The organism is Hwanghaeella sp. 1Z406 (assembly GCF_048892425.1).
Classification (GTDB): domain Bacteria; phylum Pseudomonadota; class Alphaproteobacteria; order UBA8366; family Aestuariispiraceae; genus Pacificispira.
Window position 1 is genome coordinate 1 of sequence record NZ_JBLZHU010000009.1, and the last position, 113,340, is coordinate 113,340.

At 55.0% G+C, this 113,340-nt stretch carries 112 protein-coding genes (1 of these 112 only partly in view); 53 read left to right on the forward strand and 59 right to left on the reverse strand.

Features of this window, described 5'->3' with window-relative positions; translation table 11 throughout:
• Positions 1-891 precede the first annotated feature (891 nt).
• Positions 892-1,779: a c-type cytochrome gene (locus ACOSDR_RS16340; protein ID WP_420725345.1), complete on the reverse strand. Its 888-nt coding sequence runs from the start codon at positions 1,777-1,779 to the stop codon at positions 892-894.
• Positions 1,780-1,802: 23 nt separating this feature from the next.
• On the reverse strand, positions 1,803-2,300 hold the full coding sequence (locus ACOSDR_RS16345; RefSeq protein WP_420725344.1) for a c-type cytochrome: 498 nt from the start codon (positions 2,298-2,300) through the stop codon (positions 1,803-1,805).
• 312 nt (positions 2,301-2,612) lie between these two features.
• On the opposite strand from ACOSDR_RS16345, the gene ACOSDR_RS16350 reads away from it, so the two are divergent.
• Both ACOSDR_RS16350 and ACOSDR_RS16355 read left to right on the forward strand, forming a co-directional pair.
• Entirely contained in the window at positions 2,613-5,078 is a 2,466-nt protein-coding gene (locus tag ACOSDR_RS16350) for a GcvT family protein (RefSeq protein WP_420731926.1), read from the forward strand.
• Between the two features lie 36 nt (positions 5,079-5,114).
• Entirely contained in the window at positions 5,115-5,774 is a 660-nt protein-coding gene (locus tag ACOSDR_RS16355; RefSeq protein ID WP_420725342.1) for a dimethylsulfonioproprionate lyase family protein, read from the forward strand.
• 9 nt (positions 5,775-5,783) lie between these two features.
• Here the strand turns inward: ACOSDR_RS16355 and ACOSDR_RS16360 are convergent, their stop codons facing one another.
• The 5 genes from ACOSDR_RS16360 to ACOSDR_RS16380 form a co-directional block, all read right to left on the reverse strand.
• Positions 5,784-6,422, reverse strand: coding sequence for a c-type cytochrome (locus ACOSDR_RS16360; RefSeq protein WP_420731927.1), 639 nt, complete (start codon positions 6,420-6,422; stop codon positions 5,784-5,786).
• 170 nt (positions 6,423-6,592) lie between these two features.
• A complete protein-coding gene (locus tag ACOSDR_RS16365) occupies positions 6,593-7,480 on the reverse strand; it encodes a phytanoyl-CoA dioxygenase family protein (protein WP_420731928.1) in 888 nt (295 codons plus the stop codon).
• Between the two features lie 91 nt (positions 7,481-7,571).
• Positions 7,572-7,916 carry a hypothetical protein gene (locus tag ACOSDR_RS16370; RefSeq protein ID WP_420725339.1) on the reverse strand — a complete coding sequence of 115 codons (345 nt, stop codon included), beginning with the start codon at positions 7,914-7,916 and terminating at the stop codon, positions 7,572-7,574.
• 12 nt (positions 7,917-7,928) lie between these two features.
• Positions 7,929-8,216, reverse strand: a complete 288-nt coding sequence (locus tag ACOSDR_RS16375; RefSeq protein ID WP_420725338.1) for a DUF883 family protein — start codon at positions 8,214-8,216, stop codon at positions 7,929-7,931.
• Positions 8,217-8,284: 68 nt separating this feature from the next.
• Positions 8,285-8,506, reverse strand: a complete 222-nt coding sequence (locus tag ACOSDR_RS16380; RefSeq protein ID WP_420731929.1) for a hypothetical protein — start codon at positions 8,504-8,506, stop codon at positions 8,285-8,287.
• Positions 8,507-8,935: 429 nt separating this feature from the next.
• Between ACOSDR_RS16380 and ACOSDR_RS16385 the strand changes: the two genes are divergently transcribed.
• On the forward strand, positions 8,936-9,229 hold the full coding sequence (locus ACOSDR_RS16385) for a ferritin (RefSeq protein WP_420725336.1): 294 nt from the start codon (positions 8,936-8,938) through the stop codon (positions 9,227-9,229).
• A gap of 95 nt (positions 9,230-9,324) precedes the next feature.
• Here ACOSDR_RS16385 and ACOSDR_RS16390 read toward each other — a convergent pair whose 3' ends face one another.
• From ACOSDR_RS16390 to ACOSDR_RS16415, 6 genes are all read right to left on the reverse strand, one after another.
• Positions 9,325-9,738 carry a fasciclin domain-containing protein gene (locus ACOSDR_RS16390; protein ID WP_420732030.1) on the reverse strand — a complete coding sequence of 138 codons (414 nt, stop codon included), beginning with the start codon at positions 9,736-9,738 and terminating at the stop codon, positions 9,325-9,327.
• Between the two features lie 262 nt (positions 9,739-10,000).
• Positions 10,001-10,498, reverse strand: coding sequence for a GNAT family N-acetyltransferase (locus tag ACOSDR_RS16395; protein WP_420731930.1), 498 nt, complete (start codon positions 10,496-10,498; stop codon positions 10,001-10,003).
• Positions 10,491-11,285 (reverse strand): PhzF family phenazine biosynthesis protein, encoded by a 795-nt coding sequence (locus ACOSDR_RS16400; RefSeq protein ID WP_420731931.1) that lies wholly within the window; start codon positions 11,283-11,285, stop codon positions 10,491-10,493. Before ACOSDR_RS16400 ends, ACOSDR_RS16395 begins: the two co-directional genes overlap by 8 nt.
• Positions 11,282-12,718, reverse strand: coding sequence for a pyridoxal phosphate-dependent decarboxylase family protein (locus tag ACOSDR_RS16405; RefSeq protein WP_420725333.1), 1,437 nt, complete (start codon positions 12,716-12,718; stop codon positions 11,282-11,284). The genes ACOSDR_RS16400 and ACOSDR_RS16405 overlap by 4 nt, the downstream gene beginning before the upstream one ends.
• A 1-nt stretch (position 12,719) precedes the next feature.
• Positions 12,720-13,697, reverse strand: coding sequence for a threonine dehydratase (locus tag ACOSDR_RS16410; RefSeq protein WP_420725332.1), 978 nt, complete (start codon positions 13,695-13,697; stop codon positions 12,720-12,722).
• 117 nt (positions 13,698-13,814) lie between these two features.
• The gene (locus tag ACOSDR_RS16415) at positions 13,815-14,126 is read right to left on the reverse strand and encodes a DUF1127 domain-containing protein (RefSeq protein ID WP_420725331.1); all 312 of its coding nucleotides are present in this window, start codon (positions 14,124-14,126) and stop codon (positions 13,815-13,817) included.
• Between the two features lie 93 nt (positions 14,127-14,219).
• Here ACOSDR_RS16415 and ACOSDR_RS16420 point away from each other — a divergent pair, with 93 nt between their 5' ends.
• From ACOSDR_RS16420 to ACOSDR_RS16430, 3 genes are all read left to right on the forward strand, one after another.
• Positions 14,220-15,662 carry a PLP-dependent aminotransferase family protein gene (locus ACOSDR_RS16420; protein ID WP_420725330.1) on the forward strand — a complete coding sequence of 481 codons (1,443 nt, stop codon included), beginning with the start codon at positions 14,220-14,222 and terminating at the stop codon, positions 15,660-15,662.
• Between the two features lie 65 nt (positions 15,663-15,727).
• Positions 15,728-16,615 carry a S49 family peptidase gene (locus ACOSDR_RS16425; RefSeq protein WP_420725329.1) on the forward strand — a complete coding sequence of 296 codons (888 nt, stop codon included), beginning with the start codon at positions 15,728-15,730 and terminating at the stop codon, positions 16,613-16,615.
• 72 nt (positions 16,616-16,687) lie between these two features.
• Entirely contained in the window at positions 16,688-16,960 is a 273-nt protein-coding gene (locus ACOSDR_RS16430; protein ID WP_420725328.1) for a hypothetical protein, read from the forward strand.
• Between the two features lie 41 nt (positions 16,961-17,001).
• On the opposite strand, the gene ACOSDR_RS16435 is transcribed toward ACOSDR_RS16430, so the two are convergent.
• Both ACOSDR_RS16435 and ACOSDR_RS16440 read right to left on the reverse strand, forming a co-directional pair.
• Entirely contained in the window at positions 17,002-17,601 is a 600-nt protein-coding gene (locus ACOSDR_RS16435; protein WP_420725327.1) for a DUF1013 domain-containing protein, read from the reverse strand.
• Positions 17,602-17,877: 276 nt separating this feature from the next.
• Positions 17,878-18,366 carry a phasin family protein gene (locus ACOSDR_RS16440; protein WP_420725326.1) on the reverse strand — a complete coding sequence of 163 codons (489 nt, stop codon included), beginning with the start codon at positions 18,364-18,366 and terminating at the stop codon, positions 17,878-17,880.
• A gap of 412 nt (positions 18,367-18,778) precedes the next feature.
• Here ACOSDR_RS16440 and ACOSDR_RS16445 point away from each other — a divergent pair, with 412 nt between their 5' ends.
• Positions 18,779-19,552, forward strand: coding sequence for a peptidase (locus ACOSDR_RS16445; protein WP_420725325.1), 774 nt, complete (start codon positions 18,779-18,781; stop codon positions 19,550-19,552).
• Positions 19,553-19,567: 15 nt separating this feature from the next.
• On the opposite strand, the gene ACOSDR_RS16450 is transcribed toward ACOSDR_RS16445, so the two are convergent.
• A complete protein-coding gene (locus ACOSDR_RS16450; RefSeq protein WP_420731932.1) occupies positions 19,568-20,287 on the reverse strand; it encodes a hypothetical protein in 720 nt (239 codons plus the stop codon).
• Positions 20,288-20,592: 305 nt separating this feature from the next.
• Between ACOSDR_RS16450 and ACOSDR_RS16455 the strand changes: the two genes are divergently transcribed.
• From ACOSDR_RS16455 to ACOSDR_RS16470, 4 genes are all read left to right on the forward strand, one after another.
• Entirely contained in the window at positions 20,593-21,666 is a 1,074-nt protein-coding gene (locus ACOSDR_RS16455) for a serine hydrolase (RefSeq protein ID WP_420725323.1), read from the forward strand.
• A gap of 12 nt (positions 21,667-21,678) precedes the next feature.
• On the forward strand, positions 21,679-22,011 hold the full coding sequence (locus ACOSDR_RS16460; protein WP_420725322.1) for a DHCW motif cupin fold protein: 333 nt from the start codon (positions 21,679-21,681) through the stop codon (positions 22,009-22,011).
• 75 nt (positions 22,012-22,086) lie between these two features.
• Positions 22,087-23,286, forward strand: coding sequence for a hypothetical protein (locus ACOSDR_RS16465; protein ID WP_420731933.1), 1,200 nt, complete (start codon positions 22,087-22,089; stop codon positions 23,284-23,286).
• A 108-nt stretch (positions 23,287-23,394) separates the two neighbouring features.
• Positions 23,395-24,132, forward strand: a complete 738-nt coding sequence (locus ACOSDR_RS16470) for a GNAT family N-acetyltransferase (protein WP_420725320.1) — start codon at positions 23,395-23,397, stop codon at positions 24,130-24,132.
• Between the two features lie 15 nt (positions 24,133-24,147).
• Here the strand turns inward: ACOSDR_RS16470 and ACOSDR_RS16475 are convergent, their stop codons facing one another.
• Complete coding sequence (locus ACOSDR_RS16475; protein ID WP_420731934.1) at positions 24,148-24,309, reverse strand: hypothetical protein; 162 nt, start codon at positions 24,307-24,309, stop codon at positions 24,148-24,150.
• Between the two features lie 50 nt (positions 24,310-24,359).
• Positions 24,360-24,644, reverse strand: a complete 285-nt coding sequence (locus tag ACOSDR_RS16480; protein WP_420725318.1) for a hypothetical protein — start codon at positions 24,642-24,644, stop codon at positions 24,360-24,362.
• 408 nt (positions 24,645-25,052) lie between these two features.
• Here ACOSDR_RS16480 and tssB point away from each other — a divergent pair, with 408 nt between their 5' ends.
• From tssB to tssG, 7 genes are all read left to right on the forward strand, one after another.
• The gene (gene tssB / locus ACOSDR_RS16485; RefSeq protein ID WP_420731935.1) at positions 25,053-25,571 is read left to right on the forward strand and encodes a type VI secretion system contractile sheath small subunit; all 519 of its coding nucleotides are present in this window, start codon (positions 25,053-25,055) and stop codon (positions 25,569-25,571) included.
• A gap of 84 nt (positions 25,572-25,655) precedes the next feature.
• A complete protein-coding gene (tssC, locus tag ACOSDR_RS16490; protein WP_420731936.1) occupies positions 25,656-27,107 on the forward strand; it encodes a type VI secretion system contractile sheath large subunit in 1,452 nt (483 codons plus the stop codon).
• A gap of 81 nt (positions 27,108-27,188) precedes the next feature.
• Positions 27,189-27,680: an Hcp family type VI secretion system effector gene (locus ACOSDR_RS16495; protein WP_420725315.1), complete on the forward strand. Its 492-nt coding sequence runs from the start codon at positions 27,189-27,191 to the stop codon at positions 27,678-27,680.
• Between the two features lie 140 nt (positions 27,681-27,820).
• Positions 27,821-28,429 (forward strand): hypothetical protein, encoded by a 609-nt coding sequence (locus ACOSDR_RS16500; RefSeq protein WP_420725314.1) that lies wholly within the window; start codon positions 27,821-27,823, stop codon positions 28,427-28,429.
• A 20-nt stretch (positions 28,430-28,449) separates the two neighbouring features.
• The gene (gene tssE / locus ACOSDR_RS16505) at positions 28,450-28,923 is read left to right on the forward strand and encodes a type VI secretion system baseplate subunit TssE (RefSeq protein ID WP_420725313.1); all 474 of its coding nucleotides are present in this window, start codon (positions 28,450-28,452) and stop codon (positions 28,921-28,923) included.
• Positions 28,923-30,740, forward strand: coding sequence for a type VI secretion system baseplate subunit TssF (gene tssF / locus ACOSDR_RS16510; protein ID WP_420725312.1), 1,818 nt, complete (start codon positions 28,923-28,925; stop codon positions 30,738-30,740). The genes tssE and tssF overlap by 1 nt, the downstream gene beginning before the upstream one ends.
• Positions 30,704-31,774, forward strand: a complete 1,071-nt coding sequence (gene tssG / locus ACOSDR_RS16515) for a type VI secretion system baseplate subunit TssG (protein WP_420731937.1) — start codon at positions 30,704-30,706, stop codon at positions 31,772-31,774. The genes tssF and tssG overlap by 37 nt, the downstream gene beginning before the upstream one ends.
• Here the strand turns inward: tssG and ACOSDR_RS16520 are convergent.
• The 8 genes from ACOSDR_RS16520 to ACOSDR_RS16555 form a co-directional block, all read right to left on the reverse strand.
• Complete coding sequence (locus ACOSDR_RS16520) at positions 31,771-32,670, reverse strand: alpha/beta fold hydrolase (RefSeq protein WP_420731938.1); 900 nt, start codon at positions 32,668-32,670, stop codon at positions 31,771-31,773. The genes tssG and ACOSDR_RS16520 overlap by 4 nt on opposite strands.
• 18 nt (positions 32,671-32,688) lie before the next feature.
• Entirely contained in the window at positions 32,689-33,633 is a 945-nt protein-coding gene (locus ACOSDR_RS16525; protein ID WP_420725308.1) for a DMT family transporter, read from the reverse strand.
• Positions 33,634-33,720: 87 nt separating this feature from the next.
• A complete protein-coding gene (gene ugpQ / locus ACOSDR_RS16530) occupies positions 33,721-34,467 on the reverse strand; it encodes a glycerophosphodiester phosphodiesterase (RefSeq protein ID WP_420731939.1) in 747 nt (248 codons plus the stop codon).
• A gap of 25 nt (positions 34,468-34,492) precedes the next feature.
• Positions 34,493-36,064 carry an alkaline phosphatase family protein gene (locus tag ACOSDR_RS16535; protein ID WP_420731940.1) on the reverse strand — a complete coding sequence of 524 codons (1,572 nt, stop codon included), beginning with the start codon at positions 36,062-36,064 and terminating at the stop codon, positions 34,493-34,495.
• 82 nt (positions 36,065-36,146) lie between these two features.
• Positions 36,147-37,109: a calcium/sodium antiporter gene (locus ACOSDR_RS16540; protein ID WP_420725305.1), complete on the reverse strand. Its 963-nt coding sequence runs from the start codon at positions 37,107-37,109 to the stop codon at positions 36,147-36,149.
• A gap of 153 nt (positions 37,110-37,262) precedes the next feature.
• Positions 37,263-38,567: a TRAP transporter large permease gene (locus ACOSDR_RS16545; protein WP_420725304.1), complete on the reverse strand. Its 1,305-nt coding sequence runs from the start codon at positions 38,565-38,567 to the stop codon at positions 37,263-37,265.
• Complete coding sequence (locus ACOSDR_RS16550) at positions 38,567-39,079, reverse strand: TRAP transporter small permease subunit (protein WP_420725303.1); 513 nt, start codon at positions 39,077-39,079, stop codon at positions 38,567-38,569. Before ACOSDR_RS16550 ends, ACOSDR_RS16545 begins: the two co-directional genes overlap by 1 nt.
• Before the next feature lie 44 nt (positions 39,080-39,123).
• Positions 39,124-40,104 (reverse strand): TRAP transporter substrate-binding protein, encoded by a 981-nt coding sequence (locus tag ACOSDR_RS16555; RefSeq protein ID WP_420725302.1) that lies wholly within the window; start codon positions 40,102-40,104, stop codon positions 39,124-39,126.
• 277 nt (positions 40,105-40,381) lie between these two features.
• Between ACOSDR_RS16555 and ACOSDR_RS16560 the strand changes: the two genes are divergently transcribed.
• From ACOSDR_RS16560 to ACOSDR_RS16605, 10 genes are all read left to right on the forward strand, one after another.
• Complete coding sequence (locus ACOSDR_RS16560; RefSeq protein ID WP_420731941.1) at positions 40,382-41,248, forward strand: AraC family ligand binding domain-containing protein; 867 nt, start codon at positions 40,382-40,384, stop codon at positions 41,246-41,248.
• A gap of 64 nt (positions 41,249-41,312) precedes the next feature.
• Positions 41,313-42,023, forward strand: coding sequence for an AzlC family ABC transporter permease (locus tag ACOSDR_RS16565; protein WP_420731942.1), 711 nt, complete (start codon positions 41,313-41,315; stop codon positions 42,021-42,023).
• Positions 42,020-42,319: an AzlD family protein gene (locus tag ACOSDR_RS16570; RefSeq protein ID WP_420725299.1), complete on the forward strand. Its 300-nt coding sequence runs from the start codon at positions 42,020-42,022 to the stop codon at positions 42,317-42,319. The genes ACOSDR_RS16565 and ACOSDR_RS16570 overlap by 4 nt, the downstream gene beginning before the upstream one ends.
• Positions 42,320-42,400: 81 nt before the next feature.
• Positions 42,401-46,048, forward strand: coding sequence for a hydantoinase B/oxoprolinase family protein (locus ACOSDR_RS16575; protein WP_420731943.1), 3,648 nt, complete (start codon positions 42,401-42,403; stop codon positions 46,046-46,048).
• Positions 46,049-46,052: 4 nt separating this feature from the next.
• Complete coding sequence (locus tag ACOSDR_RS16580) at positions 46,053-46,562, forward strand: winged helix DNA-binding protein (protein WP_420725297.1); 510 nt, start codon at positions 46,053-46,055, stop codon at positions 46,560-46,562.
• A gap of 192 nt (positions 46,563-46,754) precedes the next feature.
• Complete coding sequence (locus ACOSDR_RS16585) at positions 46,755-47,816, forward strand: Glu/Leu/Phe/Val family dehydrogenase (protein ID WP_420731944.1); 1,062 nt, start codon at positions 46,755-46,757, stop codon at positions 47,814-47,816.
• Positions 47,817-47,828: 12 nt separating this feature from the next.
• Positions 47,829-48,359, forward strand: a complete 531-nt coding sequence (locus ACOSDR_RS16590; protein WP_420731945.1) for a gamma carbonic anhydrase family protein — start codon at positions 47,829-47,831, stop codon at positions 48,357-48,359.
• Positions 48,360-48,503: 144 nt separating this feature from the next.
• Positions 48,504-49,838, forward strand: coding sequence for a S41 family peptidase (locus ACOSDR_RS16595; RefSeq protein ID WP_420731946.1), 1,335 nt, complete (start codon positions 48,504-48,506; stop codon positions 49,836-49,838).
• A 5-nt stretch (positions 49,839-49,843) separates the two neighbouring features.
• On the forward strand, positions 49,844-50,356 hold the full coding sequence (locus ACOSDR_RS16600; RefSeq protein WP_420731947.1) for a GNAT family N-acetyltransferase: 513 nt from the start codon (positions 49,844-49,846) through the stop codon (positions 50,354-50,356).
• A 96-nt stretch (positions 50,357-50,452) separates the two neighbouring features.
• On the forward strand, positions 50,453-50,824 hold the full coding sequence (locus ACOSDR_RS16605) for a response regulator (RefSeq protein WP_420725292.1): 372 nt from the start codon (positions 50,453-50,455) through the stop codon (positions 50,822-50,824).
• Between the two features lies 1 nt (position 50,825).
• Here ACOSDR_RS16605 and ACOSDR_RS16610 read toward each other — a convergent pair whose 3' ends face one another.
• From ACOSDR_RS16610 to ACOSDR_RS16640, 7 genes are all read right to left on the reverse strand, one after another.
• Positions 50,826-51,368, reverse strand: coding sequence for a hypothetical protein (locus ACOSDR_RS16610; RefSeq protein ID WP_420731948.1), 543 nt, complete (start codon positions 51,366-51,368; stop codon positions 50,826-50,828).
• 180 nt (positions 51,369-51,548) lie between these two features.
• The gene (locus tag ACOSDR_RS16615) at positions 51,549-52,403 is read right to left on the reverse strand and encodes an ABC transporter permease (RefSeq protein ID WP_420725290.1); all 855 of its coding nucleotides are present in this window, start codon (positions 52,401-52,403) and stop codon (positions 51,549-51,551) included.
• A gap of 5 nt (positions 52,404-52,408) precedes the next feature.
• Positions 52,409-53,674: an ABC transporter permease gene (locus ACOSDR_RS16620; RefSeq protein WP_420725289.1), complete on the reverse strand. Its 1,266-nt coding sequence runs from the start codon at positions 53,672-53,674 to the stop codon at positions 52,409-52,411.
• 136 nt (positions 53,675-53,810) lie between these two features.
• A complete protein-coding gene (locus ACOSDR_RS16625; RefSeq protein WP_420725288.1) occupies positions 53,811-54,911 on the reverse strand; it encodes an extracellular solute-binding protein in 1,101 nt (366 codons plus the stop codon).
• Between the two features lie 97 nt (positions 54,912-55,008).
• Positions 55,009-56,097 carry an ABC transporter ATP-binding protein gene (locus tag ACOSDR_RS16630; protein ID WP_420725287.1) on the reverse strand — a complete coding sequence of 363 codons (1,089 nt, stop codon included), beginning with the start codon at positions 56,095-56,097 and terminating at the stop codon, positions 55,009-55,011.
• 409 nt (positions 56,098-56,506) lie between these two features.
• The gene (gene hemA, locus ACOSDR_RS16635) at positions 56,507-57,718 is read right to left on the reverse strand and encodes a 5-aminolevulinate synthase (protein ID WP_420725286.1); all 1,212 of its coding nucleotides are present in this window, start codon (positions 57,716-57,718) and stop codon (positions 56,507-56,509) included.
• Positions 57,719-57,862: 144 nt separating this feature from the next.
• Entirely contained in the window at positions 57,863-59,245 is a 1,383-nt protein-coding gene (locus ACOSDR_RS16640; protein ID WP_420725285.1) for an aspartate aminotransferase family protein, read from the reverse strand.
• Positions 59,246-59,486: 241 nt separating this feature from the next.
• Here ACOSDR_RS16640 and ACOSDR_RS16645 point away from each other — a divergent pair, with 241 nt between their 5' ends.
• Complete coding sequence (locus ACOSDR_RS16645; RefSeq protein WP_420725284.1) at positions 59,487-60,413, forward strand: ribokinase; 927 nt, start codon at positions 59,487-59,489, stop codon at positions 60,411-60,413.
• 106 nt (positions 60,414-60,519) lie between these two features.
• Entirely contained in the window at positions 60,520-62,217 is a 1,698-nt protein-coding gene (locus tag ACOSDR_RS16650; RefSeq protein WP_420731949.1) for a hypothetical protein, read from the forward strand.
• A gap of 22 nt (positions 62,218-62,239) precedes the next feature.
• Here ACOSDR_RS16650 and ACOSDR_RS16655 read toward each other — a convergent pair whose 3' ends face one another.
• The 5 genes from ACOSDR_RS16655 to efp form a co-directional block, all read right to left on the reverse strand.
• Positions 62,240-63,535: a peptidoglycan -binding protein gene (locus ACOSDR_RS16655; RefSeq protein ID WP_420731950.1), complete on the reverse strand. Its 1,296-nt coding sequence runs from the start codon at positions 63,533-63,535 to the stop codon at positions 62,240-62,242.
• Between the two features lie 64 nt (positions 63,536-63,599).
• Entirely contained in the window at positions 63,600-64,748 is a 1,149-nt protein-coding gene (locus ACOSDR_RS16660; protein ID WP_420731951.1) for a flagellar motor protein MotA, read from the reverse strand.
• A 61-nt stretch (positions 64,749-64,809) separates the two neighbouring features.
• Positions 64,810-65,955, reverse strand: coding sequence for an OmpA family protein (locus ACOSDR_RS16665; RefSeq protein WP_420731952.1), 1,146 nt, complete (start codon positions 65,953-65,955; stop codon positions 64,810-64,812).
• A 158-nt stretch (positions 65,956-66,113) separates the two neighbouring features.
• A complete protein-coding gene (locus ACOSDR_RS16670) occupies positions 66,114-66,929 on the reverse strand; it encodes an inositol monophosphatase family protein (RefSeq protein ID WP_420731953.1) in 816 nt (271 codons plus the stop codon).
• Positions 66,930-66,943: 14 nt separating this feature from the next.
• Positions 66,944-67,510: an elongation factor P gene (gene efp / locus ACOSDR_RS16675; protein ID WP_420725278.1), complete on the reverse strand. Its 567-nt coding sequence runs from the start codon at positions 67,508-67,510 to the stop codon at positions 66,944-66,946.
• A gap of 129 nt (positions 67,511-67,639) precedes the next feature.
• Here efp and epmA point away from each other — a divergent pair, with 129 nt between their 5' ends.
• Both epmA and sthA read left to right on the forward strand, forming a co-directional pair.
• A complete protein-coding gene (gene epmA / locus ACOSDR_RS16680) occupies positions 67,640-68,695 on the forward strand; it encodes an EF-P lysine aminoacylase EpmA (protein WP_420731954.1) in 1,056 nt (351 codons plus the stop codon).
• Between the two features lie 81 nt (positions 68,696-68,776).
• The gene (gene sthA / locus ACOSDR_RS16685; protein ID WP_420725276.1) at positions 68,777-70,174 is read left to right on the forward strand and encodes a Si-specific NAD(P)(+) transhydrogenase; all 1,398 of its coding nucleotides are present in this window, start codon (positions 68,777-68,779) and stop codon (positions 70,172-70,174) included.
• Here sthA and ACOSDR_RS16690 read toward each other — a convergent pair.
• Both ACOSDR_RS16690 and ACOSDR_RS16695 read right to left on the reverse strand, forming a co-directional pair.
• On the reverse strand, positions 70,171-70,512 hold the full coding sequence (locus ACOSDR_RS16690; protein WP_420725275.1) for a DUF2794 domain-containing protein: 342 nt from the start codon (positions 70,510-70,512) through the stop codon (positions 70,171-70,173). The two genes, sthA and ACOSDR_RS16690, sit on opposite strands and share 4 nt — an antisense overlap.
• Positions 70,513-70,765: 253 nt before the next feature.
• Positions 70,766-71,125 carry a hypothetical protein gene (locus tag ACOSDR_RS16695; RefSeq protein ID WP_420725274.1) on the reverse strand — a complete coding sequence of 120 codons (360 nt, stop codon included), beginning with the start codon at positions 71,123-71,125 and terminating at the stop codon, positions 70,766-70,768.
• A gap of 232 nt (positions 71,126-71,357) precedes the next feature.
• Here ACOSDR_RS16695 and ACOSDR_RS16700 point away from each other — a divergent pair, with 232 nt between their 5' ends.
• Genes ACOSDR_RS16700 through ACOSDR_RS16715 form a run of 4 tightly spaced genes read left to right on the forward strand, consistent with a single transcriptional unit; the run spans position 71,358 to position 75,303 of the window.
• Complete coding sequence (locus ACOSDR_RS16700; protein WP_420731955.1) at positions 71,358-72,008, forward strand: tetratricopeptide repeat protein; 651 nt, start codon at positions 71,358-71,360, stop codon at positions 72,006-72,008.
• A gap of 49 nt (positions 72,009-72,057) precedes the next feature.
• Positions 72,058-73,401: a PQQ-binding-like beta-propeller repeat protein gene (locus tag ACOSDR_RS16705; RefSeq protein ID WP_420725272.1), complete on the forward strand. Its 1,344-nt coding sequence runs from the start codon at positions 72,058-72,060 to the stop codon at positions 73,399-73,401.
• 45 nt (positions 73,402-73,446) lie between these two features.
• The gene (der, locus tag ACOSDR_RS16710; protein ID WP_420731956.1) at positions 73,447-74,862 is read left to right on the forward strand and encodes a ribosome biogenesis GTPase Der; all 1,416 of its coding nucleotides are present in this window, start codon (positions 73,447-73,449) and stop codon (positions 74,860-74,862) included.
• Positions 74,863-74,877: 15 nt separating this feature from the next.
• A complete protein-coding gene (locus ACOSDR_RS16715) occupies positions 74,878-75,303 on the forward strand; it encodes a hypothetical protein (RefSeq protein WP_420731957.1) in 426 nt (141 codons plus the stop codon).
• Between the two features lie 6 nt (positions 75,304-75,309).
• Here the strand turns inward: ACOSDR_RS16715 and ACOSDR_RS16720 are convergent, their stop codons facing one another.
• Positions 75,310-75,897 carry a TetR/AcrR family transcriptional regulator gene (locus ACOSDR_RS16720; protein ID WP_420731958.1) on the reverse strand — a complete coding sequence of 196 codons (588 nt, stop codon included), beginning with the start codon at positions 75,895-75,897 and terminating at the stop codon, positions 75,310-75,312.
• 432 nt (positions 75,898-76,329) lie between these two features.
• On the opposite strand from ACOSDR_RS16720, the gene ACOSDR_RS16725 reads away from it, so the two are divergent.
• The 3 genes from ACOSDR_RS16725 to ACOSDR_RS16735 are packed head-to-tail and all read left to right on the forward strand — an operon-like array spanning position 76,330 to position 79,489.
• Entirely contained in the window at positions 76,330-77,616 is a 1,287-nt protein-coding gene (locus ACOSDR_RS16725; protein WP_420725268.1) for an HlyD family efflux transporter periplasmic adaptor subunit, read from the forward strand.
• Positions 77,613-78,791 carry an ABC transporter permease DevC gene (gene devC, locus ACOSDR_RS16730; RefSeq protein ID WP_420725267.1) on the forward strand — a complete coding sequence of 393 codons (1,179 nt, stop codon included), beginning with the start codon at positions 77,613-77,615 and terminating at the stop codon, positions 78,789-78,791. Before ACOSDR_RS16725 ends, devC begins: the two co-directional genes overlap by 4 nt.
• Positions 78,792-78,799: 8 nt before the next feature.
• Complete coding sequence (locus tag ACOSDR_RS16735; RefSeq protein WP_420725266.1) at positions 78,800-79,489, forward strand: ATP-binding cassette domain-containing protein; 690 nt, start codon at positions 78,800-78,802, stop codon at positions 79,487-79,489.
• 5 nt (positions 79,490-79,494) lie between these two features.
• Here the strand turns inward: ACOSDR_RS16735 and ACOSDR_RS16740 are convergent, their stop codons facing one another.
• The 7 genes from ACOSDR_RS16740 to alr all read right to left on the reverse strand — a co-directional run bounded on the left by ACOSDR_RS16740 (position 79,495) and on the right by alr (position 87,114).
• On the reverse strand, positions 79,495-80,184 hold the full coding sequence (locus ACOSDR_RS16740; RefSeq protein ID WP_420731959.1) for an SDR family NAD(P)-dependent oxidoreductase: 690 nt from the start codon (positions 80,182-80,184) through the stop codon (positions 79,495-79,497).
• Between the two features lie 5 nt (positions 80,185-80,189).
• Entirely contained in the window at positions 80,190-81,680 is a 1,491-nt protein-coding gene (gene purF / locus ACOSDR_RS16745) for an amidophosphoribosyltransferase (protein ID WP_420725264.1), read from the reverse strand.
• Between the two features lie 11 nt (positions 81,681-81,691).
• The gene (locus ACOSDR_RS16750; RefSeq protein WP_420725263.1) at positions 81,692-82,357 is read right to left on the reverse strand and encodes a CvpA family protein; all 666 of its coding nucleotides are present in this window, start codon (positions 82,355-82,357) and stop codon (positions 81,692-81,694) included.
• A 91-nt stretch (positions 82,358-82,448) separates the two neighbouring features.
• Positions 82,449-83,867 (reverse strand): DNA repair protein RadA, encoded by a 1,419-nt coding sequence (gene radA, locus ACOSDR_RS16755; RefSeq protein ID WP_420732031.1) that lies wholly within the window; start codon positions 83,865-83,867, stop codon positions 82,449-82,451.
• Between the two features lie 543 nt (positions 83,868-84,410).
• Complete coding sequence (locus tag ACOSDR_RS16760; protein ID WP_420725262.1) at positions 84,411-85,199, reverse strand: ABC transporter ATP-binding protein; 789 nt, start codon at positions 85,197-85,199, stop codon at positions 84,411-84,413.
• Complete coding sequence (locus ACOSDR_RS16765; protein ID WP_420731960.1) at positions 85,196-85,969, reverse strand: MlaE family ABC transporter permease; 774 nt, start codon at positions 85,967-85,969, stop codon at positions 85,196-85,198. Before ACOSDR_RS16765 ends, ACOSDR_RS16760 begins: the two co-directional genes overlap by 4 nt.
• On the reverse strand, positions 85,966-87,114 hold the full coding sequence (alr, locus tag ACOSDR_RS16770) for an alanine racemase (protein ID WP_420731961.1): 1,149 nt from the start codon (positions 87,112-87,114) through the stop codon (positions 85,966-85,968). Before alr ends, ACOSDR_RS16765 begins: the two co-directional genes overlap by 4 nt.
• Before the next feature lie 218 nt (positions 87,115-87,332).
• Here alr and ACOSDR_RS16775 point away from each other — a divergent pair, with 218 nt between their 5' ends.
• Both ACOSDR_RS16775 and ACOSDR_RS16780 read left to right on the forward strand, forming a co-directional pair.
• Positions 87,333-88,643: a DNA cytosine methyltransferase gene (locus ACOSDR_RS16775; RefSeq protein WP_420731962.1), complete on the forward strand. Its 1,311-nt coding sequence runs from the start codon at positions 87,333-87,335 to the stop codon at positions 88,641-88,643.
• Between the two features lie 13 nt (positions 88,644-88,656).
• A complete protein-coding gene (locus ACOSDR_RS16780) occupies positions 88,657-89,481 on the forward strand; it encodes a hypothetical protein (protein WP_420731963.1) in 825 nt (274 codons plus the stop codon).
• 5 nt (positions 89,482-89,486) lie between these two features.
• Here ACOSDR_RS16780 and paaE read toward each other — a convergent pair whose 3' ends face one another.
• From paaE to rocF, 9 genes are all read right to left on the reverse strand, one after another.
• Entirely contained in the window at positions 89,487-90,590 is a 1,104-nt protein-coding gene (gene paaE, locus ACOSDR_RS16785; RefSeq protein ID WP_420731964.1) for a 1,2-phenylacetyl-CoA epoxidase subunit PaaE, read from the reverse strand.
• A 16-nt stretch (positions 90,591-90,606) separates the two neighbouring features.
• Positions 90,607-91,143, reverse strand: coding sequence for a 1,2-phenylacetyl-CoA epoxidase subunit PaaD (gene paaD / locus ACOSDR_RS16790; RefSeq protein ID WP_420725958.1), 537 nt, complete (start codon positions 91,141-91,143; stop codon positions 90,607-90,609).
• Entirely contained in the window at positions 91,143-91,916 is a 774-nt protein-coding gene (gene paaC / locus ACOSDR_RS16795; protein ID WP_420731965.1) for a 1,2-phenylacetyl-CoA epoxidase subunit PaaC, read from the reverse strand. Before paaC ends, paaD begins: the two co-directional genes overlap by 1 nt.
• Positions 91,917-91,919: 3 nt before the next feature.
• Positions 91,920-92,213: a 1,2-phenylacetyl-CoA epoxidase subunit PaaB gene (paaB, locus tag ACOSDR_RS16800; protein WP_420725960.1), complete on the reverse strand. Its 294-nt coding sequence runs from the start codon at positions 92,211-92,213 to the stop codon at positions 91,920-91,922.
• A 21-nt stretch (positions 92,214-92,234) separates the two neighbouring features.
• Positions 92,235-93,221: a 1,2-phenylacetyl-CoA epoxidase subunit PaaA gene (gene paaA, locus ACOSDR_RS16805; RefSeq protein ID WP_420731966.1), complete on the reverse strand. Its 987-nt coding sequence runs from the start codon at positions 93,219-93,221 to the stop codon at positions 92,235-92,237.
• Between the two features lie 146 nt (positions 93,222-93,367).
• Positions 93,368-93,811, reverse strand: a complete 444-nt coding sequence (locus ACOSDR_RS16810; protein ID WP_420731967.1) for a DUF2948 family protein — start codon at positions 93,809-93,811, stop codon at positions 93,368-93,370.
• A 100-nt stretch (positions 93,812-93,911) separates the two neighbouring features.
• Entirely contained in the window at positions 93,912-94,847 is a 936-nt protein-coding gene (locus ACOSDR_RS16815; RefSeq protein ID WP_420725964.1) for a methyltransferase domain-containing protein, read from the reverse strand.
• Positions 94,848-94,956: 109 nt separating this feature from the next.
• Positions 94,957-96,168, reverse strand: a complete 1,212-nt coding sequence (gene rocD, locus ACOSDR_RS16820) for an ornithine--oxo-acid transaminase (RefSeq protein ID WP_420731968.1) — start codon at positions 96,166-96,168, stop codon at positions 94,957-94,959.
• A gap of 26 nt (positions 96,169-96,194) precedes the next feature.
• Entirely contained in the window at positions 96,195-97,157 is a 963-nt protein-coding gene (gene rocF / locus ACOSDR_RS16825) for an arginase (RefSeq protein ID WP_420731969.1), read from the reverse strand.
• A gap of 127 nt (positions 97,158-97,284) precedes the next feature.
• On the opposite strand from rocF, the gene ACOSDR_RS16830 reads away from it, so the two are divergent.
• Positions 97,285-97,758, forward strand: coding sequence for an Lrp/AsnC family transcriptional regulator (locus ACOSDR_RS16830; protein ID WP_420725967.1), 474 nt, complete (start codon positions 97,285-97,287; stop codon positions 97,756-97,758).
• 60 nt (positions 97,759-97,818) lie between these two features.
• Here ACOSDR_RS16830 and ACOSDR_RS16835 read toward each other — a convergent pair whose 3' ends face one another.
• On the reverse strand, positions 97,819-100,281 hold the full coding sequence (locus ACOSDR_RS16835) for a GcvT family protein (protein WP_420731970.1): 2,463 nt from the start codon (positions 100,279-100,281) through the stop codon (positions 97,819-97,821).
• A 556-nt stretch (positions 100,282-100,837) separates the two neighbouring features.
• Between ACOSDR_RS16835 and ACOSDR_RS16840 the strand changes: the two genes are divergently transcribed.
• The 5 genes from ACOSDR_RS16840 to glmS all read left to right on the forward strand — a co-directional run bounded on the left by ACOSDR_RS16840 (position 100,838) and on the right by glmS (position 107,141).
• Positions 100,838-101,485, forward strand: coding sequence for a PAS domain-containing protein (locus ACOSDR_RS16840; RefSeq protein WP_420725970.1), 648 nt, complete (start codon positions 100,838-100,840; stop codon positions 101,483-101,485).
• Between the two features lie 188 nt (positions 101,486-101,673).
• Positions 101,674-103,296: a trimethylamine methyltransferase family protein gene (locus ACOSDR_RS16845; RefSeq protein WP_420725971.1), complete on the forward strand. Its 1,623-nt coding sequence runs from the start codon at positions 101,674-101,676 to the stop codon at positions 103,294-103,296.
• A gap of 272 nt (positions 103,297-103,568) precedes the next feature.
• Positions 103,569-103,784, forward strand: a complete 216-nt coding sequence (locus ACOSDR_RS16850; RefSeq protein WP_420725972.1) for a hypothetical protein — start codon at positions 103,569-103,571, stop codon at positions 103,782-103,784.
• A 143-nt stretch (positions 103,785-103,927) separates the two neighbouring features.
• Positions 103,928-105,283: a bifunctional UDP-N-acetylglucosamine diphosphorylase/glucosamine-1-phosphate N-acetyltransferase GlmU gene (glmU, locus tag ACOSDR_RS16855; protein WP_420731971.1), complete on the forward strand. Its 1,356-nt coding sequence runs from the start codon at positions 103,928-103,930 to the stop codon at positions 105,281-105,283.
• A 28-nt stretch (positions 105,284-105,311) separates the two neighbouring features.
• Positions 105,312-107,141, forward strand: coding sequence for a glutamine--fructose-6-phosphate transaminase (isomerizing) (gene glmS, locus ACOSDR_RS16860; protein ID WP_420725974.1), 1,830 nt, complete (start codon positions 105,312-105,314; stop codon positions 107,139-107,141).
• A gap of 26 nt (positions 107,142-107,167) precedes the next feature.
• Here glmS and zigA read toward each other — a convergent pair whose 3' ends face one another.
• On the reverse strand, positions 107,168-108,388 hold the full coding sequence (zigA, locus tag ACOSDR_RS16865) for a zinc metallochaperone GTPase ZigA (RefSeq protein ID WP_420731972.1): 1,221 nt from the start codon (positions 108,386-108,388) through the stop codon (positions 107,168-107,170).
• Positions 108,389-108,589: 201 nt separating this feature from the next.
• Between zigA and hisG the strand changes: the two genes are divergently transcribed.
• The 6 genes in view from hisG to ACOSDR_RS16895 are tightly spaced (at most 57 nt apart) and all read left to right on the forward strand, a layout consistent with a single transcriptional unit that may run on beyond the window.
• Positions 108,590-109,255 (forward strand): ATP phosphoribosyltransferase, encoded by a 666-nt coding sequence (gene hisG, locus ACOSDR_RS16870; protein WP_420731973.1) that lies wholly within the window; start codon positions 108,590-108,592, stop codon positions 109,253-109,255.
• Complete coding sequence (gene hisD, locus ACOSDR_RS16875) at positions 109,245-110,564, forward strand: histidinol dehydrogenase (RefSeq protein ID WP_420725976.1); 1,320 nt, start codon at positions 109,245-109,247, stop codon at positions 110,562-110,564. Before hisG ends, hisD begins: the two co-directional genes overlap by 11 nt.
• A 57-nt stretch (positions 110,565-110,621) precedes the next feature.
• The gene (locus ACOSDR_RS16880; RefSeq protein WP_420725977.1) at positions 110,622-111,116 is read left to right on the forward strand and encodes a UPF0262 family protein; all 495 of its coding nucleotides are present in this window, start codon (positions 110,622-110,624) and stop codon (positions 111,114-111,116) included.
• Between the two features lie 46 nt (positions 111,117-111,162).
• Positions 111,163-111,603: an arsenate reductase ArsC gene (locus ACOSDR_RS16885; protein ID WP_420725978.1), complete on the forward strand. Its 441-nt coding sequence runs from the start codon at positions 111,163-111,165 to the stop codon at positions 111,601-111,603.
• A 1-nt stretch (position 111,604) separates the two neighbouring features.
• Entirely contained in the window at positions 111,605-112,189 is a 585-nt protein-coding gene (locus ACOSDR_RS16890; protein WP_420725979.1) for a Maf family protein, read from the forward strand.
• Positions 112,190-112,195: 6 nt separating this feature from the next.
• Positions 112,196-113,340, forward strand: partial view of a ribonuclease E/G gene (locus ACOSDR_RS16895; RefSeq protein ID WP_420731974.1) — the 5' portion only. It continues 241 nt past the right edge of the window; only the first 1,145 of its 1,386 coding nucleotides appear in the window; its start codon is at positions 112,196-112,198; its stop codon lies off the right edge, out of view.

Genomic DNA, 113,340 nt, shown 5'->3' on the forward strand with positions numbered 1-113,340 from the left:
CTCAACATCATCAAAGCCAATGACGACAAAGGCTCCATCAAGGGCAAAATCAAACGCGCCGGATGGGATGATGCCTTCCTCACAAAGCTCTTCGCTCATATGCGATAGCCCTGCCCCTTGAGGGGGGAGGGTTGGGGTGGGGGTGACAAGGCCGCAAGGCCTTTCCCTGCAGTAGGGTTGATTGCGGAGGAGAGAGCACCCCCCTCCCAACCTCCCCCCCTCAAGGGGGGAGGGGTAAAAGATGGGGCTCCCCCCTCAAGGGGCAGGGGTATAATTCAGACTTTTTCGTCATACTCGCGCAGGCGGGTATCTCAGGGCTACAAGCACCCATCGTGCGTGCCGCTCTGGACCCCGGATCAAGTCCGGGGTGACGCTAACTTAGCCAAATGAGCCCTCACCCTGAGGAGCGTAGCGTCTCGAAGGGGGAGCCCTCTGCAAGCACCGCACTTACAGCCCCTCCTTCGAGACAGCGCTATCGCGCCTCCTCAGGATGAGAATGGGACCCTGCATCCCCGTCATACTCGCGCAGGCGGGTATCCAGGGCTACAAGCACCAATCGCGCCTGCCGCCCTGGACCCCGGATCACGTCCGGGGTGACGATGTATCACACAAACGCGCCCTCACCCTGAGGAGCGTAGCGTCTCGAAGGGGGAGCCCTCTGCAAGCACCGGACTTACAGCCCCTCCTTCGAGACGGCGCTATCGCGCCTCCTCAGGATGAGAATGGGACCCTACATCCCCGTCATACTCGCGCAGGCTGGTATCCAGGGCTACAAGCACCCATCGTGCGTGCCGCTCTGGACCCCGGATCAGGTCCGGGGTGACGATATCCGCAGAATTAGAGGTCGTTTGGATGAGAAGGAATTTGCAGAGAGGGGAAGACGGGGCGGCTCTATTTCCCGACTTTATGCTCAATCGGGGGGATTGATTTAAGGTAAGTTGCGATGGCATTCAAATCTTCGTCGGTCAGGTATTTCAGACCATCGTCAATCGCTTCGGCCATACTGCCCTGAACATTGTCGTAATTGGGTTTCAGGCCTTCTTTGAGCAGATAGGCGATGTCGGTCTCGCTCCAGTCTGCAATGCCGGACTCGGCTGGTGTGATATTGGGGACTTTCTCCCCTTCCGGGCCATCGGCGGTGCCGGCCAGATACAGATCCTGATCCAATCCGCCGGTCAGTGTTCTGGGCGTATGGCATTCACTGCAATGGGCCAGGGCTTCGACCAGATAGCGCCCGCGATTCCAGGCCTCGCTTTGGGCAGGATCATCCGCGATTGGGCCGGATTCAAAATTCAGCACTTTCCAGCCATTCAGCAAGAAACGCCATCCCAGCGGAAAATTCGGTTCCTGAGTTTTGTTTTCCTGTTGCACCGGCGGTTGCGCGAACAGATAGGCCTTGATTGCCAGCATGTCCTCGTCGCGCATCTTGGTATAGCTGCTATAGGGAAAAACGGGATAGAGCAGATGGCCTTCTGGAGATCGTCCTTCCCGCAGGGCGGTGATGAAATCTGCGTCGCTCCAATTCCCAATCCCGGTTTCTGGATCAGGCGTAATGTTCGAGGAATAGAAAGTGCCAAACGGCGTTGGCAGGGCGCGACCACCGGCAAACTGTGCACCGCCGGATTTCTCGTCAGTGTGACAGGCAATACAGCCCGCCGCCCGCACCAGATACTCACCCCGCGCCACACTGTCTTGTGCCGCAGCGGAGGCTGTGGCTGCGATCAACCCAATCAAAGCCACAGCCATCCGCGCAACAAATCGGTTCAATTCTTCAAACAACAGAATGGCCCCGTCTGGTCAGATTACTTTTCAGGTCCACGATAAGGCTTGTGACAGCCACCGCAAGCCTTGCCAACATCACCCAAAGCGGCCCCTATTGCGGCGGGATCGCCACCCTTTGCAGCCTCAACCACTGCAGCGGTCGCCATGGACAGATCGTCGGCGGCCTTGCTGAATCCCGCCCAGTCGGACCAGATTTCAGGCTTGGCGCGGCTTTTGTCGGAAATAAGTTCCTGCGCGAAGAGCAGTTTCACTGTGTGGGACATCGCAGCCAGGCTTTCTGCATGCACGACAGTGCCGGCATCCGGTGCCATCTCACCCTTGGCGACCGCTCCCAATGCTTTCAAATGACCACCGATCGCCTTCATGGCCCCTTCGCGGGTTTCGTGCGCTTCCTCGGCGGATACGGTCATCATATCTGCTGCCGTGACAGATGTATTCACCGCAAAACTCTGGTAGGCGAAAAACGCCATGCCGCCCAAGGCAAGGCCAGCTAGTCCTTTGAAATATTTAGAACGCATAAGTCACAGTCCTTTCCTGTTCCACAGTCTCTTAGAGCGATCATATTCAATCCAAGCGATGCAACCACTAAATAGGAAAAGCCCATTGAGGGCCAATCGCAATATTGTGATCAATGTTGAAGGTGGCCAAGCCTGCCCAAAAGCGCATGCTAGAAAACTTAGGGAGTCCCTGTGATGGTGCAACCCCAGCCCGGCGAAAAGGGGGATCGAAAATAATCCAAGGATCAGAAGATTGTCGCTGCAAGCCATGCGAAGCAATGCCATAAATCGTGTCTGAAACCACAGGCAGTCGTTCAAAAGGTGTTAAGTTCCATGGCAGAGTTTCCGCAGCAGGCAGAGGTGGTCATCATTGGTGGTGGCATTGCCGGATGTTCTATCGCCTATCACCTGACCAAGATCGGTATTACCGATGTCGTGCTTTGTGAGCGCAAGCAGCTGACCTGTGGCACGACCTGGCATGCAGCGGGGCTGGTCGGGCAATTGCGCGCCACCCGCAACATGACCGAACTGGCAAAATACACATCTGAACTGTTTGCCGGGCTTGAAGCGGAAACGGGCCAGGCCACGGGCTTTAAACAAAATGGCTCCATTGGCGTTGCAAAGACACAGGCGCGGTTTGAAGAATTCAAACGCGGCGCGTCGATGGGAAAAAGCTTCGGCTTGGAAGTAAATCTTCTGACGGCAGAGGAGATCAGCTCGCTGTATCCTCTTATTGATACGTCAGATGTGGTCGGCGGTGTATTTCTGCCAAAGGATGGACAAACCAATCCCATCGACACGACCCAGGCCTTTGCCAAAGGTGCGCGGATGCGGGGCGCGAAGATCTTTGAACAGACAAAGGTGGAGCGCATTCTGGTTGAAGGCGGGCGCGCCGTTGGTGTTTTGACCGATAAGGGGGAAATTCGGGCTAAAACCGTCGTTCTGACCGGCGGCATGTGGTCCCGCGATTTAGGCGCAGCAATCGGCGTTAATCTGCCGCTTCATGCAGCGGAGCATTTTTATATTGTAACAGAGCCGATGTCCGAGGTTCCCGCAAACCTTCCTGTGCTGCGCATCCCTGATGAATATGCCTATTACAAGGAAGATGCCGGAAAGATATTATTGGGCGCATTCGAACCCAATGCCAAACCCTGGGGCATGGGCGGCATTCCTGACAGTTTTGAATTCGACACGCTGCCGGAAGACATTGAGCATTTCGAGCCGGTGCTGGAATTTGCCATGGAGCGCATGCCGATCTTACAAAAGGCCGGGATTCAATTGTTCTTTAATGGTCCGGAAAGCTTCACGCCGGATGATCGCTATCTGTTGGGTGAAACGCCGGAGGTCAAAGACCTGTTCGTTGCCTGTGGCTTTAATTCCATTGGTATTCAGTCTTCGGGTGGGGTCGGGCGCGTGTTGGCCGATTGGATTCGCGACCGTCATCCGCCAATGGATCTGGCTGATGTTGATGTTCGTCGTATGGCGGCTTTTCAGAACAACAAGACCTATCTAAGGGACCGCACAACGGAAACACTTGGTCTTCTATATGCCATGCACTGGCCGAATTATCAGGTCACCACGTCCCGTGGCATACGCAAGACCCCGTTTCATGATCGCCTGGAAAAGGCCGGGGCTGTCTGGGGGGAGACGGCGGGCTGGGAACGGCCGATGTTTTTTGCCAGTAAGGCGGAAGACCGGGTTTTCGATTATTCCTATGGGCGGCCTGGATGGTTTGATGCCGTTGGCGCAGAATGCCGGGCGACACGGGATGGTGTTGTGCTGTACGACCAGTCCAGCTTTGCTAAGTTCCGGGTGGAGGGGAGGGATGCCTGCGCAGTCTTAAATCGCATCTGCGCCAATCAGGTCGATGTGCCGATTGGCAAGATGGTCTATACGCAATGGCTGAACGAGCGCGGCGGGATAGAGGCCGACCTGACCGTCACCCGCCTTTCGGAAACCGCCTATCTGGTTGTTACAGCAGGCGGCGCCCAGGTCCGCGATTTCGCCTGGCTGCAACGTCATATCCCGGAAGATGCCCGATGCGTTGCAATGGATATCACATCCGGTCTGCCGATGCTGGGCCTGATGGGGCCGGGCAGCCGTGCGCTGTTGCAGGCTGCAACCGGGGCGGATTTATCCAATGACGCCTTCCCCTTTGGAACGATGCAACAGCTTGAATTGGGCTATGCAAAGGTTCAGGCCGGGCGCATCACCTATGTTGGGGAATTGGGGTGGGAAATATACATCCCCGCCGAATTTGCCCTGCATGTATATGATCATCTGACACAAATTGGCGCGGATCATGGGCTGACCCATGCGGGATATTTCGCCCTGAATGCCTGTCGCACGGAAAAGGGATTCCGGCATTGGGGGCATGATATTGCAGAAGAGGATTCTCCGCTTCAGGCAGGTCTTGGCTTTGCCGTTGACTGGGATAAGCCTGATTTTATCGGGCGAGATGTCCTGTTGCGGCAGAAGCAGGCGGGCATTCCGGCGCGGCGCCTGGTGCAATTGGTGCTGGACCAGGATGATATCGATGCGCCCATGATGTTTCATGAAGAACCGATCCTGCGGAATGGCAGGATCGTTGGCAGCACGACCAGCGGTGCCTGGGGGCATCGCCTGAACAAGTCCATTGCTATGGGCTATATTACCTGTCCGGACGAAGATGGCGGCCATGTTACAAAAGACTGGATCGCTGCGGGGACATATGAAGTTGAGATTGCTTGGAAACGCTACAAGGCAACCGCTCAGTTAGGTGCACTCTATGACCCAAGGGCAGAGCGTGTGAAGGCTTAACTGATTTGTTCCTTTTAATGCGACCAGGGGATTTCCATGACCGAGACACGGCTTTCAAATGACCCGAACTGGCGTTATCTGTTGCGTGAATACTATGAGCTGTATCGATTTCTGCCATCGGGCGGCAGCGCGCCGATACGCGCCCATCAACGGGTGGTGCGGGAAGCGATCAGTCGAACGATCCAGGATAATCCAGAGATTAAACTACGGGATCCAAATACAGTGCCAGTGGTACAGCATCTGCGTCGATCACTGGATCAGGGAAAGTCTGAAAAATTTGCGGGTTTAATTCGATCACTGGAAGCCGTCAGCCCGTCTCTGACATGGCAATATGGCTATGAGAAAGTACCAAAAGGGCTGGAGCGTAGCTATGGTTTTACGGAAATAGCAGGGCCAAATGGCCCAGTCATCACCCGGAAGGTGATCCTGGGATTGGTGCTATTTGCCCCTGGATGTACCTATCCCGCCCATGCCCATGATGGCATTTCAGAAAGCTATGTTTGCCTGTCTGGGGCGGTTTCGGAAAACAATCATGGTGTCTTTGCCCCGGGCTCCCTGATCTTCAATCCTCCGAACCATCTCCATCGAATCACTGTTTCGGATCGAAACCCTTCGCTTCTGGCTTGGGCATGGATCGGGGATGAAGAGAAACTTGCCGGGCAGAAGATGGTTTTTAGCAGAAAATCAAAGATCTGACCTTAGGACTCAAGGGTTACGCAGGGCACAGCTAAGCCCGGCGTAGTATTCCGCATAGGCATCCAGATAGGGCCTATGGCCGTCAAAGAACATGATACCTGCCAGACGGTGATATCGCTTCGGGCCAGCATGCTCATGTGCCTGGCTTTCCCATAATTGCTGTATTTGTTGCTTCAGATAGGTTTCATCCTGCCCCGCCAGATAGGGCGTATCCTGCCAGGGGTTACTGCTGTCTTTGCCGCCATGGCATGTAACGCAATGATCGACCCCACGCGGGGGCGCACTCTCAGTCTGTTTGGATGATTGGTCGATACAGGGTAGGTGCTCATAATAGGCCGCGATCTGTCGGATCTGCCAGGGGGAGAGCGTGTTCAAAATTTCTGTCATCACGGGATGATAGCGATGGATCAGGAGCTTCCCGTCCTTATCGTTAATGGTTTCAAGTCGCATATGCATCATGGTCCGCACCAGAAAGGCGGCTTTCTGTCCGGTCAGATTCGGGACGCCGGGTTTAAGGACCGCACCGTCTGATGAATGGCATTGGGCGCATCCATAAGCGGAAACGATTTTTTCCCCAACAGCGGGATTGCCTGTGGTCTGGGTGGTTTGCGCATAGCTTGCATCGCCCCAAAACAGGATCAGACTCATGCAAGCCAGACCTGCTAAGGGCCTGAGAAAGGTCCTAACAGTGAATGGAGTTTTGTCTTTTAACATAACGATAATCTTCTCTGCCCGTTTCTATACTCAATTACTAACGCAGAGAATTTGCCGTTGCTTTGATCCAGGGCAACAGAATCGCTTTTCTGCTGCCGGGTTGGTTACATTTTCGCGCGGTCTTGATTTGAAAACAGGGATGTATATCCAGCGCTGAAATCAGGGGGCAGTTCAATCATTCCCGCCTCCAGTCTCGCGAAGCGGGCGGGTTCGCCACGCACCATGCGGTTGCGATGGCGGCTGTCAATCACGGGCGCGGTATAGGCAAAGGCATCTGCCGCTGCGAATTGAATTGTCAGCGTGATACAGGTGTCTTGCGTATTGTTGGCGGGGGATCCATGCACTGTGAGCCCATGATGAGCCAGCACATCACAAGGTTCACATGGCACGACAGTCGCATCCCGCAAGACCTGTGGATCGACATCATGTTCGCAGGTGAACACGTATTTCCCGTCTTTCCAAATACTTAACGGTCCATTCTTGTGGCTGCCGGGGACAAAGGCAATGGCACCATTTTCAACGGTCCGTGGCGTCATGGGTAGGCTGATTGCCGCGAGATTACTGTTGGTATGCGGGAAATGCGTCCAATCCTGATGCCATTGCACGATCGCGCTATCGGTGCTTGGAAATTTGAAATTAATTTTCGCGTGATAGAATTTGACCGGGCAGCCCATAAGCTCTGCGACCACATCGCCCACCGGGGATTCGAAGATCGCCTCTTCAAAAACCGGATCCAACTCGGTAGGGCTGGAAATGCGTCGCAGGGCAGGATGGGTCGCACTGTGCTCCGGTCCCAGATCGAAATGGCGATCAGATTTGGTCAGGGTTTTGGCCTGATCCATCAGCCCGTGAGTTGCCTTTGTTAGGCGATCCAGCAGATCATTTGACAGGGCCTTGCGGGCCAGAACAAAGCCTTCGCGCCAATAAGTGTCAATCTGGTCCTGTGTCAGAACACTTGATGACAGTTGCGCATTAGATGCACCGGTTTGCATGGTTTCTTCCTCCCTAAAATCTGTTTTGGAAAGAAGGCTAACGCAAATTGGCTGATGTGAACAGAAGGTCAATCCCGCGGCAGCGAGGGACCTATTTCGGGTCCAATTCCTGAAACATTTCCGCTGCTTCCTTCGAGCGTCCCTGGGACATCGCGATTCCCGCCGAAAATGCCGTCAGCATCGATCCCACACCAACTTTTGTCGGGGTTGGTTCCGATTTTGTTTTTGACTCTGGTGACTGTGTGAACACCAAGACAAAGATTAAGGGCAGGAAAAACCAAAGCCCACCCGCTATGGCAAAGGCCGCAGCCGGGTTTAATTCCGTCGATAGCCACAGGACTAAAGCGACGGTCGCCAGGGCCAGTCCCACCAGACTGGTTACGGCAACGACGCCCCACAGGGCGCCGTTGCGCAGTTTATTGCGAAAAAGTGCCATGATCAGGCTCATTTAACGCCGGTCCAGGATTTTGCCGGCGACGAGCCCGATCCCGAAAGCGATGGCGATTGCGCTCATTGGATTTTCAGCGACTTTCGCATCCGCAACTGTTTTTGCGGCGGTAAGTCTTTCGCCAGCTTGATGAGATGCAGCAGAAAGGCGTTCTTTTAACTGTTCAGTTCTTGATTCAGAACTATCGCCAAAATGATTCAGCAGTTGCTTCATGTCATTTCGTAAATTGTTCAAGTCCGCGCGAAGTTCTTCAATATCAGCGGCACTATTTTCTTTTGCAGTAGCCATTAGGTTTTTCTCCTAGGTCGGTTGTTAATGCGTTTTACTCTTCACCAGACCTAGGAATGCGACTCGTTTTATTCAACCACATTTTCATTTTGTTGTATTAGGCGAAAGCGGCTGGTGTCGTTCAGCACGACAGACGCGAACAGGCGAACATCCTTGGATGTGCCCAAAGAACTGAGGCGGACATGCAGCGGGAATCCTGGAGAATCGACAATCTCTGAAAGCTGCCAACGCAACCGCCAACTGCCAACGCTTTCATAGATTGAGCCAATTTGAAGAGGGGCACGGGCCATAGTAAATTTGTTCCTTCTGGTTTCGTCATCGCCACCTGAAATTCCGCTTAACAGGGGGCATAAGTCATATTCTGTTTTGACATGGACTCCGCGTCGATCACGTTCTAACTGCGGCAAAGCCGGGTATTACGTTTCTGGATCGGATAATCCTTTGGTTCAAAATCGTGCCTTCCAGTCCGGGGCTATATTTGAACCGCTGCACTGTTCGTCAGCACGGACAGTAGTGCGCCTTTCCACGGAAATAGGCAACATGGATTGCGGGATAATTTTAACATTCTATGCGGTTTGCACGCTTTGAGTTTTCGGTGCAGCGGTGACACAATTCAGGTACTATCGGATTCTGGGTGAACGCGAGGCATTGATCGTTCACGATTTTGATCTATCCCTAACATGTGTAACCACTGTCACAGTAAATGTAAGGAGAATTCCATGGCTGCATCCAGCGATAATCTACATGCCCCTCGCGAAAGACTGAGCAAGGAAACAATCCATCTTCACCACGCGATTGTATCGCTGATGGAGGAATTGGAAGCGGTTGATTGGTATCGTCAACGGTCTGATGACTGTGATGACGAGGTGTTGAAAGAGATTCTGTTGCATAATATGCGCGAAGAGATGGAGCACGCTGCCATGGTGCTGGAATGGATTCGCCGAAACAGCACCGATTTCGATGGGTTTTTGAAAGAATTCCTGTTCAAGGACGGCCCGATTTCTGATCATTGAGGCGTTTGAACATCTTGCAGAAACAGTGAAACCGGCCACCCCGTTTGGATGGCCGGTTTCTTTATCATCTTAAAAGGGTGATAGATTGCCATCTCTTACATTGGTGGCATGATCACCTTGTCGATGACATGGATAACACCATTGTCGGCCTTCACATCGGCGCTGATGATTTTCGCATCATTCACCATAGGCCCCATATCCAGATCAATGGTCACGTCAGATCCTTCAACCGTTTTGGCCATCATGCCATCTTTCAGGTCTGCCGCCATGACGCTGCCGGGCACAACATGATAGGTCAGGATCTTAACCAGACTTGCCTTATTTTCCGGCTTTAACAGATCGTCAACAGTTCCAGCGGGCAGGGCGGCAAAGGCCTCATCTGTCGGGGCGAATACGGTCAAGGGACCAGGCCCTTTCAGCGTATCTACCAGACCTGCGGCTGTGGCGGCGGCCAGTAAGGTATTGAAGCTTCCGGCGCTTTTCGCAGTGTCCACAATATCTGCGGCCATGGCCTGGGCTGACAGGCCCAGCGAAAGGACGGCTGCGGTGACGAATTTCGTGATTTTCATTTCAGTAATCCCTTTGTCGTTCATTGAACCCCCAAAGGGATACGCATGTGATTTCCGGCTGGTTTTGTAAAATTAGAGGTATAAAATTATTGTGAACGAGTGATCCAAAAATAATAAGCATCGTAATCACAGACTTTTTTTAAATAATATTAAAAATTGAAGTCCTTATATTTTATAGGGAAAATTTTATAGTTATTTTATATTAAATGTTAAGGGTTTGAAGGTCTCGTTCATAGAATATCAGGTCTTTTGGGGGATTGTCATAATAGGCGTCTCGTCTTTGGAAACCCAGCTGTTTGTACAATGCCTGTGCCTCGCGCATGCGTTCGACCATCGTGTCCAATCGAACGGCGCTATAATTTTGTGATTTTGCATAGCGCAGGACCGTCTTGGTCAATCGACTGCCCAATCGATGTCCGCGATAGCCGGGCCGGACATACAGGCGTTTCATCTCAGCAGTTCCGCCTTCATGGGCGCGCATGGCGACACATCCGGCAATCGACCCATCGACGCGCGCCAGCCACATATTGCCCGCCGGGCGGCTGTAATACCCAGGCAGAGCCTCCAATTCCTGATCAAAGGCCGCAAAACAGATATGGAAGCTTAAGGTTTCAGCATATTCGACAAACAATGTCTTGATGAAGGCGAGATCATCCCCGTCCTCGTTGGCTTCGCGGATATCCACCAATGGCTCAGACATAAATTTCGCCTTTCATATACAGCAAAGCGCGCCCCGCGATGCGGATGCGATCCCCTGCGGCTTCGCAATACAGGGACCCGCCACGGGCCGAAACCTGGCGACAATGCAATTGCATCTTGCCCAGACGCTCGACCCAATAGGGGACGATTGTGCAATGGGCAGAGCCAGTAACCGGATCTTCCGGAATTCCGGCATGGGGCGCGAAGTAACGGGAGGCGACATCACACTCATCGCCCTTGGCGGTGACGATCAGCCCATCCTCTTCCATCCCGGCGATAAAATTCAGGTCAGGAACGACGGCGCGCACCTCTTCCTCATTCATCAGAATGGCCATGTTCTTATGGGCGCGCAAAAATCCGACGGGCTCTATGCCACCCAGGGCGGCTGCCAATCCATCTGGTACCCGTGTTGCCGTGCCGGGGCGACTTGGGAAATCCAACTCAACGCGGTTGCCCTGAGCGGTTGCGGTCAGCACGCCAGACAGAGTCTGAAAACGCACAACATCGCGGTCATAGTCCAGATGATCAAACAAAAGGGCAGCACTGGCCAGGGTGGCGTGACCACACAGGTCCACTTCAATCTCTGGCGTAAACCAGCGCAGGTGAAAATCAGCATTTCTGGTGTCGGCCAACGGGACATAGAAGGCGGTTTCGGAAAGATTGTTTTCCATCGCGATGGCTTGCAGGGTTTCGTCTGGCAGCCAGGTATCCAAAGGCATAACGGCAGCCGGGTTGCCGGTGAAGACACGGTCCGTAAAGGCATCCAATTGATAGATGGGGTAGGTCATTCTGTCTCCTGTCGGCGCGCCGAAAATGTCCGGGCTGTAGTGTGCATCGCGTTTGTCACACGGTCGAGGTCTTCTTGCACCGTCATCCAATTGGAGAATGCCGCGCGAATACCGGTTTTTCCAGCGTAGGCGCCAGGTGTCATGAAAACATCACCGGTTTCGTTCAGCGCTTTCAGAAAGCCCCGGTTCCAGGCATCACCATCTTCTTGCTCAGCAGGTGGAATGGCCCGGAAACACACAACGTTCAGGGTTGTGGGTGCTAACAATTCAAAAGCCGGGCTGGCTTCGATCCAGTCGGCCAAAGATTTAGCCTGCTGGCAATTGCGCCGGACAATATCGCGCACGCCCGCCGCGCCATAGGCCGCCAGTGTCATCCAGATCGGCAGCGCCCGAAACCGTTGGGAGCTTTCCAGCGCGCGATTGACGTAATGGGGCAATCCCTTTCCTTCCACATCCAGATAGGCGGGCAGGGCGCCTGTTGCGCGCTCAATCAGGTCGACGCGCCGGGTGAAGTAAAAACCACTGTCATAGGGCACATTCAGCCATTTATGCGCGTCCACGGTGATCGAATCGGCGCGTTCAATCCCGGATGTGCGATCTGCCAGTTCCGGTACTGTGCGGGCGAACAGTCCGAACGCGCCATCGACATGCAGCCAGGCATTATGCCGCTTACAAATGCTCGACAGGGCTACCAGATCATCAAAAGCGTTTGTCGTGACCGTACCGGCGCTGGCACAGACAATCTTTTGTTCGCCAGAAGGGGCCGCGCTTAGCAGTTTTTCCAACGATGTCGGATCCATGGCCTCGGTCTCTGCCAGCCGGGCCACGGGGCGAATGGCATTCTCTCCCAGGCCAAGATATCGGGTCACTTTGACAAAGCTGGAATGCGGGCAGGCGCTGTAAATTGCAATTGGGGGCGCGCCTGCCATACCGCGTTTGGCGATATCATAGCCGACCTGTTCCCCGGCCCATTCGCGCGCGATCAGCAGGCTGGCAAAATTTGCGCCCGTGGCCCCCGTCGTAAAGGCCCCATCAAAGGCATCGACAGGCAAATTGAACAATTGTTTCAGCCAGTCCAGCGTTTGTACCGCAACGGCGACAGCCGCAGAATCACCGGGAGAGGCCGCATTCTGATCCACCGCAGCGGCCAGCCAGTCCCCGGCCATCGCGGCAGGTGTTGTTCCCCCGGTGACATAACCCAGAAATCGAGGGCCGACGCTGCCCGAAAGATTTGCCCCATGACGGGCCAGAAACTCGCGCAATGCTTCGCTGCTGCCCACACCTTGGGCAGGAAGTTCGATATCAGATACGACATCCCATTTGCGCGCGCCAACGGGGCGGTCGGACAGGCTTTTGTGAAAATCACCTGTTGCCGTGACAACCTGATTCAGCAGTTCTGTTAGATTGGCGTAATCGTCAGACATGCGGGTCATGTTAAATCCTATCGTCAGCATCAACCTCATTCAGAATTCTGGTGTATAGCGTGCGATCTATGTTGCCGCCTGTCAGAATGACGGCAACTTTCCGTCCGGCCTGTTTCTCTCGTTCCTGCCACAGGGCTGCCAGGGGGGCAGCACCGGCCCCTTCAGCAATGTTATGGGTGTCGTGATAATACCAGCGCATGGCTGCTGCGATTTCTGCGTCGCTGACCCGCAAGATGCGGTCTGCGCCGCCAAGGATGATTTCCAGGGCAGCATCCACGGGAACGCGGCAGGCCATGCCATCGGCCAGGGTATCGGCGCTGTTGGTTGATAGGGCGTGACCCGCCTCGAAACTCAGGGCATAGCTGGCGGCCCCTTGGGCGACGACACCGACCACTTTTGTATTCAGGCCCAGGGCATTGCGGGCAGAAATAACGCCGCAAATGCCAGAACCCAGGCCGATTGGCACATAGACTGTTTCCAGATCCGGGGCGGCCTGGAACAGTTCCATGGCATAGCTGCCGACGCCACGGACCAGCAATTCATGGAAGCTGGGCAGCATCTCCAACCCTTCCGCGTGCGCCAGTTCTTGCGCATATTCCGCTGAAGCCTGAAAATCGTGCCCCTTTTCTATCAAGCGTCCGCCCTGCGCGCGCATCGCGGCATTTTTCTCGACGCTGTTACCTTCTGGCACAACGATGGTGCAGGGGGTATTGAAGCGACGACAGGCTGTGGCGATGGATTGTCCATGATTGCCTCGCGTCGCGGTGATCATGCCGCCTTTCTGGCCCCGTGCCGCGCGATCACTGATATAGACCAGGCCGCCACGAATTTTGAAGGCACCGATGGGGGTATGATTTTCGTGCTTTACCCATAGTTCACATCCCAATCTTTCCGCCAACAGGGGCCACACATATTGCGCCGTTCCCGGAAACACGGAATGCACCAGGTCAAATGCTTCGGTCATCTCAGCTTTTGTCGGGGCAATCATCGGAACCTCCTGAATATCGTATCGCAGGGACGGTAACAGAACATTCTGTAAAAGGGCAGTCGGGCGGCCTGCCTTCCGCGCTTCCAGCGGGCCACCCGATGCCGATTCCGGCGAACTCTAGGGGAAAAGTCGCCAGAATGACTTGTTCGCTTCTTTCTGCGCCTGTTGAGCCGTGATGCCGATATCGCGCAACTGATGGGCATCCATCATCAACAATTCGTGGCGCATCCGGCAATGTCGGTTCCAGCGGATCAGAACGGACCAAACAATGCCAAGCACAGACATTTTCCGGTTTCGGCGCATTTTGCCAAATTCTGTGTCAGCCTTGAAATGTGGCGTATCCGTCTGTTGCCCAGAACGCTCCGATCCCGCCGGGAAGGTGCCCGTTGAGAACCTGATCGATCCGGGCGTAAGTTGAATTGTACCCATACAATTTCTCCTTTTCGCCCAGATGAGACGACATTGTCTCGATTAATGTCATAAAGTCTTTTCATTGATACCGTCAAATGATACATTGTCACCATGACAATAAAGCAAGACATTTGGGTTCCTGACCTGAAAGACCATCCCGGCCCGAAATATCGCGCCGTCGCAGATGCCATGATGGGCGATATCAAATCGGGCAGGCTGAAGCCGGGCGACCGTTTGCCGCCACACAGGGATCTGGCCTGGGCCTTGGGTATGACGGTTGGCACCATCACGCGCGCCTATCAGGAAGTGGAAAGCTTTGGCTTTGTCGCCGGCGAAGTGGGGCGGGGCACCTTTGTGCGCCCCCCTGCGGAGCATAATCGTGGACGGCATGTGTCGACCTTGCCAGGGGACTGGTACAGTCCTGAGACGGTGAATGCCGAAGATGATTCCATGCCGATTTCCATGCAATTCAACTATCCCCCCGGGAATGTCGGATCGGACGTCTTTCGGTCAGGCTTGTTGGAATTGTCGCAGGACCCCCAGATTGAACGCCTTCTGGGCTATCAACGCCCTACCGGGATGCCCCTGCATCTGGACGCTGCCAGAATGTGGCTGAAGTATCGTGGTATATCGGCATCGGATGATGAATTGGTTATTTCGTCTGGGGCCCATAATGCGATTTTGGCCTGTCTGACCACCCTGTGCCGCAGCGGCGGTCGGGTTGCGACCGAAAGCCTTGTTTATCCCGGCCTGCGGGCAATTTCCCGGATGCTGAATTTTGAGCTGGTGCCGGTGGAGCTGGATGAGGAAGGGATGTGCCCCGACTCCTTGCGCGCTGTTTTGGCCATTGGGGGCATTGATGCGGTCTATACCGTGCCAACCCTGCAAAACCCGACCAATGCGACACAGTCGGAGGAACGGCGGGATGCTTTGGCGGCGGTGCTGAGAGAATTCGACACACCGATGGTAGAGGATGATCTGTTCGGCCTGTTGCCGCGTCACGCGCCCAGCCCTTTGAGCGCGCGTCTGCCGACATTGGGATATTATGTCACGTCGCTGTCAAAGACGATGGCACCTGGCTTGCGGGTCGGTTTTGTGAAATGCCCGGTAAAGGCCCGGGACCAAGTTGCGGCGGCTGTGCGCGCCAGTACCTGGATGGCGGTGCCGTTGATGGTGGAACTTGCCTCTCGCTGGATTCTGGATGGCACGGCAAAGGCGGTGCTGGATCGTCGGCGGGCGGTGGATCAGACACGCCGGGATATCGCACAACGGCATTTCCAGGGATTGGATTATTCCATGCCGGATGGGGCATTGCATGTCTGGCTGCAATTGCCGGACCCCTGGCATGCCAGCCAGTTTGTTTCCCACGCAAAAGAGGATGGCGTGATCCTGTCTGCGGCGCATTCCTTCTCTATCGGACGTGCCAGGCCCCCTTTTGCGGTCCGGGTCTGTCTGGGCCCCCCCGGCACGGAAGCACGGCTTGAACAGGGTTTGAAAATTCTGCGTCATGTGATTGATGAGCATGACCCGACGGAAGATGCCCGTATCATGTGACGGATTTCCAAAATTCGGGCGCTTTGCCCTTGTCAGAGTACAGTCCAATCCTCACTTATGGCGGCATGATAGATACAACAAATGATGTTGCTGCCGATAAGCAGCCACCGCGTTCCGCCGACAGTATTCTGTCGCGTCTTCCCTTTATCGGTCGCAAAGGACCTGTCGTGGCCGTGATACGCCTGTCCGGTGTGATCGGGCAGGGGGGCGTTGGCCGTCGCGGCTTGACGCTGGAGGCGTTGGAGCGCCCGATTGAGCGCGCCTTTTCGATCAAGCAATGTGCCGCAGTCGTGCTGGAAATCAATTCTCCGGGCGGGTCGCCGGTACAAAGTGACCTGATCGCCGGTCGTATCCGTGACATGGCGGATGAGAAGAAAATCCCGGTCTATGCCTTTTGTGAGGATGCCGCTGCATCCGGGGGCTATTGGCTGGCCTGTGCTGCGGACAAGATTTACGCCATGCCGGGCTCTATTGTCGGGTCAATTGGCGTTGTTTCCTCTGGTTTTGGTTTCGTGGAAGCGATTGCGAAGCTGGGCGTGGAACGCAGGGTGCATACGGCCGGTAAGGAGAAGGCCATTCTGGATCCCTTCCAACCGGAAAAGCCAGAAGACATTACGATCCTGAAACGCATTCAGGCAGATTTGCATGACCAGTTCACCGGTTGGGTGAAACAGCGTCGCGGCGACCGCTTGGATGCCAAGAAGGATCTGTTCACGGGCGCATTCTGGACCGGGCGCGAAGCTAAGGATCTGGGGCTTGTGGACGAATTGGGCAATCGCCGTGCGGTGATGCGGGCGCAATTTGGGGACAAGGTCCGGTTTGTCCAAACCGTGCGACCCAAAAGCCGATTACAACGTCTTCTGGGTATGGAAGCTTCTATCGGTGCGGGGGTTGCGGATGCAGCGCTGGATCGGTTGGAAGATCAGATGCACTGGCAACGGCTGGGCTTGTAAGCCGGGGACAGTGATGGGGCGCGCTGATACTGTCAGGCTTGACCGTCTGGTAAACGCTGCTTAGACAGAACCATGTTCTTAAAAACCGTACTTCTTGTCGTCATTGTCGCCGTGATTTGGTTCGGCTTCCGCCATTTTGAGCGGCGTGACCGCGTTGCAAAGGGAAACCGCCGCACGGGGGAGCGCAGCTTTGGCGAAAGGCTGGCGAAGTCTGTGCGTGAAAAGACCGGCGGCACGTCCAAAGACACGGGCGCGATAGAAGACACCGAACCATGCCCGACCTGTGGGTCATTTGTCTCTGTAACCGGTGTCTCAAATTGCGGAAAGCCCAACTGTCCTTATTAGACAATTGGGCTTTGCATAGTCTCACACTGATTTAAAAAGGCTTATTCCAGGCCTTCCCAGCCGCCGGCATCCGGATCGTCGGTGACCGGCTCCATGATCGGCTGATCCAGCGGCTTGCGACCGGCGCGAATTGCCTTGTCGATTTCCACTGCCAAATCATGCTGAGAGCACAGGCCGATTTCGACGGGGGACCGGGGACGAATGTTTGATGAATTCCAATGGCTGCGATCCCGCACGGCTGCCACGGTGGGCTTTGTCGTGCCGATGAGGCGATTGATCTGGGCGTCTGCCAATTCGGGATGATGCTTCACCAGCCAGGCAATGCCGTCTGGCTTGTCCGCGCGCTTCGATACGGGCGTATAGCGGGGGCCTTTGTGGCGAATAACCGGCTGGGGGATATCGCTTTTGGCGACCTGTAGGCGGGCATCTGGGTCCGCTTCACAGCGCTTCAGTTCTTCTGCATCCAACTGGCCGCTTTGCACCGGGTTGATACCGTGCATGCCAGGTGCGACTTCGCCATCAGCGATCGCTTGCACTTCCAATTCGTGCAGGCCACAGAAATCGCCAATCTGTTCAAAGGTTAAACCGCTGTTATCAATCAGCCAGACCGCAGTGGCCTTGGGCATCAAAAGCTTCACCATATCGTTTGTATGCTCCATGGTCTTTAGACGGCGGGGCCGTGTTATTGCCAAGTCTCGGTAACCTAAGACCGAGAACCAGATACCCCACGCGTGTCAGGAATTCACCGGGCTTATAACAATCGTGCCGCTGTGACGCAAAGGAAATTCCGCGCATTCCCTGAAACGGGGTCTGGGCCCATTTCAATGGTGAAATAGAAACGGGGCAACTCGATTTGAGCTACCCCGTCTCTTAAACCACAGACCTGGCTTTTCAGCAGGTATGCCGATCAATGCGCCTTAAGCGGCGATTGGCTTCATCATCTTCTCAACGACGACGGTGAACTGTGCCTGGATCGGCTCAACGGTTTCGTTGGCAACCTTCAGGCTCATTTCAGAAACCTTGGTGCTTTCAGCAACGAAGGCGTCGAACTGAGAACGGGCCAGATCAGACTGAATTTCAACAACATCATTCAGTGTCTTGGCAGTCATCATCGCCTTGGCGGCGCTGACATTGGATTCAGCCTGGCTTTGGGCGAAGGCGAACAGTGTCTTGCCCAGGTCTTCCATGCCTTTGGTCATCACGTTGCCAGCCTTAACATAGGCATCGACGGCTTCTTTGTTGTAAACGGCAAAGTCGTCATAGCTCTTCAGGGCAGCGTTTGAAGCCTTTTCGACCTGTTCCTTGGTCGCGGCAACGGCCTGTTCAACAGACTGTTTGCCAGCGGCAACAGCATCGTCCATCGGCTTGGTGTCAATGGTCGGGGTGGTTTTCTTAGCGGTCGTCATAATACTCTCCTTCAGGTGTTTCCAGTGGCCAATAGGCCAATCCGGGGATCAACGGGAAGCCCCGGACCCTCCGGCGCTTCTATCGGCAGTGAATCACGCTGTCGTTCAGCGGGATTTGTGCACTGCAACAATTTCTATACACGCTATATGAGAAACATGGTTTAAAAGGTCAAGAGAATTTTTTGTGCACTGCAACATAAATTTTTTAAAATTGGTAATTCTTTGTTAATTAACAGGTGTTTAAATGATTATGAAACTATCCTGACAAGGCTCATTTCCTGATATTTTTGATCACCAGCCTTGTTGGTTTGGCATAGAGTTTCCATTGGACCGATGCGAAAGAGTCAGCGTAATCTAGCCGATTGGCGCGCTCCTGTGATCCAGATTATAAGATGTATAGAACGAGGTTACGATGACATATTGCTTGGCGATTAAAGTACAAGAAGGGTTGGTCTGCCTGGCAGATGGTCGCATAACGGCTGGCACACAGGTCACAACGGCGCGGAAAGTGGAATTCATTGGGCCGCGATCCGCCTCTGTCTTGACCATGACATCTGGTCTGCGGTCCCTGCGCGATAAAACACTGGCCTATCAGAAGCGCGCAATTCGTCGTGATAATGGCAAGGCCTATGCCACAATGCTGGACGCGGTTGAGGCATATTGTGATTGCCTGCGCCAAGTCTATGACGAAGATGCGGAAGACTTGGAGCGGTCAAAGCTGAGTTTCAATCTGCACAGCATTATCGCTGGAAAAATGTCTGAGGATGAAGAGCCAACGGCCTTTATGGTCTATCCAGAGGGCAATTGGATCGAGGTGGATACCCGCACCCCCTATCTTTCAATCGGTGAGACCAGTTACGGAAAGCCTATTCTGGATCGGGCATTGACCAGCAAGACGGATTTGAAAACCGCGACCAATCTGGCCTATCTGTCTTTTGACTCAACCCGGATCAGTGCGGCCGACGTTGGGTTCCCTATCGATTTGATCACCTATGCAAATTCGGACCATATCTGGCGCGAAACCCAGTATGACTATGACGATGTTCTGGAAGTGCGTCGCTGGTGGAACGAAAATTTGCGCCAGATGGCAATCAAAATGCCGGACGGTCCCTGGGCACAGACACTTCTACCACCGGCATCGCTGTCAAACACCCTGACCCTGATCAAAGACGAGGATCGGCGCTAGCCGCTCCTGTTCTCCTCAATGTGATACGGAAACACCGTTCGCATTGACCCGCATATTATAGATGTTACCACCCTCATCGGCTGCGGATCTGCCGCCGATCGCTTGATTTGGCGTCAGTGTCCGGCGTTCCCCGTCCGTTGGGGGTTGACGCACATCGATGTCGTTCTGGTCAACCTCATACAGGATTTCCGGGAAGGTGAGGGCTTGAAAATCCGCATCGGGATATTCGTAGGCCTGAAAAGAAAATTCGCCATTCCGGCACCCTGCGACCAGCCAGGCATAAGAGGTTGAGGCGATTTTCTTGCCAACCGGTGCAGGCTGTGTGGACCAACCAGATGCAAGCAGATCCTGTCGAATCGCCTCTAATTTATCGGCGGGTAATGTCTCCACCTTGTCAAAAGGGCGGAACGGTCGGCTGGGATCGGATAAAAACTCCCAGGGGAACCAGTTGCTGGCGGCCACGGTCATGATGCGGCTGCGCAATTGCGCAACAGGTGTCACATCGGCATCAATGTCATAAATGCGGACCTGCACATTCCTGTCGGCGATATAGGTCAGCCGATACCGTTCGCGCCCATCGACGCGACATGCGGTCGCAATGTCTTCGCCGCTGATAAAGGAAAACCATGTGGCGCGACGATTCAGGGGATTGTCGATCTCCCCAGTACTGGTGCAGCCTGTTAAGATTATGATTAGACTCAATAATCCAATGGGGGCTGATCGTAACTTGGTCATTCCTGAATCCTGTTCTGTGGTGTTATTTCGTAAACCCAGTCATGCAGTGCATATGGTCGTTGTGACTCTGGCACGCAAATAGATTTTCACAAAATCAACTTTTGTAATAGACACAGGGTGTTACTTGAAGTATTAAAGATTCGAGGTCAACTGGGGGTTTGTCGAAAGTCACCCCTTAGGACATAGGAAGAATTCCGAAAGACTAAGGTGACATCGTGAAAGTCATAGCAGCATTTCTCTTGGGCTTAGCCCTTGTTTATTCAACTGTTCCTGTGAATCAGGCAGAAGCACGTTATGCATCCATAGTGATTGATGCTGATTCTGGCCGCGTTCTACATGCGACAAATGAAGATGACCGCAATTACCCGGCATCTTTAACCAAAATCATGACCCTTTACATGGCTTTTGATGCCTTGAAACAGGGGAAGATTTCACTGAAAAGCCGGTTGCAGGTTTCCAAGCGCGCATCCGGCATGGCGCCATCGAAACTGGGCCTTAAGCCAGGCCAGACCATCACTCTGGAAGACGCAATATTGGCGCTGGTCACGAAATCCGCCAATGACGTTGCGGTTGTTGTGGCGGAAGCCCTGGGGGGCACTGAAATCAATTTCGCGATTCAAATGACAGAACGCGCCCGCCAATTGGGGATGAGCCGCACCACCTTTAAAAATGCCAGTGGCCTGCCCAATCGGCGCCAGCTGTCCACAGCGCGCGATATGGCCATGCTGGGCCTGCGCATCCGACAGGATTTTCCAGACTATTATGCTTATTTCGCGACGACCCATTTCAAACATGCCGGTCGGACCTTCAAGAACCACAATACCTTGCTGTCATCCTATGAAGGGACGGACGGGATTAAGACCGGCTACATCCGGGCCAGCGGTTTTAATCTGGTCGCGTCGGTACAGCGCAATGGTCATCGGTTGATTGGCGTTGTTTTCGGCGGCAAGTCCGGCGCATCGCGTGATCAGCATATGCGGAAATTACTGGATGCCGGTTTCCGGCAGATTTTGGATGAATCCCTGCCGCGCAATGACATGGTCGCGGTAAACATGCCCACGAATCAAAAGGTGCAGATCGCCGAAGATCAGGTGCCCCAAGGGGATGCCGCATCGGATGTGGACCTGACGGAATTACAAACCACACGCTGGACGATCCAAGTCGGCGCCTTTAGTCGGTCGGATGCTGCCCGGACTGTCGCACAGCAGGCGGTCACCCGTCTGGGTGATCTGGGCGAAGGGTCGGTTGTGGTGGTGGACACGTCCGGAAAGCTTCATCGCTCCCGCGTGGCTGGCTTTGATAAGCGCAGCGCCTTTGCTGCCTGCAAGATGCTCAAGGCGAAGAAAATGGATTGCATCGTTTTCGCCCCGCAAGGCTGAGCAGAGCGCTGAATGAAGCTTTCGGACATTCCTTTTGGCATTACGACCTGGGCTGATATTCCTGAAACCCGACATCCGGGGGAAACCGGATACGCCACCTGGCGGACCCAGAATTTTGGGGATATCCGCGTTCGAATGGTGACCTACAGCCCCAATTATCTCGCCGACCATTGGTGCCAGAAGGGGCATATCCTCCTGTGTCTGGAAGGCGAATTGCACACGGAACTGGAAGACGGTCGTACCTTTGTCCTGACGCCCGGTATCAGCTATCAAGTTGCCGATCAGGCAGAGCCCCATCGATCCTCCACCGGTGACCGTGGCGCAACGCTGTTTATCGTGGATTAGGGCTTCTCTTGCCCTTTAAAGCCGTTACAAGAAAACAGGCTCATCGCACAGACTCCAAAAAGGGCGTAACGCGGAATGGTGATTGATATCGCGGTCATTCTCGCCGTCATTCTGGCGGGGCTGATGCTTTGGATGCCCCGTGTTCGCCTCTCTAAGACTTGGCGGGCGATGACCACCCCGCTGGCATCCATCATTGGCAGCGGCTTTCTGGTTTTGGGGCCCATTCTGGTCGCGTCCTATGGGATGTATGCGCCGCTGGTAATGGCTGTGTTATGTGCCGGGGCGTATCTTTATGGGGCGGCTATCCGCTATAATATCGGTGTTATTGAGACACTGGGCGTCGACCGTGGGCGTGGTATCGATACACTGGAAACTGTCGCATCCGGCGCGCTTGGTTTCGCCTATATCATTTCTGTGGCCTATTACTTAAATCTGTTTGGTGCCTTCGCCGTCAGCCTGACGCCATTGAATGCGCCCTTCTACGCCAAGCTTGTGACAACGGCGGTTTATCTGTTGATCGTCACGGTCGGATGGACCCGTGGTTTCAAGTCCCTTGAGCAGATGGAGTATGTCTCCGTTTCGGTAAAACTGGCGATAATCGCAGGATTGCTGATTGGCTTGGCGATTTTTTTTGAAGACAAGGCGACCCATTCGGGACTGATCTTTAATCCTCTGGTGGAAACCGGATGGGCAGGGATCACGATAGCTTTTGGCTTGATTGTTACGGTTCAGGGTTTCGAGACATCACGGTATCTGGGGGCGGAATACAACAGTCAGATCCGCGCGACATCCATGCGATGGGCCCAATGGGTGTCGACCGGAATTTATGTGATTTATATCGCATTGCTGGCGTATGTGTTCGAACAGGATGCGCTGGTGCTTACAGAGACGGCCATTGTCGACATGATGAAGGTTGTCGCCCCGATCCTGCCATTTCTGCTGGTGGCGGCGGCTCTGGCAGCGCAGTTCAGTGCGGCTGTTGCCGATACCAGCGGATCGGGCGGGCTGATTTCCGAAGTGTCGCACCATCGCATCACCCCCGGTAAAGCCTATGCGCTGTTGACCGGGATAGGCGTGTCGTTGACCTGGACTTCTGGCGTGTTTGATATCATCAGCTACGCTTCCCGCGCCTTTGCCGTCTATTATGCGCTTCAGGCTGGAATTGCCGCTATCAGTGCCGCGAGGGAACGATCCTGGTTCAGGGCTGTAGTTTTCGCGTCTCTGGCAGCTTTGGGCATGCTCATTGTGGTATTTGGGCAATCAGCGGAAGGATAACGGGGTCTTGGATGGCCCTCTGTGATATTTGTTAGTGGCCCTTTTGTTCGCCGGGAACGCGCTGTATCGCTGTCGGCAATAAGACAGTCTGTGTTGAAAGGGTAAAGAATGAAACCGGTTGTGAATGAATTGGGCCAACTCATCGGGCCCGCCGTTCCGAATTTTACACCCCCCCAGCCGCCTACCATTTCAGTCATGACCGGACGGACAGGACGGCTGGAGCGGATTGATCCAGACCGCCATGCCGCAGATCTCCATGCGGCCAATTGCAAGGCGGACGATGCGCGCTATTGGACCTATCTTCCTTATGGTCCCTTTGCGTCAGTGGCAGACTATCGTGCCTGGATGGAAAAGGCATGTCTGGGCACGGATCCCCTGTTCTATGCGGTGATAGATCAGGCGACAGACAAAGCCGTTGGCGTTGCCAGTTATCTGCGCATTGATCCAAAAGTGTCTTCCATAGAAGTCGGGCATATCAATTTTTCCCCCGTGATGCAGCGCAGTGTGCTGTCCACAGAAGCGATGTTTTTGATGATGTCCCATGTATTTGATGACCTGGGATACCGTCGCTATGAATGGAAATGCAATGCCCTGAACGACGCGTCCAAGGCCGCAGCGTTACGCCTGGGCTTCAGCTATGAAGGCACGTTCCGTCAGATGTCGGTTGTTAAGGGTCACAACCGCGACACGGCCTGGTTCTCGCTGTTGGACCGTGAATGGCCTGCGGTGAAGAAGGCATTTCAGGCCTGGCTGGATCCAAAGAATTTTGATGATAAGGGCACACAAAATCAATCGCTTAGCACATTAACGGCAGCAGCGATTGAACAGGTCCAGGCGTCCGACTGATTTTCGGAAGTTGGGTTAGGACTCCGCCTCGGTGGTCGGCGGCTCCTCCGGCATGTTCTTTTGGATCAAATCCAGGATTTTCACCGCCAACTCGTAAGGCATTTCCATTTGGATATTGACCTTCAAGGACGTTGGAAGGGTCGCGCTGCCATTAAATTCCAGAATTTTCTCTGCCATGGGTCTCTCTCATCTCGGGGACTGATCTGGGGAAGATTGTAATTGTCTTATCAGGCCTTGGCTGCGTCGTCGCTGCTGCCTTTGGCGGCGCCGGATTTCTTTGCTTTCGCCGCTTCCGTCTTGGCGGCCTTGCGGGCTTCCGCCTCTGCCTTGCGGCGCTCCGCTTCGTCTCGGCGCATCTTGGCAGCTTCTTCTTTTTGCTTCTGATCCTTATAATCATGAACAGTTTGAAGTATCTGCATCGCCTGATCGTGCGGCAATTCCAAATCAATACGGATACGAATGTGACCGTTGGGGCTGTCTGACCCAATTAATTCAATAATTTCATCACTCATACAGGAATGCCTCCCAGGCGGTTTTTTTATCCCGATCAGTTTATACGGATTTCCCGGACTTCACCACATTATGATTTTATCTATATTTATCAATATGTTATATATTAATTAAAAATTAAGGAAATAGCGGGTGCTATATCAGTAATCGTTTTAGGTGCTCATAAGGCTATTTAAGTAACATAATTCGAAAAAAAGATAGAGCATGGAAACTCTTGCAATAGTAAGTGACTTTCATTTAACTTGTCTTGCGAATCATGGCGCGGAAGCCGATTCGAATTTGGGGTATCCGGCGATGTGCGCCGCAAAGGTTTAAACTGGCAGCTTTCAAAAGCTGAAGTCGTTAGCAGAGTGTCTGGTTAATCGCCCGGATGGGGCGAAGACCGGGCGGTCCGATGAAGGGGGACATCGATGTCCGATAGTATTCAGCACAAGATCAGTCGGGTCCGCCCGCCGCGCGTTCAGATCACCTATGATGTGGAAATCGGCAATGCGATCCAGATGAAGGAATTGCCTTTCGTCATGGGGATCATCTCTGATCTGTCCGGCAAGCCGTCAGAGCCTTTGCCGAAGATGAAAGAGCGCAAATTCGTCGAAATTGATCGCGATAACTTCAACGATATTCTGGCCAGCATCAAGCCGCGCCTTGCCTTCCAGGTCGATAATAAAATGGCTGAGGAAGACAGCAAAGACGGTGGCAAGATGAATGTCGAGCTAAACTTTCGCTCGCTGGAAGATTTTGAACCCGTACAGGTCGTCAAGCAGATCGAGCCACTGCGCAAGCTGTATGAGGCCCGTCAGCGGTTAAGCGACCTTCTGACCAAGCTGGATGGCAATGACGATCTGGAAGCGCTGTTGCGTGAAATGGTCGGGAATGCGGACAAGCAAAAGGAAGTTAAGAAGCTTCTGGAAGATTCTAAGGGCAAGTAAGCTCGTAAGCTGGGTTTAACGCCACAATATGGCGGCATGGATATATCCGGACCCGAAAAGGGGACCCGATAAAGGGGAATTAGGATGGCGGACAAGACCGAGGAACTCAACGCACTCGAACAGATTATGGTCGAGGGGAAGCTGGCGCGGGACGAGGGGCAAAAGGCTTATGCCCAGGACCTGATCGGGGAGTTCATAGATTCTGTTGTTGAGTCGGGCACGGATGTGTCCAGTGACACGGTCGCGTCGATCAATCAGAAGATCGCGGAAATCGATGCGCTGATCACTGAACAGTTGAACGAAGTCATGCATCAGCCGGACTTCCAAAAGCTGGAAGCAAGCTGGCGTGGCCTGCATTTCCTGGTCATGGGAACGGAAACCGGTACCCAGCTTAAGCTGCGTGTGCTGAACACCTCTTCCAAGGACTTGCTGGCAGATCTGGAAAAGGCGGTTGAATTTGACCAGTCCGCCTTGTTCAAAATGATCTACGAAGAAGAATATGGCACATTTGGCGGCCATCCTTATAGCTGCCTGATGGCAGATTTTGAATTCGGTCGTCACCCTCAGCAATTCGCACTGATGGAAAAGCTGGCGGAAGTCGCGGCGGCAGCGCATGCGCCAATGATCGCCTCGGCGTCACCGCGCATGTTCGATATGGACAGCTTTACCGATCTGGGCACGCCGCGCGATCTCTCTAAGATCTTTGAGAGTGCCGAAATGATCAAATGGCGCAGCTTCCGCGACAGCGAAGACAGCCGCTATATGGTGCTGACGCTGCCCCATACGCTGATGCGTTTGCCCTATGGCCCCAATACGGTACCGGTTGAAGGCATCGATTTCGCAGAAGATGTCGACGGGCGCGATCATTCCAAATATCTGTGGGGCAGTGCCGCCTGGGCGATGGCTCAGCGTATCACCAATGCGTTCTCGCTGTATGGCTGGACGGCGGCAATTCGCGGTGTTGAAGGCGGTGGTGTGGTCAAGGGCCTGCCGACCCATACCTTCAAGACTGATGAGGGCGATATTGCCCTGAAATGTCCGACGGAAATTGCCATTACCGATCGCCGTGAAAAGGAATTGTCGGATCTTGGCTTTATTGCCCTATGTCACTGTAAGGGAACGGACTATGCCGCATTCTTTGGTGGTCAGACAGTTCAGAAACCCAAGAAGTACAATCTGGACTCCGCCAATGCCAATGCGGCCCTGTCGGCACGCCTGCCTTACATCATGGCGGCCTCTCGCTTCGCCCATTACATGAAGGCGATTATGCGCGACAAGGTCGGCAGCTTCCTGACCGCAGCCAATGTTGAAGAATATCTGAACACCTGGATCGCGAACTACGTGCTGCTGACCGATGATGCGCCCCAGAATACCAAGGCACGGTTCCCCTTGCGGGAAGCGCGGGTTGATGTTCGCGAAATTCCGGGCAAGCCGGGGGCGTACAATGCGACGGTATTCCTGAAGCCGCATTTCCAGTTGGAAGAACTGACCGCATCGGTTCGCCTGGTCGCGGAACTGCCGCCGCCTGCTGCTTAATTGAATGATCGGGTTGTTTGGCCCGGGACACGCGGCGGCGGATGCCACCGCATCGACACGATGAGATAAGGAAAAGGCGCAATGGACGTATTGGTCATTAAAATCGACGGGGTCGAAGGTGAGGCGACCTTAGAAGGCTTTGAAAAGCAAATCATGTGCCTGGCCTTCAGTCATTCGGTGCACAATCACCTGCATACCGATGTATCCAATGTTGGGCGCGCCCGTGGTCGTGTGGAACACAGTGATTTCACGATCACCAAATATGCCGACAAGTCTTCTCCCCTGCTGAATTACAAATGCTGCATCGGCGCGAATTTGGGCCAGGTGACATTCACGGTGCTGCGCGCCTCTGGTGAGAAGGCGCATGTCCCTCAAATGATCTATACGCTGGAAAACACCATGGTCTCCAATGTCTCCATCGGGGGCGGCGGCGATGACACGCCGGTTGAAACTGTCAGCCTGAACTATACCAAGATCAAATGGGAAGTGAAGGTTCAGTCGGAAGACATGAAGGAACCAGGGTCCATCGCGTCCGAATGGGATGTGACCGTAAACAAGGGTGCGGATGCGTAACGCCCACCAGAGCAAATCCCGAGACAACGGAATCGTTTGCGAGGACGTATTTGCTGAAAAAATAAATGGTTAGAGTGTCATGTGTGAGCTTATGCGAACGCATGATGCTCTAGCCGATCAGGCACGGATGGGACTGGGTAATGGGCGCTGCCTTAAATGAAAATGTCGAGTGGAGAAATGTTCCAGCCAATGTGCGCAGAACCTTCAAGGGGAAAAAAGCGCGGCGTATCCTGTTGAAGGCGAACACCACCGTTTTCACCCTGTCCAAGCATGCAAACTTCCATCATGGCGCACAGTATGGTGTGCCGGTATTGTGGTCCCCGTATAAGCCGCTGAAGTCTGATCCAGGCTTTGATGCGCGCCACAAACTGGCATCGGCATCGGGCGGTCAGTCGCGCCGGGATATCTTCAGGGGCATTTCGGCCTATTCTGGTTCGAAGGTTGGTGATCGCTATGCCGTGGCCATAAAGCTGCGGGTACCGGTTTGGGGCTTTATAGGGGAAATTGAGCCTGTCGGCCTGGGGGCGGCTGCGATCAAGCAGCCTGGGTCCATGGCGGGAGGTGGCGGGATTGGCGGCGCTGCATCTCTGTCAGCCGGATTGATGTCCTTTGGCGCGATGGGTGGTTCTTCGGCGAACGCGTCCAGTAATTCCGGTTCTGCGCACAGCTTCTTGCAAATATACATTCCGGGTCTTGATCCGGGGGTGTCGATGAAGCGCATTAAAGCGCACGACCTTATCGTAGCCTGACGTCTGGAAAGGGGGAGAGCATGCGATCCCTCCGCACGAAAAAGGGGGCCTTGGCCCCACTGTTTGACCGTCTGACAGACGATGATCCAGGTGTTCCCAATGAACCTGTGCCCCGGCGATATCTTGACCTGGATGGGCTTGCAGACTCCGTGCGCGGCGAGATTCACACCCTGTTGAACACGCGCTGTGGTTGGAGCGAATCAGAGATAGATTATGATAATCGGGGCGTGCCAGATTATGGCCTGATTGATCTTGCTCATCTGTTCACAGCAAACCCTCGGGATCGTGACAAGGTCGCGCGCCATGTGGCCCGCACCATCGCCGCCTATGAACCCAGGATGACCCGTGTGAATGTTGTTGTCGAAGCTATTCAAAAAGAAACCGGCCAACTGAGCCTGCGCATCGAAGGGGGGCTGAAATTTGGTGATGTGATCGAACCGATTTCCTTCCCCTTGAAGATCGATGGCGGTGGGCATGACGGGAGTGGGTATTGATGGCCGGTAAGTCCACACGCGATGCCCTGTTAGGGCATTATCAGCGGGAATTAGGATATCTGCGCCGCATGGGCAATGCGTTTGCAGAGACCTATCCCAAGATTGCCGGTCGATTGGAATTTGGCGGCTCTGAATCCGCTGACCCCCATGTCGAGCGCTTGATTGAGAGTTTCGCGTTTCTGACCGGACGCATTCAGCAGAACATTGATGCCGAATTTCCGCAGATCCCCCAGGCCTTGTTGGGCATTCTGTATCCACAATTTGTTGATCCGATTCCGTCCATGACCATTGCGCGTTTCAATGTCGATAGCGCGCGGGGCAAGATGACCAGCGGCTATAATGTGCCCAAAGGCAGTGATCTCTATGCGACTGCGCCAAATGGGATGAGCTGTCGCTTCAGAACGGTTTATCCGGTCGAACTGTGGCCCATTTCAGTTACTCAGGCCGGAATAGAATCAACAGATCGCTATGACTTTCTGGATGCGCAGACGGATGTGAATGCCGTGTTGCGATTGCGGATTACGGCAGAGGCCGACCCGCTGCGCGCGTTGGAAATGGATCGGTTGCGGTTCCATATCCATGCCGACCGGGTATTGGCCGACAGTTTGTATGAATTATTGTTCGTGAATGCAAAAGGCGTCGCACTGATCGCAGATGGGGAAACGAAGAAGCCTGTCATGCTAGGGCCTGCGGCGATCAGCCCTGTCGGGTTCGAACGCGATGAAGCCGTAATCGATGTACCCGGTCACGGACAACCAGCTTATCATTTGTTGCGGGAGTATTTCACCTTCTCAGAGAAATTCCTGTATTTCGATATCGATGGTCTGGCCTCGGCGCAGGCGGATCAGGTATTGGATATCTTGATTTTGCTGGATGTGCCGCCGCCGCGCAGCGTAACGGTGGAGCCGGGGAATTTTCAGCTATTCACAACGCCCATCGTCAATCTGTTCAGCAAGACGTCAGAGCCGATCCGCATTGATGGGCGGGAGTCTGAATATCGACTTGTCGGGGATCGTCGGCGCGAACTGACGACGGAAATCCACTCTATCCGCTCTGTCACTGCCAGCAATCAGGAACAGGCGGATGCGTTCCGGGTGGAACCGTTCTTTTCCTTCAATCATGCCGCATACAGCCGCAATTCCCGTGCCTTCTGGTATGCAAGGCGGGATATGACCGGCCAGTCTGATATGCCCGGCACCGATATCTATCTAAGTTTTGTCGATCTGGACTATCGCCCGACGATGCCCGCGACGACGACCCTGTTTGCCCATACCTGGTGCACCAATCGTGGATTGGCTGAGCAATTGCGCCCCGGTGCGATTTTGCAGACAGAAATGGGGGCCCCGGTCTCTGGCATCACGGCATTGTACAAACCAACGCCCCAGATTGAGCCACCGATTGGGGGAGAGACCCTGTGGCGCCTGGTGTCGCATCTGTCCCTGAACTATCTGTCCCTCAGTCAGTTTGAAGGATCGCTGACGGCGTTACAGGAAATATTGCGTTTATATGCCAATGACAGAACGGCGGGTACGGAACAACAGATCAACGGCATTGTGGATATGCAATGTCGTCGCGCTGTCGCCCGCATGGGACCGGATGCCTGGCGCGGCTTTGCCCGGGGGGTTGAGGTCATCCTGACGGTTGATGAACGTGCCTATGTCGGGTCCAGCGCGATCCTGCTGGCCTCGGTTCTGGACAGGTTTTTGGGGCTGTATGCCTCGGTCAATTCATTCTCTAAATTATCCGTGCAATCCGTTCAACGAGAAGGGGTCTGGAAGGAATGGCCAGCAAGAGCCGGCGATCAGTTCCTCCTCTGATCGAGGAATTGCGCGACCGTCCCTATCGCTTTGATTTCTATCAGGCGGTGCGGACGACAGAATTGATGCGCGGTGTCGGGATTGATCCCGACAGCGAATTCGTTCCCGTGGGGGAGGGGTCGGACCCCCGCAGGGAAGCGGTGCATTTCAATGCCGACCCCTCGCTGGCTTTTCCACCCAGTTCTATTAAATCCTACCATCCGCAATCGCTGGACAAGCCTGATGAAATGATGATCCGGTTCATGGGGCTGGCCGGGGCGATGGGACCCTTGCCGCGCCCTCTGACAGAACGGTTGATCCAGCGCGTTTCAAAGAAAGATACGGCCTGGCGGGCATTTCTGGATATCTTCAACCATCGTCTGGCCTCCCTGATGGTGCGGGTGCGCAAGGCGCATCGGATTGGGCTGGACACGCGCCCCCCCCATCGAACCCTGATCGCAAAATTCCTGCGCAGCTTTATCGGCCTTGGCACTGATGGTCTGGACGAGCGGATGTCGGTCAGCGATCGCTCCTTGTTGCGCTATGCCGGTCTATTGGTGCATCGCCCCCGCACCGCGTTGGGGCTGCAAAGCATGGTGGCGGATTATTATGGGCTGCCGGTCAAGGTGAAACAGTTCGTTGGTGATTGGGTGCGCCTGGAACCCGGTCAGGAAACTGTCATAGGGGGGCGTCTGGGCGGTCTGTCCGGGCGCAACAATGCGTTGGGGACAGCGGCGTTTCTGGGCAGTCGCTATTGGGACCAGCAATCCGGATTGGAGTTGCAAATCGGCCCGCTGGACCGTGAAACTTTTGAAAGCTTCCTTCCCGGCGGGGCCTGTCATCGACCGCTTTTGTCCATGGTCATGTTCTATGTTTCGCCGGAATACAATTTTTCCGCTCGCCTGATCGCCCAACAGGATGCGGTGCCAGCCAGCCGCCTGGGCGGGGATTTACGACTGGGATGGACCAGTTGGCTGCGCAGCACGCCCTCAGAAGCCCCGGATTCCCAGGTCATGATTAAGGTCCGCGGCCATGAGGCATTGCGGAGTGTCTAGCACTTAAAGAATTTTTCAAACGCCGCCAGGGTGTCGGTCGGATTTTCTTCTGCCAGGAAATGGCCGGATTCGATTGCATGACCTTCGGGGACGACAGCACGGTCGCGCCAAGTTTCCAGGACATCATAATGCGTGTGCATCGGGGCTTTCGCACCCCATAGGACCAGCAGGGGGCAGGTGATTTTCTGGTCCAGATCCGCTTCGTCATGGATCAAGTCAATTCCGGCCCCGGCGCGGTAATCCTCGCAACTGGCATGGATGACGGCAGGGTTGGAAAAGGCGGCTTCGTATTCCGCCTGGGCGGTGGGGTCAAAAAAGCTCAGGCCACTTTGGCTCAATCCGCCCGCCTTATGGCGGAAATAATAGACCGGATCCGCACCGATCAGGGTTTCCGGATAGGGTGCAGGCTGGGCCAGAAAATACCAGTGATAATAGGCCTGGGCGACGGCCTGGGTCGCGGTCTTAAACAGGGTGCGCGTCGGGATAATATCCAGCACCGCTGCACGGATCACAGCATCAGGATGGTCCAGGCACAGCCGGTGCGTCACGCGCCCCCCGCGATCATGCCCCGCGACCTGAAACTGGTCATGACCCAGTTGCGCCATCAGGGCCACCATATCCGCCGCAACCGCCCGTTTGGAATAGGGCAGGTGATCGGCATCTGTTTCTGGGGTGTCGGATGCACCATAACCGCGCAGATCCGGACAGATGACGGTGAAATTGCGCGCCAGGGGACCGGCAATCTTGTGCCACATCGCGCCTGTCTGGGGATAGCCATGCAGCAGCAGTAAGGGGGGGCCATTGCCCCCAATGCGGCAATTCAAGGTCACGTTATCTGCAAGACTGTGTGAAACAGTTATCCGGTCTTCACGAAAGCCAGGGAACAGATCTGTCATTATTCATCCCTTTCCAGATCACAATTTGGCAGGTTTCGCGCGCCCGCTATTGGCCAGCATCAGGCCGGGTAAAACAAAGGCGGCCCCGATCCAATGATAGATCTGGGGTACTTCACCCAGCAACAGCCATGCAAGACCTGCGCTGTATAGCGGCATCATGTACAAAAACAGACTTGTGCGGCTGGCCCCCAATGTCCGCTGAACAAATCCATGCAGCTGATAGGCCCCAAAGGAGGCGAAGACCGCCAGTATCGCAACCCATCCAAAGACATCCCAACCCCAGTCGGGAGATTGACCCTGCATTGTTTCCCAGACCGTGAAGGGGGCCAGGATAATGATCCCGGCCAGGACGATGGCACCAAGGCGTGTTGTCAGACCCATTTCACTGGGGCGGTGGCGCAGCAGAACTGAATACAGCGCCCAACTGATCATGGAGGCCAGAATCCAGATGTCGCCTTCTGTAAACGATAGGGACAGGAGGACATTTAAATCCGCACGGGTAATAATAATCATGACCCCGGTCAGGCTCAGAATCATCCCCACAATGCCCAGGCGGCGGACCTGTTCCTTATAAATCAAGGCCGATAGCAATGTGATCAGAACGGGAGAGGCGGAATAGATCAGGCCGATATTAACCGCTGATGTGGTATCCGCTGCGATGTAAACAAAGGCCCCGCATATCCCCATACCAAGGCCACCCAGAACCAGCAGGTCTTTCCATTCCCGCATAATGGCACCCCGTCGCACCCATAACCGCCCCCCAACAAGGGGCAGCAACAGCAGGAAGGTTGCCACCCAGCGCAGGAAGGCGAGATGCACCGGCGGGATGAAATCCGCCGTCGCCTTTGCAACCAGGATATTGGTGGCAAAGAAGATGGGAACGACAAATAACAGGATGGTTGCCAGACGTTCGTCAGAAAGGCCCGGAATGATACCTGTGGGGGGATGGATTCTATCGGTCATTGCATCTGTTTACAGGCATTTACCGCGATGCAAAAGCGCCGATGGTTCCTTGGATTTGTGTGCGCCGGGAACACATCGCGCCCCGGCTCAAGCAAATCGATCTGGGTAATCCGTGAAGATCGTCTCGCATCCCAGGGCGAACAGACGCTCCGCGTCGGCTGGGTCATTGACGGTATAGACGCGAAATGGGACGCCAGCATCCCGGAATGCAGCGGCTTGGCGGTCACTTAACTTCTTGGCGCTGACATGGGCAGCGGACGCGCCTAAACGCATGTGATGGTCGTGCCAGTCTTCGGGAATGTTCCACCACAGGATGGCCCGGTCTACCTGTGGGGCGATCTTCATTGCTTCCTCCAGGGCGTCAAGAGAGAAGGAGGAGAGCAGGGCTGGCGGCAGGCTGGCTGGCCACAATTGGGCTGTTTGGGCCGCAACGACCTGTCCGGTGCGGCGTTCATGACCGGTGACGGGCTTGATTTCCACATTCGCCCCCAGCCCCAGCGATGTCAGTTCTGCGATGGTCTGATCAAAACTGGGAATAGCGGTCCCTTTAAATTCTGGCCCAAACCATGCCCCCGCATCCAACCGACGCAATTCGACGAAGGATTTTTCTGACACCAGCCCTGTGCCGTTTGTAGTCCTGTCCAGCGTATCGTCGTGATGCAGCACGACCACCTCGTCCATTGACAGCATGCAGTCGAATTCAACCCAGCGCGCGCCAAGCTCTTTGGCCTTCTTTAATCCCGGAATTGTATTTTCGGGGGCATGGGCTGCGGCCCCGCGATGACCAATCATGCGGGGAACATCCGTGCGGGGGGCTGTGGAATTAGATGTCATTTAAGAACCTTACTGTTATGGCTGCTTACAGAAGATCAGCATAGCGATCATCTGGCAATTCATAGGCACCATTTTCAATGTGGAAATAGGATAAGTCCCGGTCTTCTGTCTGCATGCGCCAGGTGATAAGGCGCTGGGCCATGTCCAGCATTGCCGCCTGATAGGCAGGATCAGCCGCGCGATTGACCAATTGATATGGGTCTTCTTGAAGGTCATAGAACAAGGGCGGTAAGGCGGCGAAGTGGACATATTTATATCGATCCGATCGGATCACCGTCAGGCTGCATTCGTCTGTTCTAAGGCCCAGGGCCTGTTCCGCAGTTCGCGCGACAGGATCGCCAAAATCAAATTCAATATGGGCTTCTGTCCGCCAGTTTTCGGGTGTTTGCCCTGCCAGCCATGATGATAGGGGTTTGCCGTCAACCTGGCGCGGGATGGGGGCACCAAGGGCGTGTAGAATGGTTGGTGTCACATCAACGGATTCTGTAAAGGCCTGAACCTTGCGCCCTCGCCCGGCCTTCGCTTCCGGTCTTGGGTCCCGGATGATCAGTGGCACGCGATAACTTTCGTCAAAAAAACCGGTCTTGGAAAACAGCCAATGATCGCCGGATTGTTCCCCATGATCGGATGTGAGGACGATCAGGGTCTGATCATACTCGCCACTTTCCTTCAGGCGATCCAGGATGCGGGTGAAATTATCCTCCACCTCATTGATCATGCCGTAATAGGTCGCGCGCAATTGACGGATTTCGGCGTCTGACAGGGCGGTTGCGGCGGTTCTCTGACCCACCACCATTTTTTCCACCAGGGCGGAATTCGTGTCATAGGTCGCCAGGTGATGTTTCAACCACGGATGAACATCCCCTTCCTTTTCCGGGCTGACGGCACGGTTGGGCATTGGGACAGCATCGGCATCATACCGCGCATTGTAAGGGGCGGGCGCGATGAAGGGGGGATGCGGGCTGATATAGGTCACATGGGCAAAAAATGGCTTTCCCTGGCGTGCATCCAGATAGTCCAGAACCGCATTGGTCAGGAAGGCCGTGTTGCTGTCTTCCGCCTTGAACCGCGCGGGGGCAAAGCTGGCAGGTTTATCGTCATATCCTTCTGAGGGTCGGAATATGTCCCAAGGCCGCTGCGGCAGGGTGTATCCCTTTTTCTTGAGGTCCGCGAACCAGGGGCCGAAGTCTTCATCCAGCCGGCATAGTCGGGTCATCCCTGGCAGAACACCTTCGTAGGAATTGAACACGGGGTCGCGGTGATCCGCCCCCCGTGGATCGGGTGAGATGTCGGTGTAGCCAAACAGGACAGGATCAAAATTCAGCTTGCGGGCTTCCAGCGCGACATTGGTGAAACGTCGGTCCAGTGGTGTGCCGTTGCGCAAGGCGCGGTTCTTGTGCTGATAGGTGCCGGTTAACAGAGCACTGCGCCCCGGCCCACAGGGGCAAGTGACCGACCAGTGGTTCGCGAAATGGGTCGCATCCTGGCAGAAGGCATCCAGATTCGGCGTACGCAAAACCGGATGATCAATCGCCGACAGACAATCCCATCGCCATTGATCGAAGGTCACGAATAGGACGTTTTTGACAGCGCTCATAGGGGCTCAATTCACATATGGGTTACGAAAGCCAGGCCACCCCATCATGATTTGATTGCCATCCTATGACGATTTCTAAGATTTACATCACTCTTGGCGCCAGGCTGGCAATATAGGCGACATAGGCCAGTATCAATACCGCCCCTGTGGCGCGACCGATTTTACAATTCTTCAACAACATAACAGTGACGAAAAGCGTCGCCGCCAGCATCACCCAAAGATCGATGTTCCGGATATCCGGCTCCACGACAAGGGTGGAAACCATAGAAGTAATCCCCAATATCGAGAGAACATTAAAGACACAAGAGCCCAAAACATTCGCAATCGCCACATCGGTATGTTTACGATAGGCCGCAACGGCGGTTGCTGCCAGTTCGGGCAAAGACGTCCCCAGGGCAACGATTGTCAGGCCGATGACGGTTTCTGGAACACCGAAACTCTCCGCGATTCCAATGGCACCTTTGACCATCAAATCGGCACCAACGACTAGGCCAACCAGGCCCAGCGCTGTGAACAGAAAGATCAAAGGCACCGATGTCGGGGCGCTTTCCAACTCTTCCAGTTCCTCAACTTCTCGCTCATGCAGCTTTCGTGAGGCCTGATCTTTCTTATCATTAAAATAGGTCGCGCCCAGATAAATCAGCAACAAGCCAACCATTATGATGCCATGCCACCATTCAATCTGGCCATACATCCCAAGGGCAACCAGAATAACGGCGGAAAAAACCATCATGCCAGCATCCCGCTTGGCCGCGGCAAGCCCACAGGTCAGCGGCCACATGACAGCGCCAACACCCAGTATCAGCAGCAGATTTGAAATATTGGAGCCAACGACATTCCCAATCGCCAGGCCACTTTTACCGGCAAGGGCTGCTTGGACTGTGACCACCAGTTCAGGTGCTGATGTTCCAAACCCCACCACAGTCAAGCCAATCACTGCGGGAGAGACACCCAGAAACCTGGCCAGTCCCACCGCGCCGCGCACCGTCAATTCGCCCCCAACGAAAAGTATGGCGAGACCGGCGACCAGAAATATTATGTCCATAAAAGATCAAGACCTCGTGTAATGTTTGCAGATGGGGCTTCTCCCCCGCCATCTGGTACCGCTGTCTCCCTCACATCACGGCACTTCCCCTGTGCATATGGGTATTCCGAGCAGGTAGTCAAATACAAGATGTAAAACGGTTGAACGGCGCGTTTACTTGAATAAAATCTGCGGTAGCCACAGGGCGATTTCCGGCCAGATGGTGATAATCGCGACAGCGGCTCCCATCAGAATGAAGAAAGGCAAGGCGGCAATTGCGACACGATTGACCGGTATCCCCGTTAAGCCCTGCAAGACGAACAGGTTAAAACCGACAGGCGGCGTCATCTGACCCAGTTCCACCATCAGCACCAGAAACACACCAAACCAGATGGGGTCGAATCCCATCGCGATGATCGGGGGCAGGGTTATGGGCAGGCTCATCACCACAATCGATATGCCATCCAGGAACAGCCCAAGGACGATGTAGAAAACCGCCAATATCATGATCAGGCCATAGGGTCCGATATCCAGGGCCGCAATCGCGGTCGCGACATCCTGGGGCACATGCATATAGCCCATTGCAGTGGACAGGAAGGCTGCGGCAACCAGAATGGAACAGACCATGGCAGACGACCGCACTGCCCCCATCAGGCTTTCCGTGATCATTTTCCAGGACATCTGACCCGTGCCGATAACCAGAACCAGGGTTCCCAGCACACCAACAGCGGCGGCTTCCGATGGGGTTGCCAGGCCGGAATAGATAGCCCCTAGAACAATGATGATCAGACCCAATACTGGGCTTAGATCCTTGAATGACTGAAACACAGTGGTTGCGTCATCTGTATTTTTGGGCGCAAGGGCCGGGTTGATTTTGCATCTAAGTGCAATATACGCGGAATATAGGAAGGCAACCAGAAGCCCGGGCAAAACGCCTGCAGCGAACAGTTGGGAAATTGATACTTCTGCCAGGACACCATAGATGATCATGACGATCGATGGCGGGATTAACAGGCCCAGACTGCCCGCGCCAGCCAGCGACCCAATGGACAGTTTTTCGTCATAGCCGCGACGTTTCAGTTCCACGGATGTGATCTTGCCCACGGTTGCCGTGGTTGCGGCTGATGATCCAGAGACAGCGGCAAACAAAGTCGACCCAACAACATTTGTATGGATCAGGCCGCCGGGAATATGGCGCACCAGCGGCGCCAGGCCCCGAAACAGTTTGGAAGATATGTCCGTGCGCAGAATCATCTCCCCCATCCAGATGAACAGAGGGATGGCCGCCAATTCCCATGAACTGGCGCTGCGGAACAGGATCTTCCCCAGAATCGCGCCAATGCGATGCGCCGGGAAATCCAGAACCAGGAACAAACCGCTGGTCGATACCAACAGCAGCCCGATGAAAACCCAAACGCCGCTGCCCAGGAAGAGAAGAATCAGGAGCAGAACGGTCAAGCCTGCGACTATCGCATCCATTATTCGGTTCCTTCGCTGTCAATCGGGTTGCCGCCCGCCGCAACGCGCAGGAAATATGCGAATAGTTGGAGCATAAGAAAGATCAAACCCAGCCATACCGCCCCGACGGGGATCCATAATGGGACTTCTGCTATGCTTTCTGACACCGATCCCCGGGTCCAGTTGCGCAAGGCATCACGACCGACCCACCAGGCGCAGAATCCGGCCATTCCAAAGCTGCTGGAGATACAGAAGAGTTCAACCCACCGACGCAGACGGCCCTTTAGACGGGTGATTGCAAGATCGACCCGGATCAAAGAGCCGGTTTCCAGCGCATAGCCAAGGGAAAGGAACGTCATCGCCGCAACGGCGTATCCGACAAATTCATCCAGCACGAAGGTTGATGTCGAAAACAGCGTGCGCAGGATAATCTCATAAATGATGTGAACGAGTACATAAAACAGCAGAAGGGCGGCTATGGCCCCGGCGATCCGATTGATCGTCGACACCACACGATTGATCATTGCGATCATCAGGCCGCCCCCCCGGTCGTTAGCTTACTGTGTCAAACCTAGTCTTACTTAAGGTAGGCGTCGAGAATTGCCTGACCTTTGGCCCCCGTTTTCTCGAGCCATTCCGAGCGCGCCTTTTCGCCCGCTTTGTTCAGCGCCTCAAGGTAGCCCGCATCAACGCCGGTTACGACGGTCAAACCATTGGCCTTCATTTCGGCATAGTTCTGTTCCACACGCTTTTCAAGGGCAGCCCAGACATGGTCTTCCGCTGCCTTTGCTGCGGTTAGGACTGCTTCTTTATTGGCGTCCGACAGGTCATTCCAGACATCCAGATTAATGTGGATCATGTTCAGGGGCATGGCATAATTCACTTCCGTGAAATGGCTCAGTTGCTCCCAGAACTTTGCATTCGTGCCCCCTTCTGCAGAAGTCAGAACTGCGTCGATCCCACCAGTGGAAAGCTGCGGTACAACATCCGCCCAGCTGAGCTGGATTGGGGCTGCGCCTGCTTCCTGAAGGGTAATCGTGCCGTTGGCATCATAGGTGCGGATTTTCAGGTTCGCCAGAGCATCCAGGCTATCAACTGGCTTCTTTGCCCAGATGCCTGATGGGGGCCATGGAGAGGCCCACAGCAGTTTTTGGTTATTCGCTGCAAATACTGCGTCATAGTCCGCCTTTGCTGTCAGGTACAGCTTACGCGAATCAGCAGGCGTCTTTGCCAGGAAAGGCAATGATGGCAGCAGAAACATTGGGTCAATGCCGCCCAGGGGGCCGACATATGTGTCTGCAATAGGCAATGCACCATCGGCAACGGCATCCAACTGGTCTTTCGACTTAAAGCCAATGGAACCGCCGAAATGGTGCGTGATTTCAATCGCACCATTGGTCAGTTCATTTAATTTTTGAGAGAAGACCTTATCGCCTTCTGCGTGGATTGACGTATCGTTATATTCGTTCGCCATGTCCCAGGTGATTTCAGCGGCCTGTGCAATGACCGGGCTGAAAGCCAGCGCTGCCGCGGCCAATACGGTGGTTAGTTTGCTCATAATAATGATCCCTATTCTGTCTGAAGTCACCGGTCTGCCCAGTTCATCCGGGTCAAGTCCGCGACTGATGGTCCCCAAAGGGCACAGTCTATTGACCAATCTTAGCTGGTCAGGTCTGTGCCGCCAACATCTTCCCGTCCGCAATTATGCTGATATCGGTGAAGGCGTAACAACAATCACGATTTATCAATAAATTGTCAACGTTCAATTTTGTATCACTGGTTTTTGCAATTTTATACAAGCCTGTGCTTGGATTCGGTGATAGGAAAACGCCATTATGTCGATGATAACGCAAGAAGCCGCCGTAAATCAGGACAGCTTGTCCAAGCGCGATCAGGTCAATTTTTGGCGTGACCCGCGATGGGAGGACCTGGAATGCCTGCATGCGACTTTTGTTAATCACAGCTATTCACCCCATACCCATGATACCTATGTCATGGGCGTTATAGAACAGGGTGTTGAGTGTTATCGCCTCAACGGGGTGAATCGTCGCGCGGTTGCGGGCGATGTGTGTATCGTTAATCCTGGTGAAGTGCATGATGGAAGCCCAGGTGAAAACGGATATCGCTATCGCATGTTCTATCCCTCTGTCTCTTTGATATCGGGAATAAGTGAGCAGGTGACGGAACGCCCGAGTGGTCAGGTGCATTTCAGGAATGCCCTGTTTCAGGACAATGAGGTTTGGCGGCTTTTGGCCGGGGCCCATTATGCCCTGCAGACCGCCCCACAATCACTGGAGCGGGATTCCGCCTTGACTGAGGCCGCGACACTGTTGGTCAAACGCCATGGTGAATTGCGCGGACCCGTCATCGGGATCGGGCGGGAGGCCTCTGCGATTCGGCGCGTTTGTGAGTATATTCAGGATAATCTGGATCAGGATTTGGATCTTTCCATTTTGGCCCAACTGGTCGGGTTCAGCCCCTATCGATTGATCCGCAGTTTTCGATTGGCGCTTGGAGTGACACCCCATGCCTGGGTTATCGGGTGTCGGGTGAAACGGGCCAAAGAGTTTCTGGCACAAGGTCACATGCCGGTCGATGTTGCCGTATCCTGTGGCTTTTATGATCAGGCGCACATGACTCGACTCTTCAAAGGCGCCATCGGTGTCACGCCCGGTAAGTACCGCACGGCCTTTTTGCAATAATCTACAATAATGACCGGGTCGGTCCTGATAGACCCCTTCTCATCAATGAGATGGGGAGTGTGTTATGGACCGACCTGGTTTCTGGCCCGAATTGCGGCGGGGGTTTTTGGATATTCTGCCCCTGATGGCGGGGGTTGTCCCCTTTGGCTTGCTGTTTGGGACATTGGCCGTCCAAAAGGGCCTCAGCCCGCTGGAGGTCATTTTGATGTGTGCCACGACCTATGCCGGGGGCGCGCAATTCGTGTCGATTGATGTCTGGGCAACACCGGTGCCGGTCTTTGCCGTTGTGCTGGCCACCGCCCTTGCCAATACGCGCTATTTCCTGATGGGGGCGGCGCTGCGCCCGCATGTCCGGCACTTGCCTGTCGCGACCAAGGCCTGGTTTGTTGCAATCCATTCTGATGAGACCTGGGCATTGGCGATCAAGCGCGGTGGCAGTGCCCAATTGACGCCGGGTTATGTCATCGGTTTGACGGTGTTGTTTTATCTGAACTGGCCCATTTCCTGCGCGATTGGCGCCTGGCTGGGCAGCGCGATTGAAAACCCCGCGCGGTTTGGCGCGGATTTTATGTTCGTTGCCATGTTTCTGTGTCTGATCCGGGGGATGTGGCGGGGGCGCACGTCCTTGGTCGCAGTGCTTGGGTCAGCGCTGTGCGCGCTGGTGGCGCATCTCTGGTTGCCCGGATACTGGTACATATTTCTCGGTGCATTAGGAGGGATGGCCACTGTCGCCCTGTTGTATCGTAACACTGTGACTGCAGGGGCATCGGCATGACACTTGATCCTGTTCATCTGCTGACCTTGTTGGGTATGGCGGCAGTAACGCTGTTGTTTCGGGTCGGTGGGTATATCCTGGTGCGCTATGTAACACCGGTTGGTCGTGTGAAGGTGGCAATGGAAGCAATGCCTGCCGCCGTATTGACGGCCCTGGTCGTCCCGATGACCCTGACGACCGGCCTGGCGGAGAGTGTGGCCGCATTGGTTACCGTTCTGGCGGCGTTGCGATTGCCCCTGATCGTCGCGGTTTGCCTGGGCACAGCGACAGTAGTGGCACTGCGCATATTTATTTGAGTGAAATGTCTGCACCATCGTTGACAATTTATTGATAAATTATCATTGTTGCTGTGTTCGGATATAAGGAAAGACAGCATCATGACCAACACGGCGCAAGAAAATCAGGATCAACGGGACGGCTGGCAGTTCTGGATTGACCGGGGTGGCACGTTCACTGATGTGGTGGGGCGCAAGCCGGATGGTACGCTGTTGACCCACAAGCTGCTGTCGGAAAATCCTGAAGCCTATTCTGATGCGGCGGTTCAGGGCATTCGTGACCTGTTGGGCCTGAAGAAGGGCGACCCTATTCCGTCTGACAAGATCGATGCTGTGAAGATGGGAACGACCGTTGCCACCAATGCGCTGTTGGAGCGCAAGGGCGACCGCACTTTGTTGGTGGTCACGAAAGGCTTCCGCGATCAATTACGCATTGCTTATCAGGCGCGCCCGCGTCTGTTCGACCGCAATATCATCCTACCGGAATTGCTGTATGACCGGGTTGAGGAAGTGGTGGAGCGGATTGATGCCAGGGATGCTGTTCTCACGCCTCTGGATTTAGACGATCTGCGCCCGAAGCTACAGGCTGCCTTTGATGATGGCATTCGCTCTGTCGCCATCGTGCTGATGCATGCCTATCGCGTGCCGGATCATGAAATTAAAATCGCCGATCTGGCGCGGGAAATCGGGTTTACTCAGGTTTCGACCAGCCATGAAACCAGTCCGCTGATTAAATTTGTCGGGCGCGGCGATACCACTGTGGTGGATGCCTATCTGTCGCCCATTCTGGGGCGCTATGTGCGTCAGGTTGCTGGTGAATTGGGCGATGTGCGCCTGCAATTCATGCAATCCAATGGCGGATTGACCGATGCGAAATTGTTCCAGGGTAAGGACGCCATCCTGTCCGGCCCTGCGGGCGGTATCGTCGGATCGGTGAAGACAGCGGAACAGGCTGGCTTCGATCAGGTCATCACCTTCGATATGGGGGGCACCTCGACCGATGTCGCCCATTACAATGGCGAATACGAGCGGGCGTTTGAAACACTGGTCGCGGGTGTGCGGATGCGCGCGCCGATGATGCTGATCCATACTGTGGCTGCAGGTGGGGGATCGATCTGTCAGTTTGATGGCGCGCGATTCCGCGTTGGACCCGAAAGCGCAGGTGCGAATCCAGGACCGGCTGCCTATCGGCGCGGTGGTCCTTTGGCGGTGACTGATTGCAATGTGATGCTGGGGAAATTACAGCCGCAATTCTTCCCGCCCGTCTTTGGCCCCAACCAGAATGAGCCGCTGGATGCCGATGCGGTGCATAAGAAATTCGCCGCCCTGGCGAAAGAGGTTGAGGCCGCGACGGGTGAGGCGCGCAGCCCGGAAGAGATTGCTGAAGGTTTCCTGAAAATCGCAGTCGAAAACATGGCCAATGCGATTAAGAAAATCTCCGTCCAGCGCGGCTATGATGTGACCGAATACGCGCTGCAATGCTTTGGTGGGGCCGGGGGGCAGCATGCCTGTCTGATCGCCGATACATTGGGCATGACAAAGGTTCTGATCCATCCCTTTGCGGGGGTTCTGTCGGCCTATGGCATGGGCCTGGCTGATATCCGCGCGATGCGGGAACGCTCTGTCGAACAGCCCTTGGATGAGGGCTTGTTGAGCCGGTTGAGCTCGGAATTGGATGGCATGGCCGGAGAGGCGGAGAAAGAACTGATCCGCCAGGACGTGCCAAACGATCGCACGGAAATCCTGCGCAAGGTTCATATCCGCTATGATGGGTCTGATACAGCGCTGGAAGTACTTTTTGGCTCCCTGGACGCTATGTCCGAGGCCTTTAAGGAAGCGTATCGTTCGCGGTTTGGCTTCTTGATGGGCAGCAAGGGGCTGGTTGCCTCCGCCCTGTCCGTCGAAGCAATTGGCCGGACTTTTGACCTGTCGGTGGATGATCTGGCGACCCGTCAGGCAACGCCGGAACCAATGGAGACCATCACCGCCTATATGGCTGGGAAATCGGTTCAGGCGCCCGCTTATGACCGCGATAAAATGGCCCCAGGCCAGAAGATCAAAGGCCCCGCAATCGTTGTGGAGCGGACCGGCACCAATATTGTCGAGCCCGGCTGGGAAGCGGAAATGACCGCGATTGGCAACTTAATCCTGACCCGCGTGGAGGCCCTGCCGCGCCAGGTTGCCATTGGTACGACCAGCGACCCGGTGATGCTGGAAGTCTTCAACAATCTGTTCATGTCGATTGCCGAACAGATGGGCTATACGCTGCAAAACACGGCCTATTCGGTCAATATCAAGGAGCGTCTGGATTTCTCCTGCGCCGTCTTCGATTCCTCGGGTAATCTGATCGCCAATGCCCCCCATATGCCGGTACATCTGGGGTCCATGGGGGAAAGTGTCCGTGCCGTTGTTCGCAATAATGAAGGCGCTATCAAGCCGGGCGACGCCTATGTCCTGAACAATCCCTATAATGGCGGGACCCATTTGCCAGACGTTACCGTTGTAACCCCTGTTTTTGATGACGCAGGCAGTCGCATTCTGTTCTTTGTCGCCAGCCGCGGGCACCATTCTGATATCGGTGGCCGCACACCAGGCTCCGCACCGCCGGATTCAAAGCATATCGACGAAGAAGGTGTGTTGATCGACAATTTCAAACTGGTCGATCAGGGCCGCTATCGGGAAGAAGATTTCCGCAAGGTCCTGTTGGGCGCAAAATATCCCGCCCGCAACCCGGATCAGAACCTGGCCGACCTGCGTGCCCAATTGGCCGCCAATGAAAAGGGCGTTCAGGAATTGGGCAAGATGGTCGATCATTTCGGATTGGACACGGTTGAGGCCTATATGGGCCATGTGCAGGATAATGCCGAAGAATCGGTGCGCCGCGTGATTGATGTCCTGAAGGATGGCAGTTTCGACTATCCCATGGATAATGGTCAGACCGTTCGCGTCAAGATCACCATCGACAAACCCAATCGCGGTGCGACGGTGGACTTCACCGGCACCAGCCCTCAGGGTCAGAATAATTTCAATGCCCCGGCGGCGGTGTGTAAGGCGGCGGTATTGTACGTCTTCCGCACATTAGTCGAAGATGATATTCCGATGAATGAGGGGTGCTTGAAACCCATCGACATCATTCTGCCGGAAGATTGCATGCTGAACGCCCGCTATCCCGGTGCTGTGATTGCCGGGAATGTGGAAACGTCCCAGATCGTCACCGATGCGCTGTATGGCGCGCTGGGCGTGATGGCTGCAGCCCAGGGGACGATGAATAACTTCGTCTGGGGCAATGATCGGTATCAGTATTACGAAACCGTCTGTGGTGGATCAGGGGCCGGACCGGATTTCGACGGCACCGATGCTGTGCACACCCATATGACCAACAGCCGCCTGACCGATCCGGAAATCCTGGAATGGCGTCTGCCAGTATTGCTGGAAAGCTTTGAAATCCGTAAGGGCTCTGGCGGTGTCGGGCGTCATCATGGGGGCGATGGAGTGCGCCGGCGCGTGCGCTTCCTGGAGGCGATGGATGTCGTTATTCTGGCCAATCACCGCATCGTGCCACCCTATGGCATGGCAGGCGGGGGAGACGCCGCTGTTGGCCGCAACTGGATCGAGCGCACGGACGGCAGCATTGAGATGATGACCGCAACCGACATGCGGGCAGTTGAAGCAGGCGATGTCTTCGTATTGGAAACCCCGGGCGGCGGCGGCTATGGCAAGGCCGATGAAACAGCCCAGGCGGTGGAGTAGGCCAATGACCAAAAGCCGTATCGTCTCTTCCTCGCATCTGGTTTCCGAAAAGGCCGCAGAACTGAGTGAGTATGAATATGGCCTTATGGTCAGTTGGCATGCCTTCCAACGCTGGGTATCGCGCTGCATGGCGGCGGCTGGTTATGCGGATCTGGCGTCACTGGATATTCTGGTGCTGCATTCGGTTAATCACCGCAACAGGGCCAAGCGCCTGGCGGATATTTGCTTTACGCTGAATGTGGAAGATACCCATACGGTCACATACGCGTTGAAGAAGCTGTTAAAGGCGGATCTGGTCACTGCTGAGAAGCGGGGAAAGGAGGTTTTTTACACAACCTCAGACCAGGGCCGGGATGCCTGTCAGAAATATCGTGAGGTCCGGGAGGCGTGTTTGGTGGATGCCTTTCAGGGCCTTGGGGGTGTAGACTCTCAGGAAATTACCGATGCGGCCAGGACCTTGCGGGCGCTCAGTGGCCTGTACGATCAGGCCGCGCGCAGTGCAACCAGCCTGTGATCTGAAGCACGCATCCTAAGAGAATTTCTCTTTTTCAGGGTATTGTGATCAATAATTGCGTCTCTTCGGCGCTGCTTCATGATTTTCGGTCTTTCTTTGAAGACCTGTAGAATCCCCCTTTTTTCCGATCAAAATCAGGCTCATATTTTGGGTAATAATATTTCAACTTCACCAAACAGAGGAGAAGTCCCCATGAGTGTGTTTTCGTCGAAAAGCTTTGATGGTCATGAAACCGTCGCCTTTCACAGTGATGCGAAAACCGGTTTGCAGGCGATTATCGCCCTGCACAGCACGACCCTTGGCCCGGCCCTGGGGGGCTGTCGCATGTGGGACTATGTGGATGATGAAGCTGCGCTGACCGATGTGCTGCGCCTGTCGCGGGGCATGTCTTTCAAGAACGCGCTGGCCGGTCTGCCCTGGGGCGGTGGCAAGTCTGTCATTATGGGGAATGCCAAGACCGATAAGACGCCCGCCATGATGCGCGCAATGGGGCGTTTTGTGGAAAGCCTGGGTGGCCGCTATATCGTGGCGGAAGATGTTGGCACCAGTCCTGAAGATATGTTGGAGGTCTCTAAGGAAACCCCTCATGTGCGCGGTGTGAAAGGGGTCGGTTTTGATCCGTCACCCGGCACCGCCTATGGCGTATTCAAAGGCCTTGAGGCGACTGTGCGCGCCCGGTTGGGTGCAACGGACCTGCAAGGCATCCGTGTCGCCGTTCAGGGTCTGGGGCATGTTGGCTATGATCTGGCGCGCCAGCTTCATGAGGCCGGTGCTGTCCTGACCGTCACCGATATCGATCAGGCAGCCTTGGCGAAGGCAGAGTCAGAATTCAACGCAACCGTGGTCGGTCTGGACGATATCTATGATGCCGATGTTGATGTTTATGCGCCCTGTGCGCTGGGGGCGTCGATCAATGACAAGACTGTGGATCGATTGCGCGCCAGTGTTGTGGCTGGGGCTGCCAACAACCAGTTGGCCGAAGATCGCCACGGGGATCGCCTCGCCCAGCGCGGTATTCTCTATGCGCCCGATTATGTGATTAATGCCGGTGGGGTGATCCACATCTATCACGAAGGTCCGAATTTTGATCGGGAAACGACCTTTGCGCATATCGCGCAGATTGGGGTCACCCTGGAAGAAATCTATCAGCGGGCCAAGAAGGAAGGCATCGCGACCCATATCGCCGCAGACCGATTGGCGCTTGATCGATTGAACCCGGCTGGGCACTCTGCGGGTCTACACGCCGCAGAATAGGGATCCCGTTCCATGACCGCTGAACCGATCATCCTGGCCTATGCTGGGAAGACGCCAAAGATCGATCCCAGCGCCTATATTGCCCCAGGGGCGGTGCTGGTTGGTGATGTCACGATCGGGGCAGGCGTCAGTATCTGGTTTGGCTGTGTCCTGCGCGGTGATGATCAAAGCATCACTGTTGGCGATGGGTCGAATGTTCAGGATGGCACGGTTGTTCATGTCACCCTGGATACAGGGCCCACTGTGATCGGACAGAATGTGACGGTTGGGCATGGGGCCAGGCTGCATGGCTGCACGCTGGAGGATGGATGCCTGGTCGGGATCGGGGCCATCGTGCTGGATGGGGCTGTCGTGGGACAGGGTGCCTTTGTTGCTGCGGGCGCTTTGGTCGCACCAAACAAGAAGATTCCTTCCGGCGAGTTATGGGCAGGCAATCCTGCCCGGAAATTGCGCGATCTTCGCCCTGAAGATACCGACTTTCTGGTCTTTGATGCACAGCATTACCAGCGTCTTACCCGGCAATATCGTGATGGGTCGCAATAGCGGCGTTAGTGCAAATGGCACGGTTCTAGCATTGGCTGGGCGAGATGCTTGCGCGGTCTAAAAGCTGCGCTACGGTACTTTCTGCTAAATGCCCTGCGGCCCTATCAAGTGAATTGGCGAATGATGGATAGATCGACTATAATTATGCGCATGAAACGTGGAACCAAACTTCTCCTTGCGGCGGGATTTGCCGGTGTCGTTGCGGTTGCCTGTGTCGTGGGCGGCGGTATCTCCGCACCGGACGCGCGCGATACGGCCGCAAAAATGGATCAGTTTATCAGCGCCTATCGCGGGGGGCGGATCGGTCCAGAAGATCCCCATCGCGCCGACAGTCGCCTTTTCGCTCAGGCCTATCAGCGCGTCCGATATGCTTATGTTCGACCGACAGAGGATGTCGATTTGATGAAATCGGCAGAGGAGGGGATGCGGGAAAGCTTCCCAGACCCGACGGTGGCGTCGGACTCCGATTTGGTCGAGGCCGCGATCAACGGGATGATGCATTCGCTGGACGATTATTCTGTCTATATGGACCGAGATGCCTTTCAGAAATTGAATCAGGAGATCAATGGGGCATTTGGCGGTTTGGGGATTGAGATTAAGAAGGACCCCAAAGGGCTGGCGGTAATTTCCCCCATCGATGGGACGCCAGCGATGCGCGCGGGCGTGAAGTCTGGCGATGTCTTAACCCATGCCGACGGCGTTTCGCTGGCGGAAATGGATTTGCGCGATTCTGTTGAACTGCTGCGCGGCCCGCCTGGATCGGTGATTACCGTCACCATCGCACGGGAAGGCCAGGCGGATTTCGATCTGCCACTGACCCGGGAGGTTATTCGCATTCAGCGTGTGCGATATAGAATTGAAGACGATGGGATTGCCTATCTGCGCATTACCCATTTCGTGCGCGATACAGGCAGCGCGCTGCGCCGCGCCATGTCGGAGTTGAAACAACAGGCCGGGCCGAACGGCTTGAAAGGCTATGTGGTTGACCTGCGCAGCAATCCGGGCGGCCTGTTGGATGAAAGTATCGATGTCGCGGGAGCCTTTCTCAGAGGGGGGCTGGTTGTTTCCACGCGCAGCCGGACAGATAGTCAGGAATTTGATGCCGATTATGCAGATCCCAGCGAAGGCCTGCCGGTCGTCGTTTTGATCAATAAAGGCTCGGCCAGTGCATCAGAGATTGTCGCCGGTGCAATCAAATATCGCGACCGCGGTCTGGTGATCGGCGAGCGCAGCTATGGCAAAGGCTCTGTTCAAACGACCTATGAATTCAGCGGCGGCGGCGGTCTAAAACTGACGACGGCGCTGTATTATACGCCCAGTGGCAAGTCGGTTGACGGGGGCATCGAACCCACCATTGCCGTGCTGGATGATCCAGAGACGGAGGAAGTGGATGAGGCCTTGGATAAGGCGTTGAGCCTTGTGAAAGATCTGTCCAGCGGAGCCTTGACCCTGGCACCTTCCGGCGTTGTGCAGAACTAAAGCCTATGACAGCATTTCAGATTGTCCCTGCCGGACCGGGCGATATGGTGAAAATCGGTCCTTTGGTCGCCGAAATGCTGGCTTTCTATAAAACACCAATGCCTGTTGAAGAGGCTGAACTTGCGACCATTCTGGAACAGGATGGCCCGGCAGGGGCGGGTGCCTATGACTGTCTTATTGCCTGGACCCAGCCAGGAGAGCAATCGAAGCCCCTCGGCTTTGCAATGTATTCGACCGTCTATGAAGCGGCCTTTGTGGGAAATGGGATTTTCCTGCGGGACCTCTATGTGACAGAGGAAGCGCGTGGCAAACGGGTTGGAAAGGCCCTGATGACGCATCTGGCGCAAATTTGTCTGGACCAGGGATATCGCCGTATCGACTGGCATGCTGATAGACTGGATCTGCATGCCCGCGCATTTTACGAGTTGATTGCGCCGGACAGTTTCAAACTCAATCGGTTAAGCTATCGCGTTGAAGGGGATGCGCTCACTGCGCTGGCCTCCATTCCTATTGAATAAAAATGACAAAAGTCTTTCCATTTTATTAAGAAGACGCACTGTAAGATACGGTACATCGTCGCACGTGATGGAAAAGAATGCACAGGTTTAAGGCTCATGACAGCATCTGCACCAATACTGATAGTTGAAGATAATATCATCAATATGAGGTTGTTCAGCGATCTTCTCGTGGCGCTGGGCTATACCGTCTTTAAGGCCGGTGATGCGGAAAAGGCCCTGGAATTGCTGAAGGAAATTCGCCCTGGTGCGATTATAATGGATATCCAACTGCCGGGTATGTCAGGGGTGGAATGCACGAAGGCCATTCGGGCGAATCCTGACCTTGCAGATATTCCCATCATCGCTGTTACCGCGTTTGCCATGGCAGGGGATGAAGCACGGTTTCTGAAAGCGGGCTGCGATGATTATCTGTCCAAACCTATATCCGTTCCTGTTTTCGTAGAAACGGTCGCCCGGCATTATCGTTAAATCAACTCACAGAGAGTTTTTTAAGAGCCGACTCTAACCAGGTGATGCGCCGGTCGGCCTGTTCAATGTCAATTGCCAGCCAGTCTGCGATGGGATGTTCCCCGAATTCTTTGACCAGCTCTGCGGCACGGGCACGTTCGGTACGGACGATATCACTCAACAGGTCCAATTGGTCTTCCTGTGCCTCTTTTGGCAGATAGGTAAGAAACCGCAGTTTCAGTAGCAGTACCAAACGCCCGACATCATTTATCGGTGCTCTCAGTTGCGCACTCATCAGGTCTTCAAAAAGGCTGCGACCGGACTCCGTAATACGCAAAAGGGCGCGTTCATCATTTTCCGCATGTTCAACTGCGTCGGCCAACCCCTCTATTCGCAACAATTCCAGCGAGGACCCCAACAGATCCAGAGAGGGGCCTACGATACGTTGGGTGAAGAAACGAATTTCAGTCGCCAGATCGCCATAGCGGCAATCCTTTTCCATCAATGCGCCCAGGGCGAGCAGTCGGACCGCTTCGCCAGGGACCAAACTTCTATCGCCATACATCAGCATACTTTCTATTAGTTGCGAGTCGCTCGCAACAGACTTAAGGCCTTCGCCGCAGAAAATCCAGAAATGATTTTCGCAATGCGTCCAATACGATGGAACGCTATCCAAATGCCTTAGGAACAGCAATGCGGATTGCTGACAGTCAGCGCATTTTATGATGCAGTTACTCGGTGCAAATTACCCTGGTGACATGCCCCGCAACCGCTCGGAACGGCGACGTAACAGTTCCAGCGTGCTGAGCAGCAGGATGGATATCGCGATCAGCACGGTTGCAACGGCCAGAATGGTCGGGGATATCTGCTCCCGCAGGCCCGTGAACATCTGCCAGGGTAAGGTTTTCTGTCCTGCCGATCCAACGAATAGCACGACCACAACCTCGTCAAAGGAGGTGATGAAGGCAAACAGGCCACCGGAGATAACACCGGGCAGGATCAGGGGCATCTGAACCTTAACGAAAGTTGTGACCGGATTGGCCCCCAGACTGGCAGCCGCCCGAACCAGACTTCGGTCGAAACCAACCAGCGTGGCCGTGACGGTAATGATAACAAAGGGCGTTCCCAGGGCGGCATGCGCCAGAACCACGCCCCAATAGGTGCCCTGCAGGCCGATGCGGGAATAAAAGAAATACATGCCTGCAGCAGAGATAATCAGCGGCACGATCATCGGCGAAATCAGGATCGCCATGATCGCCCCTTTGAATGGGACATGCTGTTGTGACAGGCCAATTGCAGCCAGGGTGCCAAGACCGGTGGACAGCAATGTCGCCATTGGGGCAATGCGCAAACTGTTCCCCAATGCGCCCTGCCAATCGGAATTGGTGAAGAAGTCATTGTAGTGCTTCAACGAATAGCCGTCTGGATCCAATGCCAGCATTGCTTTGGTAAAGGTGAAAAAGTCTTCAGCGTTAAAGCTGAGCGGTACAATCACCATGATCGGCAACATCAGGAAGATGAAAATCAAGGTACAGATCGTCCGGAACCCGTAGTGCCAGGCAATTTGCGCCGATGATGCGTAGGGAGGAAGAGCAGCCATTGATTTTACCCCAGAGCCACGTTGTCGATGCCCACGATCTTATCGTAGAGCCAATAGAACACGAGAATCAGTGCCAGCAGAATAACGCCAAGCGCTGCAGCCAGTCCCCAGTTCAGCGAAGAAGAAATGTGGTAAGCGATCCGGTTTGAGATAAAGATCCCCGAGGTGCCCCCAACCAGTTCCGGTGTGATGTAGTAACCAATAGACAGGATAAAGACCAGAATAGCCCCCGCCCCGATTCCTGGAATTGAATTGGGGAAGTAAACTTTCCAGAAGGCCGTCCAATCATTTGCCCCCAGAGATTTCGCCGCCCGGACATAGGAGGGAGATATCGTCTTCATGACCGAATAAAGTGGCAAAATCATAAAGGGTAGCAGGATATGGGTCATCGCAATGATCGTCCCGAACTGATTATACATCAGTTCAAGTCGATTCTGATCGTCCAATATTCCAATGGAAACCAACAGATCATTGATAACCCCCTGTTGCTGCAACAGCACGATCCAGGAGGATGTGCGCACCAGCAACGATGTCCAGAACGGCAGCAGGACCAGAATCAACAACATGTTGGATGTGCGCATCGGCAGGTTCGACAGCAAAAAGGCAATTGGATATCCTAACAGAACGCAGGTCAGGGTAATCGTGAAGGACAGGACCAGCGTGCGGACGAACAATGTCAGATATATGCGCTCGTTCTCCGGGACCAGTTCAATGCCGTCTGGCGTCAGTTCCGCATCGGCGGCAGACAGAAAATACCCGGAGGTGTAATTGCCGGAAAAACGATGGATCGTCTGCCAGATTTCTACATTGCCCCAGTCCTTATCGATCGCGAGGAACTGTTCTTTGTAATTGCCAGGTTCCATCCGGTCTACCCGGCGGCCCGTTTTTCGGAACAGGCTGGAAACGCCGGGCGCTTCATAGTTCAGGCGCTGGCCCACACGGGTGTGGATTTTTTGTTCAGCGGCGATAACAAGATCGGCATGCATTGCCGCAAACACGGCTTCGCCTGGCGCTTCATTCGAGGCAGGATCCCACTCCTGAAGGGCGACAACGGTTTTCGGCAGGGTATCTGGTACGATGGAGTTTTCGACAGACCGGAACAACATATCCGCAATCGGCGCAATGAAGCTGATGACAACGAATATCAGCAGCGGGGCGATCAGCATCAGGGCGCGAATTTTCTGGCGCCGCAGCGCACGTGCTAAACTGACTTTCAGCGGCACACCATCTGCGGAAATTACTCCGGCATTACTTGCCTGTGCGTTACTCATCGTCATCCCCCATTCACGCTGAACCGATTACGCCAAACCCAACCAACACTCAGTAAAATCAAAATTTACAAAAAAATAAAAATCATCTGAAAGGAACAAACTGTCGGGGACGGCGCTCCGCCCCCGACAATAGGCATTACTGAGCCAACCATGCCTGGAATTTAGCATCCAGATCATCGCGGTTATCAGCCCACCACTCGTAGTTATACAGCAGTGTGTTCTTGGCGTTGTTCGGATCGGTCGGCATATGCGGGGCCATTTCGATGCCCAGTTCTGCATGCTTACCAACCAACGGTGCCGAAGACTTACGCGCCGGGCCGTAAGAGATATACTTGGCCTGATCCGCAAGACGCTGCGTATCGGTGGCAAAGTAGATATAGTCCATAGCGCGCTTCAGGCGGTCTTCAGGCAGACCAGCCGGAACGATCCAGCCGTCCAGGTCAAATACCTGCCAGTCCCACAGCATTTTAACCGGCTGCTTCTGTTCTTCGATGACAGAGAACAGACGACCGTTATAGGTCGAACCGATTACCGCTTCGCCATCGGCGAGGCGCTGGGGCGTTTCTGCACCGGCAGACCACCAGATCACGTCGTCACGGATCGTGGCGAGTTTAGCCAATGCCTGCTCAACGCCTGCATCGGTGGACAGCACGTCATAGATCTTGTCTGGTGCAACACCGTCACACAGCAGGGCCCATTCGACGTTGTTGATCGGGCGCTTTTCCAGGCTGCGTTTGCCGGGGAAGGTTTTGGTGTCGAAAACGGCACACAGGTCTTCCGGCTCTTTGCCGCCCCATTCGGCGACATCGGTGCGATAGCCAAAGGTCGTCGAATAAACGATCTGTGGGATATAGCAGGGGGAGACCAGCAATTCGCCAAAGTCTTCAGAAGCCGGGGTGCCGTCTGGCGCAGGGGCCAGATCCTTGTCCGGATCGATTTCAATGGCCAGGCCTTCATCGCACAGACGGATTGCATCCGCTGCAACGACGTCAACGACGTCCCAGGTGATGTTTCCCGCTTCCGCCATGGCGCGCATTTTGGCCACGGCTTCGTTAGAGCTTTCATCGTTGATGATGTTCACATCGGGATTAAGCTTCATGTAGGGATCGTGATACGCCGCCTGCTGAGAGGCAGAGTAGGCTCCGCCCCAGGACACAATGGTCATATCTTCTGCTTGTGCAGAAGACATCGCCATCAGTGCCGCGGCTGCGGTAGCAAGGGTATACATGGATTTCATGGATTACTCCCTGGTTTAGCTGTTTCATGTCGTCCGAGTTTCGAGAACTCGAATTCGTCTCGGACGGGACGAATCCGATAACGGTTAAATATTTTACCTAGAGCACATCCAGCGCCCGGCAATCCTCTGTGACCCATCCGATCGGGGTAACTTCTCCGACTTTCAGGGCTGCGTGAGCATGGCTGTTGGCCACTTTCACAATAAATTCACTGCTGTCGCCCACTTCCATCCGGCACCGGATGTGGTCGCCCAGGTAAATCAGTTCGACGACCTTACCTGACATCTTATTGGGGACATCTTCATCGCCCAGAATAACGCGCTCGGGGCGGATCGACAGTTGGCTTTTCTCACCAACGCCACCGCATTTGACCGCCAATGCAGCCACCTTGTCGCCGCCGCCATCCAGCGTGACCTGTGCGATATCACCATCGACGGCGGTCACTTTGCCGGTCAGCTTGTTATTCTCACCAATGAATTGCGCAACAAAGGCATTCTCTGGCTTTTCATACAGGACTTCCGGGGCTGCTAACTGCTGCACCACACCATCGTTGAAAACGGCGATCCGGTTAGACATCGTCAAAGCTTCTGATTGGTCATGCGTTACATAAACCACGGACACACCCAAAGATTCATGGATGTGTTTGATTTCAAACTGCATTTCTTCGCGCAGGTTTTTATCCAGCGCGCCCAGTGGTTCATCCATCAGCACCAGATCCGGCTCGAACACCAAAGCGCGCGCAACCGCGACGCGCTGCTGTTGACCACCAGACAATTGCCCAGGACGGCGACCACCAAAATCATCCAATCGCACCATTCCCAAGGCACGCTTAACCTTTGCGTCTGAATCCGACTTGTTCATCCCGCGTACTTTCAACGGAAAGGCCAGGTTCTCAGCGACGCTCATATGCGGGAAAAGGGCGTAGTTCTGGAACACCATACCAATGCCGCGCTTGTGTGGGGGCACATTGTTGATGGGGCTGCCATTCAGATAGATTTCGCCATTCGTTGCCGGCTCAAACCCCGCCAGCATCATCAGACAGGTCGTCTTTCCGGACCCCGATGGGCCCAGCATTGTAAGAAATTCGCCACGTTCAATATCAATATTGAAGTTTTTTACGACGAGCGTCTCCCCATCATAGCTTTTCTGGACGTTCTCAAACCGAACGATGTAGTCGTCCTTATCCATAGCTGCCCTCACCCCTTCAAAACAAAAATTGGTAGCAGTTGCGCAGAAGCTCAGGCCCGCGCACGACCGACGCGGTCATGTTGATAGTGGTTGAATTGCTGTGTGGTTTGGCAAAGCTCAAACCTACCCCCAAACTGTTGCAAACGTACCGACACTCAAACGCAAACGCATTTGTTGCTATATTTTCCGGTCGTTTTAACCCGTCCTTGGACGGGGTATCCCTGTCGACGAAATGGATCGTGAAAGTTGCCCATTCCTTAACCACTTGAAGCCTAACGCGTTGTGAACCGAATTGAAAAGCCCTAATTTCCCGAACATTGAAACTTTTGCGTCATATATTTTAATAATTCCGTCAAATCTGTGTATATTTATGGTGCGGCGCAAAAAAATGCAATTCGGTTTTGGTTAATTAAGCGGCGCGTTTCAAATCCAACGCACCCCAGACATCGACCAGAGCGTCGGTCAATTTGGCGATAGCAGCGTCATCATGATAGGGCGTTGGTGTCAGTCGAAGACGTTCCGTGCCGCGATCCACTGTTGGATGATTAATGGGTTGTACATACAGGCGGTGTCGTTCCATCAACAGGTCGCTTGCCCGTCGACAGGCGACAGGGTCCCCAACCAGGACCGGAACGATGTGGGTCACAGACGGCATAACCGGCAAGCCAGCTTTTAACAGGGATGCCTTCAGGGCTGCCGCGCGGTCCTGATGCTGATCCCGCAGGTTTTGAGAGGCCCGGACAATCTGAATGCTTTTGCGGGCGGCAGCGGCCACGCTGGGGGGCAGGGCCGTGGTGAAAATGAATCCATTGCCAAAGGACCGGACGAAATCCACCAGGACGGCAGATCCGGCAATGTAACCGCCGATAACGCCAAAGGCCTTGCCTAACGTGCCTTGAATGATGTCCACACGATCCATCACGCCGTCGCGTTCGGCGACACCGGCCCCTGTCGGGCCATACATGCCAACTGCGTGGACCTCGTCCAGAAAGCTCAAAGCATTGTGGCGTTCACAGACATCCAGGATTTCGGCAATGGGGGCAATGTCACCATCCATTGAATAGACGGATTCAAAGGCAACCAATTTGGGGGCGGCCGGGTCGTCCATCAGGATCAGCCGTTCCAGATCCGCGGGGTCATTGTGCTTCCAGACCCGCTTTTCAGCCCTGGAGTGACGAATGCCCTCAATCATGGAATTGTGGTTCTTTGCATCAGAATAGATGATACAGCCAGGAATGCTGCGCGCCAGCGTCGACAAAACCGTCATGTTGGCGACATAGCCTGAGGTGAATATCAGGCCCGCATCCTTGCCGTGCAGCGATGCCAGTTCTTCTTCCAACAATACATGCAGGTGATTGTTGCCAGAGATGTTTCGGGTTCCCCCTGCGCCGGTCCCATGGGTCTGCACTGCTTTCACCATTTCGGCGATCACATCGGGGTGCTGGCCCATGCCCATATAGTCATTTGAACACCAGACGGTGATGTCGTCCCGCGATCCAGACACGTGCTTCAGCGCCGACGGAAAATGACCTGCACGACGTTCCAATTCCGCGAAAATGCGGTAATCACCGCGCGCTTTCAGTGCGTTAAGCTTCTCACTGAAAAATGCATCATAATCCATTGGGTGCCTTTCCCTAATCGCTGACACGGCCGATACCACTGCCATATCGTACCCAGCCTGGGGTCAAATAGTCTCTCCAGGCGCGTTACATAACTGTTACGCCGACAAAAGTCCCTTGGTAAGGGTGTCGCAGGTGCACCGATCTCAGGCAGCCGCCTTTGACAGCGATTGCTCAACTTCATTCAAGGCTGTGCCAAAGCGGCTCAGCATTTCATCGATTTCCGCCTTGCTGATAATCAATGGCGGGGAGAAGGCCAGCGTATCGGTTGGCATGCTGCGCAAGATCAGACCATGCTCTTGGGCCGCCATCATCACCTTTGCGCCAACGGCCAGGCTGGGCTCGAAGCTTTTCTTACTCGCCTTGTCCGCCACAAGCTCAATCGCGCCGATCAGACCGACACCGCGCACTTCGCCGACCAAGGGATGATCGGCAAATTCACGCAAGCGCGCTTGCAGATAGGGACCGACTTCCCGGATATGGGTCAGGATGTCGCGTTCCTCATATATATTCAGGGTTTCCAGCGCGACAGCCACGGCGGCTGGATGTCCTGAATAGGTATAGCCATGACCGAAAGTTCCAATCTTGTTGGAATTCTGTGACACGGCGGACGCAATTTTCTCATTCACCATCAAGGCGGAAATTGGCAGATAGGCAGAGGACAGCGCCTTTGCGACGGTCATCATGTCGGGCTGAATGCCAAATGTTTCGGACCCGAACATATTGCCTGTGCGCCCAAAGCCACAGATCACCTCATCGGCCAACAGCAGAATGTCGTACTTTTTCAGGATCGGCTGAATTTTCTGAAAATAAGTGCGGGGCGGAACAATCACGCCACCTGCCCCCATAACCGGTTCTGCAAAAAAGGCGGCAACGGTTTCCGGGTCTTCTTCCAGAATGCGCTTTTCAAGGTTTTCGGCCAGTCGGGTCGCGAAATCCTCTTCGCTTTCGCCTTCATGGGCGAACCGATAGTGATGCGGGCAATCGACATGCATGATGTTTTCAATCGGCAGGTCGAAATCCCGATGATTGAAAGGCAGGCCGGTCAGGCTGGCGGTTGCGACGGTCACGCCATGATAGCCCTTAAGGCGCGCCAGGATTTTCTTCTTCTTCGGCTTGCCGATGGCATTGTGATAATACCAGATCAGCTTTACAGCCGTATCATTGGCCTCAGAACCGGAATTGGCGAAAAACACCTTGTCCATATTTCCGGGCACCATGCCGCACAGACGCTCTGCCAGATCGATGGCGGGGGTGTGCGTTTTATGGGTGAACAGGTGATAATACGGCAATTCCTGCATCTGCTTCGTTGCGGCATCGACCAGGCGCTGCTCCCCAAAACCAAGCGATGTGCACCACAGGCCAGCCATGCCCTCGATATACTGTTTGCCCGCATCATCTGTGACCCAGACGCCAGACGCCTTCTCAACGATCAACGGCCCGATTTCCTTGTGCTTCTCCATATTTGTATAGGGATGCATCACGTATTTGATGTCACGGGCGGCGGGGGAGTTGACGAGGTCTGACATGGATAAAGTCCCGAGTTTGTCCAGAGTGGCGACAATCATTGCGCAACAGCTCTGGATATGTGATCACAAGGCGCGAATACTATACCCCTGAAAAACCATCGGCAACCCGGCTGAACCAGATCGGGCAATGGAAATCCGCACTCTTCCAAGCTGCGTCAAATTGGCGTAGTAAGGAAGAGATAGATACGGTCGGCGCAGATCGGCAAAACAAAAAGTATGAACAGCGGAAAGGGGTGGAGGCGTGATTGTCGTCTTCGGATCGGTAAATATTGACATAGAAATGCGGGTGCAACGCCTGCCGCGCCCTGGGGAGACCTTGCTGACGCGCGATTATCTGATGACGCCGGGCGGAAAAGGGGCCAATCAGGCGCTGGCAGCAGCCAGAGGCGGCGCAGAGGTCCATCTGATCGGAATGGTTGGAAACGACAATTTCGGATCATTCGCTTTGGATTTATTAAATGAACAGGGCGTGGATGTCGCCAATGTTGGCGAAGCGGTGGATCAGCATACTGGCTGTGCAACAATCTGGGTCGATGATTCCGGCGAAAACAGCATCATCGTCGGCGCCGGCGCCAATATGGCCACAACGGCCTCTCAGGTTCCGGATGCTGTTCTTAATGAGTCCACAGTGCTGTTGATGCAGATGGAAGTTTCGCCGACGGAAAACTGGGCCCTGGTAAAGCGCGCCAAGGCCCAGGGTGCCCGCATTCTATTAAATGTTGCGCCTGCCGCCATGGTGCCAGAGGAAATCCTGAAAGCCGTCGATTATCTGGTGGTCAATGAGCTGGAAGGCCAGACCGTCGCGAAAGAGGTTGGTCTGGGGGTTGAACAGGCGACCCGTGTGCCGCGCGCATTGGCTAGCCGCTATGGGCTGACCTGCATTCTGACACTGGGCGGTGCCGGGCTGTTATGCTTTGGGGCTGACGGGGGCTGGTCAATACCCAGCCTGCCAGTGGCCGCCATCGATACCACAGCCGCGGGCGATGCCTTTGTCGGCAATCTCGCCGTTGCGCTGGATCAGGGCATGGATATAGAACAGGCCCTGCGATGGGGCTCTGTCGGGGCTGGCCTGAGCTGCACCAAAGAGGGCGCACAATCCGCAATGCCGCATCATGATGACGTGCTCGCAAATCTGGATCGTCTGCCCGCCAGTCGCAGATTGAGTTAGCTGGATCAGGGAGCGCTCGAAACAGATTACCCGTGACGTTGACTTAAAGTAGTAGTTCTGGTACATTTCTCCTTGATGGGTGCTGAGGGTTTTCCTTTCGGGGGGCATGATGAAAGAACTTGTTTCCTATCTTTTCGGTGTGGAAAGCACTCTCGCTTTGCTCGCTTTTCTAGTTTTTATGGGCATCTTGTTTTGGTTGTTGCTGAGACGATACGCTAAGATTTCTGGCGATGTTGAGTTGCTTTCATGGTTTAGCATGTTGACCAATGTCTGGACGAAACGGCATTGGTATCTGGGCACATTTTTGGTCTATTTCGCAGCTTATGCGATTTGTTTTCGGTTCATCCTCGAACAATCTGATCTTCTTTACGAAAAAGTCCCATCAGACGAATGGGCCAGTTTTATCGAAAACTTAGGCGTTCCAGGTGGGAAATACTTGGCTTATGCGTTAAGGGTGCCCGAGTTTTTTGGGCCTACAATTGCGTTTGTTGCTGTATTTTCGGTTTTGAAGTTTGGGGGCGGTTTTGACCGTTGGTTGCGCAGTAAGATCCAACAATTTGCCGCTATTCCAAAGAAAGTTCAGGTGTACCGAAAAATTGTAGCGTCATCCAACATCGACCTTGGGTCTGATGTCGACATAGCCGACAGATTGAAGGTGCCTCTTCGTCAACATTTCGGCACGCCAATTGATGAATCCAAGCCACTGGGGAGCGTTTTGCGCCGCTATACGCAGTTTGTTATCATTGTTGAATCCTGGAAAGATTCAGCGAACATTTTCCATGATTTTTGGGAAGCGCACCGAAGCAAGATACAAGAAACATGCTCTGAAGGGTATGATACGACGACGATGGATTTCGCTAATGCGCTAACCAACCACGAACAATTTAACTATCCGCCACCGGATGTTAATGAGTGGGAGGAAAAACTTCAGAACGAAATAAACAAAATAATGCTAATTATTTCAGCGGGTTTAATAAAATTAGTAAATTCCGGTGAGTCAGTATTTAGTATTTTAAGTAAAGTTGGGATTGAAGGGCACATTTTATTAAATCACGTTGTGAGAGTAAAAAAAGAGCGCACCAAGGAAATCGTCTCCTTCTCAATTTTCTTCTCCTATATTGCGTATTATTTTATTTTAGTTGGTGTTATATCGATTCTTAGTCTGTTTGGTGTTGACGCGATCCCTGATGAGGGTATTGGGCCTAAGACAATGATTGTTTGGCCCTCGCTTTTGGTTGCGTTTCTTTTCTCTATCGCATTCTTTCCTGTATATGTCGCGTTACGGCGCATGGAGATAAATGTGGAAACTCAGGACAGCTTGTTTATTGATCGACCGTCCTGGTCGGATTGTGCCGTTTCTCTGGTCCTGTCTAGCGTATCATTTGTACTATTATCTGCTGTAATTTTGGGATTGTCAGCTTTTCTATTGCATGGAGGATTTCTGGAGTTTCGAGAGGAAATGTGGAACCTTCTTCCATTTACACTGATCGTCGGGTCGGTTTCGGCGAGTTTTACTTTTTTACTTGAAAAGAAAACCGAAAGCACTGCGATGACAGTGCCGGAGACCTGCGGATTTGGTGCCCTGCTGATGCTCTCTACCTGCTTGGTACTTACTCTGAAGCGGCTAGCGCTTTCACAAGCTTCATCGCCTGAATTTCAGCAGATTTTTGCAGAATCGGCAGTAATTCGTGAAGTTTTCATTTCCGCAGCATTGTGCATCATCGGTGTTTTTATGGTTATTTGGTCGGTTTTACGGGAATACCGTCGGGGGAATAACGCCCTTCCGGCGCATATTCAGACATAAATTTATAGCGAATTGCGTGTTCTTAGCGATTGGTGAACTTCATTTCGATGCGGCGGTTGCGGCGGAGGGCTTCGTCGCTGTTTCCAGTATCCAGGGGCTGATATTGGGCAAAGCCTGCTGCGGACATCCTGTTCGGGTCGATACCGCGGCTTTCCAGGAATTTCACCACTGAAATCGCCCGGGCTGTCGACAATTCCCAGTTTGACGGGAATTGCGCGGTTCTGATCGGAATCTTATCGGTATGACCATTGACTTGCAGGACCCAGTCAATATCGGACGGGATCCGTGCGGCGATTTCTTTTAGCGTATCGGCAAAGCTGATCAACTGGACCTGACCGGCCGGGCCCAATTCGGCCTGGCCCTGTTCGAACAGGACTTCTGATTGGAAGACAAAGCGGTCCCCAACGATGCGGATGTCGCTGCGATTGCCCAGGATTTCGCGCAGCTTCCCAAAGAATTCAGAACGATAGCGCGCCAGTTCCTGAACCTTTCCGGCCAGGGCGACATTCAGACGTTTGCCCAGATCGACGATCTGTGACTGTTGCGCCGCGTCGCGCGCCTCTGAGACTTCCAGCAGCTTATTCAATTCCGCGATCTGGTCATTCAAGGCCTGAATCTGGTCGTTCAACAGCGCGGTTTCAGCCCGTGCGGCGACCAGATCCTTTTGCTTGTCATCCAGTTTCAGCGCCTCATTGGCCAGTCGCCCCTGCAATTCGTCCCGCAGGGAGATCAGGGCTTCAACTTCGCGCTCAAGCTTGGCCAGATCGCTCAGTTGCGCCTGGATTTTTTCCTTATCGGCGTCGATTATTTTATAGGCGTCTTCCAGTTCTTTTGAGACCTGTTCCCGCTCTGACTCCAGGGATTCAAGCCGGGTTCGCGCCTCATTCAGGTCTTTTTGCACAGCGGCCGTTTCATCATTTTTAACGGTAAGGCGGCTCAGAAGGTCGCGGTTGTTGTTGTTTGCGGCATCCAGTTCTGATGCCAGCGACGCATTCTCGCCGCGCAATTGAAAGATCTGGGATTCCAACGCGTCCTGACGCTGCAGCGATGCGCGCAATTGTTCGGTCACATTGGACAGGTTGGTTCGGATCTCAGCAGAAGACTCCCGCTCCAGAGCCAGCATATCGGCCAATTCCGAAACCCGGTTCTGCAGCCTGTCCAGGGCCTTATCGCGGCCAATGATTTCTTCATTCAGATAAAACTGGGAGACGACAAAGATCATCAAAAGAAAGATGATGACCATCAATAGCGAGGCCAGCGCATCCACAAAGCCGGGCCAGATATCCAGATTGGCGCGTTGTCGACGGGCATATGCCATAGACTATCGGCTCCTCACGCCATCAGATTGTCGGGCAGAATATCGGGAAAACAGTTTGGACGTATTACGCATTACCGCTGTCCTTCAGACCCGCAATCGTGCGGGCCAGAATACGCAACTCACCGCGCAATTCCTGGACCGTTTCGGCACGACCCCGCGCCGTATCTTCCAACAAGCGCGCCAGATGCATATCGATGTTGCGGATATGGCGGCCGGATTCTGCATCAAAGGCGCCTTTGCCAGACGTTTCTGACAGTTTGACAAGCACATCTTTCAGGCCCTTTTGCCCCTCTGCCAGGCGCAGCATCAGGTCATGTTCGGTGCGCATCGTGTCGACCAGGGTCGACAGCTTTTCGTTCAGCAGGCCGAAATCCTGTTGTGATGATTGGCGGTTTTCTTCGGCCCGCGCCATGGTGCGTTGCAGGCTTTCCAGGCTGTCGGCCGTTTGCTCAAGCAGGGCCTGAATGTAAACCGGCACGGATTGATCGCCATCGCCACCGATGGAACCACCCCCGATGCGCGTCAGGCTGGATAACCAATCTTCCAATTCATTGTAGAAACGGTTCTGTGCTTGTCCCGCCTGTAGGGCCAGGAAGCCCAGGATCAAAGATCCGGCCAAGCCGAACAGAGACGAAGAAAACGCCGTGCCCATGCCAGACAGGGGTGTTTGCAAGCCCTGTTTCAAATTCTCAAACGCGCCGGCAACATTGTCAGAGGCAAGATCAAGGCCACTGATAACGCCGCCAACGCTTTGGACTGTGTCCAACAGGCCCCAGAATGTGCCCAACAGGCCCAGGAAGACCAGCAGTCCGACCATATACCGGCCGGTTTCGCGACTTTCATCCAGCCTGGCCCCGACACCATCCAGAATTGTCTGCATCCCGCCTGCGGAAATGTGCAACTGCCCGCGTTCGCTGCGCTTGGTCAGCAGCGTTGCGGCAGACGCCATTAAGCGGGGTGCTGCTTCGGTATGCTGGTAGCCATTTTCAAAGCTCAGCCGAAAGCGCTGGATCCAGTTCGTCTCTGCAAATAATCCGGCCACGGTTCGGAAGGCGTGGACGATACCAATCACCAGAACGCCCAGAATAACCCCATTGATCACGGCATTTGCCAGAAAGGCATCCATCAGGGTTGGATAGATCAGAAAGACACCGATGGCGATGATGATAAGAAAGATGCCCATACGTATAAGAAACGGGGTTGGTGTACTCATTGTTCGCCATCTCGCTTTCTAAAGATACGGTTGGGTCCACTATTCTTGAGTCTGGAATGCCTTAAGCACCCGATACGATCAGGTCTACGCGATTCTTCGGTCGATCGGGACTTTCATCCTTCGTCCCAAGCGCTTGAACCGTCATCCGGCGACTGTCTATGCCCTGTTTCAGCAGATAGGTGCGCACGGCAAGCGCCCGGAACAGCGACAGGCGTCGCGGTTTGCTCTGTGCTTCGCCGATTGGCTCAGAATATCCCAGTAATTTCAATGTCAGGCTTTCGTTGCCTTTCAACTCTTCAGCCAGTTCCGCTAAGGCGGTTTCGGCGGCACTGGGCAGGTCTTGTGAATCCCGGCTGAACAGGACGCTCAGACCATCATTGTTTTTCATGACGCCAGACGAATCCACTGCGGTCAGGTCAACCGATGCCACCTGGGGCTCTTCTGCCGCAGCAGGTTGGGCCGGCGCAGATTGTGCCGGGGCAGGCTCTGGCGTGATTGCGGGGGCAGGCGGTGGGGAAGCTGGCGCTGGCGTGGCGGCCTGTTCTTCGGTCTGGGTCGCAGTGGGGGCCGGCGCAGGGGAGGGTTCAACCGCTGCGGTTTGAGGTGCTTCTATTGTGGAGGCCGGAGGCGCTTCAGGGGCAGGCTGGGGGACCGCGGGTTTCGGCGCAGGTTCTGCGGCGATCTGCGGCTTGGGTGGCGGTGACGCTGGCGTTGGGGCGGGTGTTGCGGCCTTTGCCGGTTTTGGCAAGGGCAGGGACGGCACAGGTGGTGGCGTTGCAGCAACGCTATTCCCGGACCCGGACGGGGCATTTGGAACCAGCAAGGTCGATTGCGGTGCCTGGCTAGGCGGCGGCGCCAGACCGGCGGCCGGGGCTGGTTGTGGTTTTGTCGACATAGGCTTTGGTGGCGCTGTCTGAGAGATCACAGGGGGGGCAGCGGGGGTTGCAAAGCTGGGTGCCTGCAGCGGGGCTGGCCCGCCTTTAAGCTTGTCGATCACAGACAAATTCACGGTCACGGAGTCGTTTGAATTTGCTTCCCCCCGAAAATAAGCCTGCTGTGCCTGTGCCGATGTCAGCATGGTCGACAGCATCAGCGCGGCCAATCCCACAGTCCCGCCGGAAAGTCGCCAAAATTTAGGCTGACGCCAAAAACGGGGCAGGGCGTGCCGGTTCACACAGGGGCTGACATCTTTCATAGGATCGCTCACAGTTGTCGCTCTTGCACAATGATATGGTGCTGTCCCGCTCTTTTTTGAGGGGGCGTCACCTGATCGACAAGACCATAGCGTGAGCCGGGGGCGCGGGACAACCGCCCAAAACAGGCAACCGGCGCTCAGAAACAGATTAAATTGACACCAAAAGCGCGTTAGGCGTCTTCCGCGGGCGATGATTTTTTCAGCATCGACAGCAGTTTGCGCTGTAATTGTTCATTGCTGGCGACGATTTCCGGGCTGTTGAAGGTATAGGCGCGCCCCTTGATATCCGTAACGAAACCGCCCGCTTCCTTGACGATTACAATACCGGCCGCAACGTCCCAGGGGCTCAACCCCCGTTCCCAGAACCCATCAAAGCGCCCTGCTGCGACATAGCACAGATCCAGGGATGCCGTACCCCATCGGCGCACACCAGCCGTCTCACTCATAGCGGTTTGCAGATGGCGTGTGAATTTTATGTGATCGTCGGTTTCTTTCCCGATATGCGGAATACCGGTCCCCAACACGGCGTCATGCAGGTTCTGGCGGGCGGAAACACGAATGCGCCGGTCATTGACATAGGCACCTTTGCCTTTGTCGGCCCAAAACAGCTCATCCTTGATCGGGTCATAGACCACGCCTGCGATCAATTCGCCGTTTTCTTCGTATCCGATGGAAACCGCCCAATGGGGCAATCCATGCAGAAAATTCGTCGTGCCATCCAGGGGATCGATTATGAAACGCTTTGTTGGATCATCCCCGATCTTGCCACCGGATTCTTCCGCCAGGATTCCCGCTTCCGGGCGGGCGCGGGTCAGTTCCTCAATGATCGTCCGCTCTGCTTTTTGATCGGCGGTGGAGACGAAATCGCCCGGTCCCTTGCGGGATACCTGCAATTGCTCCACCTCTCCGAAATCGCGCACCAGCATGCGACCGGCCTTTTCGGCGGCCTTGGTCATTACGTTTAAATGCGCAGAGCGAATTAGCATATCAGATCAAATCCTTAGTCTTTGGCGCGTTCGACGTAAGAACCGTCCAATGTGTTAACAACAATACGTGTGCCGGCATCGATATGCGGCGGCACCAAGGTGCTGACGCCATTCGACAGTTTGGCGGGCTTATAGGAAGAAGACTGTGTCTGGCCTTTTACGACCGGGTCGGCTTCGACCACTTCCAGGGTGACCTTGCCCGGCAGCGTGGCAGAGATTGGGGCCCCTTCATAGGTCTTGATTTGGACCGTCATGTTTTCCTGCAAAAAGGGAACCTGATCGCCCAGCACAGCGTGTTCGACTTCCATTTGTTCGAAGGTTTCGCCATCCATAAAGTGCAGCTTTTCGCCGTCGTCATACAGGAAGGTATAGTCGGTTTCGAACAGGTCGGCGCTTTCCACGGCTTCCTGGGTGCGATACCGCAGGCTGGTCTTGGTGCCGGTGCGCGCGTCGCGGGCTTCGATCTGGGCGACAGATGCGCCCTTGCCCGGCTGGTTGATCTCGTTCTTAATCACGACCAAGAGCTTGCCATCCTGCAGGAAGGCATTACCCGGCCGAAGGTTGATCGCGTTGACTTTCATGATTTCACTTCCTTTGTCATGGAGCGCACTGACGCGCCCCGAATCGCGCGCCTGTCTATCACCAGCGGACGGACTGAGCAACCGCAGAGACGCGCCAGGCAAAACCACGGCGCGGTTGAAAGGCATCCTATGACCGATCCGTGGTGGGCTTCGGCCTCTTTGGCAAAACGGCGAGACAATTTGGCGCTGCGCGGGCGGGCGAAATCGGCTCTGGCCGACTGGTTCCAATCGGCGGGATTCGTAGAAGTGGAAACACCCGCCCTACAAATCTCCCCAGGGCTGGAACCCCACCTGGCTGCGTTTGAAACCCGGCTGTTGGCCGCAGGCCATTACGGCAGCGATGATCCAGGCCAGCCATACTATCTGCATACCAGCCCGGAATTTGCGATGAAGAAGCTGCTGGCAGGCGGGATGGAGAAGATCTGGCAGCTTTGTCCTGTCTATCGCAATGCCGAAGGGTCCCCCACCCACAGCCCGGAATTCAAGATGCTGGAATGGTATCGCACGCAGGCAGGGTATGAGGAGTTGATGTCTGATGCCCAGACACTGATTGGTGCGCTGGCAACGGCCTGTCATGTCTCTGGCCTGCGGCGGGGGAATCGACACAGTGATCCAATGGGGCCCTTTCTCCGGCTGACGGTGGCGGAGGCCTTTACGGAATATTGTGGTCATGACCTGACCGCGACGATCTCAGAAAACCCACAATCTCCACCTGTCGCGCCCCTGATCGAAACCGCCAATCGATTGGGGATTCGGGTGGCTGGGGATGACAGTTTCGATGATGTCTTCTTCCGCCTGATGGACGCCCGGATTGAACCGCATCTGGGGGATGGCGCCCCATGCTTCCTGATCGATTATCCCATCAGCATGGCAGCCCTGGCCCGTCCGAAACCCGACGATCCAATCTGGGCGGAACGGGTAGAGCTTTATGCCTGTGGCGTGGAACTGGCGAATGGCTTTGGCGAATTGACTAATGCGGATGAACAGCGACGAAGATTTCAGGCCGATATGGACCTGAAGGCGCATCTCTATGGTCATCGCTATCCAATCGATGAAGATTTCCTGACCGCTGTCGCCACCATGCCCCCCGCAGCCGGCATGGCACTGGGTTTTGACCGATTGGTCATGCTGTTGGCGGGTGCGGATCGGTTGGATGACGTGCTGTGGGCGCGGGTCTCTTCTTGACCAGACATAGCCTTGCCCTGCATCGCGTTTCCTGCCACAAATTTGCTGCAGTGCGGAACGCTGTTTGGGGGATTTTACAGAATGAAGCAGCATTATGATCTGATCGTCATTGGCAGCGGACCTGCCGGGCGGCGGGCGGCCATTCAGGCAGCGAAGTTCGGGGCGGATGCTCTGGTGGTGGAAAAGGGCCGACGGGTTGGGGGCGTATCGGTCCATACAGGCACCATTCCTTCTAAAACCCTGCGGGAGACGGTGTTAAATCTGTCGGGGTGGAGAGAACGCGGATTCTATGGGCGTGCCTATCGCGTGAAGGAGGAGATTTCAGCGACCGACCTGCGCCATCGTTTGCTGAAAACCCTGGATCACGAAGTTGAAGTGCTGGAACATCAATTTGCCCGCAATAAGGTGACGACAATTCCCGGTCACGCCAAGTTCATTGAGCCCCATAAGATTGAGGTTCAGGGCGAAGATGGAGAAACCCATATTTTCTCTGGGGATCGTTTTCTTCTGGCCGTTGGCACGCGCCCCTTTCGCCCGGATACGATCCCCTTTGACGGTGTCTCCGTTCTGGACAGCGATGAGATTCTTGAAGTGGACCGGGTGCCGCGCAGCCTGACGGTGATCGGGGCCGGTGTGATTGGGGTCGAATACGCGACGATCTTTTCTGCATTGGATGTGCCTGTCACGCTGATTGAAGGGCGCGACACGATGCTGGATTTTGTGGATCGTGAGTTGATTGAGGATTTTACCCACCAATTGCGGGACCGGGGCATGGTTCTGCGGCTGGGCTGTTCTATTGAATCGGTCGCGGTTTCCGGCCCCAGCGTCATCGCGCATTTGAAGGGCGGTCGGGTGGTGAAATCCGACATGCTGTTATTCGCCGCCGGACGGGAAGGGGCGACCGACAGCCTGAATTTGGCCGCCGCCGGTTTGACCGCTGACAGTCGCAAACGCCTGAAAGTTGATCCCATAACCTTCCAGACGCAGGTCGCCCATATCTATGCGGCCGGCGACGTGATCGGTTTTCCCAGCCTGGCCTCAACGTCGATGGAGCAGGGGCGAATCGCGGCCTGTCATGCGTTGGGCAAGCCGATGCAGGACCCGCCTGACTATTTTCCCTATGGTATTTATGCCGTGCCGGAAATCTCAACCGTCGGCATGACCGAAGAGGAAGTGCAGGAACGGGGAATACCCTATGAATGCGGTATCGCCAGATTCCGGGAGACATCGCGCGGCCACATTATGGGGCTGGATGCAGGCATGATGAAGATGATCTTTTCCCTCAAGACCCATCGTCTGCTGGGCGTTCATATCTGTGGGGAGGGGGCGACGGAACTGATCCATATCGGACAGGCCGTGCTGAACCTGAAAGGGACCCTGGAATATTTCGTCGAAAATACGTTCAACTATCCGACCCTGGCCGAAGCCTATAAGATCGCCGCCCTGGATGCCTGGAACCGTATGCCGGATCGAGCTTAATTCTGTATCAGCCGCACGGGTTTATCGAAGGTTTTTAGGGCTTCGGATAACTCCCTGCATCGTTTCAAGGTTTGTCGACCAGACCGGACGATGAATTCGAAATGTTTTCCATTGCGCCGTTTCGCAACGGCAAACAGCGGCGTTTCATGGGTGTGACGAAAAATAGAAAACACGGCGACGGGGCCATTGAAGTCGATGGCATAGTCGCGCCATTCGCCGGTGGAAACCCGGACGGAATACATCGCCAGTAATTGTCGCAATTCGCCTTGATCGAAATAGGTGCGCTGTTTCCCGCCGCCGCGCCGCCGGTATTCGGAAAAATCGATCAGCTCTGTCATCAGCCTCGTATCCGTAACCTCAAGGAACCCTCAGCCTAGCCCATTTTTAACCGGTCACGGAAGTGTCAAATTTCAGAAATGAGAAATCGATGACGGGGTAATGATACCGAATGCTTTTTGAGTTCATGCGTATCCATGGTGCCTGCCGCTCTGGACCCCGGATCAGGGTCCGGGGTAACGATTTGCCCCCATCCGTCGTTATACCCGCGACGGCTGGTAATCAGAGTCATGCGTATCCATGGTGCCTGTCGCTCTAATTAATCTCTTGCTGGTCATAGCCATAGGGGTCGGGCTCTGCGAAGCAGTTTACATTGCCAAGCGTTCGATAGCAGAAAACCGGCGCTTCAATGACTTCTTCCCGGGGCGCCCGGCACAGGGGGCCTTTGTCGCGGCTCTTCCGGATCGTATCGCAATCCTGCCCGGTGACCGCACTGGCGATAAGGTCTGACGGGGTCTTGTCTTCGTTGATGATCACCGCCGTGGTAACCGCCGCAACACCAAATGGCGTCAGCAGGTCGGACCCGCAGGCACCAAGGGCCATTGGCAGAAAAAGCGCGGCTGCAATACCAAAAGGGGCGGACCTGCGATGGGGTTTCAGCGGCGGCCTGATCATCAATCATGACTCCAATACATTTGCGCGATTAATCATGACCTCTGTGAAGCAAGTTTTGGGCCACCTGCGACGAAATGGGCGCAATGATTGCGATTGGGGTTGGATCACCCTATAAAGCGATGGTTTTTGGGGCGCTTTTATTAAAGGGCATGGATAAAATCGTCCGGCTCGCCTAAATAGGGGCAACAACGCGCGCGTTATGTATATGTACAAACCGGAAAGTGGATAGATCGTGGCCGATATTTTTAATGAAATTGACGAAGAACTGCGTCGGGACAAGGCACAGATCTGGTGGAAACAATACGGTAAATATGTTTTGGCCGTCTGTGTCGTTCTGGTTCTGGGGGCGGGCGCCTATACCTGGTATCAGGATCAGCAGAAATCTGAGATGCGGGCCTTGGCCGATCAATACAGCGCTGCGCAACAGACAGCCAGAACCGGCAGTGATGCTGATGCCCTGAAGGCCTTTGAAGATCTTGCTGCCAAGGCGGGCGAAAAGGGCATTGGTCTTGTCGCGCGGTTCCAGGCAGCAGGCTTGCATATCGAAGCGGGGGATCACGCCGCTGCTGCCACCGCTTTTGAAGCAATTGCAAGCGACAGTGCCGTTGAACAATTGTATCGCGACCTGGCAGACGTCATGGCGATCATGCATTCCGGGATTGCTGGGGGGAGTTCCAACGAGCTGTTGGCGCGGATTGAACCTTTGGCTGCGGATGGCGAACCCTGGCGCTATACGGCGCGCATGGTTGGTGCCTCTCTGGCGTTAACGTCTGGTGATATGGCCTTGGCTCAAGACTATCTGACGAAGGTTGCCGATGATGACGGCGCGCCGACCAGTGCCCGTGGGCAGGCGGCAGAGATTCTTCAGGCTATCAAATCCTGAGGCTGACTCCACAGGCCAATTGCGTCCATGATGTGAAAGTTAGGTAGGCATGAAACAGCAAGCAGTAAGAAAAGCGCATCGTCTGGCCGCATGGATCGTCCTTTCTGGGCTGGTATTCGCGGTGGGCGGATGCAGTTGGTTCGGGGATTCCGAAGCACCGCCGCTGCCGGGCAAGCGTATCTCCATCATGGTACAAGACACTGATGCTGAGCCGGATCCGCGCCTATCGGACTTGCGTGTGAAATTGCCGCCCCCTTACATGAATGATTCCTGGCCTCAAGGCGGTGGGTATCCTGATCATGCGATGCATCATCTAAAATCCAGTGATGAACTGAAGGTTGCGTGGCGCGTTGATATTGGGAGCGGGTCCGATGGAAACCGCCGCTTGCTGTCTGGGCCGATTGTCGCAGAAGGCCGGGTCTATACAATGGATGCCGATTTTGAGGTTCGGGCGTTTGATGCTGAAACCGGGAAGCCGATCTGGGAGTATGAGGCAGAAGTGCCGGATCGGGATGGCGATGCGTTCGGTGGGGGTGTTTCTTACGCCGACCACATGATCTTTGTCACCACGGGATATGCGCATGTTTTCGCCCTGAATGCGCAGACCGGGCAACTGATTTGGGATGCCACTGCGCCGGGCCCGATCCGGGCGGCCCCTTCTGTTGGTGAAGGCAAGGTTCTGGCGATTTCCATAGACAACCGTGTTACCGCGTATAATGCGGATACCGGGGAGTCGATCTGGTTCCATGCAGGTTTCGCCGAAACGGCTGGTCTGTTAGGTGGCGCTAGCGCGGCGATCACGGACCGCACGGCCGTCGTCCCCTATTCATCCGGGGAACTGTTTTCCCTGCGTCTTGCCACCGGAAGACCGAACTGGTCCGACAGTCTGGTATCCGCGCGGCGCAGTGATGCCTTGGCATCCTTGGCGGATATTCGTGCCCGCCCGATTGTGGATCGCGGCATTGTTTATGCGATCAGCCACGGTGGGCGCATGGTGGGCTTTGACTTGGCATCGGGATCGCGTATCTGGGATCGCCGCATAGGTGGGGTGCAAACACCCTGGATCGCCGGGGAATTTTTGTATGTCGTCACCCTGGATCAAACCATTCTGTGCATGACGCGTCAGGGCGGTCGGGTGCGCTGGGCAACGCCCTTGCCTAATTTTGAAGATCCAGAAGATTTGGAAGACCCGATAACATGGGCGGGACCGGTCCTGGTGTCTGATCGCCTGCTATTGGGTAATTCGCTTGGGGAATTGTGGTCCGTATCTCCCTATGACGGGAAACCGTTGGGTCGGATTGATCTGGGGGACCCGATTTATGTGCCGCCGATTGTGGCGAACGGCATTGTCTATGTTCAGACGGATGCTGGTAATCTAATCGCGCTGCGCTGATTATGGCGTCGCGGCGAAACTGCAACCTGTAGAAAGTCATCGGCCATGGCCATTGTCGCCATTGTGGGCCGCCCGAATGTCGGCAAATCCACTTTGTTTAATCGTTTGGTTGGGAAGCGTCTGGCGATCGTAGACGATACGCCCGGTGTCACCCGTGATCGGCGCGAAGGCGATGGCAGTCTGGCCGAATTGCGCTTTCGTATCTTTGATACGGCCGGGTTTGAGGACGCAACCGACGACAGCCTGGAAGCGCGCATGCGCCGTCAGACGGAACGCGCCATTGTTGATGCGGATGTCGCCTTGCTGATGGTGGATGCCCGTGCAGGCATAACCCCGCTGGATGAGCGTTTCGCCAATCTGTTGCGCAAGGGCAAGACACCAATAATCCTGATCGCCAATAAATGCGAGGGCCGCGCCGCGCAGTCTGGGCTGATGGAATCCTTCTCATTAGGGCTGGGGGAGCCGATCGCCTTTTCTGCGGAACATGGCGAGGGGTTGTCAGAACTGTATGATGCCTTGAAGCCCTATGTGAAGGACCGCGCCAAATCCTTGCCGGGCCTTCAAATGCCGGACCTGGATGTTGATCTGGACCCCGATGCTGAAGAAACCGCAGAGGACGAGCGACCGGAAGCAGGCTCGCCCGAACGCCCCCTTCAAATCGCGATTGTGGGGCGCCCGAATGTGGGAAAATCGACCCTGATCAACCGCTATCTGGGTGAAGACCGCCTGTTGACCGGTCCGGAAGCCGGGATCACCCGGGATTCGATTGCCGTAGATTGGGTCTGGAAGGATAAGCATCTGCGCATGGTTGATACGGCAGGCCTGCGTAAGCGTGCCCGTGTCTCTGAAAAGGTTGAGCGTCTATCCGCCGCCGATACCCGCCGCACGATTGATTTCGCAGAGGTCGTCGTGCTGGTGTTGGATGCCGATGATATGCTGGAAAAGCAGGATCTGACGATCGCGCGACAGGTGATTGAGGAAGGTCGCGCCTTGATCATTGCGGCCAATAAATGGGATGCGGTGGAAAACCGCCTTGAGCAGTTACAGAAGCTGAAAGACCGGTTGCAGACATCTCTGACCCAGTTGAAGGGCGTCTCTGTGGTAACGATTTCTGCGTTACAGGGCCGGAATCTGGACAAGCTGCTGGCCGAAGCATTCCGTATCCACAAAATCTGGAACAAGCGAATTTCTACCGCCAAGCTGAATACCTGGCTGGAAGGCATGGTTGCGGCCCATCCGCCACCCCTGGCAAAAGGGCGTCGGATTAAGATCCGCTATATGACCCAGGTGAAAATCCGACCGCCGACCTTTGCGATCTTCGCGTCCCAGGCGGAAAACCTGCCGGAAGCGTATATCCGGTATTTAACCAATGGATTGCGCAGTGATTTTGGAATGGATGGCGTGCCGTTGCGGTTGAATCTGCGCCAGGGCAAGAATCCCTTCCAACCGCAGAAACGATAGGGGATCAGGCAAACAATGCTTTCACATCAGTTCCATAGCATCCGCCAGCTTGTGGTCCGAATTATACTTGCCATGGCCCTAATTGGCTTGGCGGCCTGTGATGCGACGCGGCTGTTTACCCCTACATCGACAGAATTTGATGGGGCCTGGGTTGGCCAGTTAAGTGTCTCGCTCCGCACAGAAGATTGCTATATCGCGCGCGGGGGATTGCGGGTGAAGGTCGAGAATGGTCAGCTGTATGGGGAATTGCGCCTGCCCTTGGGGCGAGGCAACTTCACGGGCACTGTCGCAGAAGACGGCACGGTCGCGGGCATCAAGCTGACGGGTGTCCAGGGTGCCACGGATGCTGAATTCACCGGGACATTCCAAAAGAACACTGCCCAAGGAGAGTGGACCCACAAATATTGTCGCGGCGAATGGGAACTCAAGAAACTGCGGTAAGGGTTTCTAACCTGAGTCTGGCATTAGCAGTTTCTGGTGGGCTTCCAACAAGGCACCCACGTCAAGCGGGTCAATCTCTGCAAAAAGATCATCCCAAATCAGGGACAATATCAACGGGGCGATGATCAGGTGGGGAAAATTCCGAACTGCCGATGACAGGGCCTCCCCACGGTTTAAGGCGCGTTCTATAACGGTATTTAGAACGGCTGTGACTTTGGTGATCACTTCCCGGTGGTAGAAGGTTGCTATGGCGGGGAAATTAGCCCCCTCTTTCAGCACGAGACATATGATGTGTTTCTTTTCAGTTTCCAGAATATCGGTCTGGAAGTCTTGATACACCGTTGCGAGCAGGACAGCGGTTGGAACCTCCGGCAGGTCTGTGATTGATTCTATTCTGGTGATGATAGGTGAAACAGCCTCTAGAATGATTTGTTCAAACAGGTCCTGTTTATCTTTGAAGTGCACATAGATGGTTCCTTTTGCTACACCAGCCCTCTGCGCCACAGTATCCAGTTTTGCAGCATTAAATCCCTCTGCGGCAAAGATATCCAGTCCAGCCTTTAAAATGGCTTCACGGCGTTGATCTGTCGTCATGCGCTGTCTTTTTTGGCTGGCTTTAGGGGACGCGCCGTTCAAGAAAACCTCCATTTCATCGAGGGAACCTGACTCCTCCCTTTGATCCTGTCTCTGAACTTGAAAAGTGCGAAGAGTCTATGCTATGACTGACTGGTCAGTCAATATGAATGGAATGAAATTTGAATAGCGTCCGTAATTGGTGATTGGGCCTGGGTGCGTTGACGCTTAGATGTCGCGCTCAAAGGTGCGAGGCCGGGGTACAGATTGGATTTTTGGGGCGTTGTTTATAGGTGGATCGCCTGCAGTCTGCATGATGCTTCATTAAGGAGTTCTTTGATATTATGTCCCTGAAACCGTCGTATTAATGTCCGCATTCGACGCTATGGTGTTTATGTTTGTATTTTAGGAATATCAGTTTGTGATTGGACCTGAAGGGTTGGGATTGGGGGCATGAAAGAGCGCGGATCGAATCCAAATACCCCCGGTGGGCCAGACAAGACGGCGGTATTGTCCCAAAAGGACAGTGGTGATCTGCCATTGCTTGCTGTGGACCGTGCAGCGCAAGATCACGAGAAACCGCGCAGAAGGACCTTCCTGTCAGGCTTGAAAAAATTAAGGTTTATCCCGCTGGTCGTTCTGTTGATTGGTATTGGTGGGTTTATTGGCCTGTATTTCCAGCCACCCGGATTGCAGAAATTCATGCAGATTACAGGCCTTGAGCCGGGGGCGGGTACATCCCATCCCATTGCTCTGCCTGTGGATCGACCGCCAGAATCTCCATCGAAGGACACGCTGCCGGATACGATTGTCGGTCTGGGGAAATTGATTCCGGATGGCGATGTCACAATTGTCGCCATGCCTTCTCAGGCCGGGGATGCGCGTGTTGCACAATTGCATGTGATAGAGGGGGAGCGCGTGACCGCAGGAACCCTGTTGGCCACGTTGGACACGGAAAAGAAGTTAAAGGCGGCGGTCGATGCGGCCGTGGCGACAGTTGAAACCCGTCAAGCGAATTTGGCGGAAATACGTGATACCGTTATGGCAAATCGGGCTGAAGCCAAGGCTGCCCTATCGCGTGCAGAGGCCGCCGTCAGCACAGCGAAAAGTGATTTTGAGCGGTTCCGGGATCTGAAAGAAAAGGGATATGCAACCGCGGCTGTTTTTGAAGCCAAGCGTACGGCCTATGAACAATCGGTTCAGGATGTGGAAAGCGCCCGAGCCAAATTATCCAGGTACGATTTCACCGAATTACAGATGCAGAAAGATGTGGTGGTCGCGACTCGGGAACTGGCCGCAGCACAAGCTGAATTGCGCCGTTCGGAGGCGCAATTGGACGATGCCTACGTCTGGGCCCCCTCATCGGGCACAATTCTTAGTCTGGATGTCAGAGTGGGTGAAAGGCCCGGATCCAAAGGATTGCTGAAACTGGGTAATATTGACCAAATGACAGCAGAGGTTGAGGTCTATCAATCCATGATTGCCGCTGTGGCGGTGGGGGCTTCGGTCACAATTGAGTCGGATGCTTTGCCCAATCCCCTGGAGGGGATCGTCGAGAAAATTGGATATCAGGTGAAGCCGCAAACCGTTACCGATAGTGACCCGGCCGCAAATACGGATGCCCGGGTGGTGACGGTGACGGTTAAACTGTCACCGGACGCGTCGGTTATCGCCCAGCGCTATACAAATCTGCAGGTTACCGCGCGAATTGCGGTCACGGCCGGCGCGGTAAGACCGTGACCGCGCTGCTGACGGCGTTGTTCGGACGATTGCCAATTGGCTGGTTGCAATTGCGCCATAATCGGGCGCGCTTTGCTGCCGCACTTGCCGGTGTCGCCTTTGCCAATGTTCTGGTTTTTATGCAAATCGGCTTCTTTGGAGCGCTGTTGGAAAGCATTCGGATGCCCTATACGGAAATGGATGCAGATCTGCTGATAAGCGCGTCGGACACAAATACTCTGACTGACGGCAGCCCGGTCCCCAGACAGCGGATGTATCAGGCCCTTGGCGTGCCAGGAGTTGCGCAGGCAACAGCCCTTTTACTTGGCAAGATCGATTGGAAACAACCCGATGGAACAGAGCGCGCCTTAAACGTTTTTGGCATTGATCCAACAGCGAACGTATTTCGATCTGATGATATCAACAAGCGGCAGGCGGATCTGATGCTTTCGGATACAGCCTTGATTGATCACAAGACCCGCAATGTTCTGCCGGCTGATCTGTTTGACCGCATTGATAGTGGACACCCCTATGAGTTCGAAACAAAAGGCCGCCGCATCACAGTTTATGGCACTTTTGGCATTGGGGGTGGATTCGGGGCGGATGGACATCTTATTGTCTCTGATCAGACATTCTTGAAACTATTTCCACAGCGTGTTGCCGGGGCACCAAACTTTATACTGGTGCGGGTGGACTCTGGCGTGGTGATTGCTGATATCCTGCCGAAATTGAGGGCGGTGCTGCCTGCATCGGACACACAGGTCCGGACAATTGCACAGGCGGTTCAGAAAGATCAGAATTTTCAAACCACCCAGAAACCGGTTGGCGTTGTGTTTGGGTTCGGCATCATCATTGGAACATTGGTCGGTGTGATCATTGTCTATCAGGTTTTGTCCAGTGATGTCGCCGATCACTTGAGGGAATATGCAACCTTTAAGGCGATCGGATATGGTCCTTGGTTCTTTATCGGTATTGTGTTTGAAGAAGCACTGATTCTGGCCTTGTTTGGCTTTGTTCCCAGCGTATTGATTTCCATGGGATTGTACAAACTGGTGGAGATCGGTACGGGGTTGCCAATCTATATGACCGCGGCCCGACCGATCTATATCCTGATCGGGACCATCGCTATGTGTACGATATCAGGCGCTATCGCGACCAGGCGTCTAGTGCGCGCCGATCCGGCCGATTTGTTTTAGGGGGGCCTATGGCGCAGACGTATCCATCCATTCAGATCAAGGGGTTAAACCATTGGTTCGGGGAGGGAGAGGCCCGTAAGCAGGTTCTGTTTAATATCGACCTGACTATTGAAACAGGCCAGTTGGTTATCCTGATGGGGGCGTCGGGCTCCGGGAAAACCACTTTGCTGACCCTGATCGGGTGTCTGCGTGTAATTCAGGACGGCAGCGCCCTGCTGATGGGGCATGAATTGCAAGGCGCGGATGAAGCGCTAATGATTCAGTCCCGAAAACGGTTGGGCTTTATCTTTCAAGCACATAACCTGCATGAAAGTCTGACGGCCATGCAGAATGTCCGCATGGGATTGGAAGTACATGGTCCGATCGCAATGCGCGATTGGAGGTCGGCAGCCAGCCGCTGCCTTATCTTGATGGGGCTGCAGGATCGGATGGATTATTTGCCGGGCAATCTGTCCGGGGGACAAAAACAACGCGTGGCGGTTGCCCGTGCGCTGGTTGGCAATCCTGATGTGATTCTGGCGGATGAACCAACGGCCGCCCTGGATAAAGACAGTGGCTATGAGGTTGTCGCGCTGCTGAAACGATTGGGAAAAAAACGGGGTACAACCACCCTGATGGTGACCCACGATCCCCGTATTATGGACATGGCAGACCGCATCATCACAATGGAAGACGGACGCATCCTGCCAGAAACATAACGGAACTATTGCAGGCTTGGCGCTGCCGCGTGATCCACGAAAAGATCAGTGATAGCGGGATCATCAGGATAAGGATGGGTCCCTTTTTCCTCACCCGGATAGGCTTCCGCCCTTAGGTTGGTTGTCAGCGGACCCGGGTCAATCAGATGAATGCCAAGCGCGGTCTTCTGAACCTCCAACTGATAACATTTCACCAGGCTTTCCAGGCCTGCCTTGCTGGCTGCATAGACACTCCAGAACGCTTTGGGCTGGCTGGCGACCTGACAGGTGACAAATATTGCGCGACCCGATGGGGACAGGCGCAGCAATGGGTCATAGGCGCGGATCAGCCGCTGATTGACCGTCAGGTTCAGGTGCAGCGTGCGATCCCAGGTCTTCTGGTCCAGATGGTGGGTGGGGGTCAGGACACCCAATTGCGCCGCCGCACTGACCAGGATATCCAACTTGCCGAACCGCTCATGAATGGAAGCTGCCATTCGGTCGATATTGTCTGGCTCAAATAGATCCATCGGCGCCAGAGTGGCTTTTCCGCCGGCCTTGCGGATTTCGTCATCAATTTCTTCCAGGCCTCCGACCGTGCGGGCGGTCAGAATGACATGCGCCCCTTCCGCAGCAAATCGCTTGGCCACCGCAGCACCCAGCCCTCGGCTGGCCCCGGTGATGAGGGCGAGACGTCCTTCAAGGCGTTTTGTCATGTAAACTATCCTGCTTTCTGTTCTCTCAACAACGAGAGCTGCGCTGGCTGACCCCCGCTGTCACCGAAATCCGTCAGGCGGATCGGGTAATCACCAGAAAAGCAGGCGTCGCAATAGGCCGGCTTTGCCGGGTCGCGACCCGTATGGCCCATTGCGCGATACAGGCCATCCATGGTGATAAAGGTCAGTGTGTCACAGCCAATGGCCTGGCGCATTTCTTCATGGCTCATGCGGGCTGCCATCAACTGGCTGCGCTCCGGCGTGTCGACCCCATAGTAACAGCTGTATGTGGTTGGCGGGCTGGCGATGCACATATGAACCGCCGTTGCCCCGGCGGCACGGATCATTTCGACAATCTTGCGCGATGTGGTGCCGCGCACGATGGAATCATCGATCAGCACGACCCGCTTGCCTTCAATCACCGCGCGATTGGCATTGTGTTTCAGCTTCACGCCCAAATGCCGGATTTCATCGGTCGGCTCAATAAAGGTGCGCCCGACATAGTGATTGCGAATGATGCCGTACTCGAACGGGACGCCGCTTTCTTCCGCATATCCGATGGCGCTGGGCACCCCGGAATCCGGGATCGGGACGATCACATCCGCTTCGACTGGATGTTCCCGGGCCAGTTCACGGCCAATCGCCTTGCGCGCGGTATAGACTGAATGGCCTTCCACAATGCTGTCAGGGCGTGAGAAATAGATATATTCAAATACACAGAACCGTTCCGCCATTTTAGGGAAGGGGAATTGGCTGTGGACGCCCTTTTCGTCAATGACGATCAATTCGCCGGGCAGGACATCGCGGACTTTTTCCGCCCCCATAATGTCCAGGCCACAGGTTTCAGACGCCAGAATATAGGCCGTTGAGTCTTTGGATGGCTCGCTTAATTTCCCCAGAACCAGCGGGCGCACGCCCATTGGATCGCGCACGCCGATCAGCTTTTTACGGCTCATGCAGACCAGGGAATAGGCCCCTTCAACGCGACGCAGGGCGGCGACCAGACGTTCGGTCAGGTTGCCCTGGGCATGGGCCATCAAATGGATCAGGGTTTCCGTATCCGTCGTTGATTGGAAAATTGCGCCGTGTTTCACCAATTCCTTACGCAGCCGCAGCGCGTTGGTCAGGTTGCCATTATGGGCAACGGCCAGGCCCCCGAATTCAAAATCCGCAAACAGGGGCTGGATGTTGCGCACCATATCGCCGCCGGTGGTGGAGTATCGGTTATGTCCGATGGCGGCAAAGCCTTTCAGCTTTTCAACAATGCCCCGATTTTTATCAAAGACATCACCGACCTGACCGGTTTCCCGGTGGGCATGAAATTCTTTGCCGTCAAAGGAGACAATGCCCGTCGCCTCCTGTCCGCGATGCTGCAGGGCATGCAGGCCCAGCGCTGTGTGTTTTGAGGCATCTTCGGTGCCGAAGATACCAAAGACGGCACATTCCTCATGGAACTTGTCATCGTCGAAAGGGTTCGTACTGACGTCTAGGGTCATCGTGTCAGGTCCTATTGGTTGGCCGAGCTGTCGATTACATTTTGCAGACTGTCATTCTGGGATGAGGAATAACCAGCCTCCCCCGCTTTTTTGCCGCTATCGACGGGCGGCTGCATGACGCGTTGGACATCTTCCACTGTGTTTACTGTCTGGCGACCTTTTTCCAGCTTTTCCAGAATATAGCCGCCAACGTCTTTTGGCAGCGATTCCAGGATCGTAACACCGCCGACCCGAACCAGGGTATAGGATCGGCTGTCTCTTACGCTTTGCGGGATTGAGGATTCGTTAAAAATCAGGACGGCTCCCAGCAGGATGATGCACGCCAATACATACCCGACCCCAAGCCCCGCGACAAATCCCAAGGCGCGATTGATTGATCCCAACGGGCTTTCTTTTGCCACATGGGACAGGATGGAGCTTAAGATCATCAGGATCACCAGCGACCCGGCAAAAAGCGCCGCACCGGCTGCAATATCGGCGAATAATTCCTGAGAAATCTGTTCCCGCGCGAAGGCCTGTGCATGGGGATAGCCCAGCACCGTGACCGTCAGGGCCCCGACCCAGGCCCCAATGCCGGTGACCAATCCAACGAACCCCCAATAGGCCGCCAGCAAACCAAACAGCGCGATGCTGCCCAGAACCACCATATCGGTCGTGGTGAAGGGAAGGCTGTCCATTCAAGACCTCCGCCCAGTCCCGTCTTTCAAAGCATGAAAGACGGATGGGAAAAAAGTTTCAGGTACCCAGTTAAACAAACACCGTTTGGTACTACCGCCTGGCGTCCGCGTCCAGAATACGAATTGGCCCATCGCTGGACGATTCCAAATCACGGATCAATTGCGACACATCACTGATCGCGTTGATCGCAATATCATCCGCCTTACTTTCTTTCGCAGCCCGGCCTTTCGGCGCGATGGCGCGGGTAAAGCCCAGTTTTCCGGCCTCTTTAAGGCGCGCATCCGGTCGACCGACCGCGCGAACCTCACCAGACAGGCCGACTTCGCCAAAAACGACCGTGCGCATCGGCACTGGAATTCCGGTCAGCGAGGACACAATCGCCGCCGCCACGGCCAAGTCTGCAGCAGGTTCGCCGATTCGCAGGCCGCCTGCGACGTTCAAATAGACATCTCGACCAGATAAATCCAGCCCCCCGCGCGCTTCTAACACAGCCAACAGCATCGCCAGGCGGTTGCTGTCCCATCCAACGACGGCGCGGCGTGGGGTTCCCAAGGCAGATGGAGCCACCAGAGCCTGGATTTCCACCAGCATCGGGCGCGATCCCTCTATCCCCGCAAAGACGGCTGCCCCCGCAACGCCATCCTGTCGATCCGCCAGAAACAGGGCAGAGGGGTTCTTAACCTCTTCCAACCCGCGTTCTGTCATATCAAAGACGCCGATTTCGTCTGTTGGGCCAAAGCGATTCTTAACCCCGCGCAGAATGCGGAAGGGATGGCCGCGCTCCCCTTCAAAATACAGGACCGTATCGACCATATGTTCCAGCACGCGAGGCCCGGCGATTGCCCCTTCTTTGGTCACATGGCCCACCAACAGGATTGCCGTGCCACGACGCTTTGCCACGCGGATCAATTCCTGGGCGCTGGCGCGAACCTGACCAACCGTGCCGGGTGCGGAATCCAGCAGGTCGACATACATGGTCTGAATGGAATCAATGACTGCCACCCGCGCCCCGTCGGGTCGATCCAGGGAGGCCAGGATATCGCGCACAGAGGTCGCCGCTGCCAGTTCCACCTTTGTGTCAGACACATTCAGCCGCTGGGCGCGCATGCGGATCTGTTCAATCGCTTCCTCGCCAGAGATATAGGCGACGCTGGCATGGGCGCTTAACGCTGCGGCGGCCTGCAGCAGTAAGGTGGATTTCCCAATGCCCGGATCTCCGCCAATCAAGGTTGCGGACCCATCAACCAGCCCGCCCCCCAGAACGCGATCTAGTTCATCAATACCGGATTTCAGGCGGGGTCGTTGTTCGCTGTCGCCTTTCAAGCCAACGAAATCCAGGGCCTTACCCGACCCCCCGGACCCGGATCGCTTGCCCCCGCCAATCGGGGTCGCCTCAACGGTTTCCTCTACAATGGAATTCCACGCCTCACAGGCATCGCACTTGCCTGCCCAGCGCGGTGTCACCGCCCCGCATTCCTGACAGACGAATCTTTTCTGCGGTTTAGCCATGAAGCGACCGCCTGACGTCAGGGATCCATGAAATTGGCAACCATTGCTCATGCCCCGTCTCTTTTGAGGAGGGAGGATGCCTCTGTTTTCCCTCCCCCTTGAGGGGGGAGGATGGCTCTGTCTTTCCCTCCCCCTTGAGGGGGGAGGGTCGGGGTGGGGGTGACAAGGCCGCAAGGCCTTTGCCTGTATCAGACTGGATTGCGGAGGAGAGATCACCCCCCTCCCAACCTCCCCCCCTCAAGGGGGGAGGGGTAAAATATGGGGCTCCCCCCCTCAAGGGGGGAGGGGTAAGATATGGGGCTCCCCCCCTCAAGGGGGGAGGGGTAAAATATGGGGCTCCCCCCCTCAAGGGGGGAGGGGTAAGATATGAGGCTCCCCCCTTTAAGGGGAGAGGGATCAACTCTTCAACTCTTGTTGGCATCTCCGCGCAGGCGCGACGCCTTGGCCAATCGCACAAAATGCCACGAGCCGTGATGGACGCCGGATTACCTCCGGGAGCACGGTAGAGGGCGACATCGTTCGCTTTGTGCATCGCTGCCATGGCTATAGTTTTCGCAGTTCCATCTTGATCGGACCTTCGGCGCTGCCGGTGATGAATTGGTCAACATAGGGATTGCCAGAATGGTCGATATTCGCGACCGGGCCGTCCCAGATCACCTTGCCCTGATACAGCATCGCCATGCGGTCGGCGATGCGTCTGGCGCTGGCCATGTCATGGGTGATGGTGATCGCCGTCGCGCCGACCTGTTTCACACATTTAACGATCAGTTCGTCAATCACATGGCCCATGATCGGGTCCAGGCCCGTCGTCGGCTCGTCAAAGAAGATGATATCGGGGTCACCGGCAATGGCGCGCGCCAGCCCGACACGTTTGCGCATCCCGCCAGACAGTTCCGCCGGGGACAGGGCCCCGACATCGGCGGTAAGGCCAACCTGGGCCAGCTTTTCAATCGCAACCTCTTTCGCCGGTCCGCGCCGCATGCCTTTACCCTGGATCAGGCCGAAAGCGACATTTTCCCAGACCGGCAGGCTGTCAAACAGGGCGGCATTCTGAAACAGCATGCCAATCCTGGCATTGACCTTTTCCCGGTCCCCTTTGGACAGATGGGTGACGGGCTGACCATCGATTTCTATTTCCCCCTGTTCCGGCTCCATCAGGCCCAGGATGCATTTCAGCATGACCGACTTTCCCGTCCCGGACCCGCCAATAATCACAACCGATTCCTGGGGCATCACATCCAGCGTGAATCCCTGCAGAATGCGCTTCTGCCCAAAGCTTTTATGCACATCGGTCAATCGGATCTTTGGGGTGGTTTCTGGGGCCTGGGTCATTGTGCGAAGAACATCTCCGTAATCAGGTAATTCGCGATCAGGATCAGGATGGAGGCGCTGACCACAGCATTGGTTGTCGCCGCCCCGACGCCCTGAGCCCCGCCGCGGCTGTTAAAGCCATGATAACAGCCCATCAGCGCCACCAGAAACCCGAACACGGCCGCCTTAACCAGGCCGGAGATAACGTCCTGCGCCTCGATAAAGTTCCAGGTGTTGATCAGATAGGTCTGTTCATTAAAGCCCAGCTTGAACACGCTGACGACATAGCCGCCGAAAATCCCCATGATATCGCCGATCAGCACCAGGAAGGGCAGCATTGTCACCCCGGCCAGAAGGCGCGGCACAATCAGATATTTCATCGGGTTGGTCGACAGGGTTTCCAGCGCATCGACCTGTTCCGTGACGCGCATCGTGCCCAATTCTGCCGCCATGGCCGCCCCGATCCGCCCGGCGATCATCAGGCCCGCCAGAACCGGCGATAATTCCCGCGTAATCGACAGCGCAACAACGGAAGGAATCGCCGCTTCGGCAGAAAACCGGGCAAAGCCGGTATGGCTCTGCAGGGCCAAAACCATGCCGGCAAACAGCGTCGTCAAACCAACCACCGGCAGGGAATAATATCCGATATCAATGATCTGGCGCAGAATCAGGCGCGGATAGAAGGGCGGGCGCACGCAATGGCTTATCCCGGTCAGGGCAAAAACGGTCAACCGCCCGGTCGACGCCAGGAATTTCAGAAAACCGGCGCCCAGCGCCCGGACCGGATTCATGCAGTCTCTCCATCTGATTGGCCAAGATAGTGACGCGCATAGCGCTGGCCCAAAGAGGTTAAGATTTCATAGCCGATCGTGCCCGCTTTGTCTGCAACCGCATCGACATCCTGATGCGGGCCGATCAGGTTCAGGCTGTCGCCCGGGCCGATTTGGGGCGCGGCGGTGATATCGACTGTGATCAGATCCATGGAGACTCGACCGACAATCGGCATTTCGATATCTCCTGTCCAGGCAGAGGCATTGTTGCTGAGGGAGCGCAGAAACCCATCCGCATAGCCGACCGCGAGGGTGGCAATCCGGGTCGGTCCCTGAACCCGATGGCTGGCACCGTATCCGACGCTTTCCGGGGCGTCAATCTGACGGATTTGCAGGATTCTGGCATCCAGAGAGATCGTCGGTTTCAGCGGGTTGGGCGCGACCCTATTGGGGCGCACGCCATACAGGGCAACGCCCGGACGGATCCAGTCGAAATGCCAGTCCGGCCCCAGAAATGAGGCGCTGGACGCCGCCAGCATACCGCCTTCCGCCGCCTTTGGCAGATGTTTCAGGCAGGTGGCGAAGTATTGTTGCTGGCGTCGATTCATCGGGTCGTCTGGCGTATCGGCACAGGCCATGTGGGACATGATAAAGCGCAGATTTATCCCATCGAGTCGCGATGGCTGCTCCATCAGCACCCGGGCTTCCAGCCGGTCCAGCCCGGTGCGGCTCATGCCCGTATCGATATGCAGCACGGCGGGCAGAGCCTTCCCCTGATCCCCACAGAAACGCTGCCAGCCCTCAACCTGTCCCAGGTCGTTCAGGCAGGGCCATATATCATGTTCTGCATAGACCGCCGCCTGACCCGGCATCAGCCCGTTCATCACACAGATGCGGGGCCGCGTTTGCCAGGCTGTGTTTGGCCCCGGTGCCAGAGCGGCTGCCAGCGCAATCCCCTCATCCAGATGCGCAACAAAGAAAGTATCGCATCCCTCTGCCGCCAGACGCCGCGCCACCGGGGCCAGCCCCAGCCCATAGCCATCGGCCTTCACCACCGCCGCACAGTGCTTATGCGCCGTCAGATCCCGCACATACCGCCAATTCGACGCCACCGCGTCCAGATCAATCGTCAACACCGTAGGGCTATGGGGAAATCCAGACGTCATGGGCACTCACCTTGCTTTCTAGGATGCCCTTTCATGACGGGCGAAGCGGGAAAGTGCAAGGGGGAGGGACATTCAACGAGTAAGCCGCTTAGATGTGCGTCGAGATTGTCTTGTAAATAATCAAGTTGCTCGCAGTTTCTCGACAATAGGAGGATGAATCAATCATACTCGATCCAAGTTATCTTTTTGTATCTAGTTTCGTGCACAAGGGAAAAAAAATGAGAAGACCAAAAGCAGTGGATTTATTCGCAGGGGCAGGTGGAATGAGTCTGGGCTTTGAGCAGGCGGGTTATGATATTGTCGCAGCGGTTGAGATAGATCCCATACACGCCGCTACTCACAAGTTTAATTTTCCAGAATGTGCGATTTTGCCAAAATCTGTTTCAGATGTTTCTGGTAACGAAATTCTTCGTGCGGCCGACTTAAGCGTTGGTGATGTTGATTTAGTTTTTGGTGGCGCGCCATGTCAGGGGTTCTCGCTGATTGGGCAACGAGCTATGGATGATCCTAGGAATAGGCTCGTGAAGGATTTTGTTCGATTAGTTGCAGAGCTTGGCGCAACTTACTTTGTATTTGAAAATGTTAAAGGTTTGACATTGGGAAAACACCGGCAATTTCTTGATGAACTTATTTCTGAGTTTGGAGATGCAGGGTATTCAGTTCGACAACCTTGGAAGGTTTTAAATTCCTATAACTATGGTGTTCCACAGGATCGATTTCGATTATTTTTAATTGGAGCGAGATTCGGTGTTCCATTGCCTGAATACCCAGTACCCACTACTCGGTCTTTAAAAGAAAACAGCATTCATTTACCGTTAGTGCCGAATTGCTGGGATGCATTATCTGATCTTGAAGATGCGGACCAATTTCAAGAGCTCCTTGATTCCGATTCTGTTAGATTGAGAAGTTCGAGACCAATTTCTGAATATGCTCGAGAATTAAGGTGTTTATCGAATGATGCTTGGCACTTCGGACATGTACGTGAATGGGATCCTAACAAATTGACATCAAGTGCGAGGACTATACATACCGAGATATCTCGGGGTAGATTTGCGCGAACTGAACCTGGGACTGTAGAGCCAATTTCGCGATTTTATAAGTTATCAAAAAGTGGCGTTAGCAACACGTTAAGAGCCGGCACTGATTCTGCTCGAGGGGCATTCACTAGCCCTAGACCAATTCATTATGAATACAATCGTTGTGTCACAGTAAGAGAAATGGCCCGATTGCATGGCTATCCTGATTGGTTCAGATTTCATTTTACTAAGTGGCATGGTGCAAGGCAGATCGGAAACTCAGTTCCTCCGCCATTAGCACGAGCGGTGGCTAGAGAGGTCCTAAAAGCATCAGGTAATCTGCCTATAAGATCCTCAAAACAGTTTTTTTGTCAGGATGAGAGTTTACTAAGTATGGATATGAAACAATCGTCAAAATACTGGGGAATTGATGTCCCTATCGCAAATCGAAATATGAAAAGTGGGAATAGAAAAAGAAGACAAGTAGATATCGAAAACGAAAAATATTTTTAGGTTGGGGAATAAAATGAGAATTCCAAAGACAGGTCATGTCTCAAGAAAAGGTGATGTCTATAGTACCGTTATTGAGAGAGTTTTTTTAGATCGTTATAATGATGGAGATAGAGAGGTCACATTTTCTAGAGAAGATGTCGCCGAGACAGCAAAGATTTTGGGTCACGCTCTTCCTAAGAACTTAGGAGATGTTATTTATTCATTCCGATATAGACGGGAATTACCGTTTGAAATCCTGAAAACAGCAGAATTTGGCTTTGAATGGATAATTGAAGGAGCTGGCAGAGCTGAGTACAAATTTAAACTCGTAAAAGTTAATAGGATTATTCCCAACGATTCTTTAATGTCTATAAAGATTCCTGATTCTACGCCTGAGTTAATAAGAATTCATTCTTTATCTGATGAGCAGGCGTTGTTAGCAGTTGTTCGATATAATCGTTTAATCGATATCTTTCTTGGGTTAACGACATACTCTTTGCAGAATCATTTAAGAACAACCGTAAAGCAAATTGGTCAAATTGAAATAGACGAGATTTATGTTGGCATAGATAGAAATGGCACTCAGTTTGTGTTGCCTGTTCAGGCGAAGGGTGGGTCAGATCAGTTGTCGGTTGTTCAAACAAAACAAGATATTGAGTGCTGTAAAGAAAAGTTTCCTCAATTAGTTTGCCGCGCAATTTCTGCGCAGTTTATATCGAACGATCATGTCGCCCTATTTGAATTGGCTGTAGACGATGATATGGTAAAGGTTCTAGACGAGCGCCACTATAAGTTAGTTTCCGCCTCTGAAATTGATCCGACTGATTTAGAGCGGTATAGGCATTTATCTAGGTTTTAACCCCCTCACTTCACATCAAAATCCAGTACCACCTCGTCGGTCATAGGGTGGGACTGGCAGGCGAGGACGAAGCCGGCGTCGGTTTCTTGCTTGGTCAGGGCGTAGTTGACGTCCATGGCAACGTCGCCGACCAGGACTTTGCAGCGACAGGTGCAGCACATGCCACCTTTGCAGGAATAGGGGATATCTGCGCTGCGTTCCATGGCGGCGTCCAGGATGGGGATGCCGTCTGAGGCGAGATCCAGTTCGATTTCGATACCGTCATAGATCACCGTGACATGGCGCAGTTTGGCGCGGTCTTCTGTGCTCAGGCGCTCTGCGCGCTGGGCGCGGGCTTTGGCAATGGCGGCACCGCCATCGGCGGGGGTGAAAAGTTCAGTGTGGATTTTCTTTAGCGCAACGCCCGCTTCGGACAGGGCGGCGGTAGCGTCGTCCACCATGCCCTGGGGGCCACAGAGGAACACTTCATCGGCCTGGACCGGGTCTACCGGTGCGGCGGGTCCGGTGAACAGGGCCCGGCACTTTTCCCGGTCAATGCGGCCATTGAACAGCGGGACTTCGCGCGGCTGGCGGCTGAGAATATGGATCAGGCTGAACCGGGTCGGGTAGGTGTCTTTTAACCCCTGCAAGTCTTCCAGAAACAGGATAGAGGCCGCAGATTTATTGCCATAGATCAGGGTAACCTGGCTCTTTGGCTCTGCGTGCAAATAGGTTTTCGCCAGCGACAGGATCGGGGTGATGCCACTGCCCGCGGCGATCATCAGATAGCGCTTGGCCTTCTCCGGTTCGATGGGGGCGGTGAAGCGACCGTCGGGTGTCATGACATCCAGCGTATCGCCGACGGCCAGATGCGCGTTGGCGAAATGGGAGAATTTGCCCTCTGGCACCGTCTTCACCGCGACACGCAATTCATTGTCGTTGATACCGCTGCATATGGAATAGCTGCGGCGGAGTTCCTCGCCCTCAATCCGGGTGCGCAGAGTCAGATATTGGCCCGGCGCAAAGCGATAGGCGTCCCGCAGTGCAGGCGGAACGGAAAACAGGATGGAGACCGCCTCTTCGGTTTCGCGGCGGATATCAATCACGGTAAGAGGGTGAAACGCGACCATTCAAGGGGCTCCTGAGCTAAATGCACTTGAAGTATTCGAAGGGTTCCAGGCAGTCGGTACAGCGATATTGTGCCTTGCAGGCCGTGGAGCCGAATTCACTGACCCGTTGGGTCTGGACGCTGCCGCAATGGGGGCAGGGGACATTAGGGTCTGCACCAAACAGGATGCCGCGCCCAGCGCCTTCGCCCGCAGCGGTTCCAACCGGCGGCGCAATACCATAGGCTCGCAGCTTTTCCTTGCCCGCCGCACTGATCCAATCGCTGGTCCAGGCGGGGGATAGCACGGTCTTGATCTGCACATCCTCATAACCCGCCTGCAACAGCCGGTCGCGGATCGCCATATTGATCGCTGCGGTCGCCGGACAGCCGGAATAGGTTGGCGTCACGTCCAGAGACACCTGGCCCCTATCCCCCACGCTAACCATGCGCACGACGCCCAGGTCCAGAACGGTCAGGGCGGGGACTTCAGGGTCCGGCACCTCCTCAAGCAGATGCCAGATTGCGGCTTCTGCGGGGGAGGGGCGGTGGTCATCCAGGGCGGTAACGCGGGTCATTACCAGGTCATCCCCGGATAGGCGCGCTGCATGAATTGCAGTTCCGCCAGGATATAGCCCAGATATTCGGAATGTTCGCCCTTATGGCCGCCTGAGCGCGGGAAATCGCTGGTCGGGCGGGTCAGTCCAGCCTCTGCAAACACCCGGTCAACCATTGTGTCCCAGGCGGGGCGCAGGCTTTTTACCGACGGGCCGATCCCGGCCTGAATAATGGCGGCATCCACCGCATCTTCTTCGAACAGTTCTTCGACAAAGATCCACAGATGATCAAAGGCCTGCTGAATGCGGTTGTGGCTTTCGTCTGTGCCGTCGCCCAGGCGGATGACCCATTCCCCGGAATGGCGGCGGTGATAGGTCACTTCTTTCAGGCTTTTTGCGGCGATGGCAGCCAGTTGCGCATCACTGCTTTTGCTCAGTGCTGCGAACAGTTCGACATTCAGGCAGTCGATCAGGAATTGCCGTGCCATGGTGACCGCAAAATCGCCATTGGGCTGTTCTACCAGCAGCAGATTGCGCCAATCGGTGACATCGCGGGTAAAGGCCAGCGCATCTTCATCCCGGCCTTCGCCTTCAACCTGTCCGGCATAATCATAGATCAGGCGTGCCTGACCGATCAGGTCCAGCGCGATGTTGGAGAGGGCGATGTCTTCTTCCAGCACCGGGCCATGACCACACCATTCACTCAGGCGGTGGCCCAGGATCAGGCTGGTATCGCCCAAACGCAGTAAATACTCGGTCAGGGTTTTGCGGTCGATTTTGGTATCTGTTGCCATGGCTTACATATTCTCCACGCCGTCTGGCACCGTATAGAAGGTCGGGTGGCGGAAAATCTTGTCATCTGCGGGGTCAAAGAAGGGGCCACGCTCTTCGGGTTGGGAAGCATGGATATCGCTGGATTTCACGACCCAGATGCTCTCCCCCTCGCGGCGGCGGGTATAGACGTCGCGGGCATTCTGGATCGCCATTTCGACATCGACGGCCTGCAGGGAGCCGACATGTTTATGGCTTAAGCCCTGGCGGCTGCGGATGAAGATTTCCCACAAGGGCCAATCTCTTGAAGATGCGGACATGATGTTTCCTCTGTCTTATATTTATTCGGCAGCTTGCGCGGTCTGGGCCCGTTGGCGGCGCTTTTCGGCATGGGCGGTTGCGGCTTCGCGCACCCAGGCCCCATCTTCCCAGGCCTTGCGGCGTGCGGCGATACGTTCTCTGCCAACCGGGCCGCCGCCTTTCAGCACCCGTTTGAATTCGTCCCAATCGATCGGACCAAAATCGTAATGGCCACGGTCCTCATTCCATTTCAAATCCGGGTCTGGGACGCTCAGGCCCAGGATTTCCGCCTGGGGCACGGTCATATCAACAAAGTGCTGGCGCAACTCGTCATTGGAGCGCCGCTTGATCTTCCATTCCGTGCTTTGATTGCCATGGGTCGACTCGCTGTCATGGGGGCCGAACATCATCAACGACGGCCACCACCAGCGGTTCAGTGCATCCTGCACCATCTTCTTTTGAATCGGTGTGCCTTTGGCCATGGTGGTGATGATTTCATAGCCTTGGCGCTGGTGGAAACTCTCTTCCTTACAAATCCGCTCCATCGCGCGGGCATAGGGGCCATAGGAACAGCGGCACAGCATCACCTGATTAACGATGGCGGCCCCATCCACAAGCCAGCCAATGGCACCGATATCGGCCCAGGTCGGGGTCGGATAATTAAAGATGGAAGAATATTTCGCACGCCCGTCGTGCAGCGCCTCAATCGTGTCATCGCGGGGTGTGCCCAGGGTTTCGCAGGCGCTGTAGAGATATAGGGCGTGCCCAGCCTCGTCCTGAATTTTTGCCAGCAGCACGGCCTTGCGCTTCAGCGTCGGCGTGCGGGTCAGCCAGTTTCCTTCCGGCAGCATGCCCACGACTTCGGAATGCGCATGTTGAGAGATTTGACGGACCAGCAATTTGCGATAGCCGTCTGGCATCCAGTCCCGGGGTTCGATCTTTTCTTCGGCGTCCAACAACGCCTGAAACCGCGCCTGCCCACGCTGGTCGTCCGCTGTTAAGCCTTCAATTTGGGGCGCATCTGTCATTGACGTTTCCAGTCCTGCAATTGGCTTGTTTTATTTTATGATACACTAAACATCGAAATTTTCAATTATAATGTATCATGTTTAAGTGTTAAAATAGCAGGTCGGCGTCATCGAATTATAAATATTGTTTTAATTCAAAGGAGTAATCAGTCTGCCATGGCGTCAGGATCGTGCCCAGGCTTCCATTGCGTCGGCCAGGGGGTGCCCAGATCGGTCAATCCAATCGCCAGTTTCTCGACCGTCAGGCGGATTGCCGCATTGCCCGAGAAAGTCAGCATCACAGCATAGTCGTGATAGGCGATGGCCAGCAGGGCGAAGATTTTATCCGCGCTGTCGGGCCCAATGCCGCGCCGTGATACATGGGTTACATGATCGAACCGCAGACCCGCATGGCTGCGGCTATAGGGGGGCGTATCGCCCGCAGATTCCCATTGGAATCGGTTCAGCGCCAGCATAAAGCTGCGCTCTTCCGACAGATATTTCATATCACGACCCGGGACCAGCGCATCCTGCACCATGCTGGAGACAACCCCCAAATCCTCAAGGTCAAACGCCCGCAAGCGGAGTGGCGCGGCGTCAGCGGTGATCATACGAGATACTCCCCCAAGCAAACTGCGATTCATTCCGAACTGTACAAGCTACCACCAGCAGTGTCGAGGGGGGCAAATCATTAGCGACAGAGTGGGTAAGCTACCGTGCAGCAGGGTTTTGCTTTACCGGCAGCGTGGTGAACATCGCAACGCGCGTGGACAGTGCGTCAAGATTGTATTTCTCGGTCCAGTAGGAATCAATGGAATCAGGCAGGGCATCCGGCCCGATATCCAAGGGAATCATTTGCAAAGATAAGCCTGCGTTTTCAAAGATCTGTTCCAAATCCGTCACACGCAGCCCATTGATCAGGTCACTATGCGCCTTGGCAAATTCCGGGAAGGGTCTGTCGTAGAGCCCCTGGAAAGGTTTGTCTTTGGACAAGTGGTTGGAAAAATTAACGATATGGATATGCAGCGTATCGGGTTTGGATAGGGCGGCCATTGTTTTTGCGGCCTCCTCAAACCCCTGAATATGTTCCAGGCAGGAAATCGATAGGCACAAATCTACCTGTTCACCTGTGCTCATCGCCTCCACAATTCCCGCCCTTCGGAAATCACAAATCTGATAGAGTTGATTGAGTGTTTTTATGTCCGGGGAGGGGAGTTGAGGTAGCCCAGTCTGATGTTTTCGCAGGTATTGTGACGATTGCTCAAGTCCTGGCAGGAAATAACCCGTCGCGACCTTGCGGTGTTTCAGAACAGCGGGGTCCAAACCTGGATCAATCCCAATATACCTGGATGCGTTGCACAGTGTCGCAATGGGGGCGAAACCGGCATAGCGTCCACATCCGATTTCCAGAACGGTCCCGCCTGCTGCCTTCTTTAAAACTTCGCTGGGATTGGCCCCGACCTGGTCCATCCAGTGGAACAGAATCTCCGTTGCCTTGGTTGGCCTGCTGGCATCGGGCGCAGATAGAAAGTCGATCCGCCGCAGGGTCGAATTCTGAATGCCCAGTTTACCAAGAATTCGGACAATCGAAACGGCGATCGGCAGCTTGAACAGCAGCTTAATTCGGGTCTGTAAATTTGAAAGCATTACACCATCTTGGGTTGGAAGGGCGCCTGTCTGTAATGCAGGCACAGTCATCTGTTTGCTGTTTGAACACAACCCAAAACAAGATGCTGCCGATACCGGAATTGACGTGTTACTGGGTCAGGACGCGCTCAATCCGCTCCAGCGCCCAATCGACTTCATCGCGAGTGATGGTCAGGGGTGGGGCAAAGCGAATGGTGTGTTCGTGGGTTTCCTTGCACAGGATGCCCAATTCCTTCAATTCAAGACAGTAGCGCCGCGCGCCGCCCGCATCCGGGTGAAATTCCACGGCCAGCATCAGGCCGCGCCCGCGCACATCCCGGATGGCGTTGTTGCGGATTTTCTTAAGCCCTTCCAGAAAATACGCGCCCTGTTTGGCGGAATTTTCAATCATGCCCTCTTCGACCAGAACCTTCAGGGATTCACGGGCAATGGCACAGGCCAGGGGATTGCCGCCAAAGGTGCTGCCATGCTGACCGGGTTTCAATACGCCCAGCACTTCGGAGTTGGAGAGTACGGCAGAGATTGGATAGAACCCCCCAGACAGGGCCTTGCCAACCAGCGTCAGGTCCGCGACCACGCCTTCATGTTCTTCCGCCAACAGCCGGCCGGTGCGGCCCAGCCCGGTCTGGATTTCGTCCAGGATCAGCATGACGTTATGCCGGGTACAAATCTCTCGCACAGCCTGAATATAGCCTTCGGGGGGGATGATGACGCCCGCCTCACCCTGAATGGGTTCGACCAGGAAAGCCACGGTGTTGGGTGTAATGGCGGCCTCTAGCGCAGCGGCGTCTCCGAATGGCACAACCCGAAAGCCGGGCGCGAAGGGGCCAAAATTCTTGCGCGCCGACGGATCGGTGGAAAAGCCAACGATGTTTAAGGTGCGCCCGTGGAAGTTATTGTTACAGACAATGATTTCCGCCTGGTTCTCTGCAACGCCTTTGACCTCATAGCCCCATTTGCGCACACATTTTACGGCGGTTTCGACCGCTTCGGCGCCGCTGTTCATGGGCAGCACCTTGGATGAATTGGTCAGGGCGCAGATTTCTTCATAAAACGGGGCCAGTTGATCATTGCGAAAGGCGCGCGATGTCAGCGTCAATTTGGATGCCTGATCGACCATCGCCTTTAGAATGCGCGGGTGACAATGCCCTTGATTGACGGCGGAATACGCTGCCAGACAATCCAGATATTTCTTGCCATCCACATCCCAGACCCAGACGCCTTCCCCCTTGGTCAGGATGACATCCAGGGGCTTATAGTTATGCGCCCCCAATTCGGATTCGACGGCCAAAAAATCAGTGGTTTCGGCAGCAGCGTTCATTTCAAATCACTCCCAGGAGAATAAAATTATAATGCGGAATCCGTGCGGCTGAGGATCTGCTGTCCAAACAGGCTTTCAACCAGGTCAACCGTCAGGTCCGCTGTGGCATTCTTCACGTCGTAAGCCGGGTTCAGTTCCATCAGGTCCAGGGAGCGCATCAAGCCGCTGTCATGAATCATTTCCATACACAGTTGCGCTTCGCGATAGGTTGGCCCGCCTGGCACCGTCGTCCCAACGCCTGGTGCGATCGATGGATCCAGAAAATCCACATCGAAGCTGACATGAACATGCCCGCCCAGGCTGGCCAGTTTGTCCAGGGCGTCGCTCATCGTCTGGCGCATGCCGTTTTCGTCGATGCGACGCATGTCGTGCACATCCATGCCAGACGCCACAACCAGTTTCTTTTCAATCGAATCCACGGATCGGATGCCGACCTGCACCACGCGCTTTGGATTCAGGAACGGGGTTTTCGGCCCCAGCCCTGTCAGTCCTTCTGGACCGTAGCCCGATGCGACGGCCAGGGGCATGCCATGGATATTGCCGCTGGGGGAGACATCGGCGGTATTGTAATCGGCATGGGCGTCCAGCCACAGGACGGAATAGTCTTCCCCACGCTCCGCACAGTAGGTGGCAATGCCAGACAAGGATCCAATCGCCAAGGCATGATCGCCACCCAGCAGGATCGGCATTCGGCCATCTTTCAGGATGCCATAAACGCCATCGCGCACCGCGGTGCACCATTCAATGGTTTCCGGCAGATGGCGATATCCGTTGACCGGTGGCGTGTCAGGATTGATCGGCCCGTTCAGGTTGCCGCGATCTTCCACATCATAGCCCATGCGGGTCAAGGCCTGCAGCAGTCCTGCAACCCGCAGCGCTTCCGGTCCCATGGACCCCCCACGATGACCGGCCCCGATATCGCTGGGCGCACCAATCAGGGAAATCTTCGGGGGGAATGCGATAGAATCTTTTGCAGCGTTTTTAGCCATATCGTAAGCTCTCCATCCATGAATGAAGGGGATTATGGCAGAGACTGGTCAAAATATCCCATTTATCTGTCGGTCATTTACGGCAGATTCTGCTGTTGCATTGGGTGTTATAGAAAGGAAATTCGGTATGGCTGTGGACGCGACGGACCTGCGGATTGTTACTGAAATTCAGCGCAATGGTCGGATCACGAACCAGGCCCTTGCGGATCGGGTCGGCCTGTCGCCCAGCCCCTGCTTACAGCGGTTTCGCAAGCTGGAAGGCGATGGGGTTATCGGGCCATTCATTGCGCAGGTTGACCTGGATCGTTTGTGCCCGAATGTGATGGTTCTGACGACTGTCAGTCTGGATACTGCCAGCCATCAGGATTACCGCGCCTTTGAGGCGCAGGTTGCGGCAATCCCTGAAATTGTTCAGTGCTTTAAGGTCAGCGGCGATTTTGACTATATGCTGTGGTTCGTCTGTCGCAGCATTGCTGATTATCACCGCATCAGTGAGCGCCAGATCGAAGACGGTTCGGCAAAGGTCCGTATATCCAGCCATGTCGTCCTGGACAGAACCAAAGAATTCGCAGGGTTGCCGCTGGAAACGCTGCTGAAGTGATCGCAGAGAATGGGGGCCGGTCGGTTTTGATCCGTCCCGGCACCCCACTGTGTCTAAGGCTTAGCCGTCTGCGCGCAGGCGGGTGTTATCCGGATCGAAGGGGCTTTCTTCCACAACGGTACAGCGATGAACTTTGCCCAGGATTTCGATTTCCAGTTCCGTGCCGGGCTTGGTCAGGTCCGGGCGGATCATGGCCAGCGCCAGGGATTTTTCCAGCCGGAAGCCATAATTGCCCGATGTGCAACGACCCACGACATCCCCGTTCAAGGTGATCGGGTTTGATCCCAATGCATCGGCGTCTGTTGTGTCATGCACTTCCAGTGTTGTGAAGGCCCATTTGAAGCCCCGGTCTTTCCAGGCTGCCAGGGCATCGCGGCCCAGGAAATCGCCCTTATCCAGGTGAACGAAGCGATCCAGGCCGGATTCCAACGCCGCATATTCAATGGAAAGCTCACGGCCTGGCAGGCGATAGGATTTTTCGATGCGCAGGCAGTCCATGGCGCGGATCCCAAAGGGCTTGATCCCCAGATCGGCACCCGCCGCCATCAGCTTGTCAAAGATATGGACCTGATATTCGATCGGGTGATGCAATTCCCAGCCCAATTCACCGACAAAGTTGACGCGCGCTGCCCGGCAGGGGGCATTGCCGACATCGATATTCTGGCTGGACAGCCAGGGGAAGGCTTTGTTGGAGAAATCCGTGCGCGGGCTGACACGCTGCATCAAGGTGCGGGCCTTGGGACCTGCGATAACCAGAACACCCATGGAATTGGTCAGGCTGTCGAACCGGACCGATCCGTCGGTTGGCATATGCTTCTTGATCCAGTCATGGTCCAGACGCTGATACGCCCCGGCCGACACGATATAGAAGCTGGGGTCGCCGGTCATGTAATCCGGTTCTTCCCGAAGGATCGTGAATTCCGAATGCACGCCACCACGGACGCTCAGTGAATGGGCAAGGCCCAGCCGACCGATCTTTTTGGGCAGCTTATTGGCGACTAGATGGTCCAGGAAGGCTTCGGCACCTGGGCCGGAGATGCGGCATTTTGCAAAACCGGTCATGTCCAGGATGCCGACATTATCCATCACGTTTTTGCATTCCAGGCCAACCGCATCGTGCCATTTAGAGCGCCGGAAGGAATAATGGTCCGTCTGTGGTGTTCCTTCGGGGGCGTAGAAATTGGCACGTTCCCAGCCGAAGCTGGCACCGAATACCGCGCCCAGATCTTTCAGGCGGTCATAGATCGGTGTGCGGCGCAGCGGGCGCGCGGCGGGGCGCTCTTCGTCTGGATAATGGGTGATGAAGACGTGATTATAGGCTTCTTCATTCTTTTCTACCAAATAGGATTTGGTCGCGTAATCGCCGAAGCGACGGGGATCAACGCCCAGCATGTCGATGGTGGGTTCGCCTTCGACAATCCATTCGGCCAATTGCCAGCCCGCGCCACCGGCGGCAGTGATGCCGAAGCTGTGGCCTTCTGACAGCCAGAAATTCGGGCGGTCCCAGGCCGGTCCGATGATGGGATTGCCGTCGGGCGTATAACAGATTGCGCCGTTATAGACTTTCTTGACGCCCACTTCTCCGAAGGCGGGAACTCGGAACATCGCGCCTTCGATATGAGGTTCCAATCGGTCCAAGTCTTCCTGAAACAATTCGTATTCACACTCCGCCGACGGGCCGTCGACATAACAGGCAGGCGCACCTTTCTCATAGGGGCCCAGGATCAGGCCGCCCTTTTCCTGGCGCATATACCACTGATTATCGGAATCCCGCAGTACGCCTAATTCCGGCAGGCCCTGGTCTTTGCGCGCAACCAGATCGGGGTGGTCGTCTGTTACGATATACTGGTGTTCCACCGGAATGACCGGAATGTCCAGGCCAACCATCGCGCCAGTCTGGCGGGCAAAGCTGCCCGTCGCAGAGATGATGTGTTCGCAGGTAATCGTGCCCTTGTCGGTATGGACGCACCATTCGCCAGACGGGGTGCGGGTAATGGCGGTCACCGCAGTGTTCCGGTGGATCGTCGCCCCACGGGATCGTGCGCCCTGTGCCAAAGCCATGGTCAGGTCAGCAGGCTGAATATAACCGTCATCCGGATGCTGGATCGCACCGACCAGGCCATCAATGTTGCATAAGGGCCAGATTTCCTTGACCTGTTTCGGGGTCAGAAATTCGACATTGATACCGATTGTTGCCGCGACACCGGCATATTGGCGGTATTCGTCCATTCGGTCCTGAGTCTGTGCTAGGCGGATATTGGATACCTTGGCAAAGCCGACATCCTGGCCGGTCTCTTTCTGAAGCTCCTGATAAAAGTCTACAGAATATTTGTGAACCTGACCGACGGAATAGCTCATGTTAAACAATGGCAACAAGCCCGCCGCATGCCAGGTGGACCCGGATGTCAGCTCTTTGCGTTCCAACAGCACGACATCGCTCCAGCCCTTTTTGGCCAGATGATACAATGCGGAAACGCCAACTACGCCTCCCCCAATAACGACTACCCGTGCATGGCTTTGCATGATGAAAGCGACCCTTCCCAATGGTCCGAGAGGTCTGACCGACCCCTTCGGTTCGTGTGCTGTTTACGATGCGCAGAATGTTGAATACAGTTGGATATCGCTTTCACGTTTGCGACGTTCACACCAAATCCTACGCCACATCTTTGTAGATTCTTAAATGAATATCACCGAAACAGCGCTGATATTTAGGGCGCGCCCTGTTGGTTCCAGGGTGCCCGACAACCTGTGTCGAAAAAACGATAATTCTATCTTAGGGTGGTGTTGTTTTTCGTGGTTCAGTTGGTGCATAAATTATTGTTCAAGGGCGAAGTTCTGGATGTTTTAGTGAGTTTTTATCCAGAAAAGAATTAAGGTCAATGTATCAGGAATTATACATTATAACATTTAAAGTATAATGCTGGTTGATTCCTGAACACAGTTCGAATACGGTTTTTTGGGGGGGCAAATTCAATCGCCCTGAAATTGTGTTGGACGTGGTTTATCGCATTTCCGCGCGGCCTGCATTGGCTTGCCGAAGCGATCAAACGATTCAATTTTGTTGAGGTGAATTCAATCAATGGTACATGTAAACCAGACAGTGCCAGAAGAGCGTGATGGAAACGACTATTGCGTAGCGCCGGGCGTTCTGAATGCCTTGTTGCAAGGCGACGCTGATGCCGTTTTTTCGCATTTTCAGAGCGATACGCATGAGCCATTAACTCTGACATGGGCACCTGATAAGGATGGCCTGCCAAGCTTGATGATGCAGCGTTTCTACGAGGCATGGTCTGAAATGCCAAGTCCCCAGCCAAATGCTGTACCAAACGTCAATGATTTCGATGTTTTTAAGTTTCGCGCCGCGATGGGGTTCATGATGTATATGGATGTCATCGACGGTGGCGAAGATTTTCAGTTCCGGGTTTTTGGCAGTCGGGTTGCAGATTTTATCGGGTTTGACTGGACTGGGCGTCTCGTGTCCGACCTGCCGGCCAGTCCGTCCTGCCGTGCCTATCTTATGACGTGCTACCGGGCCATACTTCAGAGCAAACAGCCCCTGTATACCAAGCATCGGTTGAGAAGAGCCGAGGCGATTGTGGAGTGGGAGCGTTTTCTTGTGCCGTTGTGTGATGAGTCACAATCCGTTTCTCGCATTCTGGGGCTTAGTGTCCCAATCCTGATTTCGCCGGGATACGGTCAAGGCGAGACCTCAACCTTTTCTTTCTGATCCTTGATTTAAGACTGGTTATGGATCGAATGACGCGGCTTGACGATAAGTAAGTCGCGATTTCGCACGTCTGAACGGACAGGACGCGCAATAACGTCCCCATACGGTTCTGCTGTTGGCGGCAGGGCAATCCTGACACAGCGGCAAGACAGTCGTGGTTGGTCGATAAGTCATCCTTAAGGGTGACGATGAAAGGGATGATGATGGGTGACAATTTGCTCGATACGTCGGCTGGCGCAGGGTCTGCGACAGATGCAGGTACAGAGTCCGGCGCACGGCGTCATGGGCGCGGCGGTGGCAGTGGTCGCGCCGCCCGTCAGGCAGCGCGTGCAACCGGCGACTTAGGGGCGCCCGCCTATATCACCCGCAAGATCGGTTACTTCAATCTGCTGGATGAAGATGGCCTGGATCTGATTGAACGCAACGCAGACACCGTTCTGGAAGAAATCGGCCTGGATTTTCGCGGTGACGAAGAAGTCCTGCAGATGTGGCGCGATCAGGGCTGTGACGTGCAGGGCGAACGGGTGCATTTCCCAAAAGGTCTGTGCAAAAAGCTTGTTCAGGATACGGCCCCGTCGCTGATTACCCAGCATGCACGCAATCCTGCCCGCACGGTTAAAATGGGGGAGGGGAATACAGTTCTAGTCCCGGCCTATGGACCCCCCTTCGTGCGCGACCTGGATAAGGGGCGTCGCTATGGCACGATTGAGGATTTCCGTAATTTCGTGAAGCTGGCCTATATGTCGACCGGCCTGCATCATTCCGGCGGAACGGTGTGTGAGCCTGTCGATATTCCCGTGAACAAGCGTCACCTTGATATGGTCTACAGCCATATGCGCTGGTCCGACAAACCGTTCATGGGGTCGGTCACGGCACCGGAACGGGCGCAAGATACCGTCGATATGTGCAAGATCCTGTTTGGCGCAGACTTCGTCGATCAGAATTGCGTGGTGATCAATCTGATCAATGCGAATTCTCCCATGGTTTGGGATGATACGATGCTGGGCGCTTTGAAGGTCTATGCCCGCAACAATCAGGCAACGGTAATCTCTCCCTTCATTCTGGCAGGCGCGATGAGCCCGGTCACGGTGCTGGGGACATTGACGCAGCTTTATGCTGAGGCTTTGGCCGGGATGGCCCTGACACAGGTGGTTCGGCCCGGCGCACCGACAATCTTTGGTACGTTTGCATCGTCTATTTCCATGCAGTCGGGCGCGCCGACCTTTGGCACACCGGAACCATCGCTGGTGCTGTATGGGGCGGCACAATTGGCGCGGCGTCTGGGTGTTCCGTTCCGCTCGGGCGGTGGTTTCACCGCGTCCAAGATTGCCGATGCGCAGGCGGCGTATGAATCGGCCAACACATTGCAGACTGCGGCTTTGGGGGGCGTGAATTTCATGCTGCATACCGCAGGCTGGCTGGAAGGCGGTCTGTCCATGGGATACGAAAAATTTGTCATGGATGCGGATCAGGCCGCAATGCTGGTGCGTTTGTTGGACGGTGTGGACATGACAGAAAACGGCCAGGCCATGGATGCCATCCGCGAAGTTGGGCCGGGCATGCACTATCTGGGTTGTAACCACACACAGCGGAATTTTGAAACCGCCTTCTATCGCTCCCCACTGGCGGACAACAATTCCTATGAACAATGGGAGGCGGAAGGCAGCCTGGATATGAATCAACGGGCAAATGCGCGCTGGAAGAAGATGTTGAACGACTATATTCCCCCGGCCATTGATCCTGCGGTTGACGAGGCTCTGCTGGACTTCATCAAACAGCGCAAAGAGTCGATGCCCGACGCGAGCTATTAATCCGCCCGCATAGTTACATTCAGTCAAGCTTAAGCCGGATGATGCTGCATATTCTGTTGTGTCATCCGGCTTTTGCTTTTTCGCCATGATGTCAGATTCGGCAAATTTGATTGGTGCTCGTTAAATGCGGTTTAAAAAATTAACCATGTTATCAATGATTAAGCCCAGATTTGTGTCTCAGTTTGCCCGATTTTTAACCCCCTTGAACAGAATCTTGTAATAGGCTTAGATTTCTAAGACTACTCGTCTCTGTGGGTGGATTGGGGCAGAGCATGGTGACTAAGAACGATCAGATTTCAGAAGTCCGTGACAAGCTGTCGTTGGAGCTGGGGCATGAACTGGCCGACAGCCTGGTGCGGGCGGGTCGGTTGCGAGGTGTCTATAGTTTGGACATGCAATTGGCGATCAGTGATGGTCTGGAAGGCTTAAGTTCTGAAAAGCGCCGTAAGGTTCTGGATCTGTTAGACACGTTGATGCCCAAGAAATAATCGGCAGCCCCTGTAAAATATTGTAACAATCCGACATGGCTTGAAACACCTTGTGACTTGGCCCAAGCCTTGGTCTATGGCAGGTATTCTGCCTACACGATGTAGAATCGTTTCCGGAACTTCTGCAAGCTTGGTTTCGCCCTATGTCTGAACATCCGATTGCCGCCGTGATCCTTGCCGCCGGGAAGGGAACACGCATGAAATCCACCCGCCCGAAGGTGCTGCATGAAATTGCGGGAAAATCGCTGGTTGGGCATTTGCTGGCGGCGATAGAACAACTGGGTACGAAACAGTGCGCCGTGGTTGTTGGACCGGATATGGACAGCGTGACCCAGGCCGTAGCTCCGGTTCCAACTGTCCTTCAAAAAGAACAGTTGGGCACTGCGGATGCCCTGAAGGCGGCGCGGCCGGTTTTGGAAACAGTCGAACGCGGCACTGTTCTGGTTGTGTTTGGCGACACGCCTTTCATCGCGCCCCAGACCCTGGCTGCGATGGTAGAGGAGCGCGAGGCTGGCGCGGCAGTTGTCGTACTGGGATTCGAACCCGAAGATCCAGGCGCGTATGGCCGGTTGGTTGTTGATCCTTCAGGCGACCTGCAGGCGATTGTTGAATACAATGATGCCGATGATGCGACCCGCAAGATCGGCCTGTGCAATTCTGGCGTTATGGCGATAGATGCGTCGCGCGTGTTCGATCTGGTGGATCGCATCGGCAATGACAATGTGAAGGGCGAATATTACCTGACCGATATTGTCGCCATCGCCCGTGCACAGGATTTGTCCTGTCGCGTCATTCTGGCGCAAGAGGAAGAGTTACGGGGGATCAATTCCCGCAGTGAATTGGCGACTGCTGAGGCGCAATGGCAGGCCCGCGCCCGGCTGGCCGCGATGGACGCTGGTGTGACATTGCAGGACCCCCAGACGGTTTATTTTTCCTGGGATACCGTGCTGGGACAGGATGTCACCATCGGTCAAAATGTCGTCTTTGGCCCCAAGGTTGTGGTCCAGGGCGATGTGACGATTAAGGCTTTCAGTCATATGGAAGGCTGTGTCATTCGACGGGGCGCGGTGGTCGGCCCCTATGCGCGGCTGCGCCCTGGTGCGGATATCGGCGAAGAGGCGCGGATCGGCAATTTTGTCGAGGTCAAGAATGCGACATTCGCGGCAGGGGCCAAGGCGAACCATCTCAGCTATATCGGCGATGCCACTGTTGGCGAACGCGCCAATATCGGGGCTGGCACCATTACCTGCAACTATGATGGATACCTGAAGCATCAAACCATGATCGGGGCGGAGGCCTTTATCGGCTCCAACAGTGCCCTGGTTGCGCCGGTAACGATTGGAGCGCGCGCAACCATCGGCGCGGGATCCACAATTACCCGCACGGTCGCGCCCGATGCCTTGTCCATTGCCCGGGGTGACCAGCGGGACCTGCCCGGCCTGGCCGCCAAATTGCGCGCCCGCCTGAAGGCGCGTAAAGAGGCGCTGAAGAAAACCTGAACCTTTCATTCTGGAAAGACGATAATTTATGTGCGGTATTATTGGCATTTTAGGGAAATCACAGGTCGCGCCCATCCTGGTCGATGGTTTGAAGCGCCTGGAATATCGCGGCTATGACTCGGCGGGTATCGCAACCCTGGTGGGGGATGCAATCGACCGCCGCCGCGCGCCTGGAAAATTGCACAATCTGGCAAAAGTGCTGGAGGATACCCCGCTGTCTGGCACGACAGGGATCGGTCATACCCGCTGGGCCACCCATGGTGTACCATCAGAGGGGAATGCCCATCCCCATGCGACGGATCGCGTTGCCATCGTCCATAATGGCATTATCGAGAATTATCAGGAATTGCGGGAGGGGCTGGCCGATAAGGATGTCGTCTATACCAGTGAAACCGACACCGAAGTTGTCGCGCATCTGGTCACCGATTTCCTGAATCAGGGCCTCAGCCCGAAAGAGGCCGTGGCGCGCACCGTGCCCATGCTGGAAGGGGCCTTTGGCCTGGTGATGATCTTTGCGGGCCACCCAGACGTGATGATCGGCGCGCGGCGCGGCAGTCCCCTGGCCATTGGCTATGGCGATGGGGAGATGTTTTTTGGCTCCGATGCCCTGGCGCTGGCCCCGATGACCCGGCGTATCAGCTATCTGGAAGAGGGCGATTGGGCCGTCGTGACCCCCAAAGGGGCGGAAGTCTTTGACACCGATGGTGCCCCCGTCACCCGAAAGATCGTTGAAACCGCCGTGTCTGGTGCAATGATCGGCAAGGGTAATTATCAGCACTTCATGCAGAAGGAAATTCATGAACAACCCGCCGTGATCGGCGATACCCTGCATTCCATGCTGAACCCGGCGACCCAGACCATAACCCTGCCGGACCTGCCCTTTGATCTGGCTGGGATTTCCAAAATTACCATTGGGGCCTGTGGCACGGCGTCCTATGCCGGATGCGTCGCGAAATACTGGATTGAGGAATTGGCGCGCCTGCCGGTCGAAGTCGATGTCGGATCCGAATTGCGCTATCGTGAAACCCCATTGCCTAAGGATGGCCTGGCCCTGTTCATCAGCCAATCTGGGGAGACGATGGATACGCTGGAAGCCCTGCGGTATGCCAGGCGCGAAGGGCAACATATCCTGTCCATCATCAATGTGCCGGAATCGACCATTGCGCGCAGTTCCGATGCGGTGCTCCAGACATTGGCCGGTCCCGAAATCGGGGTCGCTTCGACCAAGGCTTTCACCACGCAATTGACGGTTCTGTCCTGTCTGGCGATTGCCATCGCAAAGGCGCGGGGCACCTTGTCGCGGGAGCGGGAGGCTGTTCTGGCCGCTGCGCTGGCGGAAGTGCCTGGTCGTGCTGCCGAAGTTCTGGTGCATGATGAGTATATCCGTGAGATCGCGCAGACGGTTGCCAAGGCGCGGGACGTTTTTTTCATGGGGCGCGGCTCCTCTTTCCCCATCGCCTTGGAAGGGGCCTTGAAGCTGAAAGAAATCTCCTACATCCACGCCGAAGGCTATCCGGCGGGTGAGATGAAACATGGCCCCATCGCGCTGATCGAAGAAAATGTGCCGATCATCATGATCGCGCCTTCTGGCCCGCTGTTTGAGAAGACGGCATCCAATGTGCAGGAAATGGTCAGCCGGGGCGGGCGCGTTATCTTCCTGTCCGATGCCGATGGTATTGCTAAAATGACCCGCATGGCAAAACCCTTTGCCAGTATCGAACTGCCCAAGGTCGACCCCTATGTCGCACCAATCCTGTATACCATCCCGGTGCAATTGCTGGCCTATCACACCGCTGTCATCAAGGGCACGGATGTCGATCAACCCCGCAATCTGGCAAAGGCTGTGACGGTGGAGTAAGGAGGACCAATGGTCCTCCTTCCGGTTCAGGCAGCGTCTTGTCGTTCCCAGATTGGATAGGGATCCGGTAGATTCTGATAGGCTTTGGGATCGAATGTATCTGTGTCGTCAACCAGGCAGGCATCTAAGGCGGTGCGGATTGCCGCTTCGTTCATGCTGCTGCCAATGAAGACCAGTTCCTGCCGTCTGTCACCCCAGACCGGGTCCCAGTTGCTGTCTAGGACTTGCTGCCATTCTGGATGATCTGGCCAATTGGATTTTGGGACGGCAGTCCACCAGATTCCCATTGGGAAAGATCGGGCAATAGCACCGGCCAAAGAGAATTCACCAACCCAGTCTGGGCGTGTCGCTAGCCAGAAATGCCCTTTAGCGCGGATCAGGCCGGGCCAGGTCGCCTTGGTGAAGTCATTAAATTTGGCGGGATGGAAGGGACGGCGGGCGCGATAGACGAAGCTGCTGATCCCATATTCCTCCGTTTCTGGCACATGGCCGTCATAGCCATAGAGTTCCTTGACCCAAAGGGGGTGGGATTGTGCTTTTTCTTCGCTGAACAGACCTGTATTCAGGATTTCCCCTAACGCAACCTTGCTGAAATCAGTCTCGATAATCCGTGCATCGGCATTCAGGGATTTCACAATTGTCAGCACAAGGTCGCGTTGTTCTGGCGTGACCTCTGATTTCTTGTTGATGACGATGACATCGGCAAATTCGATTTGGTCCACCAGCAGATCGACCAGTGTTCGATCATCGCTATCACCGGCGATTTCCCCTCTGTCACTTTGGAAGTCCTGGGACGAATAGTCTTTCAGCAGGTTTACGGCATCAACGACCGTTACCATGGTATCCAGTCGTGCAATGTCGGACAGGCTCAACCCATTCTCATCACGAAAGGAAAAAGTGCTGGCGACGGGCAGCGGCTCGGCAATTCCCGTCCCCTCAATCAATAGATAATCAAAGCGTCCTTCCTGGCTCAATCGTCTAACTTCAGCCAGAAGATCATCGCGCAGGGTGCAGCAGATGCAGCCATTGGTCATCTCCACCAGTTTTTCATCGGTGCGTGACAGGTTTGCCCCGCCTTCCCGGATCAGGCTGGCGTCGATGTTTACCTCGCTCATATCATTCACGATGACGGCCACCCGCTGTCCCTGGCGATTGTTCAGGACATGGTTCAGAAGCGTGGTTTTCCCCGCTCCAAGAAAGCCTGACAAAACAGTGACGGGCAGGCGGGCATCGATTTGTTCAGACATTCGTACATCCTTGATGATATGTTATAAAGTTACATATAAAAAACATCAGCTCTTAGAAATGTCAATGCCCAGCGTATTTGGTCCGCAAATGGGTGGTCTTATCGCCCCTGGCAAAAGAGACAAAACAGATAAACACTGGAAACCGGGGGGGCGGTGTGCCATGTAACGGCCCTGTTTCACCGTTGATCCGGAATTTTCGTTATGACCGCGAATGAACCTTTGGTGCTGGCCCTGCCGAAAGGGCGGATATTGGACGAGTTGCGCCCGGTGCTGGACGGTGTTGGCATTGTGCCGGAACCGGCCTTTGATGATCCGTCGTCCCGGTTGCTGAAATTTGATACCAATGTGCCCAACCTGTCGATTATCCGGGTGCGCAGTTTCGATGTGGCGACCTTTGTCGCCTTTGGTGCGGCGCATCTGGGCATTGCTGGCAATGATGTGTTGATGGAATTCGACTATCCGGAGATCTATGCGCCGGTGGATTTGAATATCGGCTATTGTCGCATTGCCGTGGCAGAGCCGGCTGAGCTGGTTGCCGGCGATGATCCCAGCCGGTGGAGCCATATTCGTGTCGCCACAAAATACCCGAACATCACCCGCAAGCATTTCGCGCGCCGGGGTGTGCAGGCCGAATGTATCAAATTGAATGGGGCAATGGAATTGGCACCGGGCATGGGCCTGTGTCGCCGCATCGTTGATTTGGTCTCCTCTGGCCGGACCTTGAAGGAAAACGGGTTGGTAGAGGTTGAAACCGTGGCGGAGGTCACTTCGCGCCTGATCGTCAATCGGGCCGCCTTGAAAACCCGGTCGGAAGAAGTTGGCGGCTGGGTCAGTCGTTTTCAGGAGGTTGCACAACGTGCCGCATGATTATCCCGTATCTCGCCGGTTGCTTGCTGATGCGCCGGGATTTTATGCTGCCTTCGATGACCTGCTGCACAGCAAGCGGGAGATGGATGAAGATGTGGATCGCACGGTCGCGGCTATCCTGGAGGATGTGCGCAGCCGGGGCGATACGGCGGTGGTGGATTATACCAACCGCTTTGACCGGGTGGCGATCACGGTTGATGATTTGCGCATTCCTCAATCCGCCCTGGATGCGGCAGCGGATGCGTGTGATCCGGAATTGATCAATGCGCTGGAACTGGCGGCACACCGGATTCGGTCTTTCCATGAAAAGACCCTGCCGGCCGGGTTAGATTATACGGACGAGATCGGGGTGCGCCTTGGCGCGCGCTGGACGCCGGTTGCTGCGGCTGGCCTGTATGTGCCGGGGGGTACGGCGGCCTATCCCAGTTCCGTTCTGATGAATGCCCTGCCTGCTAAGGTCGCTGGGGTGAAGCGGCTGGTGATGGTTGTTCCAACCCCTGATAATGTAACCAATCCGCTGGTTCTGGCGGCGGCTAAGCTTGCTGGCGTGGATGAGGTCTATCGCATCGGTGGTGCTCAGGCCGTAGGGGCGCTGGCCTATGGGACAGAGACGATACAGCCGGTCTCTACCATCGTTGGGCCGGGCAATGCCTATGTCGCAGCGGCCAAGCGTCGCGTCTTCGGCACGGTGGGGATTGATATGATCGCGGGCCCGTCAGAAATCCTGGTGGTCGCCGATGCACAGAACGACCCTGATTGGATCGCTGTCGATCTGTTAAGCCAGGCCGAACATGACACATCCGCACAATCCATCCTGATCACGGACAGTGCCGATTTTGCCGATGCGGTCGAAGCCGCCGTGGCGCGGCGTCTGGAAACATTGCCCCGCAAGGCTATCGCCGGGGAAAGCTGGACCCAGCACGGCGCGATCATTGTTGTGCCGGACCTGGGTGCTGCCGTGCCGCTGATCGATGCCATCGCGCCGGAGCATCTGGAACTGGCGGTCGCAGAGCCGGAAGCCCTGTGTGACAAGGTCAGCAATGCCGGTGCGATCTTCCTGGGTCGCTATACGCCAGAAGCCATTGGCGATTACATTGCAGGGCCTAATCATGTCCTGCCAACGGCCCGCAGCGCGCGGTTTTCCAGCGGCTTGGGTGTCGTCGATTTTATGAAGCGGACCTCCATCGTGAAATGCGATGCAGACAGCCTGACTCAGATCGGCCCGGCTGCGGTGCGTCTGGCAGAGGCGGAAGGGCTGGGTGCCCACGGACTTTCCGTGGCGCTGCGCCTGAATATGCCGTCTCGCTAAGCGGTGGCGACTGCATTAAACTCCCGCCCGACAGCCTATTCAAAGGGAGTATCGACGATGAGCGACACTAGTTTCAACGACGCGACCGATAAGATTGTTGCCCTGACGCTGGACGAGAAAAGCGTCGTGCGCCGTGCTGTTGAGGTGGAGCATGAGCGCAAGGTCGCGATGTATGACCTGTTGGACATGAACCGGTTCCGGCCCATTGGCGATTATGTCGGTCCCTATAAGGTGCGCCTGGCGATTGAGGATGGCAAACGGGTGCTGTTCCAGATCGATGACGAGGGTGATGCGCATCTGACTACGGTTTCGCTGCCGCTATCACCGTTTCGCAGCATCGTCAGGGACTATTTCCAGATCTGCGAAAGCTATTATGACGCGATTAAGAAACATTCCCCCAGCCAGATCGAAACCATCGATATGGCGCGGCGCGGGTTACATAATGAGGGCGCGGAGGTTTTGGTCGATGCCCTGAAAGATAAAATTGAGATCGATAAAGCGACCTCTCGGCGGCTGTTTACGCTGGTCTGTGTCCTGCATATTCGCGGTTAACGGATAAAAGGGGCGAGGCGAAACAGAGATCAGGGAAGGGGCGCGCATGATATTCTCAGCCGACGACCTGCCTGATGCGGTGATGTTCTGCTGCACAATGAATTCTATTCGCTCCCCCATGGCCGAAGGATTGTTGAAGAAAATGCATGGCACGAAAATCTATGTCGACAGCGTCGGCGCCCGCAGTGGGGAGCTGGACCCGATGATGGTCGAAGTCATGGCCGAAATTGGCGTTGATATGTCCAAGCACACCGCCAAGACCTTCGATCAATTGGAAGATACCTTCTTTGACGCGATCATTGCCCTGTCCCCGGAAGCCCAGCACCATGCGGTTGAATTGACCCGCACCATGGCCTGTGAGGTCGTGTTCTGGAACACATTCGACCCGTCCATCATTGAAGGCAGTCGTGAACAGAGGCTTGACGCCTATCGCCAAGTGCGCGACCAGATCCATCAACGTCTCTTAAAAACTTTCCCGGTATCCTGATTTGAACGCTAAACCAAAGTTGATCCTGGCTTCTGCCAGCCCCCGCCGTCTTGATTTACTGGCCCAGATCGGGATTGTGCCTGATGCTGTGCATCCGGCGGATATCGACGAATCTGCCCAGCGGGGAGAATTGCCGCGGCCCCATGCCGCCCGCCTGGCATTGGAGAAAGCGCAAGCGGTCGCTGCCGGTCTGGACGACTCCGCCGCCATTCTGGCCGCCGATACGGTGGTGGCACTGGGGCGTCGAATCCTGCCAAAGGCAGAGGATGAAAAGACCGCGCGGGAGTGCCTGCAGCAATTATCTGGTCGCCGTCATACGGTATATGGCGGTATCGTGCTGATCGCCCCGGATGGAACGGTCAAGACGCGGATGGTTGAAACTGCGGTTGTTTTCAAACGTCTGCATAAGACAGAAATTGCCGCCTATCTGGCCTCTGGCGAATGGCAGGGCAAGGCAGGTGGCTATGCCATTCAGGGGCGCGCTGCTGCCTTTATACGCCGGATTAACGGATCTTATTCCAATGTGGTCGGTCTTGGCCTGTTTGAGACCGCAGCGCTCTTAACATCTATCGGATTTGAGGATTAACGACCTATGACGGGCGCAGCAGAAATATACATTGAAGGAAGCCCCGCAGAGCGCCGGGCCGGGCATCTGGATGCCAATGGCCTGGCCCTGGGGCTGGATATTGAGCGTGTGACCCGTCCCCGTCTGATCGGCGCAATCTTCCTGGCGCGGGTGAAGGCTGTTGATAAGCGCCTGGGCGCGGCCTTCCTGGATCTGGGCGCGGCGGGGATTGGCCTGTTGTCCAAGGCAAAGGATATCACCGAGGGGGAGGCCGTCCTGGTCCAGATCACCCGCGATGCCCATGACGATAAGGGGCCAGCGGCCGTACGTCAGCCTGTTCTGTGGGGCCGCTATCTGGGCCTCCAACCGGGTCGCGGCGGCGGCCTGCAATGCGCCAGGGCCCTGGGTCAGGGGAAGCACCGGGCCGAGGCCCTGGCAGCCGCTGAGAGCGGGATAGCCGATCCCACGGACCTGATCCTGCGCGGGCCATCCTGGACCGTCAGCGGTGCGGAATTGAAGGCGGAGGCAGACCGATTGCGCGCAACCTGGGCGGACATTCAGGCCAGGGCAAAGACGGAGAAAGCGCCCGCCCTGTTGCTGCCCACAACCCCGTTTATTGAGACCATGCTGCGCGATGCGGGGCCTGAGGCACGGGTTGCCCTGGATGATCGGTTGGACTTCGCGACGGCGGAAAAGCTGTGTGCGGAATACTTCCCGGACTTGTCTGAGGGATTGGCCTTCCACAATGACCCTGCGCCGATTTTCGATGCGTCGGGGCTCAGCGATATTCTTGAACAAGCGCTGGGGGCAGAGGTCACCTTGACCGGCGGGGGTCGCCTTACCATCGAACAGACCAGGGCCTTAACGTCAATCGATGTTGATATGGGCGCGGGAGAGGCGGGGGCCTCCACCAAGGATGAGGCGATCCACCGCCTGAACCGCCGTGCCTCAGAAGAAATCGCACGCCAGATTATCCTGCGCCGCCTCAGTGGTCTGATCGTGATCGATTTCGCGGGCCTGACCGGGCGTGGCAAGATGAAGACATTCCTGGATATCCTGCGCAGTCGGTTGAAGAATGCGGAGACGCACAGCGATGTTCTGGGAATATCACCCTCGGGCCTGGTAGAAATCACCCGCCAGCGTATGGGACCCAGCCTGGCCGATCTATGTCT

Excerpts from the sequence above, each read along its gene's own strand:
- ACOSDR_RS16345 (WP_420725344.1), bottom strand. The coding sequence starts at position 2,300 with ATGCGTTCTAAATATTTCAAAGGACTAGCTGGCCTTGCCTTGGGCGGC.
- ACOSDR_RS16350 (WP_420731926.1), top strand. The coding sequence starts at position 2,613 with ATGGCAGAGTTTCCGCAGCAGGCAGAGGTGGTCATCATTGGTGGTGGC.
- ACOSDR_RS16355 (WP_420725342.1), top strand. The coding sequence starts at position 5,115 with ATGACCGAGACACGGCTTTCAAATGACCCGAACTGGCGTTATCTGTTG.
- ACOSDR_RS16360 (WP_420731927.1), bottom strand. The coding sequence starts at position 6,422 with ATGAGTCTGATCCTGTTTTGGGGCGATGCAAGCTATGCGCAAACCACC.
- ACOSDR_RS16365 (WP_420731928.1), bottom strand. The coding sequence starts at position 7,480 with ATGCAAACCGGTGCATCTAATGCGCAACTGTCATCAAGTGTTCTGACA.
- ACOSDR_RS16370 (WP_420725339.1), bottom strand. The coding sequence starts at position 7,916 with ATGGCACTTTTTCGCAATAAACTGCGCAACGGCGCCCTGTGGGGCGTC.
- ACOSDR_RS16375 (WP_420725338.1), bottom strand. The coding sequence starts at position 8,216 with ATGGCTACTGCAAAAGAAAATAGTGCCGCTGATATTGAAGAACTTCGC.
- ACOSDR_RS16380 (WP_420731929.1), bottom strand. The coding sequence starts at position 8,506 with ATGGCCCGTGCCCCTCTTCAAATTGGCTCAATCTATGAAAGCGTTGGC.
- ACOSDR_RS16385 (WP_420725336.1), top strand. The coding sequence starts at position 8,936 with ATGGCTGCATCCAGCGATAATCTACATGCCCCTCGCGAAAGACTGAGC.
- ACOSDR_RS16390 (WP_420732030.1), bottom strand. The coding sequence starts at position 9,738 with ATGGCCGCAGATATTGTGGACACTGCGAAAAGCGCCGGAAGCTTCAAT.
- ACOSDR_RS16395 (WP_420731930.1), bottom strand. The coding sequence starts at position 10,498 with ATGTCTGAGCCATTGGTGGATATCCGCGAAGCCAACGAGGACGGGGAT.
- ACOSDR_RS16400 (WP_420731931.1), bottom strand. The coding sequence starts at position 11,285 with ATGACCTACCCCATCTATCAATTGGATGCCTTTACGGACCGTGTCTTC.
- ACOSDR_RS16405 (WP_420725333.1), bottom strand. The coding sequence starts at position 12,718 with ATGACCCGCATGTCTGACGATTACGCCAATCTAACAGAACTGCTGAAT.
- ACOSDR_RS16410 (WP_420725332.1), bottom strand. The coding sequence starts at position 13,697 with ATGATTGCCCCGACAAAAGCTGAGATGACCGAAGCATTTGACCTGGTG.
- ACOSDR_RS16415 (WP_420725331.1), bottom strand. The coding sequence starts at position 14,126 with ATGGGTACAATTCAACTTACGCCCGGATCGATCAGGTTCTCAACGGGC.
- ACOSDR_RS16420 (WP_420725330.1), top strand. The coding sequence starts at position 14,220 with ATGACAATAAAGCAAGACATTTGGGTTCCTGACCTGAAAGACCATCCC.
- ACOSDR_RS16425 (WP_420725329.1), top strand. The coding sequence starts at position 15,728 with ATGATAGATACAACAAATGATGTTGCTGCCGATAAGCAGCCACCGCGT.
- ACOSDR_RS16430 (WP_420725328.1), top strand. The coding sequence starts at position 16,688 with ATGTTCTTAAAAACCGTACTTCTTGTCGTCATTGTCGCCGTGATTTGG.
- ACOSDR_RS16435 (WP_420725327.1), bottom strand. The coding sequence starts at position 17,601 with ATGGTGAAGCTTTTGATGCCCAAGGCCACTGCGGTCTGGCTGATTGAT.
- ACOSDR_RS16440 (WP_420725326.1), bottom strand. The coding sequence starts at position 18,366 with ATGACGACCGCTAAGAAAACCACCCCGACCATTGACACCAAGCCGATG.
- ACOSDR_RS16445 (WP_420725325.1), top strand. The coding sequence starts at position 18,779 with ATGACATATTGCTTGGCGATTAAAGTACAAGAAGGGTTGGTCTGCCTG.
- ACOSDR_RS16450 (WP_420731932.1), bottom strand. The coding sequence starts at position 20,287 with ATGACCAAGTTACGATCAGCCCCCATTGGATTATTGAGTCTAATCATA.
- ACOSDR_RS16460 (WP_420725322.1), top strand. The coding sequence starts at position 21,679 with ATGAAGCTTTCGGACATTCCTTTTGGCATTACGACCTGGGCTGATATT.
- ACOSDR_RS16465 (WP_420731933.1), top strand. The coding sequence starts at position 22,087 with ATGGTGATTGATATCGCGGTCATTCTCGCCGTCATTCTGGCGGGGCTG.
- ACOSDR_RS16470 (WP_420725320.1), top strand. The coding sequence starts at position 23,395 with ATGAAACCGGTTGTGAATGAATTGGGCCAACTCATCGGGCCCGCCGTT.
- ACOSDR_RS16475 (WP_420731934.1), bottom strand. The coding sequence starts at position 24,309 with ATGGCAGAGAAAATTCTGGAATTTAATGGCAGCGCGACCCTTCCAACG.
- ACOSDR_RS16480 (WP_420725318.1), bottom strand. The coding sequence starts at position 24,644 with ATGAGTGATGAAATTATTGAATTAATTGGGTCAGACAGCCCCAACGGT.
- tssB (WP_420731935.1), top strand. The coding sequence starts at position 25,053 with ATGTCCGATAGTATTCAGCACAAGATCAGTCGGGTCCGCCCGCCGCGC.
- tssC (WP_420731936.1), top strand. The coding sequence starts at position 25,656 with ATGGCGGACAAGACCGAGGAACTCAACGCACTCGAACAGATTATGGTC.
- ACOSDR_RS16495 (WP_420725315.1), top strand. The coding sequence starts at position 27,189 with ATGGACGTATTGGTCATTAAAATCGACGGGGTCGAAGGTGAGGCGACC.
- ACOSDR_RS16500 (WP_420725314.1), top strand. The coding sequence starts at position 27,821 with ATGGGCGCTGCCTTAAATGAAAATGTCGAGTGGAGAAATGTTCCAGCC.
- tssE (WP_420725313.1), top strand. The coding sequence starts at position 28,450 with ATGCGATCCCTCCGCACGAAAAAGGGGGCCTTGGCCCCACTGTTTGAC.
- tssF (WP_420725312.1), top strand. The coding sequence starts at position 28,923 with ATGGCCGGTAAGTCCACACGCGATGCCCTGTTAGGGCATTATCAGCGG.
- tssG (WP_420731937.1), top strand. The coding sequence starts at position 30,704 with ATGGCCAGCAAGAGCCGGCGATCAGTTCCTCCTCTGATCGAGGAATTG.
- ACOSDR_RS16520 (WP_420731938.1), bottom strand. The coding sequence starts at position 32,670 with ATGACAGATCTGTTCCCTGGCTTTCGTGAAGACCGGATAACTGTTTCA.
- ACOSDR_RS16525 (WP_420725308.1), bottom strand. The coding sequence starts at position 33,633 with ATGACCGATAGAATCCATCCCCCCACAGGTATCATTCCGGGCCTTTCT.
- ugpQ (WP_420731939.1), bottom strand. The coding sequence starts at position 34,467 with ATGACATCTAATTCCACAGCCCCCCGCACGGATGTTCCCCGCATGATT.
- ACOSDR_RS16535 (WP_420731940.1), bottom strand. The coding sequence starts at position 36,064 with ATGAGCGCTGTCAAAAACGTCCTATTCGTGACCTTCGATCAATGGCGA.
- ACOSDR_RS16540 (WP_420725305.1), bottom strand. The coding sequence starts at position 37,109 with ATGGACATAATATTTCTGGTCGCCGGTCTCGCCATACTTTTCGTTGGG.
- ACOSDR_RS16545 (WP_420725304.1), bottom strand. The coding sequence starts at position 38,567 with ATGGATGCGATAGTCGCAGGCTTGACCGTTCTGCTCCTGATTCTTCTC.
- ACOSDR_RS16550 (WP_420725303.1), bottom strand. The coding sequence starts at position 39,079 with ATGATCGCAATGATCAATCGTGTGGTGTCGACGATCAATCGGATCGCC.
- ACOSDR_RS16555 (WP_420725302.1), bottom strand. The coding sequence starts at position 40,104 with ATGAGCAAACTAACCACCGTATTGGCCGCGGCAGCGCTGGCTTTCAGC.
- ACOSDR_RS16560 (WP_420731941.1), top strand. The coding sequence starts at position 40,382 with ATGTCGATGATAACGCAAGAAGCCGCCGTAAATCAGGACAGCTTGTCC.
- ACOSDR_RS16565 (WP_420731942.1), top strand. The coding sequence starts at position 41,313 with ATGGACCGACCTGGTTTCTGGCCCGAATTGCGGCGGGGGTTTTTGGAT.
- ACOSDR_RS16570 (WP_420725299.1), top strand. The coding sequence starts at position 42,020 with ATGACACTTGATCCTGTTCATCTGCTGACCTTGTTGGGTATGGCGGCA.
- ACOSDR_RS16575 (WP_420731943.1), top strand. The coding sequence starts at position 42,401 with ATGACCAACACGGCGCAAGAAAATCAGGATCAACGGGACGGCTGGCAG.
- ACOSDR_RS16580 (WP_420725297.1), top strand. The coding sequence starts at position 46,053 with ATGACCAAAAGCCGTATCGTCTCTTCCTCGCATCTGGTTTCCGAAAAG.
- ACOSDR_RS16585 (WP_420731944.1), top strand. The coding sequence starts at position 46,755 with ATGAGTGTGTTTTCGTCGAAAAGCTTTGATGGTCATGAAACCGTCGCC.
- ACOSDR_RS16590 (WP_420731945.1), top strand. The coding sequence starts at position 47,829 with ATGACCGCTGAACCGATCATCCTGGCCTATGCTGGGAAGACGCCAAAG.
- ACOSDR_RS16595 (WP_420731946.1), top strand. The coding sequence starts at position 48,504 with ATGCGCATGAAACGTGGAACCAAACTTCTCCTTGCGGCGGGATTTGCC.
- ACOSDR_RS16600 (WP_420731947.1), top strand. The coding sequence starts at position 49,844 with ATGACAGCATTTCAGATTGTCCCTGCCGGACCGGGCGATATGGTGAAA.
- ACOSDR_RS16605 (WP_420725292.1), top strand. The coding sequence starts at position 50,453 with ATGACAGCATCTGCACCAATACTGATAGTTGAAGATAATATCATCAAT.
- ACOSDR_RS16610 (WP_420731948.1), bottom strand. The coding sequence starts at position 51,368 with ATGTATGGCGATAGAAGTTTGGTCCCTGGCGAAGCGGTCCGACTGCTC.
- ACOSDR_RS16615 (WP_420725290.1), bottom strand. The coding sequence starts at position 52,403 with ATGGCTGCTCTTCCTCCCTACGCATCATCGGCGCAAATTGCCTGGCAC.
- ACOSDR_RS16620 (WP_420725289.1), bottom strand. The coding sequence starts at position 53,674 with ATGAGTAACGCACAGGCAAGTAATGCCGGAGTAATTTCCGCAGATGGT.
- ACOSDR_RS16625 (WP_420725288.1), bottom strand. The coding sequence starts at position 54,911 with ATGAAATCCATGTATACCCTTGCTACCGCAGCCGCGGCACTGATGGCG.
- ACOSDR_RS16630 (WP_420725287.1), bottom strand. The coding sequence starts at position 56,097 with ATGGATAAGGACGACTACATCGTTCGGTTTGAGAACGTCCAGAAAAGC.
- hemA (WP_420725286.1), bottom strand. The coding sequence starts at position 57,718 with ATGGATTATGATGCATTTTTCAGTGAGAAGCTTAACGCACTGAAAGCG.
- ACOSDR_RS16640 (WP_420725285.1), bottom strand. The coding sequence starts at position 59,245 with ATGTCAGACCTCGTCAACTCCCCCGCCGCCCGTGACATCAAATACGTG.
- ACOSDR_RS16650 (WP_420731949.1), top strand. The coding sequence starts at position 60,520 with ATGATGAAAGAACTTGTTTCCTATCTTTTCGGTGTGGAAAGCACTCTC.
- ACOSDR_RS16655 (WP_420731950.1), bottom strand. The coding sequence starts at position 63,535 with ATGGCATATGCCCGTCGACAACGCGCCAATCTGGATATCTGGCCCGGC.
- ACOSDR_RS16660 (WP_420731951.1), bottom strand. The coding sequence starts at position 64,748 with ATGAGTACACCAACCCCGTTTCTTATACGTATGGGCATCTTTCTTATC.
- ACOSDR_RS16670 (WP_420731953.1), bottom strand. The coding sequence starts at position 66,929 with ATGCTAATTCGCTCTGCGCATTTAAACGTAATGACCAAGGCCGCCGAA.
- efp (WP_420725278.1), bottom strand. The coding sequence starts at position 67,510 with ATGAAAGTCAACGCGATCAACCTTCGGCCGGGTAATGCCTTCCTGCAG.
- epmA (WP_420731954.1), top strand. The coding sequence starts at position 67,640 with ATGACCGATCCGTGGTGGGCTTCGGCCTCTTTGGCAAAACGGCGAGAC.
- sthA (WP_420725276.1), top strand. The coding sequence starts at position 68,777 with ATGAAGCAGCATTATGATCTGATCGTCATTGGCAGCGGACCTGCCGGG.
- ACOSDR_RS16690 (WP_420725275.1), bottom strand. The coding sequence starts at position 70,512 with ATGACAGAGCTGATCGATTTTTCCGAATACCGGCGGCGCGGCGGCGGG.
- ACOSDR_RS16695 (WP_420725274.1), bottom strand. The coding sequence starts at position 71,125 with ATGATCAGGCCGCCGCTGAAACCCCATCGCAGGTCCGCCCCTTTTGGT.
- ACOSDR_RS16705 (WP_420725272.1), top strand. The coding sequence starts at position 72,058 with ATGAAACAGCAAGCAGTAAGAAAAGCGCATCGTCTGGCCGCATGGATC.
- der (WP_420731956.1), top strand. The coding sequence starts at position 73,447 with ATGGCCATTGTCGCCATTGTGGGCCGCCCGAATGTCGGCAAATCCACT.
- ACOSDR_RS16715 (WP_420731957.1), top strand. The coding sequence starts at position 74,878 with ATGCTTTCACATCAGTTCCATAGCATCCGCCAGCTTGTGGTCCGAATT.
- ACOSDR_RS16720 (WP_420731958.1), bottom strand. The coding sequence starts at position 75,897 with ATGACGACAGATCAACGCCGTGAAGCCATTTTAAAGGCTGGACTGGAT.
- ACOSDR_RS16725 (WP_420725268.1), top strand. The coding sequence starts at position 76,330 with ATGAAAGAGCGCGGATCGAATCCAAATACCCCCGGTGGGCCAGACAAG.
- ACOSDR_RS16735 (WP_420725266.1), top strand. The coding sequence starts at position 78,800 with ATGGCGCAGACGTATCCATCCATTCAGATCAAGGGGTTAAACCATTGG.
- ACOSDR_RS16740 (WP_420731959.1), bottom strand. The coding sequence starts at position 80,184 with ATGACAAAACGCCTTGAAGGACGTCTCGCCCTCATCACCGGGGCCAGC.
- purF (WP_420725264.1), bottom strand. The coding sequence starts at position 81,680 with ATGACCCTAGACGTCAGTACGAACCCTTTCGACGATGACAAGTTCCAT.
- ACOSDR_RS16750 (WP_420725263.1), bottom strand. The coding sequence starts at position 82,357 with ATGGACAGCCTTCCCTTCACCACGACCGATATGGTGGTTCTGGGCAGC.
- radA (WP_420732031.1), bottom strand. The coding sequence starts at position 83,867 with ATGGCTAAACCGCAGAAAAGATTCGTCTGTCAGGAATGCGGGGCGGTG.
- ACOSDR_RS16760 (WP_420725262.1), bottom strand. The coding sequence starts at position 85,199 with ATGACCCAGGCCCCAGAAACCACCCCAAAGATCCGATTGACCGATGTG.
- ACOSDR_RS16765 (WP_420731960.1), bottom strand. The coding sequence starts at position 85,969 with ATGAATCCGGTCCGGGCGCTGGGCGCCGGTTTTCTGAAATTCCTGGCG.
- alr (WP_420731961.1), bottom strand. The coding sequence starts at position 87,114 with ATGACGTCTGGATTTCCCCATAGCCCTACGGTGTTGACGATTGATCTG.
- ACOSDR_RS16775 (WP_420731962.1), top strand. The coding sequence starts at position 87,333 with ATGAGAAGACCAAAAGCAGTGGATTTATTCGCAGGGGCAGGTGGAATG.
- ACOSDR_RS16780 (WP_420731963.1), top strand. The coding sequence starts at position 88,657 with ATGAGAATTCCAAAGACAGGTCATGTCTCAAGAAAAGGTGATGTCTAT.
- paaE (WP_420731964.1), bottom strand. The coding sequence starts at position 90,590 with ATGGTCGCGTTTCACCCTCTTACCGTGATTGATATCCGCCGCGAAACC.
- paaD (WP_420725958.1), bottom strand. The coding sequence starts at position 91,143 with ATGACCCGCGTTACCGCCCTGGATGACCACCGCCCCTCCCCCGCAGAA.
- paaC (WP_420731965.1), bottom strand. The coding sequence starts at position 91,916 with ATGGCAACAGATACCAAAATCGACCGCAAAACCCTGACCGAGTATTTA.
- paaB (WP_420725960.1), bottom strand. The coding sequence starts at position 92,213 with ATGTCCGCATCTTCAAGAGATTGGCCCTTGTGGGAAATCTTCATCCGC.
- paaA (WP_420731966.1), bottom strand. The coding sequence starts at position 93,221 with ATGACAGATGCGCCCCAAATTGAAGGCTTAACAGCGGACGACCAGCGT.
- ACOSDR_RS16810 (WP_420731967.1), bottom strand. The coding sequence starts at position 93,811 with ATGATCACCGCTGACGCCGCGCCACTCCGCTTGCGGGCGTTTGACCTT.
- ACOSDR_RS16815 (WP_420725964.1), bottom strand. The coding sequence starts at position 94,847 with ATGCTTTCAAATTTACAGACCCGAATTAAGCTGCTGTTCAAGCTGCCG.
- rocD (WP_420731968.1), bottom strand. The coding sequence starts at position 96,168 with ATGAACGCTGCTGCCGAAACCACTGATTTTTTGGCCGTCGAATCCGAA.
- rocF (WP_420731969.1), bottom strand. The coding sequence starts at position 97,157 with ATGGCTAAAAACGCTGCAAAAGATTCTATCGCATTCCCCCCGAAGATT.
- ACOSDR_RS16830 (WP_420725967.1), top strand. The coding sequence starts at position 97,285 with ATGGCTGTGGACGCGACGGACCTGCGGATTGTTACTGAAATTCAGCGC.
- ACOSDR_RS16835 (WP_420731970.1), bottom strand. The coding sequence starts at position 100,281 with ATGCAAAGCCATGCACGGGTAGTCGTTATTGGGGGAGGCGTAGTTGGC.
- ACOSDR_RS16840 (WP_420725970.1), top strand. The coding sequence starts at position 100,838 with ATGGTACATGTAAACCAGACAGTGCCAGAAGAGCGTGATGGAAACGAC.
- ACOSDR_RS16845 (WP_420725971.1), top strand. The coding sequence starts at position 101,674 with ATGAAAGGGATGATGATGGGTGACAATTTGCTCGATACGTCGGCTGGC.
- ACOSDR_RS16850 (WP_420725972.1), top strand. The coding sequence starts at position 103,569 with ATGGTGACTAAGAACGATCAGATTTCAGAAGTCCGTGACAAGCTGTCG.
- glmU (WP_420731971.1), top strand. The coding sequence starts at position 103,928 with ATGTCTGAACATCCGATTGCCGCCGTGATCCTTGCCGCCGGGAAGGGA.
- glmS (WP_420725974.1), top strand. The coding sequence starts at position 105,312 with ATGTGCGGTATTATTGGCATTTTAGGGAAATCACAGGTCGCGCCCATC.
- zigA (WP_420731972.1), bottom strand. The coding sequence starts at position 108,388 with ATGTCTGAACAAATCGATGCCCGCCTGCCCGTCACTGTTTTGTCAGGC.
- hisG (WP_420731973.1), top strand. The coding sequence starts at position 108,590 with ATGACCGCGAATGAACCTTTGGTGCTGGCCCTGCCGAAAGGGCGGATA.
- ACOSDR_RS16880 (WP_420725977.1), top strand. The coding sequence starts at position 110,622 with ATGAGCGACACTAGTTTCAACGACGCGACCGATAAGATTGTTGCCCTG.
- ACOSDR_RS16885 (WP_420725978.1), top strand. The coding sequence starts at position 111,163 with ATGATATTCTCAGCCGACGACCTGCCTGATGCGGTGATGTTCTGCTGC.